At 66.8% G+C, this 115,343-nt stretch carries 94 protein-coding genes, 1 tRNA gene and 1 riboswitch (2 of these 96 running past the window's edge); of the genes, 35 read left to right on the forward strand and 60 right to left on the reverse strand.

From position 1 onward, the window contains the following. Positions 1 to 644 carry the 5' end (the start) of a type III glutamate--ammonia ligase gene (gene glnT / locus AC5RWT_RS02705; protein WP_494079029.1) on the reverse strand. 754 nt of this gene lie to the left of the window's left edge, so the window shows 644 of its 1,398 coding nt (coding positions 1-644); its start codon is at positions 642 to 644; its stop codon lies off the left edge, out of view. 635 nt (positions 645 to 1,279) lie between these two features. On the opposite strand from glnT, the gene AC5RWT_RS02710 reads away from it, so the two are divergent. From AC5RWT_RS02710 to AC5RWT_RS02720, 3 genes are read left to right on the forward strand one after another with little or no spacing between them, the layout of a single operon-like run. Further along, the gene (locus AC5RWT_RS02710; protein WP_494079030.1) at positions 1,280 to 2,446 is read left to right on the forward strand and encodes an FAD-dependent oxidoreductase; all 1,167 of its coding nucleotides are present in this window, start codon (positions 1,280 to 1,282) and stop codon (positions 2,444 to 2,446) included. Between the two features lie 29 nt (positions 2,447 to 2,475). Then, positions 2,476 to 2,727, forward strand: a complete 252-nt coding sequence (locus tag AC5RWT_RS02715) for a sarcosine oxidase subunit delta (protein ID WP_494079112.1) — start codon at positions 2,476 to 2,478, stop codon at positions 2,725 to 2,727. Continuing rightward, a complete protein-coding gene (locus tag AC5RWT_RS02720) occupies positions 2,724 to 6,254 on the forward strand; it encodes a 2Fe-2S iron-sulfur cluster-binding protein (protein WP_494079031.1) in 3,531 nt (1,176 codons plus the stop codon). The genes AC5RWT_RS02715 and AC5RWT_RS02720 overlap by 4 nt, the downstream gene beginning before the upstream one ends. A 76-nt stretch (positions 6,255 to 6,330) precedes the next feature. Here AC5RWT_RS02720 and AC5RWT_RS02725 read toward each other — a convergent pair. The 9 genes from AC5RWT_RS02725 to AC5RWT_RS02765 all read right to left on the reverse strand — a co-directional run bounded on the left by AC5RWT_RS02725 (position 6,331) and on the right by AC5RWT_RS02765 (position 16,583). After that, positions 6,331 to 6,403 (reverse strand) — tRNA-Asn (locus AC5RWT_RS02725). Positions 6,404 to 6,544: 141 nt separating this feature from the next. Then, on the reverse strand, positions 6,545 to 8,659 hold the full coding sequence (dnaG, locus tag AC5RWT_RS02730) for a DNA primase (protein WP_494079032.1): 2,115 nt from the start codon (positions 8,657 to 8,659) through the stop codon (positions 6,545 to 6,547). Positions 8,660 to 8,766: 107 nt separating this feature from the next. After that, on the reverse strand, positions 8,767 to 10,071 hold the full coding sequence (locus AC5RWT_RS02735) for a deoxyguanosinetriphosphate triphosphohydrolase (RefSeq protein ID WP_494079033.1): 1,305 nt from the start codon (positions 10,069 to 10,071) through the stop codon (positions 8,767 to 8,769). Next, entirely contained in the window at positions 10,055 to 11,236 is a 1,182-nt protein-coding gene (dusB, locus tag AC5RWT_RS02740; RefSeq protein WP_494079034.1) for a tRNA dihydrouridine synthase DusB, read from the reverse strand. The genes AC5RWT_RS02735 and dusB overlap by 17 nt, the downstream gene beginning before the upstream one ends. A gap of 116 nt (positions 11,237 to 11,352) precedes the next feature. Then, positions 11,353 to 12,021 carry an HAD family hydrolase gene (locus AC5RWT_RS02745; RefSeq protein WP_494079035.1) on the reverse strand — a complete coding sequence of 223 codons (669 nt, stop codon included), beginning with the start codon at positions 12,019 to 12,021 and terminating at the stop codon, positions 11,353 to 11,355. Positions 12,022 to 12,044: 23 nt separating this feature from the next. Further along, the gene (locus AC5RWT_RS02750) at positions 12,045 to 12,953 is read right to left on the reverse strand and encodes a GNAT family N-acetyltransferase (RefSeq protein ID WP_494044754.1); all 909 of its coding nucleotides are present in this window, start codon (positions 12,951 to 12,953) and stop codon (positions 12,045 to 12,047) included. A gap of 77 nt (positions 12,954 to 13,030) precedes the next feature. Then, a complete protein-coding gene (locus AC5RWT_RS02755) occupies positions 13,031 to 14,419 on the reverse strand; it encodes a glycine--tRNA ligase (protein WP_136784178.1) in 1,389 nt (462 codons plus the stop codon). A gap of 174 nt (positions 14,420 to 14,593) precedes the next feature. Beyond that, the gene (locus AC5RWT_RS02760) at positions 14,594 to 15,562 is read right to left on the reverse strand and encodes a DMT family transporter (RefSeq protein WP_494079036.1); all 969 of its coding nucleotides are present in this window, start codon (positions 15,560 to 15,562) and stop codon (positions 14,594 to 14,596) included. Between the two features lie 10 nt (positions 15,563 to 15,572). After that, positions 15,573 to 16,583 carry a DMT family transporter gene (locus AC5RWT_RS02765; protein WP_494079037.1) on the reverse strand — a complete coding sequence of 337 codons (1,011 nt, stop codon included), beginning with the start codon at positions 16,581 to 16,583 and terminating at the stop codon, positions 15,573 to 15,575. 42 nt (positions 16,584 to 16,625) lie between these two features. Here AC5RWT_RS02765 and AC5RWT_RS02770 point away from each other — a divergent pair, with 42 nt between their 5' ends. Continuing rightward, a complete protein-coding gene (locus AC5RWT_RS02770; RefSeq protein WP_494044750.1) occupies positions 16,626 to 16,853 on the forward strand; it encodes an RNA-binding S4 domain-containing protein in 228 nt (75 codons plus the stop codon). A gap of 142 nt (positions 16,854 to 16,995) precedes the next feature. On the opposite strand, the gene AC5RWT_RS02775 is transcribed toward AC5RWT_RS02770, so the two are convergent. Together AC5RWT_RS02775 and AC5RWT_RS02780 are read right to left on the reverse strand one after the other, a co-directional pair. Continuing rightward, positions 16,996 to 17,646, reverse strand: a complete 651-nt coding sequence (locus tag AC5RWT_RS02775) for an alpha/beta hydrolase (RefSeq protein WP_494079038.1) — start codon at positions 17,644 to 17,646, stop codon at positions 16,996 to 16,998. Between the two features lie 92 nt (positions 17,647 to 17,738). Continuing rightward, complete coding sequence (locus tag AC5RWT_RS02780) at positions 17,739 to 18,800, reverse strand: alpha/beta fold hydrolase (RefSeq protein ID WP_494079039.1); 1,062 nt, start codon at positions 18,798 to 18,800, stop codon at positions 17,739 to 17,741. A 153-nt stretch (positions 18,801 to 18,953) separates the two neighbouring features. On the opposite strand from AC5RWT_RS02780, the gene AC5RWT_RS02785 reads away from it, so the two are divergent. After that, complete coding sequence (locus AC5RWT_RS02785) at positions 18,954 to 19,796, forward strand: SGNH/GDSL hydrolase family protein (protein ID WP_494079040.1); 843 nt, start codon at positions 18,954 to 18,956, stop codon at positions 19,794 to 19,796. Between the two features lie 10 nt (positions 19,797 to 19,806). After that, a complete protein-coding gene (locus AC5RWT_RS02790) occupies positions 19,807 to 20,970 on the forward strand; it encodes a winged helix DNA-binding domain-containing protein (protein WP_494079041.1) in 1,164 nt (387 codons plus the stop codon). A gap of 10 nt (positions 20,971 to 20,980) precedes the next feature. Here AC5RWT_RS02790 and AC5RWT_RS02795 read toward each other — a convergent pair whose 3' ends face one another. From AC5RWT_RS02795 to AC5RWT_RS02820, 6 genes are all read right to left on the reverse strand, one after another. Further along, a complete protein-coding gene (locus AC5RWT_RS02795) occupies positions 20,981 to 24,103 on the reverse strand; it encodes an alpha-mannosidase (RefSeq protein WP_494079042.1) in 3,123 nt (1,040 codons plus the stop codon). A gap of 29 nt (positions 24,104 to 24,132) precedes the next feature. After that, positions 24,133 to 24,987 (reverse strand): carbohydrate ABC transporter permease, encoded by an 855-nt coding sequence (locus AC5RWT_RS02800; RefSeq protein WP_494079043.1) that lies wholly within the window; start codon positions 24,985 to 24,987, stop codon positions 24,133 to 24,135. Between the two features lie 4 nt (positions 24,988 to 24,991). Further along, the gene (locus AC5RWT_RS02805) at positions 24,992 to 25,843 is read right to left on the reverse strand and encodes a carbohydrate ABC transporter permease (protein ID WP_494079113.1); all 852 of its coding nucleotides are present in this window, start codon (positions 25,841 to 25,843) and stop codon (positions 24,992 to 24,994) included. A gap of 95 nt (positions 25,844 to 25,938) precedes the next feature. Next, positions 25,939 to 27,300 carry an extracellular solute-binding protein gene (locus AC5RWT_RS02810; RefSeq protein WP_494079044.1) on the reverse strand — a complete coding sequence of 454 codons (1,362 nt, stop codon included), beginning with the start codon at positions 27,298 to 27,300 and terminating at the stop codon, positions 25,939 to 25,941. A gap of 220 nt (positions 27,301 to 27,520) precedes the next feature. Then, complete coding sequence (gene metX / locus AC5RWT_RS02815) at positions 27,521 to 28,591, reverse strand: homoserine O-acetyltransferase MetX (protein ID WP_494079114.1); 1,071 nt, start codon at positions 28,589 to 28,591, stop codon at positions 27,521 to 27,523. A gap of 80 nt (positions 28,592 to 28,671) precedes the next feature. Then, the gene (locus AC5RWT_RS02820; RefSeq protein WP_494044742.1) at positions 28,672 to 29,997 is read right to left on the reverse strand and encodes a bifunctional o-acetylhomoserine/o-acetylserine sulfhydrylase; all 1,326 of its coding nucleotides are present in this window, start codon (positions 29,995 to 29,997) and stop codon (positions 28,672 to 28,674) included. A 67-nt stretch (positions 29,998 to 30,064) separates the two neighbouring features. Then, positions 30,065 to 30,179: riboswitch (SAM riboswitch) on the reverse strand. Positions 30,180 to 30,382: 203 nt separating this feature from the next. Between AC5RWT_RS02820 and AC5RWT_RS02825 the strand changes: the two genes are divergently transcribed. Beyond that, positions 30,383 to 31,024, forward strand: coding sequence for a VOC family protein (locus AC5RWT_RS02825; RefSeq protein WP_494044741.1), 642 nt, complete (start codon positions 30,383 to 30,385; stop codon positions 31,022 to 31,024). A 155-nt stretch (positions 31,025 to 31,179) separates the two neighbouring features. Here AC5RWT_RS02825 and AC5RWT_RS02830 read toward each other — a convergent pair whose 3' ends face one another. The 7 genes from AC5RWT_RS02830 to AC5RWT_RS02860 form a co-directional block, all read right to left on the reverse strand. Next, positions 31,180 to 31,959, reverse strand: coding sequence for a CPBP family intramembrane glutamic endopeptidase (locus tag AC5RWT_RS02830; RefSeq protein ID WP_494079045.1), 780 nt, complete (start codon positions 31,957 to 31,959; stop codon positions 31,180 to 31,182). Between the two features lie 110 nt (positions 31,960 to 32,069). After that, the gene (locus tag AC5RWT_RS02835) at positions 32,070 to 33,026 is read right to left on the reverse strand and encodes a PDR/VanB family oxidoreductase (RefSeq protein WP_494079046.1); all 957 of its coding nucleotides are present in this window, start codon (positions 33,024 to 33,026) and stop codon (positions 32,070 to 32,072) included. An 18-nt stretch (positions 33,027 to 33,044) separates the two neighbouring features. Next, positions 33,045 to 33,842, reverse strand: a complete 798-nt coding sequence (locus AC5RWT_RS02840; protein WP_494044738.1) for an amino acid ABC transporter ATP-binding protein — start codon at positions 33,840 to 33,842, stop codon at positions 33,045 to 33,047. Further along, positions 33,839 to 34,777, reverse strand: a complete 939-nt coding sequence (locus AC5RWT_RS02845; protein WP_494044737.1) for an amino acid ABC transporter permease — start codon at positions 34,775 to 34,777, stop codon at positions 33,839 to 33,841. The genes AC5RWT_RS02840 and AC5RWT_RS02845 overlap by 4 nt, the downstream gene beginning before the upstream one ends. A gap of 18 nt (positions 34,778 to 34,795) precedes the next feature. After that, positions 34,796 to 35,743: an ABC transporter substrate-binding protein gene (locus AC5RWT_RS02850; RefSeq protein WP_494079047.1), complete on the reverse strand. Its 948-nt coding sequence runs from the start codon at positions 35,741 to 35,743 to the stop codon at positions 34,796 to 34,798. Positions 35,744 to 35,927: 184 nt separating this feature from the next. Continuing rightward, entirely contained in the window at positions 35,928 to 36,377 is a 450-nt protein-coding gene (locus tag AC5RWT_RS02855; protein WP_494079048.1) for a hypothetical protein, read from the reverse strand. Between the two features lie 8 nt (positions 36,378 to 36,385). Beyond that, complete coding sequence (locus tag AC5RWT_RS02860; RefSeq protein ID WP_494079049.1) at positions 36,386 to 37,447, reverse strand: Rieske 2Fe-2S domain-containing protein; 1,062 nt, start codon at positions 37,445 to 37,447, stop codon at positions 36,386 to 36,388. A 170-nt stretch (positions 37,448 to 37,617) separates the two neighbouring features. Between AC5RWT_RS02860 and AC5RWT_RS02865 the strand changes: the two genes are divergently transcribed. Further along, positions 37,618 to 38,274 carry a GntR family transcriptional regulator gene (locus AC5RWT_RS02865; protein ID WP_494044733.1) on the forward strand — a complete coding sequence of 219 codons (657 nt, stop codon included), beginning with the start codon at positions 37,618 to 37,620 and terminating at the stop codon, positions 38,272 to 38,274. Between the two features lie 27 nt (positions 38,275 to 38,301). Here AC5RWT_RS02865 and hutI read toward each other — a convergent pair whose 3' ends face one another. The 5 genes from hutI to AC5RWT_RS02890 all read right to left on the reverse strand — a co-directional run bounded on the left by hutI (position 38,302) and on the right by AC5RWT_RS02890 (position 44,764). Beyond that, complete coding sequence (gene hutI / locus AC5RWT_RS02870; protein ID WP_494079050.1) at positions 38,302 to 39,531, reverse strand: imidazolonepropionase; 1,230 nt, start codon at positions 39,529 to 39,531, stop codon at positions 38,302 to 38,304. Further along, positions 39,528 to 40,943: an amidohydrolase family protein gene (locus tag AC5RWT_RS02875; RefSeq protein WP_494079051.1), complete on the reverse strand. Its 1,416-nt coding sequence runs from the start codon at positions 40,941 to 40,943 to the stop codon at positions 39,528 to 39,530. The genes hutI and AC5RWT_RS02875 overlap by 4 nt, the downstream gene beginning before the upstream one ends. After that, the gene (locus AC5RWT_RS02880; RefSeq protein WP_494079052.1) at positions 40,940 to 42,139 is read right to left on the reverse strand and encodes an allantoate amidohydrolase; all 1,200 of its coding nucleotides are present in this window, start codon (positions 42,137 to 42,139) and stop codon (positions 40,940 to 40,942) included. The genes AC5RWT_RS02875 and AC5RWT_RS02880 overlap by 4 nt, the downstream gene beginning before the upstream one ends. A 184-nt stretch (positions 42,140 to 42,323) precedes the next feature. Continuing rightward, positions 42,324 to 44,021, reverse strand: coding sequence for a urocanate hydratase (gene hutU / locus AC5RWT_RS02885; protein WP_494079053.1), 1,698 nt, complete (start codon positions 44,019 to 44,021; stop codon positions 42,324 to 42,326). Positions 44,022 to 44,095: 74 nt separating this feature from the next. Continuing rightward, positions 44,096 to 44,764, reverse strand: coding sequence for an IclR family transcriptional regulator (locus tag AC5RWT_RS02890; RefSeq protein WP_494079054.1), 669 nt, complete (start codon positions 44,762 to 44,764; stop codon positions 44,096 to 44,098). 180 nt (positions 44,765 to 44,944) lie between these two features. Between AC5RWT_RS02890 and AC5RWT_RS02895 the strand changes: the two genes are divergently transcribed. From AC5RWT_RS02895 to AC5RWT_RS02905, 3 genes are all read left to right on the forward strand, one after another. Then, entirely contained in the window at positions 44,945 to 45,973 is a 1,029-nt protein-coding gene (locus AC5RWT_RS02895) for an ABC transporter substrate-binding protein (RefSeq protein WP_494079055.1), read from the forward strand. A gap of 46 nt (positions 45,974 to 46,019) precedes the next feature. Then, a complete protein-coding gene (gene hutH, locus AC5RWT_RS02900) occupies positions 46,020 to 47,600 on the forward strand; it encodes a histidine ammonia-lyase (protein ID WP_494079056.1) in 1,581 nt (526 codons plus the stop codon). 107 nt (positions 47,601 to 47,707) lie between these two features. After that, a complete protein-coding gene (locus AC5RWT_RS02905; protein WP_494079057.1) occupies positions 47,708 to 48,745 on the forward strand; it encodes a sialate O-acetylesterase in 1,038 nt (345 codons plus the stop codon). 33 nt (positions 48,746 to 48,778) lie between these two features. Here AC5RWT_RS02905 and AC5RWT_RS02910 read toward each other — a convergent pair whose 3' ends face one another. From AC5RWT_RS02910 to tdh, 3 genes are read right to left on the reverse strand one after another with little or no spacing between them, the layout of a single operon-like run. Continuing rightward, positions 48,779 to 49,870 carry an NAD(P)/FAD-dependent oxidoreductase gene (locus AC5RWT_RS02910; RefSeq protein ID WP_494079058.1) on the reverse strand — a complete coding sequence of 364 codons (1,092 nt, stop codon included), beginning with the start codon at positions 49,868 to 49,870 and terminating at the stop codon, positions 48,779 to 48,781. Then, the gene (locus AC5RWT_RS02915) at positions 49,867 to 51,084 is read right to left on the reverse strand and encodes a glycine C-acetyltransferase (RefSeq protein WP_494079059.1); all 1,218 of its coding nucleotides are present in this window, start codon (positions 51,082 to 51,084) and stop codon (positions 49,867 to 49,869) included. The genes AC5RWT_RS02910 and AC5RWT_RS02915 overlap by 4 nt, the downstream gene beginning before the upstream one ends. An 11-nt stretch (positions 51,085 to 51,095) precedes the next feature. Continuing rightward, positions 51,096 to 52,142, reverse strand: a complete 1,047-nt coding sequence (gene tdh, locus AC5RWT_RS02920; RefSeq protein WP_494079060.1) for an L-threonine 3-dehydrogenase — start codon at positions 52,140 to 52,142, stop codon at positions 51,096 to 51,098. Between the two features lie 189 nt (positions 52,143 to 52,331). Here tdh and AC5RWT_RS02925 point away from each other — a divergent pair, with 189 nt between their 5' ends. From AC5RWT_RS02925 to AC5RWT_RS02940, 4 genes are all read left to right on the forward strand, one after another. Continuing rightward, a complete protein-coding gene (locus AC5RWT_RS02925) occupies positions 52,332 to 53,537 on the forward strand; it encodes a cytochrome P450 (protein WP_494079061.1) in 1,206 nt (401 codons plus the stop codon). Between the two features lie 90 nt (positions 53,538 to 53,627). Next, entirely contained in the window at positions 53,628 to 54,917 is a 1,290-nt protein-coding gene (locus AC5RWT_RS02930; RefSeq protein ID WP_494079062.1) for a GAF domain-containing protein, read from the forward strand. A gap of 121 nt (positions 54,918 to 55,038) precedes the next feature. Beyond that, entirely contained in the window at positions 55,039 to 56,562 is a 1,524-nt protein-coding gene (gene exaC / locus AC5RWT_RS02935) for an acetaldehyde dehydrogenase ExaC (protein ID WP_494079063.1), read from the forward strand. Between the two features lie 14 nt (positions 56,563 to 56,576). Next, entirely contained in the window at positions 56,577 to 57,020 is a 444-nt protein-coding gene (locus AC5RWT_RS02940) for a DUF779 domain-containing protein (protein WP_494079064.1), read from the forward strand. Here AC5RWT_RS02940 and AC5RWT_RS02945 read toward each other — a convergent pair. From AC5RWT_RS02945 to gatC, 5 genes are all read right to left on the reverse strand, one after another. After that, positions 57,017 to 57,457 (reverse strand): VOC family protein, encoded by a 441-nt coding sequence (locus tag AC5RWT_RS02945; protein WP_494044717.1) that lies wholly within the window; start codon positions 57,455 to 57,457, stop codon positions 57,017 to 57,019. The genes AC5RWT_RS02940 and AC5RWT_RS02945 overlap by 4 nt on opposite strands. Positions 57,458 to 57,524: 67 nt before the next feature. Continuing rightward, the gene (locus tag AC5RWT_RS02950; RefSeq protein WP_494079065.1) at positions 57,525 to 58,412 is read right to left on the reverse strand and encodes an aminoglycoside phosphotransferase family protein; all 888 of its coding nucleotides are present in this window, start codon (positions 58,410 to 58,412) and stop codon (positions 57,525 to 57,527) included. Between the two features lie 354 nt (positions 58,413 to 58,766). Continuing rightward, positions 58,767 to 60,278 (reverse strand): Asp-tRNA(Asn)/Glu-tRNA(Gln) amidotransferase subunit GatB, encoded by a 1,512-nt coding sequence (gene gatB / locus AC5RWT_RS02955; protein ID WP_494079066.1) that lies wholly within the window; start codon positions 60,276 to 60,278, stop codon positions 58,767 to 58,769. Then, the gene (gene gatA, locus AC5RWT_RS02960) at positions 60,279 to 61,781 is read right to left on the reverse strand and encodes an Asp-tRNA(Asn)/Glu-tRNA(Gln) amidotransferase subunit GatA (protein WP_494079067.1); all 1,503 of its coding nucleotides are present in this window, start codon (positions 61,779 to 61,781) and stop codon (positions 60,279 to 60,281) included. 9 nt (positions 61,782 to 61,790) lie between these two features. Further along, complete coding sequence (gene gatC / locus AC5RWT_RS02965; protein ID WP_127511844.1) at positions 61,791 to 62,087, reverse strand: Asp-tRNA(Asn)/Glu-tRNA(Gln) amidotransferase subunit GatC; 297 nt, start codon at positions 62,085 to 62,087, stop codon at positions 61,791 to 61,793. 164 nt (positions 62,088 to 62,251) lie between these two features. Here gatC and AC5RWT_RS02970 point away from each other — a divergent pair, with 164 nt between their 5' ends. Further along, a complete protein-coding gene (locus AC5RWT_RS02970) occupies positions 62,252 to 63,346 on the forward strand; it encodes a metallophosphoesterase (protein WP_494079068.1) in 1,095 nt (364 codons plus the stop codon). Between the two features lie 38 nt (positions 63,347 to 63,384). Here the strand turns inward: AC5RWT_RS02970 and AC5RWT_RS02975 are convergent, their stop codons facing one another. Continuing rightward, a complete protein-coding gene (locus AC5RWT_RS02975; protein WP_494079069.1) occupies positions 63,385 to 63,882 on the reverse strand; it encodes a GNAT family N-acetyltransferase in 498 nt (165 codons plus the stop codon). A gap of 135 nt (positions 63,883 to 64,017) precedes the next feature. Then, the gene (locus AC5RWT_RS02980) at positions 64,018 to 64,794 is read right to left on the reverse strand and encodes a hypothetical protein (protein ID WP_494079070.1); all 777 of its coding nucleotides are present in this window, start codon (positions 64,792 to 64,794) and stop codon (positions 64,018 to 64,020) included. A gap of 223 nt (positions 64,795 to 65,017) precedes the next feature. Here AC5RWT_RS02980 and AC5RWT_RS02985 point away from each other — a divergent pair, with 223 nt between their 5' ends. After that, positions 65,018 to 65,530 carry a hypothetical protein gene (locus AC5RWT_RS02985; protein WP_494079071.1) on the forward strand — a complete coding sequence of 171 codons (513 nt, stop codon included), beginning with the start codon at positions 65,018 to 65,020 and terminating at the stop codon, positions 65,528 to 65,530. Positions 65,531 to 65,575: 45 nt separating this feature from the next. On the opposite strand, the gene AC5RWT_RS02990 is transcribed toward AC5RWT_RS02985, so the two are convergent. The 11 genes from AC5RWT_RS02990 to AC5RWT_RS03040 form a co-directional block, all read right to left on the reverse strand. Continuing rightward, entirely contained in the window at positions 65,576 to 66,064 is a 489-nt protein-coding gene (locus tag AC5RWT_RS02990; protein WP_494079072.1) for a DUF2087 domain-containing protein, read from the reverse strand. Next, positions 66,061 to 68,235, reverse strand: coding sequence for an NAD-dependent DNA ligase LigA (gene ligA, locus AC5RWT_RS02995; protein ID WP_494079073.1), 2,175 nt, complete (start codon positions 68,233 to 68,235; stop codon positions 66,061 to 66,063). Before ligA ends, AC5RWT_RS02990 begins: the two co-directional genes overlap by 4 nt. A 71-nt stretch (positions 68,236 to 68,306) precedes the next feature. Beyond that, on the reverse strand, positions 68,307 to 69,008 hold the full coding sequence (locus tag AC5RWT_RS03000) for an FHA domain-containing protein (protein WP_494044707.1): 702 nt from the start codon (positions 69,006 to 69,008) through the stop codon (positions 68,307 to 68,309). Between the two features lie 94 nt (positions 69,009 to 69,102). Then, a complete protein-coding gene (locus tag AC5RWT_RS03005; protein ID WP_494079074.1) occupies positions 69,103 to 70,620 on the reverse strand; it encodes a serine/threonine-protein kinase in 1,518 nt (505 codons plus the stop codon). After that, positions 70,617 to 72,125 carry an FHA domain-containing protein gene (locus AC5RWT_RS03010; protein ID WP_494079075.1) on the reverse strand — a complete coding sequence of 503 codons (1,509 nt, stop codon included), beginning with the start codon at positions 72,123 to 72,125 and terminating at the stop codon, positions 70,617 to 70,619. The genes AC5RWT_RS03005 and AC5RWT_RS03010 overlap by 4 nt, the downstream gene beginning before the upstream one ends. Next, positions 72,122 to 72,961 carry a PP2C family protein-serine/threonine phosphatase gene (locus tag AC5RWT_RS03015; RefSeq protein WP_494079076.1) on the reverse strand — a complete coding sequence of 280 codons (840 nt, stop codon included), beginning with the start codon at positions 72,959 to 72,961 and terminating at the stop codon, positions 72,122 to 72,124. The genes AC5RWT_RS03010 and AC5RWT_RS03015 overlap by 4 nt, the downstream gene beginning before the upstream one ends. After that, positions 72,958 to 74,211 (reverse strand): RDD family protein, encoded by a 1,254-nt coding sequence (locus AC5RWT_RS03020; protein ID WP_494079077.1) that lies wholly within the window; start codon positions 74,209 to 74,211, stop codon positions 72,958 to 72,960. The genes AC5RWT_RS03015 and AC5RWT_RS03020 overlap by 4 nt, the downstream gene beginning before the upstream one ends. Further along, complete coding sequence (locus AC5RWT_RS03025; protein ID WP_494079078.1) at positions 74,196 to 76,616, reverse strand: transglutaminase TgpA family protein; 2,421 nt, start codon at positions 76,614 to 76,616, stop codon at positions 74,196 to 74,198. Before AC5RWT_RS03025 ends, AC5RWT_RS03020 begins: the two co-directional genes overlap by 16 nt. Continuing rightward, the gene (locus AC5RWT_RS03030) at positions 76,613 to 77,965 is read right to left on the reverse strand and encodes a DUF58 domain-containing protein (RefSeq protein ID WP_494079079.1); all 1,353 of its coding nucleotides are present in this window, start codon (positions 77,963 to 77,965) and stop codon (positions 76,613 to 76,615) included. Before AC5RWT_RS03030 ends, AC5RWT_RS03025 begins: the two co-directional genes overlap by 4 nt. Before the next feature lie 39 nt (positions 77,966 to 78,004). Further along, entirely contained in the window at positions 78,005 to 78,976 is a 972-nt protein-coding gene (locus AC5RWT_RS03035; RefSeq protein ID WP_494079080.1) for an AAA family ATPase, read from the reverse strand. 99 nt (positions 78,977 to 79,075) lie between these two features. After that, complete coding sequence (locus AC5RWT_RS03040; RefSeq protein WP_494079081.1) at positions 79,076 to 85,165, reverse strand: Ig-like domain-containing protein; 6,090 nt, start codon at positions 85,163 to 85,165, stop codon at positions 79,076 to 79,078. Positions 85,166 to 85,947: 782 nt separating this feature from the next. Here AC5RWT_RS03040 and AC5RWT_RS03045 point away from each other — a divergent pair. After that, positions 85,948 to 87,483, forward strand: a complete 1,536-nt coding sequence (locus AC5RWT_RS03045; protein WP_494079082.1) for an HNH endonuclease — start codon at positions 85,948 to 85,950, stop codon at positions 87,481 to 87,483. Here AC5RWT_RS03045 and AC5RWT_RS03050 read toward each other — a convergent pair. The 3 genes from AC5RWT_RS03050 to AC5RWT_RS03060 form a co-directional block, all read right to left on the reverse strand. Next, positions 87,480 to 88,547, reverse strand: a complete 1,068-nt coding sequence (locus AC5RWT_RS03050; RefSeq protein WP_494079115.1) for an adenylate/guanylate cyclase domain-containing protein — start codon at positions 88,545 to 88,547, stop codon at positions 87,480 to 87,482. The two genes, AC5RWT_RS03045 and AC5RWT_RS03050, sit on opposite strands and share 4 nt — an antisense overlap. Positions 88,548 to 88,817: 270 nt before the next feature. Continuing rightward, positions 88,818 to 89,372, reverse strand: coding sequence for a PH domain-containing protein (locus AC5RWT_RS03055; RefSeq protein WP_494079083.1), 555 nt, complete (start codon positions 89,370 to 89,372; stop codon positions 88,818 to 88,820). 42 nt (positions 89,373 to 89,414) lie between these two features. Further along, a complete protein-coding gene (locus AC5RWT_RS03060) occupies positions 89,415 to 90,302 on the reverse strand; it encodes a biotin--[acetyl-CoA-carboxylase] ligase (protein ID WP_494079084.1) in 888 nt (295 codons plus the stop codon). Positions 90,303 to 90,589: 287 nt separating this feature from the next. Between AC5RWT_RS03060 and AC5RWT_RS03065 the strand changes: the two genes are divergently transcribed. Both AC5RWT_RS03065 and AC5RWT_RS03070 read left to right on the forward strand, forming a co-directional pair. Next, positions 90,590 to 92,185: an acyl-CoA carboxylase subunit beta gene (locus AC5RWT_RS03065; protein WP_494079085.1), complete on the forward strand. Its 1,596-nt coding sequence runs from the start codon at positions 90,590 to 90,592 to the stop codon at positions 92,183 to 92,185. Then, positions 92,182 to 92,451: an acyl-CoA carboxylase epsilon subunit gene (locus tag AC5RWT_RS03070; protein ID WP_494079086.1), complete on the forward strand. Its 270-nt coding sequence runs from the start codon at positions 92,182 to 92,184 to the stop codon at positions 92,449 to 92,451. Before AC5RWT_RS03065 ends, AC5RWT_RS03070 begins: the two co-directional genes overlap by 4 nt. Position 92,452: 1 nt before the next feature. Here AC5RWT_RS03070 and AC5RWT_RS03075 read toward each other — a convergent pair whose 3' ends face one another. Further along, a complete protein-coding gene (locus AC5RWT_RS03075) occupies positions 92,453 to 92,836 on the reverse strand; it encodes a VOC family protein (protein WP_494079087.1) in 384 nt (127 codons plus the stop codon). Positions 92,837 to 92,859: 23 nt separating this feature from the next. After that, on the reverse strand, positions 92,860 to 94,116 hold the full coding sequence (locus AC5RWT_RS03080) for a serpin family protein (RefSeq protein WP_494079088.1): 1,257 nt from the start codon (positions 94,114 to 94,116) through the stop codon (positions 92,860 to 92,862). Between the two features lie 170 nt (positions 94,117 to 94,286). Here AC5RWT_RS03080 and AC5RWT_RS03085 point away from each other — a divergent pair, with 170 nt between their 5' ends. From AC5RWT_RS03085 to AC5RWT_RS03100, 4 genes are all read left to right on the forward strand, one after another. Continuing rightward, positions 94,287 to 96,014, forward strand: a complete 1,728-nt coding sequence (locus AC5RWT_RS03085) for a DUF885 domain-containing protein (protein ID WP_494079089.1) — start codon at positions 94,287 to 94,289, stop codon at positions 96,012 to 96,014. Positions 96,015 to 96,269: 255 nt separating this feature from the next. Next, positions 96,270 to 96,941, forward strand: a complete 672-nt coding sequence (locus AC5RWT_RS03090) for a Maf family protein (protein WP_494079090.1) — start codon at positions 96,270 to 96,272, stop codon at positions 96,939 to 96,941. A 121-nt stretch (positions 96,942 to 97,062) separates the two neighbouring features. After that, entirely contained in the window at positions 97,063 to 98,841 is a 1,779-nt protein-coding gene (locus AC5RWT_RS03095) for an acetyl/propionyl/methylcrotonyl-CoA carboxylase subunit alpha (protein WP_494079091.1), read from the forward strand. Positions 98,842 to 99,020: 179 nt separating this feature from the next. Further along, the gene (locus tag AC5RWT_RS03100) at positions 99,021 to 99,290 is read left to right on the forward strand and encodes a GlsB/YeaQ/YmgE family stress response membrane protein (RefSeq protein WP_493941228.1); all 270 of its coding nucleotides are present in this window, start codon (positions 99,021 to 99,023) and stop codon (positions 99,288 to 99,290) included. Positions 99,291 to 99,553: 263 nt separating this feature from the next. On the opposite strand, the gene AC5RWT_RS03105 is transcribed toward AC5RWT_RS03100, so the two are convergent. Then, complete coding sequence (locus AC5RWT_RS03105; RefSeq protein ID WP_494044689.1) at positions 99,554 to 100,957, reverse strand: MFS transporter; 1,404 nt, start codon at positions 100,955 to 100,957, stop codon at positions 99,554 to 99,556. 252 nt (positions 100,958 to 101,209) lie between these two features. Here AC5RWT_RS03105 and AC5RWT_RS03110 point away from each other — a divergent pair, with 252 nt between their 5' ends. After that, positions 101,210 to 101,530 (forward strand): alpha/beta fold hydrolase, encoded by a 321-nt coding sequence (locus tag AC5RWT_RS03110; protein ID WP_494079092.1) that lies wholly within the window; start codon positions 101,210 to 101,212, stop codon positions 101,528 to 101,530. Between the two features lie 564 nt (positions 101,531 to 102,094). Here AC5RWT_RS03110 and AC5RWT_RS03115 read toward each other — a convergent pair. Next, entirely contained in the window at positions 102,095 to 102,814 is a 720-nt protein-coding gene (locus tag AC5RWT_RS03115; RefSeq protein ID WP_494079093.1) for a hypothetical protein, read from the reverse strand. Between the two features lie 153 nt (positions 102,815 to 102,967). Here AC5RWT_RS03115 and AC5RWT_RS03120 point away from each other — a divergent pair, with 153 nt between their 5' ends. The 3 genes from AC5RWT_RS03120 (at position 102,968) to AC5RWT_RS03130 (ending at position 106,616) form a co-directional block, all read left to right on the forward strand. Further along, positions 102,968 to 103,291, forward strand: coding sequence for a hypothetical protein (locus AC5RWT_RS03120; RefSeq protein WP_494079094.1), 324 nt, complete (start codon positions 102,968 to 102,970; stop codon positions 103,289 to 103,291). Positions 103,292 to 103,303: 12 nt separating this feature from the next. Further along, the gene (locus AC5RWT_RS03125; protein WP_494079095.1) at positions 103,304 to 105,787 is read left to right on the forward strand and encodes a Tex family protein; all 2,484 of its coding nucleotides are present in this window, start codon (positions 103,304 to 103,306) and stop codon (positions 105,785 to 105,787) included. A gap of 457 nt (positions 105,788 to 106,244) precedes the next feature. After that, positions 106,245 to 106,616 (forward strand): hypothetical protein, encoded by a 372-nt coding sequence (locus AC5RWT_RS03130; RefSeq protein ID WP_494079096.1) that lies wholly within the window; start codon positions 106,245 to 106,247, stop codon positions 106,614 to 106,616. 4 nt (positions 106,617 to 106,620) lie between these two features. On the opposite strand, the gene AC5RWT_RS03135 is transcribed toward AC5RWT_RS03130, so the two are convergent. Next, positions 106,621 to 107,574, reverse strand: coding sequence for a response regulator transcription factor (locus tag AC5RWT_RS03135; protein WP_494079097.1), 954 nt, complete (start codon positions 107,572 to 107,574; stop codon positions 106,621 to 106,623). Between the two features lie 121 nt (positions 107,575 to 107,695). Continuing rightward, positions 107,696 to 109,099, reverse strand: a complete 1,404-nt coding sequence (locus AC5RWT_RS03140; protein WP_494079098.1) for an NAD(P)H-quinone dehydrogenase — start codon at positions 109,097 to 109,099, stop codon at positions 107,696 to 107,698. A 167-nt stretch (positions 109,100 to 109,266) separates the two neighbouring features. Between AC5RWT_RS03140 and AC5RWT_RS03145 the strand changes: the two genes are divergently transcribed. The 7 genes from AC5RWT_RS03145 to AC5RWT_RS03175 all read left to right on the forward strand — a co-directional run. After that, positions 109,267 to 110,067, forward strand: a complete 801-nt coding sequence (locus AC5RWT_RS03145; protein WP_494044682.1) for a purine-nucleoside phosphorylase — start codon at positions 109,267 to 109,269, stop codon at positions 110,065 to 110,067. Between the two features lie 11 nt (positions 110,068 to 110,078). After that, positions 110,079 to 111,839, forward strand: a complete 1,761-nt coding sequence (locus AC5RWT_RS03150) for a phospho-sugar mutase (RefSeq protein WP_494079099.1) — start codon at positions 110,079 to 110,081, stop codon at positions 111,837 to 111,839. Between the two features lie 39 nt (positions 111,840 to 111,878). Next, on the forward strand, positions 111,879 to 112,085 hold the full coding sequence (locus AC5RWT_RS03155; protein ID WP_494044681.1) for a hypothetical protein: 207 nt from the start codon (positions 111,879 to 111,881) through the stop codon (positions 112,083 to 112,085). Between the two features lie 114 nt (positions 112,086 to 112,199). Continuing rightward, entirely contained in the window at positions 112,200 to 112,922 is a 723-nt protein-coding gene (gene deoC / locus AC5RWT_RS03160; RefSeq protein WP_494079100.1) for a deoxyribose-phosphate aldolase, read from the forward strand. Positions 112,923 to 112,954: 32 nt separating this feature from the next. Continuing rightward, positions 112,955 to 113,185 (forward strand): hypothetical protein, encoded by a 231-nt coding sequence (locus tag AC5RWT_RS03165; RefSeq protein ID WP_494079101.1) that lies wholly within the window; start codon positions 112,955 to 112,957, stop codon positions 113,183 to 113,185. Between the two features lie 236 nt (positions 113,186 to 113,421). Then, positions 113,422 to 114,771 (forward strand): Na+/H+ antiporter NhaA, encoded by a 1,350-nt coding sequence (nhaA, locus tag AC5RWT_RS03170; protein ID WP_494044678.1) that lies wholly within the window; start codon positions 113,422 to 113,424, stop codon positions 114,769 to 114,771. Between the two features lie 168 nt (positions 114,772 to 114,939). Beyond that, positions 114,940 to 115,343, forward strand: the beginning of a protein-coding gene (locus AC5RWT_RS03175; RefSeq protein WP_494079102.1) for a sensor histidine kinase. Its footprint extends 1,312 nt past the window's final position; only the first 404 of its 1,716 coding nucleotides appear in the window; the start codon lies at positions 114,940 to 114,942; the stop codon falls past the right edge of the window.

The following is a 115,343-nucleotide window of genomic DNA, read 5'->3' on the forward strand; positions in this document are numbered from 1 at the left end:
AAGAAGATTGCTCGATCTGCGGTCTCCATGGCTTCAGCGAAGGTGACGTTGACCTCAAACTGCCCGTTCGCGTCCTCGTGGTCGACAGCGTAGTTCTCCCACCCCAACTCCGAGACGTATTTCGACATCCGAGTAACGAAATCAAACTGCCGGGTGAGGCCTTTGACGTCGTAGCAGGGCTTCGCCCAGGTATCCATCCGATCGGCGACAACGAGCTTTCCATTTTCGTCGAAGTCCACCAGGGTGAACTCTGCCTCGAATCCGATCTTGAACACATAGCCGAGATCCTCGGCCCTCTTGATCTGCTTCCGCAGGATAGTGCGCGGACAAAAAGGCCACTCTTCACCTTCCACGCGTGCGTCTCCGATGACATGTGCCAGACCGGGTTGCCATGGAACAACGCGTAGTGTCGCCGGATCTGGAATGACTTCAATATCAGGGCTATGCGGGCCCTGGCCGATCTCACCGGCTGCGAAGCCGGCAAACCCAGCCCCACTGGTAAAGAGTGATTCCACCTGTGAGGCGGGAACTAGTTTGGCACTTGACTTGCCTCGGACTTCAGTGAAGGAGGCGAAAATAAACTCAAGGTCTTGATCTTCAACTGTTTTCAGTACGTCTGCCGCTGATTCATGTCGTTTAACCACGGTTCGGCCTCATCTCTATCGGACGATTAAAGACAGAAAAACTGTCATAGAAGGTGGCACTGGTTAAGGCTTTCGGGTGCGGAAACCCCACCCTTGCATCGAAAATAGAATGTGTCAAGGATCACATTCGCCCCAACTTTTCCTCAGCGATCGGCTCGGATCCAGCACCCCCAGGAAGCCATCACCTTCCTGTTTTTTCCTGGTTTTGGCAGTCCGGATCCGCAGATATGCGACGTCCTCCGAGGGCAGTCACCAGATGCTTGACACGTTCGGGGGTTCGTGGTTCGCTGAACGAAATCTTCTGCCCCTCACTTCAATAACGCCGCTAAATTTGCGACGTTCTTCTCCGCACTTGGGACGCTTCTCGTCTTCCTCCTTGCGTTAAGTGCCATGGACGAGGACGGAATTTCTACTCAATTCACCGACGAATCAATGGCGACGCTCTAGATGGCTAACGGGAGAAAGACTGAGTAAGTGCTATGACGAACAGAGAACGTGGAGTCCTCGATTCAAAGCGTGAGCACCGCATGGGCCCGAGTTGGCAAAGATCACGCCAGGCCCGCTACTCCGCTTGGCAATTGTTCTCGAAAGGAGTTTCGCAGTCAGAGTGGCCGAAAGTATGGCGACACCATGAAGTGAAAAAAAGCTACGACGTAGTCATCATCGGCGGCGGACTCCACGGTCTGGCGACGGCCTACTATCTGGCCACCAACCATGGAATCCGAAACGTAGCTGTGCTCGACAAGGGTTATCTCGGCGGCGGTGGATCGGGCAGGAACACGGCCATCCTCCGTTCTAACTACCTCACTCCGGAGGGCGTCCGGTTTTATGATCGTTCCCTCAAGCTGTACGAAAATCTCGCTAGCGAATTGAACTTCAACGTGATGTTCTCCCAGAAAGGGCACCTCACGCTGGCCCATAATGACGGGAGCCTGCGTACCATGCGCTGGCGCGCGGAAGTCAACAAAGTCCAGGGGATCGATTCAGAACTGATCGACACCGGCGAGATCAAGAAGCTGGTCCCATACTTAGACACGTCTGATGACGCCCGCTATCCGATACTTGGGGCCCTGTATCATCCGCCCGGAGGAATTATCCGACACGATGCCGTCGTCTGGGGTTATGCGCGCGCCGCCGATCGCTGGGGCGTACATCTGCATCAAAACACTGAGGTGACCGGAATTAACGTCAGCGACGGACGGGTCACGGGCGTGCGGACCAGCGGCGGTGATATTTCGACCGGTACCGTGATCAATTGCACCGCCGGCTGGTCGACACTGATATCCGACATGGCCGGAGTGGCAATGCCGGTGACAACGTCTCCCCTACAGGCGGCTGTGACCGAACCTGTCAAGCCCTTCCTCGATACGGTCGTCGTGTCCGGAACATTGCATGTCTATGTCAGTCAGACTGATCGGGGCGAGCTGGTGTTTGGCGCCAGCGTGGATCCGTTCACGTCATACTCCATGCGGGGCTCACTGGAATTCGTTGAAGGACTGGCCTCAAATGTGCTGAAGCTGATGCCCCCGCTGTCCAAGATGAGACTGCTGCGCCAGTGGGCCGGTCTGTGTGACATGACCCCGGACTACTCTCCGATCATGGGTCCTACCCCGGTGGGCGGCTTCTACGTCGACGTCGGCTGGGGAACGTATGGCTTCAAAGCCGGTCCGGTAGCCGGGGAAGCCATGGCCGGGCTCATAGCCAACAACCGCACACCGGAAATCATCGCTGACTTTGGGCTCGACCGTTTCTCCACCGGCAGGTTGGTTGGCGAAAAAGGTGCCGCAGCGGTGGGTCACTGATCACCAATCCCCAGGAGGACGTTTCCATGATGCAGATCAGTTGCCCGTGGTGCGGGCCACGCAACTCCACAGAGTTCCATCACCACGGCCCCGTGAGAAGTCGGCCCAATGTTGAAACGGCCACGCGCAGCGAGTGGCACCAGTACCTGTATTTTCGCGACAACCCCTGCGGCATCGTGAAAGAAACGTGGTACCACTCCGCCGGGTGCCGTCAGTTCTTCACTATCCTGCGGGACACGTACACCAATAAGTCAGCGATGCACCAAGGAGACGTCCGATGACCTCTTCAAACTCCGGCCGCCAACAGTCACGGCGACTCGATACCCAACACGGGGAAGTGATAGATCGCTCACGGCCGCTGACCTTCACCTGGAACGGCAGGACATATACAGGGTTTTCGGGCGATTCTGTGGTGTCTGCCCTCGCCGCTTCCGGCGAGCGCATCTTCTCCCGCAGCTTTAAGTACCATCGCCCGCGCGGTCTGATGACGGCAACCATGCATGATCCTGGGTGCACCATGCAGATCAACGACGAACCGAACGTCCGCGGTGCCCATAGGCTCCTGCAGAATGGCATGAAGGCAACCTCGCAGAACACGTGGCCGTCGCTGAGGTTCGATGTCAGGGCCGTGAATCAGCTGGGTAGTCGCTTTCTGGCACCAGGGTTCTATTACAAAACGTTTATGAAACCGCAGTTCATGTGGCCGGTGTACGAACGCGTCCTACGCCAGTTCGTGCACGCCGGGAAAGTAAACCCTGAAATCACTGAGGAGATCTACGAAAAGCGCTACGCCCATGCCGACGTGCTGGTTGTCGGTGGCGGCCTGGCGGGCATGACGTCGGCATTGGCTGCAGCGGCCGCCGGCGCGCGCGTCATGCTGGTCGATGAGGAGCACCAGTTGGGCGGGCACCTGCGTTGGACCGACCCGGATCATGCAGCGAAGCTAGCGAAACAGATTCTGGCGACTGAGAATATCCACACTCTCACCAACTCCACCGTAGCGGCCTGCTATGACGATAACTGGTGTGCCGTAGTGCAGCGTCAGCCCTCCCCCGGCATGCCTGAAACGCTGATAAAGACTAGGGCGAGAAGTGTGGTCGTCGCGGCCGGGCTGATGGAACGGCCCTATGTTTTTGAAGGGAACGACTTGCCTGGCGTCATGCTTTCCACCGCCGCCCAGCGCCTGATCAATCTTCATGCAGTGAAACCAGGCGAACGGGCTGTGGTGCTGACCGCCAATCCTGAGGGCGACGCTGCCGCAGAGGACTTGCGGCGTATCGGTGTCGAAGTGGAAGTCGTTGATGCCCGTGCCGGTGAGACCGTTGTACGTGCCCACGGGCGCAATGGTGTCCAAGCCGTTGAACTGTCTAACGGGCGGAAAATCGCCGCGGACCTCCTGGTCACCGCCACCGGATGGACGGCGCCCACTTCACTGCTGAACATGTCCGGAGATGTTCCAAACTATGTACCGGAGGCAGCGCGCTTTCTCCCCGGCGGCCAGTCCGGCGAAGGAGTGTACAGCACCGGCGGGCTAGCCGGCGATGGCACAATCGAGCAGCTGCACGACCACGCCGACGCCGTTGGACAGCATGCTGCGCACCATGCATTAAGTGCCCGTACCAAACTCGCGGGCGCCGTCCCTACGGTACCCTCGACTGACACCGTCGACCCGAGACCTTTGGGGAATCTACCGGCCATTTTCGATATGCCGGTACCAGACCACCCTGCGCTCTTTCGCTCCACCACGCATGGCATTGTCGATTTCTCGGAGGACGTTTCTTCCCGCGATCTGTATTCGGCGGTCAAGGAAGGCTATGACTCCGCTGAGCTGGCCAAACGCTTCACGACGGTGACCATGGGGCCTACCCAAGGCAAGATCGAGTTGGTCAACGCCATCGCTGTCATAGCTGACGCCACCGGGCGGTCCATCGCCGAGACGGGAACGACGACCTGGCGGCCAATGTACGCCCCCGTGACGCTCGGCGCCTTGGCCGGGAGAAATTACGACCCAGTTCGGTATTCACCGATCCAACCGTGGCATAAGGCACGCAAGGCGATGCCACTGGTGGCTGGGCAATGGATCCGGCCGGACCACTACGGCGACCCGGAAGCTGAAGTCCGCGCGGTGCGCGAGAAAGTCGGCATCATTGATGTGACCCCAATAGGAAAATTCGACCTTCGCGGACCGGACGTATCGAAGCTGCTCAACCAGCTGTACGTAAACAAGTGGTCGAAACTGGAAATCGGGCGCGTACGCTATGGTGCGATGTGCGCGGATGATGGAGTGATCCTCGACGATGGTGTGACCGGTCGCCTGGGTGAAAACCACTACTTGATGACCACGACCACTTCCGGGGCAGCCGGCATATGGGAGTGGATTGAAGAATGGCTCCAGACAGCACATCCCGAGTGGCAGGTTCATGTCACTCCAGTCACCACCGCCTACGCCAGCATCAACGTGGCTGGACCCCTCGCTCGCAAACTCGTTTCTCGCCTGGTTGACGGAATCGATATGTCCTCCGAGGGATTCGGTTATATGCGGCTGAAAATGGGCCGGGTCGCAGGTGTTGATGATTGCGTTCTGTGGCGGATCGGATTCACGGGTGAGCTCTCCTATGAACTGCATGTTCCTGCTGGCTACGGCCTCCATGTTTGGGAATCGCTCATGGCCGCAGGTGAGGACCTAGGTGTCGTGCCTTTCGGTGTGGAGGCGCAGCGTATCCTTCGATTGGAGAAGGGACACTTGATTGTCGGGCAGGACACCGACGGTCTGACTCAGGGCTACAGCGCCGGTCTGGATTGGGCCATCAAATTGGACAAGGAAGATTTCTCCGGCAAACCGGAGTTGCTCTGGCAACAGCAGAGCGGCTCGGGAACACGCCTGGCAGCCCTTCAACCCTTGGATCCCGCCGTCGTACCAGCCGAAGCCAGCCAAATCCTTGGACCCGACGGCCAGATCGTCGGCCGGATTACCTCCAGCCGACACTCACCGACGCTGAAACGTTCGGTCTGCTTGGCTCAGCTGGAGCGCGCGCTGAGCGAGCCGGGTACCGTCGTCAATATTCGGCTTCCAGATGCCCAGATTATCAAGGCGACGGTAATGCAGCGGCTTGCGCACGTTGACCCGGAGGGTACCCGGCTCGATAACGACACAGCTCCAGATAGCCGGGTGGAGCATTCGGCACCGGTCGCCCGAGGTCCTGTTCCGCTCAGCGGACCGGCCGGGACCGTGGCTGACTGGGAAGTCTCGGTCCGCGAAATCAGCAATTCTCTCAAACTCCATGACTACTCAGCACTCGCGAAAATCGGAGTACGAGCATCTCCCACCGGCTCCGTCGCCAGCGCCCTGAAAGCCGGTTTCGGACGGACACATCAAAGCGAGCAGGGAACCCTCGTGGTTGGTGCCGGGCCAGGCGAGTGGATCGTTCTCGGCGAACCTGGGAATCGAGCTAAGACGCTCCAGGAGATGCAGCAGCTTACTGACCAGGCTGATGAACACGCCTCAACGGTGGACCTCACGCACGGCCGCGCGCTCTTCCTGCTCACAGGAGAACATGCCGCCAAAACGCTCTCCAAGGTCTGTGCCATCGACTTCTCCGACGACCTCGTCCCCGATGGCGCCGCGCTGCGCAGTACCGTGGCCGGAATCGTCACCGACCTGATTCGACACGATAATGACGACGGCCGCAGCTACCTTCTGCACTGCGAGCGCTCCTCGGGCCTGTACCTGCATACCGCAATGCTGGACGCCGGGCGTGAATATGAGATCGGCGATGGTGGTTACCCTGTTTCCAAGGCAGGTCTATGAGAGTTCGCAGCAAGTGACGACGATATGAAGAAGGGGCCTCAAACAGCAGTTGCGCTGGCTGAGGCCCCTTTATCCGCTCCCCCGACTGGACTCGAACCAGTAACCCTTCGATTAACAGTCGAATGCTCTGCCAATTGAGCTACGGGGGAAAGCAGTCATCCGCGATCGGCGGTTTGACCTCAAACAGCATACTCAATGCAGCCCGGAACTTGCCAATCGTGGGCCCGCCGAGAGGGCGATCTGTGGCACGCCTAACACGGCTGGCCTGGGTGCCGACCTTCGCCCGGTTCCTATTCCGAGCGGAGCGCCCGGCGCTGCATCTCCAGTTCCATGAGTTCACGGTTGATCCGCTGGAAGTCCTCGGGGTCTGCGGATGGATCCATCCGCTGCAGCTGACCCAGCTTCTCGGCCTTCAGGTGCGTGATCTGCAGGTCCTGCAACCGGTTCAAAATCCCGCGGCAATATAGCCGCAGGCCGTCGTCGTTCTGTGCCGGCAGCGGCGTGACAGCCAGCTCGGAGACGAAGCTGCGCAGTTCCTCTGGCACCTCTTGGCGGATGGTCTCCACCCACTGCGACGGAGTGGCACCGGACACGCCTGCCGCCCGCACGGCGCCGTGAACGGCCACGTGCATGGGCGCCAGGAAGCGGGCCTGCATGAATTGTTCCCACTGGCTGGCATCGAGGAGGCCCGGTTGCTGAATGGCCACTTCCAGCGCTTGATGCTCCAGTCGGACGACGGGGTCCCGTAGGTCAGGTCTCGGGTAGGCCGGCGCAGGCGCAGGAGCCTGGCCGGATTCCGGCCAGTAGGACGGAGCGCCGTCGTCATTGCCGCCCTCGCTGTAGGAGTGTTGTGCAACCTGTCCGTACGGCGCCCCGGCACGGCCGTTGGCTTGCTGCCGGGAAGGAGCTGCCGCGCCCCATCCACTCTCCCGGTTAGACGGACGGTTGCTGCCCTGCCAGTCCCGTCCCGGAGACTGCTGCACGCCGCGGTTCGATTCCTGCCCGCGGCCCTGTTGGTCCCGCTCACGGCCTGCCTTCCCGCCGGCCCCGGACTGTCCGCGTTTGACGGCACCGGCCACCGCCCGGGAGACATCCTCAACGTCCATGCCCAACCAGCCGGCCAGCTCACGCGAGTAGCCCGGCCGCATCGCCGGGTCCCTGATGTCGGCAACCACCGGCGCGGCGGCCCGCAGCGCCGAGACCCGCCCCTCGACGGTATCCAGATTGAACTTCTTCAGCGTGGCCTTGATGGCAAACTCGAACAACGGGCGGCGGGAACTGATCAGTTCGCGCACCGCGCCTTCGCCGTGGCTGAGGCGCAGGTCGCAGGGGTCCGCGCCGTTGGGCTCCACCGCGACATAGGTCTGGGCGACAAAACGCTGGTCTTCTTCGAAGGCCCGCAGTGCGGCCTTCTGGCCGGCTTCGTCACCGTCGAAGGTGAAGATCACTTCGCCGCCGGTTCCGTCATCGGACAGCAGGCGTCTGGCAATCTTGATGTGGTCCGTTCCGAAGGAGGTACCGCACGTCGCCACAGCCGTTTGGATTCCGGAGAGGTGGCACGCCATCACATCCGTGTAGCCCTCCACGACCACCAGTTGGCGGCTGCGGGCGATGTCCCGCTTGGCCAGGTCAATCCCGTAGAGAACCTGCGACTTCTTGTAGAGCACCGTCTCCGGGGTGTTCAAGTACTTGGGTCCCTGATCGTCCTCGTACAGCTTGCGGGCGCCAAAACCAATGGTCGCACCGGTCAGATCGCGGATGGGCCAAATGAGCCGGCCGCGGAAACGGTCGTAGATCCGGCTGTTCCTGCCGTCGGATCCGTCCGCCCCGCCAGAGAACATCCCGGTCATGCGCAGTTCGTCCTGGGTGAAGCCCCGGCCGGTCAGGTGCTTGAGCAGGCCGTCCCAGCCTTGCGGGGCGTAGCCCACGGCAAAATGCTCTGCGGCTGCCTGGTCGAAGCCTCGCCCGGACAGGAACTCCCGCGCCGCGGCAGCGCCGGGGGTCTGCAGTTGCTCCCGGAAGAACTCCGCGGCGACTTTATGCGCATCCATCAGCCGCTGCCGCTTGCCGACGTCTTCCCGGCGCGGGCCGGTGCCCCCGTCTTCGTACCGCAGCGTGTAGTTAATCCGGTGAGCGAGCTTCTCCACGGTCTCGGAGAACGTCGTGTGGTCCATCTTCTGCAGAAACGAAATGACGTCGCCGCCTTCGCCGCAGCCGAAGCAATGGTAGGTTCCCACCTGCGGACGGACATGGAACGACGGCGAGCGTTCGTCGTGGAAGGGGCACAGGCCCTTGAAGGAACCGATCCCCGCCGACTTCAGCGTGACGTAGCCGTCAACCACTTCCTTGATGTCGGTACGCTGGCGGACTTCATCGATGTCTTCACGTTTAATCAGTCCGGCCATAGTCCTATGTTATGCAGCAGCGCCAAATCGGCGGCTCCGCCCCCGCAGGCTGGTGACGACGGTGCGCAGGCGGGCGCCTGTGGAGGACAGCTCGGGAGTGCGCGGCATCAGAGCAGCGTCCGGTGGGCCCCCATCAGGCTTTCGTGCAGCGCCAGAGCGGACACATCCGTAAGCGAGGCGATCTGGTCGATCACCACGCGCAGGCGCGCACCGTCGTCCTCGGCGTCCCGCCAATCGGAGGCAAAAGGCTCTTCCAGATGCTTCTCCCCGGTGGCGTGGAGCTCGCTGACCAGGTCGTGCAGGATTTCCTGCTGGTGCTCGTAGACCGGCTGGCGCAGATCCGTGGTCATCACGAACGTGGTGGCCAGCCCCTTCATCACGGCGATCTCGGTGGCGGTCCCCTGCGGCACCACCAGCTCGGCCTCGTAGCGCGTCAGCTGCTGCGGGCCGTAGATGGAGCGGGTGGCTTCCATCGCGCTGGAGCAGAAACGGCCGATCAACTGGCTGGTCATGTCCTTCAGCGCGGCCATCGCCTTGCGGCTGCCGTCCGCCTCGCGCACCCAGACCCCGGATTGCTCCAGCCGGGTGAGGGCGTCGTCCACTTCCTGGGCGTCGCTCGTGGGCAGATACCACTGCTGCGTATAGCCGATGACCCGGCTGCGGGTGTCGGCGCTGTCCAACCATTTGAGCTGGATGCGCCCGGCCACGATGGCGTCCTCGACGTCGTGCACGGAGTAGGAGATGTCGTCGGCCAGATCCATCACCTGGGCCTCCAGGCAGGAGCGGCGTTCGGTGGCTCCTTCGCGCAGCCAGTTGAAGACGGGAAGGTCGTCCTCGTAGGCGCCGAACTTGCTGGTCCGTTTGCCGTGGATGACCGGCGCGTCGTCCGCGGTCCACGGGTACTTGCAGGCCGCGTCCAGGCTGGCCCGGGTCAGGTTGAGGCCGGCCGGAGAGCCGTCCGGGCGCAGGATCTTCGGCTCCAGCCGGGTGAGCAGCCGAAGCGTCTGGGCGTTGCCTTCGAAACCACCGATGGCATGCGCGGCCGCGTTGAGCGCGGTCTCCCCGTTGTGGCCAAAAGGAGGATGGCCAAGGTCGTGGGAGAGGCAGGCTGCGTCCACCACGTCCGGGTCGCAGCCCAGCGTCCGGCCGAGTTCGCGGCCTACCTGCGCCACCTCCAGGCTGTGGGTCAGCCGGGTCCGGACGAAGTCGTCAGTGTCCGGGGACACCACTTGCGTCTTGGCGCCCAGACGGCGCAGCGCCGACGAATGCAGTACCCGGGCGCGGTCCCGTTCGAACTGCGTGCGGTAGGTACTCTTCGGTTCCTCCGCGTACCAGCGTTCCTGATCGAAGTCCGAGTATCCCGGCGTGGGTGGCGCAGGGTGGCCGGTACGCGCCTCAGCCACCGGAGACATCCAGCTCTGCCGCGGCGATCATCGCCTTGTGGTCGGCGTTCAGCTCCCGGCTGGAGAGCCAGCCGTCCGGCAGCGCCGGGCGCTTGGGCGAACCGGCGCGGCCCCGCGGACCCTCGGCATCTGCACCCGGGTAGGGCGCATCGGCGTCCAGTTCGGCCAGCAGCTCGCGGAGCACCGCGAGCGTGGGCACCTGGGCCAGCGCGGCCCGCAGTTCGCCGCCCACGGAGTACCCCTTGAAGTACCAGGCCACATGCTTGCGGATATCCCGCAGCGCCTTTCCTTCGTCCTCGAAATAATCCACCAGCAGCTCGGCGTGCCGGTAGAAACTGTCCGCAACGTCCTTCAGTCCCGGGCGGAAACGCTTGTCCGTGCCCTCGAAGGCCGCCTGCAGATCGCCGAACAGCCAGGGACGGCCTTGGCAGCCACGGCCGACGACGACGCCGTCCACCCCGGTCTGCTGCACCATCCGTACCGCGTCCTCGGCGCTCCAGATGTCGCCGTTGCCCAGTACCGGGACGTCCGGCAGTGCCTCGCGCAGTTCGGCAATCGCGTTCCAGTCCGCTTGACCTGAATAGAACTGGCTGGCCGTGCGGCCGTGGAGAGCGACGGCGGCCACGCCGGCGTCGCGGGCGATCTTGCCGGCCTCGATAAAGGTGAGGTGGTCGTCGTCGATCCCCTTGCGCATCTTGATGGTCAACGGCACGTTGCCCTTCGCGGCCTCGCGGGTCGCGGCCTGGACGATCGCGGTGAACAGCTCGGTTTTCCACGGGAGTGCGGAACCGCCGCCGCGGCGGGTGACTTTGGGTACCGGGCAGCCAAAGTTCAAATCGATGTGGTCGGCGCGATCTTCCTGCACCAGCAGCCGGACAGCCGCACCCACCGTTTTGGGATCCACGCCGTACAGCTGGACGGAGCGCACGTCCTCATCCTCGTCGTGCGAGATGATCCGCATCGACTCGCGGTTGCGTTCTACGAGCGCTCGGGAAGTGACCATTTCCGCCACGTACAGGCCGCCACCGTACTCGCGGCAGAGCCGGCGGAACGCCTTGTTGGTAATGCCGGCCATCGGAGCCAGGACTACGGGGGTTTCGACGGTGATCGGCCCGAGTTTGAGCGGCGGCAGCTCAAGCTTGGTGGCCGATTCGGAGGCAGCGGTAAGTGTCACCCGTCCATTCTCTCAAAACCGGGCAAATCCCGCGTCATCGGCACCTGCGCTTGTCGATCGCCACATGGGCGAAAAGGCCGCCCGGCCGCCGTCGGAAAGACCGAGTCCCCCAACGTCTACGCGCGCAGGAGGCCGCCGAGGGCGCTTTCGGAAAAGTGTGCCAGCAGATCCTGCGGGTTCCGGTACACCTCGGCGGCGCCTGCCTGGGTCAGGACGTCCGCCGGGGTACCGCCGCATTCGAGTCCGATGCAGGGAATCCCGAGCTCGCCCGCCGCTTGGATATCCCAGACGGCGTCGCCAACAAAGACGGTGTCTTCAGCCCGCAGCCCGGCCGAGTCCAGGGCCGCCTGCAGGATGTCCGGCGCAGGCTTGCTGTTATCGGCGTCCGCCGAGCTGGTGGCGGCGGTGATCGACCCGTCGGCGTCGATGACCCGGCGCAACACCTTCAGTTCGGCTTCCTCGGCTGAGGATGCCAGCACGACGGCGAGGCCCTCCCCTGCCGCGCGCTCCACCAATTCCCGGGCTCCGTCAAAGCGGCGAAGCGCAGGCCAGTAGGTGGAGAAGACGGCCCCGTGGGCGGCCTTGAGTTGCTCGTCCCCGGACCGGTCGCGGCCGTCGTCGAGCAATTCCTCGACGAGCCGGCCCCCGCCCATCCCGACACAGCGGTGGATGGCAGCCATCGGAACGTCGATGTCTGCCTGCCGGAAGGCCTGCCACCAAGCCAGCACGTGCAGGTAGTTGGAGTCCACCAGCGTCCCGTCGACGTCGAACAGTACACCCTTCATGTCCGCTCCCCTCTCTCGGCGTGTCAGTCGCTAACGATGGAGGTTGCCGGGCCCAGCTGCCGGGCGAGGCCGGAGTCCAGCAGCGGCTGCAGCACAGCCACCACGGCGGTCATCGAATCGTCGACCTCCAGCTGCACCGGATACTGGGCCACCAGCATCGCCAGCAGAGCGCGCACCGCTGCCTCGGCTTCTTCGGCCGGCAGGGCAGTGTCGTAGCCCAGCAGCACGTCCGCCGGCGCGTCGGTACGCTCGTGTGTGTAGCTGATGGCGAAGGCCTGGATGGTGCCACCCTCGGCCTTCGGCGCGCTGCGCAGCACCACCGCGCCGCCGGCTCCCGCGGACTCGCTGAGCAGCATCTGCTGCGCCCGGCCCACGGTCATGTCCGCCCGGTCCCACACGTGGACGGAGTTGTAGAAGTCAGCCACCGCGCGGGTCAGCTCCACCGACCCGGTGGCCGCCTCCTCCAACTGCGGGCCGGTCTCGCCCAGGGCCGGCAGCGGCAGCGCCCCGGGCGAAACCTGCACCACGCGTGAGCTTTGGATCTGGGTCAGGCCGGCCGCCCGGGCAAATGCGGCACCGGACGTGTCCGGCTCCACCTTGGCCCGCAGCTTCCGCACTCCCGACGGCGCTTGCTCGGCTTCGGCGCGTAGCCTCGCCAGCAGGTCACTGGCCACTCCAGCGCCGCGATGCCCTCGGGCAACCTCGACGTAAACCCAGAGCCGGTCCGGGTGCAGGCTGGTCTCGTAGACCGCGCCCGCGGCAACCGCTATCCCCTGGTCCTCCGCCACGATGCACCGCGACCAAGGCTGGTCGGCGGACGGCCGGAGCATGGCCCGGAAATGGCCGGCCTGGCCGGTTTCCGGATCGCCCCAGATTTCCAGCAGGGCCAGGTCATCGTCCTCGCGCCAGTCGCGGTAGGTCAGCTGGGCCATGGTTCTCCTTCAACGGGTGCGCCGCCCTGGAACGGGCGGTTCCTGCGGCGGTTACGGATGTCTGAGCGTGCCTGGGATCAGGCGCCGATAAGACGGGCCGCCAGATAGCCTTCGACCTTGTCCAACGAGACGCGCTCCTGGGCCATCGAGTCGCGTTCCCGGATGGTCACCGCCTGGTCCTCGAGGGTGTCGAAGTCCACGGTGATGCAGAACGGGGTGCCGATCTCGTCCTGGCGGCGGTAACGGCGGCCGATGGCGCCGGCGTCGTCGAAGTCGATGTTCCAGTTCTTGCGCAGCGCCGCACCCAATTCCTTGGCCTTGGGCGAGAGGTCCTCGTTGCGGGACAGCGGCAGCACCGCGGCCTTGACCGGGGCCAGCCGCGGATCCAGCCGCAGCACGGTGCGCTTGTCCACCCCGCCCTTGGCGTTCGGCGCCTCGTCCTCGGTGTAGGCGTCCACCAAGAACGCCATGAAGGACCGGGTCAGGCCCGCGGCCGGCTCGATCACGTACGGGGTGTAACGCTCGTTGGTGGCCTGGTTGAAGTAGCTCAGGTCGGTGCCGGAGTGCTTGGTATGCGTGGACAGGTCGAAGTCCGTCCGGTTGGCGATGCCTTCCAGCTCGCCCCATTCCGAGCCTTGGAAGCCGAAGCGGTACTCGACGTCGGTGGTGCCCTTGGAGTAGTGGCTCAGCTTTTCCAGCGGGTGCTCGAAGAGGCGCAAATTGTCCCGGTTGATGCCCAGGTCCACGTACCACTGCAGCCGGGCGTCGATCCAGTACTGGTGCCATTCTTCGTCCGTGCCCGGCTCCACGAAGAACTCCATCTCCATCTGCTCGAATTCACGGGTGCGGAAGATGAAGTTGCCCGGCGTGATCTCGTTGCGGAAGCTCTTGCCGATCTGGCCGATGCCGAACGGCGGCTTCTTGCGCGAGGTGGTCAGCACGTTGTTGAAGTTCACGAAGATGCCCTGCGCGGTCTCGGGGCGCAGGTAGTGCATGCCTTCCTCGTGGGCCACCGGGCCGAGGAAGGTCTTGAGCAGGCCGGAGAATTCCTGCGGTTCGGTCCATTCGCCCTTGGTGCCGCAGTTGGCGCAGGCGATGTCCTTGAGGCCGTTTTCCGGCGCCCGGCCCTTCTTCTCCTCGTATTCTTCCTCGAGGTGGTCGGCACGGTAGCGCTTGTGGCAGTTGAGGCATTCCACCAGCGGGTCGGAAAAGACGTCCACATGGCCCGATGCTTCCCAGACCTGGCGCGGCAGGATCACCGAGGAGTCCAGCCCGACCACATCGTCGCGGCCGCGCACCATGGTCTGCCACCACTGGCGCTTGATGTTTTCCTTCAGCTCGACGCCGAGCGGCCCGTAGTCCCATGCGGAGCGGGATCCACCGTAAATCTCACCAGCCTGGAAAACGAAGCCGCGGCGCTTGGCCAACGAGATGATCGAATCGAGGACTGATTTGGCTGCTGCCATGAGGTGGTTCTCCGTATCTCTCCAGGGCCGCTGGGTGCGGTCCGAGGGTTGTCATGGCACAGATCCGTCCGGCGGTTCCGGATACGGATCGGCGCATAGCGAAGCTACAACGTTAGCCTACCGAAAACGCTGCCCCGAACCCGAATGAGGGCAGTCGCGGCCGCAGCGGTGCCGTCAGCGGTTGCTGAAGGAACGCCGTTGCCACGGCAGTGTGCCGAGCACAGCCGCCAGGAGGGTCAACAGCGTGCCCAGCACCGTCGCCGTCGTAATCACGGTGCCCGGCGCCGGCACCGTCAGGTCCAGCAGCAGCGAGCCCAGGATCTGGCCGGAAATCATGCCCAGGCCGGTCTGCAGCACGCCCAGCGCACGGACCAGCACCGCGGCCAGCGCGATGAACGCACAGCCGATGGGTCCCCCCAGGTAATACCACCACTCGGCCGGCAGCGGATTGCCCACGCCGGAAACCGCCACTTTGATGCCCCAGGCCGCCCACAGCAGCGCACCGCCCACCACGAAGTTGATCAACGTGGCGGGCCACGGCGATCCGTAGTGCATGGTCTGCACCCCGTTCAGGGCCTGCTGGAAGCTTTGCAGGAAGCCCGCAACCAGCGGCAGCAACACCGGCAGCAGCCAGGCGCCGGCCGGGCCGCCGAGGCTGAGCTTGGGCGACACCGCCCAGGCCACCGCCAGCACGGTGAGCACGGCGCTGATGACGCGGATTCCGGTGACCGGGCTGCGTCCGCCCGGGCCCCAGCCCAGCCGGTCCACCAGCAAACCCGAGATGGTTTGCCCGGTCACGGCCGCGACCGTGAACAGCGCGATGCCGATCAGTACGACGGTTTCGGCCTGGCTCAGGACCAGGAAGGCGCCGCTGCTGCCTGCCAGCAAGTACCAGCGCGGGAACTTCCGATCCCGCAGCGCCGGGACCACGCGGCGCAGCCCCCGCCGGGCCGCAGGCAGCAGCAGGCAGAGCGCCGCCAGCAGCACCAGGCCGGTGCTGAAACTGACGACGGCGGCCGCCAGTCCGTCGTCGAGCCGCGCACCGAGGGCACCGTTGATCCTGCCCTGAATGGGCATGCAGACGCCTGCCGCGACGGCCAAGGGCAGGCCGACGGCCAACGGCAGACGATGGTGGTTAGGCACACCAACCACTTTAGGGCCGGGGCGCCGCCCCTGCGCCGGAAGGCTCCGCCGCACGGTTCCGCAGCCCCGCCGTCCAGCGCGGCGCCGGCACGGCGGCCAACAGCAGCGCGGCCATGGCCAGCAGGGTGCCCAGGACAGTGGCGGGAGCCAGCAGGGTCCCGGGCACGGGGAACCACGCATCCAGGGCGAGCGATCCGAGCAGTTGCCCGGCGATCATCCCGATTCCGGCCAGCAGGACGCCGAGCGAGCGCACCAGGATGTTGGCAAAGATGACGAACATGCAGCCCATCGGACCGGCCAGGTAGTACCACCACTCGGACGGCAGCGGGTTGCCGGTGCCCGCCACCGCCGCCTTCGCCAGCCAGGCCATCCACAGCGCGAGGCTGCCCATAGCGAAATTGATCAGCGTCGCCGTCAGCGGGGTGCCGTAATGCACGCTGGCCGTTCCGTTCATCGCCTGTTGGAAGCTGCGGAGGAAGCCGGCCGCCAGGGGCAGCAGCACCAATAAGAGCCAGAGGCCGCCAGCGTCGACCGAGAACTTCGGCGACGCCGCCCAGACGACTGCCACCAAGGTCAGCGCCGCGCTGGCGATCCGCCGAGCGGTGATCGCCTTCCGTCCCGCCGGCCCCAGCCCCATCCGGTCCACCAGCAGGCCGCTGAGCGAGGTTCCGGCGACGGTGGCCACGATGAACAGGGCGATGCCGATCTGCGGGACGGTCAGGCCTTGGGACAACACCATGAAGGCGCCGAGGCACCCAGCCAGCAGGTACCCGCGCGGAAAGCGCCGTTCGCGCAGGGCGGGGGCAATACGGCGAATTCCGGCGCGGCCGCCGGGCAGCACCAGGGTCACCACCACCATCACCGCCAGCCCCACACTGAAACTGACCACCGCGGCGGCCAGTCCGTCGTCGAGCTTCGTACCGAGCGCGCCGGTGATCCGACCCTGCACGGGGATGGCCAGGCCGGTGCCGACGGCCAGCGGCAGGCTCAGGATCAGCGGAAGCGGCGAGGTACTGGACACACTGGACACCCTATGCCGAGCGAGGTCAGGCATGATGGAGGCATGGCTTCCGACGAAATGCATGACGTGCCGATCCGCGACGAAATGATCCGGCTGGGCCAGCTGCTCAAGCTGGCCAACCTTGCCGAGGACGGCATCCAGGCCAAGGAATTCGTCGAGAACGGGCTGGTCAAGGTGAACGGCGAGATCGAGACCCGCCGGGGACGCCAGCTGCACGCCGGCGACACGGTCAACTGCAACGGCGAAACGGTCCGCGTCAGCCGCGGCTGAGCTTCACCCTTAGGCCAAGCACGGCTTTAAAGTACGACGGCGGCGCGCGCCTTGGCAGGCAGCGCGCCGCCGGGGCGCTTGTCACCGCGGGAACGGTATGTCTCCGCGGGAACGGTATGTCGCCGCGGGGACGCCGTCGGACCTATTGGGCGTTCAGCACCTTGTAGGTCAGGAATTCCTTCACGTGCGACAGCTCCTGTGCGTTGATGCCGTGGCCGATGCCGGAATAGAGAACCTTGGTCAGGTCTACATGCTCGTTCGCCCACTCATGGGTGAATTCGATCTTGTCGGCGGTGATGACCGGGTCCTCCTGGTCGCGGCCCCAGAAAACCGGCGGCTTGATGGCCTTGACGGCGTCATCGCGGAAGAACTCGTTGCCATCGGCGGGCACGGCGAATCCGGAGAGCCCGACGACGGCGGCAATTTCCTCCGGCCGGTGACGCAGCACCGATGTTGCCACTGCCATGCCCATCGAGAAGCCCAGCACCGAAACGCTGCTGTGCTGGCCCTTGACGCTGTCCAGCCAGGTCACCACGTCGCCGACGGCCTTGGTCACCTTGTCCACGGAAAAGTCCGGCTCGTGCATCAGCGGGAACCAGGTGAAGCCTGGCCCCATCGCCACCGGCGCGCGGACGGCAGCCACGGTGAATTCCTCCGGGAGCCCGGGCACCAGGCCCATGAGGTCCTGCTCGTGGGATCCGTAGCCATGGAAGAGCACCAGCAGCGGGGTGCCCGCCCGTTCCTGCTCGGGCTTGGACCAGGCAACCACGGGCTGATAAGTAGTTTCAGTCATGCCGTCCATGATCCCACAAAACTCCCATTACTTGAAAGTTTGAGTTTCTCCGGACTGGCGAGACGGTCGTCGCTCCCGTAGAAGTCCGGCGCCTACGCCGCCGTGCCGCTCCGCTCAATGTGTGCCGTCAATTCGGCAATGAACCGGTCGGGATACTCCAGGTGCGGCGAGTGCCCGCAGTTTTCCAACAGGACCTCGGTGAAGCGGCCGCCGTTGGCCGCATACTTTTCCAGCACCGCCCGGGTCTGCGAGACCATCGGCTGCAGCGGGGCCGCCTCCTCCCCCGGCCAGCCCGGCAGCACGCCGGCCTTGCCCAGACAATTCAGGTCAAAGAACGAAGCATCGGAAACGATGGCGTCGCTATCGCCGTGGATCCACAGGATGTCCGGCTTGTCCGGCAGGTCCACCAGGGCGCTGGTATTGAAGACTCCCGGCGCCATCGTGTTGAGCACGCCCCGCCGCCCCGGAGCAAAGCCCGGCCAATTCTGCGACGGGACCGAATCCCCGGGATAGTTGTCGGGACCGGTCTTGGTACTGAGCATCGACTCAACCCAGATGCGCTCATGTGGGGACTGGAAACCGGCATGCACATAAGTGGAGCGGTAGACCGACAGCGGCGAGGCGGGTGCGTCGTCGCTCGTGTCGCCTGATTCCAGTCGCGCCACGAAATCCGGGTTGGCACCGCCGCCGCCGGTTCCGGCGTCGTCCTCGGTCAGCCGCCGGCCCTCCGGACCTGCCGTCCCGCCGAAGCCGTACGGCGAGACCGGCGCCTGCAGCGCGAGGCTGAGGACCGGGTGTTCCAGCGCGTACTGCATCGCCACGCCCCCGCCCATGCTCCAGCCGACCAAGTGCGCGGGGGTCACCTCCAGGGCTTCGAGCAGCCCGTGGAGGTCATCGGCAAAGTCACGCAGCCCACGGCTTGCGTCCACCGGGGCCGTGTCCGTCTGGCCGAAACCCCGCAGATCCGGTGCCAGAAGGCGGTACTCCGGCGGCAGGGCCTGCATGGTCTCCTGCCAGAACAGCGAGGAGGAGACATTTCCGTGCACCAGGACCACCGGAATGCCGTCCGGCCGGTCGCCGGCGCGCTCCAGGACATTCAAGGTCAACCGCGCGGTCGGCACCCGCCGCGCAGTGATTCCCGCCAGCAATTCCATCTCAGCTCCTCGAGATCGAGTCAGCCGGGGTGGCCGCTCCAGCTCACAGACTAGCCAAAGATCCCGGCGCGGACCATGTTTTCCTGAAAGATGATTCAGGTTTGACTCTGCGCTATCTGTGCATCCGCGGCGGCTTCTTGGGAGAATGTACCTGTGAGTAACTTGTCCCGTACCGAAGCACCGTCCGCTGCTGCCGGTGCCGGCCACCCCTGGAGCCGCTTCGTAGCCATTGGTGATTCCTTCACCGAAGGAATTGGCGACCCTGATCCGGCCAGTCCGGGCGGCTACCGCGGCTGGGCCGATCGTGTCGCCGAGGAACTGGCCCGCGGCCACCAGGACTTCGCCTACGCCAACCTCGCCATCCGCGGCCGCCTGCTGCAGCAGATCATCGATGAACAGATCGAACCGGCCCTGGCGCTGAATCCCGATCTCGTTTCGCTCTGCGCCGGCGGCAATGACGTGCTCCGGCCCCGCGCGGACCCGGATGCCCTGGCTGAGAAAATGGACCAGGCCGTCGCCAGATTGGCTGCTTCCGGGGCGACCATCGTGTTGTTCACCGCGCCCGACGTCGGCGACACGCCACTGTTCGGGAGTGTCCGCGCCAGGGCCGCCATCTACAACGAGAACCTGCGCACGGTGGCCGCCCGCCACGACGCCGTCATCGCAGACATGTGGGCCCTGCGGCAGCTGAAAGCGCCGCAGATGTGGGCGCCGGACCGGCTGCATTTCTCTCCGCTCGGGCACCACACCATTGCCGCCATGGTGCTGGACGCACTCAACGTCGAACATACGCTGCAGCCGGAGGCGCCCAAACCGATGCTGCCCAAGCGCTGGCGCGCCGCCCGCACCGAGGACCTGGTGTGGGCCCGCCAGCATTTCATGCCGTGGGTGCTGCGCAGGATCCGGCACCAGTCCTCCGGCGACGGGATCCTGCCCAAGCGTCCGGCCGCCGACCCGTTCTTCGGTCCGGGCATGCCTCCCGGCACCGCTGTCTGACGGACCTGCCGTGCAGCAACCGGATCCCCAGGACATCCGCCGCCACCGTTTGCGGGCCCAACGACTCTGGGACCATCCCGCGGACGACGCCGATGCCGCCTTGCGCTGGCTCCTCGCCTTCCAGTCGCAGGAGTATGCCTACGCCCGCTGGTCGCTGGCGCAACGGACCGGCGGACCGGCCCGGGACAACGCGGTGGACGTCGATGCGGCGATCGCCGCCGGCACCATCCTTCGCACGCACATCCTGCGGCCCACCTGGCACTTTGTGCACCGCGACGATCTGCGCTGGCTGATGCTGCTCTGCGAACCCCGGCTCAAAGCAGGCAACAAGGGCCGGGACCGGCAACTAGGACTGGACGCGGCGACCGTCGCACTCAGCAATGACGTGCTGGCCGCGGCGGTCGCTGACGACCGGCACCGCACCCGGGACGAACTCGCTGCCCGGTTGACCGAAGCGGGGCTGCTCGAGGACGACGTGGTGAAGCTGAACGGCGCGCCGCTGCGCGGCCAGCGGCTGGGCCACCTGGTGTTACATGCCGAGATGGACCGGATCCTCGTCAGCGGAACGCCGCGGTCCGCGGCATCCGGCGCCGTGTTGCAAACGTATGCGTCCTTCGACGAACGCGTCACGCCGCTGACAGCGGACTTTGACCGGGACGCAGCACTGGCGCAGCTCACCGCGCGGTACTTCGCCAGCCGCGGGCCCGCCTCGGTGAAGGACTGCTCCGACTGGTCCAAGCTGCCACAGGCGGACATCAGGCGCGGGCTGGAAGCCGGCGGGCAGAAAGGACTGGAGCGGACCGAAGCCGATGGCGTGGAGCTCTGGTTCTCCCCCGCGGCCGGGACCAGCGGCGGAACGCCCACGGCAGGGAACGAACCGCCCCGCGCCGACCTGATCCAGTGCTACGACGAATACGTCATGGGCTACACCAAAACACGCGGCTACCTGGGCGGCTCCGCCCCTGCGGCGCTGAGCAGCACGGTGCCGCAGCATGTGCTGCTGCTGGACGGGAAGATGGCCGGCAACTGGAAACACGTCCTCAAGCCCGGCGCCGCCGAGCTGCGGCTCAAGCCGCTGCGCGCGTTCAGCGCCGCGGAGCGGCAGGCCGTGGACCACGCCGTGGAACGCTACGCGGCGTTCCTGCGCCGGCCGCTCACGCTGGAACTGGCCTGAACCGCCGTCGTCACGTGCCGGTGACGCCGCGGAAACGGAGGGTCAACAACTGGAACGGCCGCAGTTCGAACCTGACCGAGCGCTCCACCGGCAGCTCCAGCCCGACACCGTCCACGTCGCGCTCCAACAAGTCCGTGGCCGATACGCCCGCGAAGCCGAAGCCGGCGCTGATCGAGGCCTTCGCCCGGCTGCCGAAGGCCTCGTAGCAGCGCAGGATCACGTCGCCGCTCTGGTCCTCCGCCAGCTTGACGGCTTCGACGACCACTGCCGGGTTGTCCACGCTGAACAGCGGTTCCACCGGGCCGGGGCCCACCCCGTGTACGCGGCGCGGAGGCAGGTTGAGCCGGTAGCCGGCCCGCACCGCCTCCGGAATGCCGGCACCGATCACCAGCGACGTCCGGAACATGTGCGCGCCCTGGTCGGCCTGCGGATCAGGGAACAACGGCGCCCGCAGCAGCGACTGCCGTACCACGGTGGCGGGCGTGGCGGTCGGATCGGTCCGTCGGATGTCGTGCCCATAGGTGCAGTCATTGGCGACGGCGACGCCGAAGCCGGGCTCGCCCACCTGCACCCAGCGGTGCGCGCAGGTTTCGAACCGCGCTGCGTCCCAGGACGTATTGCTGTGCGTGGGCCGGAAGACGTGGCCGAACTGGATCTCCGATGCCGCCCGGTCTGTATGGAGGTCAAGCGGGAAGGCCAGCTTCAGCAGTTTCTGGCGCTCATGCCAGTCGACCGTCGTCTCGAACTCCAGCGATCGGGAACCGGCGGCCAGCCAGACCGTCTGCGCAACCTGCGAGGCGCCGAACCGACGGCGGACGCGGAGCCCGGCGCAGGTAGCCCGGGCCGGCGTCGTGCCGAAAGGAGCCTCCTCGGAGCCCTCCGCATCCGGAAGGGCGCCGGGGTCCACGGTGTTGAAAAGCGCCTCGATCGCATCGACCTCCCGCAGCTCCTGGCCAACAAACTTGTAGTGCTCCTCCAGATCCCAGGCATCCCACCTGGTCGGCGTGTCGCGGAAGAGCTGCAGCAGGTTTCCTTGCGTGCCGGCGGGAATGACCTCCCGTCCGGTGTCCAAGTCCACGAGTGAGGAGATCAGGCCCTCTGAGTCGATCACCACCCGGAGCAGGTCGTTGGACAGCAGCCAGACGTCGCCACTGAGTTCGATGCCCACTTTTGACACCGCGCCCGGGGCGGATGGGTGCGCGGCGCTCACGCCGCTCATCGCGGGCACGCCGTCCGCCGGATATGGCCCGGCGTTGGCCACGGCGCTGCCGGCGCCCCGGCCGAGGAGGGCACGCAGCGAACCGTCGATCAGGCCCTCCAGCTCCGCCGCCAACCTTGCGTAGTTGGCCTCCGCCTCGCGGTGCACCCAGGCGATCGATGAGCCGGGCAGGATGTCATGGAACTGCTGCAGCAGCACGGTCTGCCACGCCCGCTCCAGCGCATCATAGGGATAGGGCGCAACGCCCCGCACCGCCGCCGTCGCCGCCCAGAGCTCGGCCTCGCGCAGCAGATGCTCGCTGCGGCGGTTGCCCCGTTTGGTGCGCGCCTGCGATGTGTAGGTGCCCCGGTGGTATTCCAGATACAGCTCCCCCGACCACACCGGCGGCCGGACATATTCTTCCTCGGCGGCGCGGAAGAACCGCTGCGGACTGGAGAGCTGCACGCGCGGCGAGCCTTCCAGATCGGCTGTGCGGTGCGCGGCGGCGAGCATCTCGCGCGTCGGTCCGCCGCCGCCGTCGCCGTAGCCGAAGGGCAGCAGCGAGGTGTTGGCGGCTCCCTTCTCCGCGAAGCGCCGTTCCGCCCGGGCAAGCTCGACCGCGGTCAGCTCGGCACTGTAGGTATCTGCGGGCGGGAAGTGGGTGAAAATCCGGGTGCCATCGATTCCCTCCCACCAAAACGTGTGGTGGGGAAAGGTGTTGGTTTCGTTCCAGGACAGTTTCTGGGTCAGGAACCAGCGGGCTCCGGCGGCGCGGGCAATCTGCGGCATCGCCGCGGAGTAGCCGAAGGAGTCCGGCAGCCAGACCTCCTGCGGATCGACGCCGAACTCGGCTCGGAAGAACTTCTTCCCGGCGATGAACTGGCGGGCCAGCGCCTCGCCGCCGGGCATGTTCGTGTCCGATTCGACCCACATTCCACCGGCCGGGACAAAACGGCCGGCCCTGACCTGGTTGGCCACCCGTGCGAACAGCTCCGGATATCCCTCCTTCAGCCAGGCATACTGCTGCGCGGAGGACGCGGCGAAGACGAACTCCGGGTCCGACTCCAGCAGCGCCAGTACGTTCGCGAAGGTGCGGGCAATCTTGCGCTTGGTCTCGCGGACGGGCCAGAGCCAGGCGCTGTCAATGTGCGCGTGGCCGACCGCGTGGATCCGGTGCGCGCTGCCGGCTGCCGGGGCGGCGAGCACCGGTTCCAGGACGGCCCGGCCGGCCGCCGCGGTGCCGGCGATGTCCACGGGGTCCAGCACATTAAGTGCGTCCTCCAGCGCGCGCAGGATCTGGGCGCGGCGTGGCTGACCCGGGTCGAGCCGGAGCATGAGCTGCTCCAGCACCGCGAAGTCCTGCAGCAGTTCCCAGGCCGCGACGTCGCGCAGCGCAATGTCGGCACGGCGGAAGGTGTAGCACGGGTTCCGCCCGGTGGTGGCGGGGTCCCCCAACGGCGTGGGCTGGAAGTTGAAGTTCTCGATCAGGTCCGGGTTGGCCGCCGCCTCCAGATAAAGCTCGACGGCGGCACCGGGCTGCGCGTCCAGCGGCACGTAGGCGTTGCGCGGCTCGATGGCCTTGATGATCCCGCCCTGCGGGGTGTAGACCAGCCCTTCGGCCTGGAAACCCGGGATCCCGGGCGTGAACCCCGGGTCCAGCAACAGCTCCGGCCGGTGCCCGGCGTCCACTGCCCATTCCGCCGGGATCTCCCCAGTGAGCCGAAACCAACTGGTGGACCAAGGCGGTCCCCAGGTACTGCCCGCCGCGAACTCGGTGAAGCCGGCCGCGACGGCCTCCCTGAACGGGACCGGTTCGCCCGGAACATGCCAGGCGTGGAGCCGAGCCGGAACCGCCAGCGGGTAGACCGCCGGGTGCAGCCGTTCGAGCATGAACCGGCGGATCCGCGCCTCGACGTGGGCCCCGTCGTCGTGCATGGCACCGTCCTTTCTGCCAAGCGGCTGGATCAGCCCTTGACCGCGCCGGCCATCGCGAAGGAACCGCCAATCCCGCGTGAGACCAGTATGTAGAGCAGCACCACGGGGACCGAGTACAGGACCGAGTATGCCGCCAACTGCCCGTAGGCTATGGCACCATGCTGGCCGAAGAAGCTGAAGATGCTCACCGCCGCGGGCTGCTTGGCAGAAGAAAGCAGCAGGATGAAGGGGACAAAGAAATTCCCCCACGCCTGGATGAAGACAAAGATGAAAACCACGGCGAGTCCCGGACGCATCAGCGGCACCACGATTCTGGCTAGGGCGTTCATCGCCGAGGCGCCGTCTACCCAGGCCGCCTCTTCCAAGCTGACCGGGACGGAATCCATGAAATTCTTCGTCATCCAGATCGCCATCGGCAGCGAAGACGCCGCCATGAAAAGCGTAGTGGCCGCCAGCGAGTCGAGGAAGTTCAGCTGCACGAACAGGCTGTAGACCGGGACCATGATCGCCGTGATGGGAAGGCACGTTCCGAACAACACGACGTATAGGAACGGCTTATTGAAACGCATCTGGTACCGCGAGAGCGGATAGGCCGCCAACACCGCTGCCAGCACGGTGACCACCGCGGTCCCTCCGGACAGCAGGAAGCTGTTGAGCAGCGGCACGAAGGTCAATTCCGGGGTGAGCACCGCCGCGTAGTTGGCCGCGGACACCTCGGACGGGAACTGTGTCTGATAGCTGGCCTGCGGATCCAGCGATGCCAGGATCAGCCAGCTCAACGGCAGCAAGAAGCATGCTGCGATGACCAGCAAGGAGACGTTCGCCAGCACCGCAACAGTACTGCGCCGGCCGGAAGCCACGGACAGCGGACCGGGACGGTTCATCGGCTCAGCCCTTTCTTTCGCGCAGCGCACGGATGTAGATGACCGAAAAGACCGCCCCGATCAACAGCATGACGACGGCGATGGCGGTGCCGTAGCCCACGTCGCTGTATCGGAAGGCCTCCTCGTAGGCCATGAGCGGCAGCGTGGTGCTGGCTCCTGCCGGGCCGCCGGCCGTCATCACGTAGATCAGGGTGAAGACCGAAAGCGTCTGCAGGGTGATCAGCATCAAGTTGGTGGCAATGCTGTGCCGGATCATCGGCAGGGTGATGTACCACAATCGCTTTGACCCGCCGGCGCCGTCGATCATCGCCGCTTCGGTGATCTCCTCCGGCACATCGTTGAGCGCCGCTTGGTACACCATCATGGAGAACGCCGTTCCCCGCCAGATATTGGCCAAGATCACCGCTAGCATCGGGACCGTAAACAGCCAGTCTGTCCCGTCGACGCCGAAAAGTGCCGTGAGTTGGTTCAGGGTTCCATCCCGGTTGAAAAAGGCATAGGCCACGAAGCCAGCCACGATTTCCGGCAATACCCAGGCCGCCACCACGCAGACGCCCACGACCGCGGAAACCGCCTTGCTTGCTTTCGTCATCAGCAGCGCGATCCCCAGGCCCAGCAGGTTCTGGCCGAGCACCGCGGAGACAAGGACGAAAATTACCGTCAGCCAGAGCGACTGCAGGAAGTCCGGATCGCCAAGCAGCTCGGTATAGTTTTCCAGCCCGACCCACTGCGGGTCCTTGGCGGCGACGCCGGTCAGCGAAGCATTGGTCAAGGATCCGTAGAAGGACCAGAGGATCGGGCCGGCCAGGAACAGACCCAGCAGCACCGCGGCCGGGCCGACCGGCAGGAGCCGCAGGACAGTCCTCCCCGGCGGGCGGCGCGGGCGGCGCTGCTCAGTGCCGCGACGCGTTTCGGCGTCGCGGGCCACCACCTCGGCGGCTGTCACTGCTGCTACTTCTGTACTGTGTTTTCTTCGCCGACAAGGTCGGTGACGGCGGCGTCGAACTCGGCCGCGGCCTCCTCGGGTGTCTTCTTCCCCATCATCACCGCTTCGGTGGCCTCCTGGACGGCGGTTGAAATCTGCGGGTAGTCGGCTGTAGCGGGCCGATAATTCGTCACCGAGACCAGCTCCGAGACCTCGCCGACGAACGGATTGGCCTCCAAGTAGGCGGGGTCCTTGGCGACATCGGTACGGACCGCGATCTGCGAATTGGCCACGGTGTACTGCAGCGAGTTCTCCTGGCTCATCACCTCGGTGAGGAATTCGAACGCGAGATCAGGATCCGCTGTATTGGCCCCTACCGCCAGTGTCCAGCCGCCGGACATGCTGACCGCACCTGGCTCCTGCCCGTTCTGCGTGGGGAACGGTGCCACGCCCATCACGTCGGTATATTCGGGCCAGTCCACCAGCCCTCCCTCTTGCCAGAACGACGGCGAGTAGGAACCTTCCACCGTTCCGCCCAATTTGTTCTCGGGAAACAGCTGACCGAAGACCTTCTGCCACACGTTCGGGTCCAGGGCCTCGGCCGGTGTGACTGCCAGCTCCTCCTGATAGAGCGTCTGCAGGAAGGCCAACGAGTCGATGAAGCCTTGCGAGCCGACGACCCACTTGCCTTCAGCGTCGTCATAGAGGGTGTCGCCGGTGCCATACAGCAGCTGGTAGAAACTCTGCATGACGGTGCCTTCGCCGGTGCCCGTGCCGGCGTAGAGGTTGAACGGGACCACATCCGGTTGCGAGGATTTGATGGCCCGGGCCGCCTCCAGGATGGCGCTCCAGTCCTTCGGTGCCCAGGGGACGTCGACGCCGGCCTCCTGCAGAACTTTCTTGTTGTACCAAATGGCCCGTGTATCCGTGCCCAGCGGGACTGCGTAGATACTGCCGTCGTCGGCACGGCCGGCTTCTTTGGCTCCCTCGTTGAATTTCGCCCAGTCATCCCACTCGGCCAGATACTGATCCAGATTCAGGAGGTAGCCTGCGTCCACGTCCGAACGGATCTTGAAGGTGTCCTCGTAGAACACGTCCGGGGCGGTGTCCGGCGATCGCTGGGATAAGGCGAGCTTGGTCGCGTAGTCTTCGTCGCTGCCGGTGATGGGCTCCAAATTGACTGTCACGCCGTCGTGCGCAGCCTCAAAGTCGGCCTTCGCCTTCTTCATCACCTCATTCATCGTGGCATTCGCCTCGGTGGTCTGGTACACGATCCGCAGTGCGGAACCTTGGGAGGTTTCCCCCTCCCCACCCCCGCCGCCACAGCCGGCCAGCGCCAGCGCTCCGACGGCCAGCAACGACACTTTAATGCGGTAATCACGCAACATGGTTCCCCCTCGTTTGGAGGCTTCCGGGCCAAACGCCGTCGGCGTGGTCAGGGGCCTACCGGCATGCTACCGAGGGGCTCCATCGAATAGATTTATTCGTCCTAACCGTGATCAAACTGCAATGCGAGCCGCCGGGGCTAAACCGCCACCGCCCTCACCGTCCGAAAGGCACGCAGCAGTAGTTGGGGTCAGCCGGGAGCTGCGTCAGCCGGGAGCTGGGTCAGGCCTGCGGGAAGAACGCCTGGGTGAGCGCGTCATGCAGCTGGTGGACGTCGGTCAGGAAACCGTCGTGGCCCAGCGGCGTTTCTATGGTGTGCACCTTGACCGATCCGGGCAATGCCTCGGCCAACTGCCGGGACTGTTCCGGGAAGTAGAGACGGTCGGAATCCACCGCCGCAATGAAGAATTCCGTCTCCTCAAGGCCGCCCAGGGAATGCTCCAGCGAGCCGCGGCCGCGGGAAACGTCGTGGCTGACCAGGGCCTCGGTGAGCAGGATGTAGCTGTTGGCGTCGAAGCGGGAAACCAGCTTCTCCGCCTGGTAGTCCAGGTAGCTTTCCACTGCATACCGGCCTCGGGCCGACGGCGTGATCCCGCCGAACGGCTGTTCCTCCGCCTGCGCCGAGCGGCCGAACCGGTACTCCAGTTCCGGCTCCGAACGGTAGTTGATGTGGGCGATCCGCCGGGCGATGCCCAATCCGGCTTCGGGGGCAGGACCGCCGTAGTAGTCACCGCCGGCAAAGCTGGGATCCAGCCGGATGGCCGCGACCTGCGCTTGGGCAAACGCGATCTGTTCGGCGGTGCTGGCTGCCCCGCACGCCAGCACAGCGCACCGTGCCGTGCGCTCCGGGAAGGTTGCTGCCCACTCGAGCGCGCGAGCCCCGCCCATCGAGCCGCCGAGGACAGCATGCCAGCGGCGGATGCCGAGCGCATCGGCGAGCCGTGCCTCGGCCCGGACGGAATCGCGGATGGTGACGAACGGAAACCGCGATCCCCACGGCGAGCCGTCCGGTGCCGGCGACGCCGGGCCGGTGGAGCCGTAGCAGCCGCCAACCATGTTGGCGGCCACCACGAAATAGCGCTCCGTGTCGATGGTGGCACCGGGACCGACCAGGTCGTCCCACCAGCCGTCCTCGTCGGAGGCGCCGCGGGCCACATGCGTACTGCCGGTCAGGGCGTGCTCGATCAGGACGGCGTTCGACGCATCCGCGTTCAGGGTGCCCCAGGTTTCATAGCCCAGGACAACCTCGGGCAGATAGCCGCCGGCTTCCAACTCCAGCGCACCAACAGGCATCCTGCGCAGGACGCCATCCGTCGCCCGATCCACCAGTTCCTGCCGTTGCAGTATCGTCACGCTGCGTTCTACCTGCTTGCCTAGTCGTCCGAGCCCTTGGCGGCACGGAAACCGGCCTCCAAATCGGCGATGATGTCATTGACGTTTTCGATGCCCACCGAGAGCCGGACCAGTCCGTCGGTCACGCCGGCGGACACCCGCTCCTCGGCCGAAAGCTGGGCGTGGGTGGTCGACGCCGGGTGGATCACCAGCGAGCGTACGTCGCCGAGGTTGGCGACATGGGAATGCAGTTCAAGGCCGTCCACAAAACGCTTGCCGGCTTCGATCCCGCCCTTGATCTCAAACGACACGATGGCGCCGGTGCCCTTGGGACCGTACTTGCGGCCGCGGTCGTACCACGGGCTCGACGGCAGGCCGAGGTACGCAACGGAAGCAACGTCGTCGTGCGCTTCGAGGAACTCCGCCACCTTCTGCGCGTTGGCCACGTGGCGCTCGACGCGCAGGCTCAGCGTCTCCAGCCCTTGGGCGATCAGGAAGGCGTTGAACGGGGAGATGGCGGACCCCAGGTCGCGCAGCAACTGCACGCGGGCCTTGAGGATGTAGGCCAGATTGGCGCCGAGTGCACTTCCGACGCCCAGGTCGCGGGCGAAGACCAGCCCGTTGTAGGTCTCGTCCGGGGTGTTGAAGCCCGGGAACTTCTCCGGATCGGCAGCGAAGTCGAAGGTGCCGGCGTCCACGATCACGCCGCCGATAGCCGTTCCGTGGCCGCCGAGGTACTTGGTGGCCGAATGGAGCACGATGTCTGCGCCCCACTCGATCGGCCGGATCAAGTACGGGGTGGCCAGCGTGTTGTCGACGATCAGCGGCACGCCGTTCTCATGGGCGATGCTGCTGACGGCTTCCAGGTCCAGGACGTCCTGGCGCGGGTTGGAGACCACCTCGCCGAAGAACGCCTTGGTGTTCGGCTGCACCGCGTCGCGCCACTGCTGCAGGTTGTCCGGATCCTCGACGAAGGTCACTTCGATGCCGAACTTGGGCAGCGTGGTGCGCAGCAGGTTGTACGTGCCGCCGTACAGGCTGGGGCTGGCCACGATGTGGTCGCCGGCCTCGGCCAGGTTCAGGATGGAGAACGTGGACGCGGCCTGGCCAGAGGCCAGCAGCAGCGCGCCGACGCCGCCTTCAAGACTTGCCAACCGGGCTTCGACCGCCTCGCTGGTCGGATTGCCGATCCGGGTGTAAATGGGCGCCAGTTCGGACAGGGCGAAGCGGTCCGCGGCGCTCTGCGCGCTGGGGAACACGAACGAGGTGGTTTGGTAGATCGGCAGTGCACGGGCGCCGGTGGCGGCATCCGGCTCCTGGCCGACGTGGATCTGACGGGTTTCAAAGGACCAGTCTGCATTGGACATGGTGCAACTCCTTCAAGGGAAGGGGTCATCCGGGATCCGGCCGTGCCGGCATGTCTATCCCGGGTGTGACCCGCGCTTGCGCACCGCCTGGTGGCGGCTGCCTGGTCTTCACCCGGGGCACCCCACCGCGGTTGGAGGGTTGCCGGCCAGCAAACCGGGGTTTCACGCTGGCACTCATGACCTGCGTACAGTCTCGGCGGAGAGCCCGCCCGGCCGCAACAATATGACACCTTATGACCGGCCGGGGCCGCACCCCCCGCCTTCCTTGTCGGCGCCCTGGGCAGCGTCAAGTTGTCAAGGGCTACTGCGAGAAACCATGGCGAAAGCACAGTGACTTAGGTCACCCTAAGTCGAGAGAGTCTTCACAAAGTGCCAAGATATGCCTATGCGCTTCGACCACGTTTCTTATGCTGCTGAGCCCGACGGTCTGGCTGCCACTTCAGAGCGGATTTCCAAAGCTCTGGGCATCGACGCAGTCAAGGGCGGGGTGCACCCCCGCTTCGGCACCCGCAATATGATCTTCCCCCTGACCGACCACCACTACCTGGAAGTGGTGGAGGTCCTGGACCACCCCGCGTCCGACAAGGCCCCCTTCGGCCAGGCCGTGCGTGCCCGGTCCGAAGCTGGCGGCGGCTGGATGGGCTGGTGCGTGGAAGTGGACGATCTGACCCCGTTCGAAGAGCGGCTGGGCCGTCATGCGGTTCCCGGAAACCGCAAGTTCCCGGATGGGCAGGAATTGAGCTGGCAGCAGATCGGCATCAAGGGCCTGATCGCAGACCCGCAGGTTCCCTACATGCTGCGCTGGGATGACGGCACCGAGGCGCTTCACCCGTCCAACGCCCGCCCGGCAACCGTCAAGCTGATCGGCCTGACCATTGCCGGTTCCTCGGAACGCGTGGCTGACTGGCTGGGCACGCCGGTGGATGATCTTCTCGACGACGTCAAGGTTGCTTGGACCGCCCCGAACGGTACACCGGGAATCATGTCGGTCCGCTTCGAAACCGCAAACGGCATCATCGAACTCTAAGGTCCCGGTCTCGTGTGGCACGGCACCAAGGCTCGCTTTTAAGCAGGCTCCCGTCCGGCTTCTTGCTCCCACCCGCGGTGGCGCAAGTGGCCGGAAGGGAGCCTTTTGCGTGTCCAGGGAGAGCTTCCTTCTGGCAGCCCGTTCGAAGTGCTGGCCTAGGTACCGATGCCAATAGCCGGGCCCACCAGCGAGTAGCCGACGAAGCCGGCAATATCCAACAGTGCGTGCGCGACCACCAGCGGCATCACCCGCTTGACCTTCGTATAGACGTAGCCGAACACCAAGCCCATCAGAAAGTTTCCGATGCCCGGCCCGATCCCTTGGTACAGGTGATAGGTCCCGCGCAGGGCGGCGCTGACAAAAATCGTGGTCCAGATCCCCCAACCGAACTTGGCAAACCGATTGAAGAGGTAGCCCACCATGACCACCTCTTCGAGGATGGCGTGGCGCAGCGCTGACAGCACCAGCACCGGCACCGTCCACCAGTATTCGTCCAAGGCCGCGGGGACTATCGCGGTGGTGATCCCCAGCGCCCTGCCGGCGGCATACACGCCCAGCGTGCCAGCACCGATCACCAGCGCCAGCAGGAAGCCCAGGCCGAAGTCCACCCGCGGCCGGGAGAAGGTGAAGCCGATCGAGCGGAAGGCCGATTGGCCCGCGGAGGTCAGCAGAAACAGCACCAGGGCCACCGGCACCAGCGCAAAGATGATGCTGAGCATCTGGTACACAAAATCGAAGACTTCCCGCTCGTTCAGCACCGGGTTAAGTGTGGTCGTTTGGGAGGCCAGCGGAGCGCGGGTCATCTTCTCCAGCAGGTTCACTACCGCGTAGACCGCCGATTGCCCCAGCGAGAGCCCGAGCACGATGAGCACCTCGGCCCGGTAATACCCCAGGGTGCGCGGTGGGCTCGCGGTCACGACCTTCTGCTTGTCCATAGCCACCATCTTGCCAAGTGCAGCGGGGTCAGCGACATCCGGAGTGGATCAGGGTTCCGTTCTCCCACGGCCTCGCATCGGCTTCCGTTGCGCCTGGCGACTTTCCCCCGCTACAAGTCCAGAAGCAGACGCTTGCCCTTGCACCGCGAAACGCAAATCATCATGGTGTCTCCGGCGTCGCGTTCGTCATCCGAAAGAAGCGAGTCACGGTGATCGATCTCGCCACCCAACACCGCCGTCTCGCAGGTGCCGCAGATTCCCTCCCGGCAGGAGTTCAACGGGTTGATCCCGACCGCTTCGAGGGCCTGCAGGATAGTTTCATCAGGGCCAACTGGAATCTCTGTCCCGTCCGTCAGTTCCACTGTGAAGGCCGAATCTTCACCTTCGGTCTTCACCGGGCCTTCACCGTTGGCAGCGAAGCGTTCACAGTGGAAACGTCCGGGATCCGCCCAACCGTCGGCGAAGGACTGAATGACGTTGAGCAGCGGCCCAGGGCCACAGGCGTAGACGTGGGATCCGACGGACGGGTCCGCCAGCAGGTCGGCCAGCGGGTAGAAGCCGCTTTCGTCGTCGGCATGAATGTGGATGTCCCCGCCAAGCGCCTGGATTTCCTTGAGAAACGCCATCGACGAGCGGCTGCGTCCAAGGTAGATAAGGCGCCACGGGACACCGATCTCGGCAGCCTCGCGGATCATCGGCAGGATCGGGGTGATACCGATGCCGCCGGCGATGAAGACGTAGCTGTCCGCAGGTGCCAGAACGAAGTTATTGCGCGGGCCACGGACCTGGATCTTGGTCCCCGGCCTCAGCAAGTCGTGCACGTAGGCCGAGCCGCCGCGCCCCTCAGGCTCACGCAGGATGCCCAACCGCCAGGCGGAGCGGTCCGCGCGCTCGGAACAGAGCGAGTACTGGCGCAGAAGTCCATTGGGCAGGAGCACGTCGATATGCGAGCCGGCGTCCCACTCGGGCAGCGCCTCTCCCAGCGGGTGTTCCAGCTCCAACGAGACGACGCTGCTGGACTCGCGCCGGATGGAGCGGACCTCGACATCGAAAAACTCTTCAGTCATGATTCACCACTTGCTAAGTCAGGCCGCGGCCGGTTCGGAGAGCACGGAGGCAAGGAAGGCCTTGGTGCGTTCGTTCTGAGGGTTGGTGATGACCTCACGGGCCGGTCCCTGCTCCACCACATAGCCGTCCGCCATAAAGACCACCCGGTCGGCGACGTCGCGGGCGAAGTGCATCTCGTGCGTCACCACGACCATGGTCATGCCGGAGTTGGCCAGGTCCTTCATGACCTTCAGGACTTCACCCACCAACTCCGGGTCCAGGGCGGATGTCGGCTCGTCAAAGAGCATCAGCTGCGGCTCCATGCACAGGGCGCGGGCGATGGCCACCCGCTGTTGCTGGCCGCCGGAGAGCTGGCGCGGATAGGCCTCGGCTTTTTCCGCCAGTCCTACTTTCTCCAACAGGGACATGGCCCGGGCCATGGCAGTGGCTTTTTTCTCCTTGCGGACAAGCCGCGGTGCTTCGATCAGGTTTTCCATCACCGTCATGTGCGGGAACAAGTTGAACTGCTGGAAGACCATACCGACTTCGGTGCGGCTGCGGCAGATGTCGTTGTGGCTCTGTTCGTAAAGCTTGCTGCCTTTGACGTCGTAGCCCACGATCTTGCCGTTGACCCACATGCGTCCGCCGTCGACCGTTTCCAAATGGTTGATGCAGCGAAGGAAGGTGCTCTTGCCGGATCCTGAAGGGCCGATCAAGCAGACCACCTCCCCCGGCTGCACGTGCAGGTCAATGCCCTTCAGCACCTGATTGGAGCCGAAATTTTTGCAGATGGCGTCGGCCTTAACCATCGGTTCAACGCCGTGCGTAACCGTCATTTCTTGCTGCCTTTCAGGGAGAGCGCGTCATGGGTGGCGAAAAACCGCTTCAGCTGCTGCAGTGGCGTCGGCGGCAGGTTCCGCTGGTTGCCGCGGGCAAAGCGCCGCTCCAGGTAGTACTGGCCGATGGTCAGGATGGAAGTGATCAGCAGGTACCAGAGGCTGGCGACGATCAGCAGCGGCACGGTCTCGAACGTCCGCGCGTAGATGATCTGCGCCGAGTACAGCAGCTCCGGCACCGAAATCACGCTGACCAACGCGGTGGTCTTGAGCATGCCGATGGTTTCGTTGCCTGTGGGCGGGATGATCACGCGCATCGCCTGCGGCAGCACGACCCGGCGCATGGTCTGCATCCGGGTAATGCCTAAGGCCTCCGCTGCCTCGGTTTGCCCGTGGTCCACGGACAGTATTCCCGCCCGGACGATCTCAGACATGTACGCGCCCTGGTTAAGACCAAGGCCGAGAATCGCTGCTGTCATGGGGGTGATCAGTTGGTTTGCGTCCAGTGCGACTCCGGGAATACCCAGCGTGATGACCGGATACAGTGCCGCTAGGTTGAACCAGAACAGCAGCTGTACGAGCACCGGTGTGCCGCGGAAGAAGTTCACATAGGCGAAGGCGGCACCTCGTACTACTGGATTGACGGAGAGCCGCATGACTGCGAACACGACGCCGAGCACGATGCCGATGGCCATACTGATCGCGGTCAGGCCAAGTGTGACAAGGATGCCTCGGCCAATGGACACGTCGCGCAGGTAGAGCCCGACGACGTCCCAGCCGAAGTTGGGGTTTGTCATCACGGACCGCGCTAGCAGTCCGGCGATCACAACGATCACCGCTGCGGCCAGCCACCGGCCGGGATGCTTGGCCTTGACGACGGTGTAGCCATCGCCGGTAGGGGCTGTTTGCTCGCTTCGGGTAGTCACGGCAGTCATGCGGCTGCTTCCTCTCCGCTACTTCGCCTCGAGGGCTTCAGAGCTGATCAGCACGGACTCCGGGAAGTCCCACTTGTCGCCGAGCTCCTCATAGTGGCCACCGGCGATGACACTCTTCACTGCTGCCGCGACGGCTTCCTTCATCCCGGTGTCCTTGGCCAGGGCAATCCCGAACGGTACGGCATCGTAGTCCTCGCCCTCGGCCAGTTCGAACTGGCCGTTGGCTTCCTTGCCTTGGTAGGCCAGCGGAACGCTGTCCGCGATCACTCCGTCGACACGGCCGGAAGCCAGCGCCAGGTTGGCGTCGGTCTGCCCGGGAAAGTTCTGGATCTTGATTTCTTCTTTGCCTGCCGCAGTACATTCCTTGGAGAACTCCGGCAGGTACTCCATCGACTGGATCGATCCCTTCTGGCCGGCAATCTTCTTTCCGCACATGCTCATGGGGTCCATGGAGATGCCCAGCGGATTTCCGGGAGCGACGGCGATGCCCGTGCCGGTGTGGAGGTACTCGACGAAGTCGACGATCTTCTCGCGTTCGGGCGTGACGGAGAAGGCCGACATCGCCATGTCGTACTTGCCGGAGGCCAGGCCGGCCAGGATCGTGTCGAACGTTGCCGGTACGTGCTCCACCTTCAGTCCCAAGGCCGCGCCGACTGCGTCGGAGAAGTCCACGTCGAAGCCGATCATGGTCTTGTTGTCGGTGTCGTAATACTCGAACGGGGCATAAGTCGGGTCAGAAGCGACTTTCAGCGTACCGGCGGCCAGGACGTCCTCCGGCAGCAGGTCCCGGGCGGCTTCGTTGATCTGCACGGCTTCCACCCCGGCGCCCGACGCGACCGGAGCAGCAGTGTCCGCGGGGCCCGTAGCCGCGCCGGAGGCGTTGGTGCAGGCGGTTAGGGAAACAGCCAGCAGGACGGATCCGGCCAGGAGATGGGAACGGGTGGCACGTTGACGAGAATGACGCATGGACTTTCCTTTCATGGTCCGGACGGCATTGTCCGGTTGTGGATATCCGCACTGATCAGGAGACGACCAGTGCCTCGGTGCTAGAAAATTTCAGTTTCGATGTGCAGCAGGGAGGTGCGTCCGGCGACTGGTTACGAATGCGCCCGACCGGCAATGCACAGCTGCCGGTTGGGCCCTGCCGCGGTCAGGGGACCCACCTCAGGACCTTGGCTTTCCGCGGGGCGAGGGTGATGACCTGGACAGCGGATTCTCCGGCGGCGAGCGAAAGCCGGATGGTCTCGGCGTCCTCGCCCTCGACGATGAAGACATCCCCGGCCCGCAACCAGCGTTCCCACGGTCCGTCCTCCGCCGCGACCAACGCTTCGCCGCCGAGTCCGGTCACAATCAGCTGCTCGCCGGGCCCGCGCTGCAGCGTGCCCGTATAGCTGCCGGTGTAGCGGAGGCTTTCGGAGGCGATGTAACTTGCATCGGCCTCCAGCTCCACGGTGGGCTCGGGGCCGGTTTCATCCAGCTGCACCGTCCACCGCCACGGATCGCCGCGCTCGGCCGAGTCCGGGCACGCCGCCAAGATCTTGGCGCCCGTTTCGGCGGAAATTTCGCCGCCGAGCGGGTTGGCTCTGATCAGCATCCACATGGCGGAACCTATGCCGTCCTGGGAGCAACCGGCTCCCGGCGGGCAGCCGGCTGGGCCGCAGCCTTCGCCTGCTGTTCCTGCTTCAGCAGCGCGCTCAGGATGCGCCGGGCCCTGGCCACGCCGCCGTCCTGGGCGATCAGCACGTCGAATTCGCCATCGGGACGAGTCTGCATGCCAATCTCCTGTGCCTCCAGCGCGGAGGCGTCCTCGTCCAGAACGGTGGCCAGGCCGACGCGAAGGTCTTCGGTCGCCTGCTCGTTGTCCACGGCGAAGTTGCGGCTGAAGGCGTAGTAGTACCAGGAGTTGTGCGCGTCGATCGGCGTGATGCCGTTCAGCACCTTGATCAGGAAGCCCTCTTCGCGGGGCTTGCCCTCGCCGGTGATGCCCGAGTGGAGCACATGCAGGTTCGGCACGAAGAACTCGGTGCAGTGGAAGCGGTCGAACAGCCCGCGGGCGTCCATCGTTTCGGCGTACAGCGGCGGTGCTTCAACCGAAGGCATGAGGCGGTCCACGCTGACCACGTTGCCGTCAACCTCGACGGTAATCCCGTGTTCGTAGATGTAGTCATCGCCCACGGTGGTCTGGTGCAGGAAGGACTCGTGGGTCAGGTCCAACAGGTTGTCATGGATCAGGTCGGCCCGGCACTTGAAGTGGTACGAATGGGTGACCGTGGCCCACTCCGGGTCCACCATCCAGTGGGTATCCGGAACGTCGGCCGGATCGGCCAGCTCCGGATCGCCGGTCCAGACCCAGATCCAGCCGTCCTGCTCCACCACCGGGTATTTGCGCACCTTTGCGCGTTCCGGGATCGACGTCTGGGCCGGCACCTTGGTGCACATACCGTCGGGGCCGTAAGTGAAACCGTGGTAACCGCACTCCACCGAATCACCGACGGTCCTGCCCTCGGAGAGCGGGAAGGCGCGGTGCGCACAGCGGTCCGCCAAGGCAATGGCTTCGTTGTCCTGGGTCCGGAACAGGACGATCGGCTGCTCGCAGATGACCCGGCGCACCGGCTTGCGGGTGACCTCCGTTGACCACGCCGCCACATACCAAGTGTTCAGCACATACATTTTCGGTTCTCCTCCATCACGTGTGTATACACTGTATTCAGAGCATCAATGTGACGTCAAGCACTTTTCGCAAAAGGTTCAGTACGTTACCGTTTCACCCAATTTCCACCTGGAAGCGCGTCCTGCTGCCGGCGGAACGCTAGAGTGCACAGAACAGAAGGAGGCCGACCATGGCTGCGATTCCGAACGATGTGAGACCGCTGTCTGTCCGCGTCCACGAGCAGCTGAGCGCCGACATCATCAGCGGGGCCATCAAGCCAGGCTCGGCTTTGGCGCAGGAGGGGGTCGCTTCGCAGTACGGCGTGTCCCGCACACCCGTCCGCGATGCGCTCACCCAGCTGACGCTGGAAGGACTGACCACCCTTGTTCCGGGCAAGGGCTACATCGTCAACCAGCTCGACGAGCGTGAGATCGAGAACGTCTTCGAGGTGCGCTACGCCCTGGAATCCCTAGCGGTCCGGAACGCCATCGGCTCCTACACACCGCAGCAACTGGTGCGGCTCAATGGCCTCATCGACGAGACGGAGATCGTTGACCCGCAGGACAGCGACGAACTCTTCCGGCTGGGCCGCGCGTTCCATCTGGCCCTTGTGGAGCCCGCTGCCAACGACTACCTGCGCGGCGTCATTGCCTCCATCTGGAACCACCCCATCCAGCACAGGATTACCTTGACCTACCGGCAGGGACCGGAACACCAGGCCAAGGTCATCCACGATCACCGCAGCATTCTGCAGGCACTTAAGGACCAGGACCCTGACCGAGCCGTCGAAGTGCTGGCGCATTGCCACGACGTCAAGGACCCCAACCGCTACGAACACATCGGCTGAAAACCGCTCCCGCTCCAGGGCAGCGGCTCAGCCCCTCCCAGCCGAGCTCACGCCCGCCCGCCAGACGGCGGCCGTCAGCGGCATGCCGGGGCGGTAGGCCAGGTGGGTGGCCGAGGGCGCGTTGAGCAAGTGCAGGTCGGCGCGGTGCCCGACGGCGATAGAACCCACCGCCCGCTCCCCGTCCGCGTCCCGGCCCACGTGCCGGCCCAAGGCCAGGGCACCGCCGTAGGTCGCCGCGCGGACCGCTTCCTGGACGCTCAATCCCATCTGCAGCACCGCCGTCGTCACGCAAAAGTTCATGGAACTGGTGAAGGAAGTGCCGGGGTTGCAGTTGGATGCCAGGGCAATTTCCGCGCCGGCATCCAGCAGCTGCCGTCCCGGCGCCAGCGGCTGTCGAGTGGACAGATCGCAGGCCGGCAGGCAGGTGGCCACGGTGCCGCGCCCCCCCGTGCCGCTGGCCCGGTCCCAGCCCGCCCAGGTTCCGGCGAGCGCTGCGACGTCGTCGTCGGAGAGGTAGTTCACGTGGTCCACGCTGGCCGCGCCAAATTCCACCGCCAGCCGCACGCCGGGGCCCTCGCCCAGCTGGTTGCCGTGCACGCGCAGTCCGAGGCCGGCGTCGCGGCAGGCAGCGAGGACCCGGCGTGACTGCTCCTCGTTGAAGGCGCCGCGTTCGCAAAACACGTCCGCCCACTGCACGTAGGGCCTGACCGCAGACAGCATGTCGCCGCACACCAGATCGGTGTACTCGTCGGCGTCCATGCCGCCCGGGACCAGGTGCGCGCCGAGGTACGTCACCTCGTCGACCACGGTGGAGGCGATCCGGGCGCTGCGGGCCTCCTGCTCCACGTCCAGGCCGTAGCCGGTCTTCGTCTCAAGGTAGGTGGTGCCGCCGGCCGATGCCTCCGCGACGCGGGCCAGCAGCAGCCGGGTCAGGTCGTAGTCGCTGGCTTCGCGGGTGGCGCCGGTGGTGACCGCGATCCCGCCGGCCTGATAGGACTGCCCGGCCATCCGGGCTTCGAACTCGGCGGTACGGTCGCCGGCGAAGACCAAGTGGGTGTGTGAGTCCACCCATCCCGGCAACACGGCTCGTCCGCCGGCATCGAAGTGTTCGTCGGCGTCGGGTGCCTGCGTCGAGGAACCGAGCCAGGCAATGCGCTCCCCCTCGATGACCACCGCGGCATCGTGGAGCACTGCATCAGCGCCTTGGGCCGGGTCCTGCGTGTGCAGTTCGCCGATATTGGTGATGACGGTGCTCATGCGATCTCCTTCAGTGCCGCGGACAGCAGGTCGGCGGGCTGGCCCAGCCGCGAATGGATGCCGTTGACCGCCAGCAGTTCCCCGCCGACGACGACGGCCGTGACATCCGCTGACGTGGCCGTCAGCGGCAACTGGCCGGGGGCCGAGCCCACCGTGCGCATGGAGGCTGGGTTGACCGCGGCCAGATCGGCTGCCATGCCGACGGCGATGCCCGCGGTGGGGGTCGCCATCGCGGCCACGGCTCCAGCCGTCGCGGCGTGCAGGAGTTCGTCCGGTGAGAACCGGCCGCGCTGCCCGCTGGCCAGGCGTTCGCCGTGCTCCAGCGCCCGCATCTCCAGCCACGGGTCCACCACGGCGTGCTGGTCCGTGCCGAGTGCGATGAGGGCGCCGGCATCGGCCAGAGCCCGGGCCGGGCCGATGCCATCGGCGAGGTCGGCCTCGGTGGTCGGGCACATCACCACGGTGGCGCCGGCGCCGCCCAGCAGTTCGATGTCCTCGACGGTCAGGTGGGTGGCGTGGACGGCGCTCAGGCGTGGCGACAGCAGGCCGTGCCGCGCGAGCAGTCCGGCCGGCGTGACGCCGTACTCCGCCACGCAGGCCTCGTTCTCGGCCGGCTGCTCGGACAAGTGGATGTGCAGCGGCAGCTCAGGCGACAGCCGGTCGGCAATGACCGGCAGCGCGGATTCGGGCACGCCGCGCACCGAGTGCAGCGCCGCCCCCACGGTGATCTGGGCCGGGTCGAACCTGGCTGCAACGGTCTTCCGGAGCGAGTCCAGCCTGTCCAGCCAGGCGTGCACGTCGCCGTCGCCAAACCGCTGTTGTTCAGGCGCCAGCGGCTTGCCGATGCCGCCGGCCAGATAGCAGGTGTCCAGCAGGGTCAGGCGGATACCGGCGGCGGCGGCGGCCCGGCACAGCGCCAGTTCCATCGCATGCTCGCCGGCGTGGTCATCGGCGTCGCCCTGGCGGCCGTTCCCGGCGCCGTCTGGACCGTGCCCGTCAGCGCCCAGGCCACCGCCGTACGCTGCGCCGTCCGGGCGGTGGTGGACGTAGTGGAATTCGGCCACGCTGCTGAAACCGGCGGCCACCATCTCGGCGAACACGGCGGTGGCCAGGCGCTCGTACTTGCCGGGTGTCAGCGCGCCGGCCGCCTGGTACATCTGCTCGCGCCAGGTCCAGAAGTCGCCCCTGCCCGCGTGCGTGCGGCCGCGCAGGGCACGGTGGAAGGCATGCGAATGCGCGTTGGCCGCGGCCGGGAAGACCACGCCGTCCAGCACCAACACGCCGTCGGCAGGATCCGGCCGCGGTGCCGTGCCCACGTGGGTGATGGCACCGCCGTCGTCGGTTTCCAGCAGGATGTTCTCCGCCACGCCCTCCGGCCCCAGCCAGGCGCGTTCGCACCAGATGCGGCTCACAGCAGGGCCTCCAGCACATCGGCGAGGGCGGCAGCGCCGGCGTCGGCGTCCCACGGTTCCACGTATTCCTCCGGCGAGTGCGAGATGCCGGAGGGGTTCTTCACGAACAGCATGCCCGAGGGCACCCGCGCGGCCAACACGCCGGCGTCGTGCCCCGCACCGGTAGCCATCACCGGGGCACCGGGCAGGGCATTCTCCAGCTGGCGCTGCAAGGCCGAGTCGAAGTGCACCGTGCCGCTGTAGGACTCTTCCGTCAGGGACACCGAGCAGCCTTCGAAGGCCGCAATCTTCTGCGCCTTGCCGTGGATGGTCTCGACCAGCTGCGCGGTGACGGCGTCGTCCGGGTGCCGGGCGTCCAGCCACAAATCCACCCGCGAGGCGATCACATTCGTGCCGCCGGGAACCGGCTGAATCCGTCCAACCGTGGCCCGGGCGTCGGACTGTTTGGTTGCGATCTGTTGCACGGCCAGGATGATCTGCGCGGCGGCGACCATCGGGTCCGCACGGTCGGCCATCAGCGTGGTGCCGGCGTGGTTACCCTGGCCGGCGACGCTGATCCGCCACCGCCCGTGGCCCAAGATGGAACTGCCGACGGCGATGGCCGGGCCGTCCTCGCCCAGGCCGCGGCCCTGCTCCACATGCAGCTCGACGAAGTCGCCGATCCGTGCCAGCGCCTCGTCATCGCGCCCGAGGTGCGCCGGATCCAGACCGTTGGCGCGGGCGGCATCGGCGAAGGTCGTACCGTGCTCATCGCGCAGGTTCCGGGCTTTGTCCGGGTCGATGGCCCCGGCCAGCAGCCGGGAGCCGAGGCACGCCACCCCGAACCGCGAACCTTCCTCTTCCGGAAAGACCGTGACGGCCAGCGGCCTGTTCGGCTGCACGCCGCGCTCCTTGAGCACGTCGACGGCGGCGAGCGCCGATGCGACACCCAGCGGACCGTCGAAGGCACCGCCCCCGGGTACCGAGTCCAGATGGCTGCCGGTGACCAGCGCGCCGCGCTGTGGCTCGCCCCACCACGCCCAGATGATGCCGTTGCGGTCCGTCTCCACATCCAGGCCGCGGCGCCCGGCCTGTTCGATGAACCAGCCGCGCAAACCCAGCTCAGCGGTGGAGAACACCGGGCGCGAATACCCCCCGCGCTGCCCATCCCGCCCGACATCGGCAATAGAGTCCAGGAGCGAGGTGACCGTTTCCATGATCCAACTTTCCTTCGTTAGCTGTAGTGGCCCAAGGCCGGCATTCGTATAGAGCACGCGGGTCGCCCCACCGGAGCCCTCGTGGATATCGGCCGAAGACCGGCTTTCGTGTAGGCGCGCCTCGCCGAGCGAGGAACGAGCGAGGTGTCGAAGCGCCGGCGAAAGCCGGTCAACGGCCAGCAGTCTAGTCCGCCATCGGGATCCGGACGCCGCGCTCGGCCGCCACTTCGACCGCCCGGTCGTAGCCCGCATCCACATGCCGGATCACACCCATGCCCGGGTCGTTGGTCAGCAACCGCTCCAGCTTCTGCGCCGCCAGTTCCGTGCCGTCCGCCACCGAGACCTGGCCGGCGTGGATGGAACGCCCGATGCCGACGCCGCCGCCGTGGTGGATGGAAACCCAGGTGGCCCCGGAGCTCGCGGCCGTCAGCGCGTTCAGCAGCGGCCAGTCGGCGATGGCGTCGGAGCCGTCGGCCATCGCCTCGGTCTCGCGGTAGGGCGAGGCGACGGAACCAGAGTCAAGGTGGTCGCGGCCGATCACGATCGGCGCCGAGACCTTGCCTTCTGCCACCAGCCGGTTGAACAGCAGGCCGGCCTGGTGCCGCTCGCCGTAGCCCAGCCAACAGATGCGCGCCGGCAGCCCTTCGAACTCCACCCGTTCGGCGGCGGCGTCCAGCCAGCGGTGCAGGTGTTCGTTCTCCGGGAAGAGTTCCTTCAGCGCGGCGTCGGTGACTTCGATGTCCTTCGGGTCGCCGGACAGCGCCACCCAGCGGAACGGCCCGAGGCCCTCGCAGAACAGCGGCCGGATGTAAGCCGGCACGAAACCGGGGAACTCGAAGGCCCGGTCGTAGCCGCCCTTGCGTGCCTCGTCGCGGATCGAGTTGCCGTAGTCGAAGACTTCGGCGCCGGCATCCTGGAACTCCACCATCGCCTGCACGTGCCGGGCCATCGAGGCCTGCGCCTTCTTGGTGAACCCCTCGGGATCCGCCTGTGCCTCGCGCTGCCAGTCCGCCACCGAGATTCCCTCGGGCAGGTAGGACAGCGGATCGTGGGCGGAGGTCTGGTCGGTGACCACATCCACGGTGAGCTCGCCGGCCTTATGCCTGCGCAGGATCTCCGGGAACACCTCGGCGGCATTGCCCACGTAGCCCACCGACCAGCCGCGGCCTTCTTCCTTGGCCTTCATGACCTTGGCGATGGCGGTGTCCAGATCCGTCTCCACCTCGTCCAAGTAGCGCTTGCCCACGCGGCGGCGCAGCCTCGCCTCGTCCACGTCGACGATCAGGCAGGCGCCATCGTTGAGCGTGACCGCCAGCGGCTGGGCCCCGCCCATGCCGCCGCAGCCGCCGGTCAGCGTCAGCGTTCCAGCCAGCGTGGGGGATCCGGTCTTGCCGGCCTCGTGCAGCTTGGCCCCGACGGCGGCGAAGGTCTCGAAGGTGCCCTGCAGGATGCCCTGGGTGCCGATGTAGATCCAGGAACCGGCGGTCATCTGTCCGTACATCATCAGGCCCTCGGCTTCCAGCCGGCGGAACTCCGGCCAGTTGGCCCAGTCCCCCACCAGGTTCGAATTGGCCAGCAGCACCCGCGGCGCCCACGGGTTGGTCCGGAGCACGCCGACCGGTTTACCCGACTGGACCAGCAGCGTCTCATCGTCTTCCAGATCCGCCAGCGTCTTCACGATCGCGTCATAGGCCTCCCAGGACCGCGCGGCGCGGCCTGTTCCGCCGTAGACCACCAGGTCCTCGGGGCGCTCGGCCACTTCGGGGTCAAGGTTGTTCATGAGCATCCGAAGCGGCGCCTCGGTCTGCCAGCTCTTGGCGGTCAGCGTGGTGCCGCGGGAAGCTCGGATGGTGCGGGAGGGATCGTGCTGGGTGAACGTCATTGTTGTGCCCTTTCTGGCTGGGACGAATCTGGCTCGAGGTTTCTGGCAGGGGGTTTCTGGCTGGGAGTTTCTGGCTAGGACGTAGTTTCCGGCTCGGCGAAAAGTGCGCCGGCCTGTTCGGCCAACAGCAGTCCAAATTTTTCTGCTGCTTCAGTTGTGGTGCGGTAACTCGGAGCGACAATGCTCAGCGCCGCGACGACCTTCTCTCCGGCGAAGACGGGCGCCGCGACGGCGGTCACGTCGGCCTCCACGCTGTCCGCCATGACGGTGAACGTGCCGCGGCCCACCTGTCCGCTCAGTGCCGCCCCGGCCGCGCTGCCAGCGATCGGGAAGGTCCGGCCCACCCAGTTCACGTGCCGCACCGTGTGGGTGCCTTCTTCGATGGCCACGTACAGCCCGTGCTCGTTGCCGGCGGTCACGCTCAGGTACGCGGATTCGCCGGTCCGGTCCACCAGGGTTCGCAGGACATCCCGGCCGGCGTCGACCAGCGACTCATGGCTGAGCGCCTGCACGCCCAGCTGCACCATCCGAAAGCCCGGACGGTACAAGGCGTTTCCGCGTTTCGCGGCGAATCCGTTGGCTTCCAGCGTGCGCAGCAGGCGCAGCGCCGTTGAGGCGGACAACCCGACGGCCTTGGCCGCGTCGGCGAGCTTGACGCCGTCGTTCTCGCAGACGATGCGCAACAGCGCCAGCGCACGGTCGGCCGCCCTGGTGGTGGGATCCGCACCCGTTTTTGGCACCATGCTGCTCCTCCGTCGAGATCGGCTTATTGCAGCCAGTAAAACATCAATTTCATCCAGCGGCAAGAATTTTCCCTAAAGTATTGACCCACGACACATCGGCTAGGTAGTTTCGGGTAACAGCCGATTCGTTTTACTCTTCGAAACGAACATGCCATGGATCGGCAGATAAAGGAGACCCCCATGCGCCAACTGTTGTCCGCGGCCCCCACCGCCCGCCGCCCCCTTCTGGCCACCGCGTCGGCGGCGGTGCTGGCCGGTGCCCTGCTGCTGACGGGCTGCGGCTCCGGCAGCCCCTCCTCGACCGGCGGCGGGACGCAACCCGCGGCCCCGTCGGCGGACGGTTCGCTGGACCAGGTGAATCTGGGGCTGATCCCGATCACGGACGTGGCCCCGGTGTATCTGGGCATTCAGGAGGGCTACTTCGAGGACGAAGGCATCCAGCTCTCTGTCCAGCTGGCCCAGGGCGGTGCCGCGATCGTCCCGGCGGTCATGACCGGCGAATACGAGTTCGGCTACTCCAACGTCGTTTCGCTGCTGATCGCGCGGGACAAAGGGCTGCCGATCACCGTGGTCTCCAATGGCTCCAGTTCCACCAACGTCCCGGGCAAAGACGTGACCGAGGTCGCCGCCCTGCCGGAAGCCGGAATCGAGAATGCGGCCGATCTGGTGGGCAAGACAGTTGCCGTCAATGCGCTGAACAACTTTGCGGATGTCACCATCCGCAATGCCGTTGAGCAGGCCGGCGGCAACCCGGACGACGTCGACTTCGTGGAGATGCCCTACCCGAACATGCCGGCGGCGCTGGAGCGCGGTGACGTCGATGCGGCCTGGACCACCGAGCCGTTCCGCACCCAGATCCTTGAAGCCGGCGGCGAGATTGTGGCCAGCCCGATGACCGACCTCACCGAGGACTTCGATTCGGCCTTCTACTTCACCTCCGAGCAGACCATGCAGGAGAACCCCGAACTCGTGGAGCGGTTCCGCCGGGCGCTGGAGAAGTCCTTCCAGTTCGCTGCGGAGAACGACGACGAGGTGCGCTCGGTCATCCAGGACTATGCCAAGATCACGCCCGAACTCGCCGAGACGGTAGTGATGTCCCGCTGGTACCCGGAGATCAACCGGGAGGGCCTGCAGAAGCTGGGGTCGGCCGCCGTCAAGTACGGCGTCCTGAAGAACGACCCCGATTACGATGCACTGATCGCCGACTAGCCCCCGCGCCCGCACCCATCCAGACCATTACCGCTTGAAAGGCACCATGTCCCAGTCCCAGCTCCAGACCGTTTCCGTCTCCGTCTCCGTCGGACCGCTCTCCCCCGCCGACGTCGTCGCCGTCGCCCGTCACGGCGCCGCCGTGGAACTCAGCGAGGAGTCGCTCGCCGCGATGGCCGCGTCGCGAAAGGTGATCGAGGCGCTGGTGGACGACGACGTGCCGCACTACGGCGTCAGCACCGGCTTCGGGGCCCTGGCCACCAAACAGATCCCGGTGGAGCTGCGCACGCAGCTGCAGCGCAGCCTGATCCGCAGCCACGCGGCGTCCTCCGGTGCGGAAGTGGACCGGGAAGTGATCCGCGGGCTGATGCTCAACCGGCTGTCCACCATGGCCACCGGCCGCACCGGCGTCCGGCCCATGGTTGCCCAGGCGTATGCCGGGATCCTCAATGCCGGGATCACTCCCGTCGTCGGTGAATACGGCTCCCTGGGCTGCTCCGGCGATCTGGCACCGCTGGCACATTGCGCGCTCGCCCTGATGGGAGAAGGCCAGGTCCGCAACAACGAGGGCGAGCTGGTGCCCGCGGCCCAGGCGCTGGCCGCCGCGGGGCTGGAACCGGTGGAACTGCGGGAGAAGGAAGGCCTGGCGCTGATCAACGGCACCGACGGCATGCTGGGCATGCTGATCATGGCCTCGGCGGACCTGCACCGGCTGCTCAAGACGGCCGACCTCGCCGCCGCCATGAGCATTGAAGGCTTGCTGGGCACGGATTCGGTGCTGGCCGAGGACCTGCACGCGCTGCGGCCGCATCCCGGCCAGATTGCCGCCGCCGCCAACATGCGCACCGTCCTCGCCGGCTCCGCCCTGATCGAGGAGCAGAAGCACGGCCAGCACCGGTTCACCCGGGTCCAGGATGCGTACTCGCTGCGCTGCGCCCCGCAGGTGCACGGCGCGGCCCGCGCCACCCTGGCCCACGTGGAATCGGTGGCCGGTTACGAGTTGTCCTCCGCCGTCGATAATCCGGTGGTCACCGTGGACGGCAGGGTGGAGTCCAACGGCAACTTCCATGGCGCTCCCGTTGGCTATGCGTTGGATTTCCTGGCTATTGCGGTGGCTGACCTTGCCTCGATGAGCGAACGGCGCACCGACCGGTTCCTTGACTCGGCCCGCAGCCACGGGCTTAATGCCTTCCTGGCCGACGACCCGGGCGTGGACTCCGGGCACATGATCGCCCAGTACACCCAGGCCGGCATTGTCAGCGAGCTCAAGCGGCTGGCGAATCCGGCGTCGGTGGACTCGATCCCGTCCTCGGCCATGCAGGAAGACCACGTCTCGATGGGCTGGTCCGCCGGACTGAAGCTGCGCCGCGCCCTGGACGGCCTGACCCGGGTGCTGGCCATCGAATTGCTCACCAGCGCCCGCGCCCTGGACATGCGCGACGGGGGCGTGGACAGCTCCCGAAGCGCCCCCGCCGTCACCGCCGTGCGCCGGGAAATCCGCACGGTGGTGGAAGGGCCGGGCACCGACCGCTATCTCTCCCCGGAGATCGAGGCCGTCCGCGTGCTTGTGGACAGCGGCGTACTGCTGGACGCGGTCGAGCAGGCGGCGGGCAGCGCACTGAACTGACCCGAACGGCACTACACTGGTGCCCGGAAACACCGTTGGTTCCGGATCGCCGGGCCGGAACCAACGCCGGAAACATCGGGGGCCGGCGCCGGAGAAGGACCTGCCGCATGGGCGCCGACACACCCGAGGCCCGGCCGAGCCGCCGAAAGCTGCTGCAGCGGACCGTCCCCGTCCTCGCGGCCGGGATCGGCGCCGGGGTCCTCGGCACGGCAGGTGCCGCAGCGGCGGTGCGACCAGATGCCGCGCCCGGCGACGAGCAGCTCGCGCGGCTGGTCGCCGATCCGACGTCGGCCACCCACCGAGCACTGGTCCAGCTCCTGGCCCCGACGGCCTCCGCCGCGGCGCGAACCGCTCCCAACGGGCGCGTGGACCCCCGGCAGGCCGGCTACGACGTCGTCCTGTTGCTGGGCCAGTCCAACATGCAGGGCTGCGGCCTGCCCTTTGATCCCGCCATCGATGTGGAGCTGGACGGCATCGACCAGCTGGCCGCATCCGGCCCCCTCACCGGCCAGGTGATCACCGCCAGCGAGCCGCTCTGCCACGTCGCCAGCGTGCGGGTGGAGGGCCGGCCCGCCGTCGGCCCGGGGTTTGAATTCGCCCGTCAGCTCTGGCTGGCCCAACCGGCCGGCCGCAAGGTGCTGCTGGTGCCCGCAGCCATGGGCGGCACCTCGATCACCGGCAACGCCGACTACTCCTGGGATCCGGACAACACGCGTGCGCGGACCAATCTGTTCCATCGCGCGCTGGATGCCGGCCGCAGCGCGCTGGCGCTGAATCCGCACAACCGCCTCGCCGCGGTCCTCTGGCACCAGGGCGAGGCGGAAGCCGTGTTGGGCTCCTCCCAGGCGTGGTACCAGGCCAAGCTGCTGCAGATCATCGACCTGGTCCGCAATGCCCTGGGGCCGGCGCCGTTCCTGATCGGCGGCATGGTGCCGGAGTGGCTACCCGGCGATCCGGGACGCCGCGGCATCGATGCCGCACACCGCGCCATCCCGTCGCTCCGGCCGCGGACGGCGTTCGTCGAAGGCCCCTCCGGCGCCAGCCAGGACATGGGACACATCCACTACAACGCCGCCGGCGCCCGGGAACTGGGGCTGCGCTTCTACAACGCCTTCGAAGCCGAGGCCGCCGGACAGCCCGTCTAGCGCCGCCCCGGCACGTCCCGCAGCGGTCCCGCTCTACAGCGGGAAAGTACGACGGCGGGGGCTGAGGGCAGCGGGAACGTCGCCGGCGCCGTCGTGCTCTCCCAGAATCAGTCCCGCCGCGAGTTCGGCGATCCCGGCCGAGGTCTGGAATCCATAACCGCCCTGCCCGGCCAGCCAGAAGAAGCCTTCGGCCTCGGGATCGAAGCCCACCACCGGATGCCCGTCGGCAGGTTCCGTCCGCAGCCCGGTCCAGGCCCTGGCCACGCCAGTGATGGCCAGGGTGGTGCTCCTGCCGATGTGGGCGATGGCCCGCTGCACGTCCGCCTCCCGCGGACGGGCGTCCTCGGGTTCGCTCGGCTCGGTTTCGGACGGGGAAATCAGCACCTGGCCGTTCTCCGGCCGGTAGTAGAAGCTGTCGTCCGCCGCGGCCACCATGGGCTGCCGCGGGGAGAGCGGCCGGGCCACGTCCACCACCGCCGCGGTCCGCCGGTACGGCACCAACCCCTGCGGCTTGGCCCCGAACAGGGCCGCAACCTGGTCCGCCCACGCGCCGGCTGCATCCACCACTATTCCGGCCTCGATGATCTCCCGGCCCGCGACCAGTTGCCAGCCGCTGCCATGCCGCCGGGCCGAGTGGACACGCGATTCCATCAGGAACCGTGCCCCTGCAGCGCGCGACGTGCCCCGGTGGTGCTCGAGCAGGACATCGGTGCGGCAGCCGAACGATGTCCGGTCCAGCCCGGCGGCTTCAAACGCATCGGGCCTCAGTTCCGGGCTCAGCCCATGTGCACTGGCCGGGTCGATGAACTCCATCTGGCCGCTGGCGTGCTCCTTCACGGCAGCTTCGGATCCGATCAGCAGGAACGACCGGTGGCTGAGGATCTGCAGGCCGGCCTCGCTTTCCCGGCGGTGCAGCAGGTCCAGGGTCCGGGCAGTGAGCTGCTGGATGGCCGGCGGGCCGTAGCTGGGCACCAACTGGCGTGCCGACCGGCTGGAGGTGTGGTAGCCCAGGGTGGGCTCGGCCTCCGCCAGCACCACGCGCACCCGGCCGGCGAGTTCGGCGGCCAGCGAGAGCCCGGCGATGCCGCCGCCGATGATCAGGACGTCGCAGCTGATCGCTGTCATGCCGGCTGGACCGCCTGCCGGGAGGCGACAAACGCGGCGACGCAGGCTTCGATGTCCTCCGCCGTGTGGGCCGCCGACAGCTGCACGCGGATCCGCGCCGCATCCTTGGGCACCACCGGGTAGCTGAAGGCGGTGACGTACACGCCGTGCTCCAGCATGGCCTCGGCCGTCCGGCCGGCGAGGACGGCGTCGTGGAACATCACCGGGACAATCGGGTGAACGCCTTCCAGCAGGTCGAAGCCTTCCTCGGCCATCCGGCGCCGGAACAGCGCGGTGTTGTCCTGCAGCCGGGACCGCAGTTCGGCCGAACCGCCCACCAGCTCCAGCGCCTTCAGCGTGGCGGCGACGATGGCCGGGGCCACCGAGTTGGAGAACAGGTACGGCCGGGCCTTTTGCCGCAGCATCGCCACGATTTCGCGGCGGCCGGAGACGTAGCCGCCGGAGGCGCCGCCCAAGGCCTTCCCGAAGGTGCCGGTATAGATGTCCACCTTGTCCGAGACGCCTGCATGCTCCGGCGTGCCCGCACCGCTGGCTCCCATGAAGCCGACGGCGTGCGAGTCGTCCACCATCACCAGTGCTCCGTATGTCCCGGCCAGTTCGCAGATTTGCTCCAGCGGGGCCAGGTAGCCGTCCATGGAGAAGACGCCGTCGGTGACGACGACCGTCCGCCGGGCGCCGGCGCCGTCGTTCAATTGCGCGGCTTCCTGCAGCCTGGACTCGAGCTCGGCCATGTCCCGGTTCGCATAGCGGAAGCGGACCGCCTTGGACAGCCGGATGCCGTCGATGATCGAGGCGTGGTTCAGCGAGTCAGAGATGATGGCATCATCGGGGCCAAACAGGGACTCGAAGACCCCGCCGTTGGCGTCGAAACAGGACGAAAACAGAATGGTGTCCTCGGTTCCGAGGAAGCGGGAGACCTGCTGTTCCAGCTGCAGGTGCAGATCCTGCGTGCCGCAGATGAACCGAACGCTGGCCATGCCGAACCCGCGTTCGTCCATCGCGGCTTTCGCGGCGGCGATGATCTCCGGGTGGTCCGCCAGCCCCAGGTAGTTGTTCGCGCAGAAGTTCAGCACCTCGCGTGCGGACCCGTCCGGCGCGCTGGCCGCAATGTGGCTGGACTGCGGCGTGGTGATGCGGCGCTCCGCCTTGAACAGTCCGGCGTTGCGAATCTCCGCCAGCTCGGCGGTCAGCTGGTCCTTGAGCGTTCCGTACATGCTTGCCTCCCCTAGATCCGGGTCCAGTCGAGGACCACTTTGCCGCCTTCGCCGTGCCGGGCGATCTCGAACCCGTGCTCCCACTCGGCGGCCGGGAGCACGTCCGTGATCACCGAGGATATCGCCGCGTGCAGCGCGGGGCTGGACGAGAGCATGGCGCTCATCGCGTACCAGGTTTCGAACATCTCGCGGCCATAGATGCCCTTGAGCGTGAGCATATGCGTGACCACCTTGGCCCAGTCGATGCTGATGTCTTCGGCCGGCAGCCCCAGCAGCGCAATCCGCCCGCCGTGCGTCATATTGTCGATCATCGCCTGCAGCGCAGAGGCACGGCCGGACATTTCCAGGCCGATGTCGAAGCCTTCGGCCAGCTCCAGCTGCCGCTGCGCCTCGGCCACCTTGGTCTGGCTGACGTCCACGCACATGTCCGCGCCCATCTGTTTGGCCAGCTCCAGCCTTGAGGCGGACACATCGGTGACGGCGATCTTGCGCGCGCCGGCGTGGCGGACCACGGCAATCGCCATCAGTCCGATGGGCCCGGCACCGGTGATCAGGACGTCTTCGCCGACCAGCGGGAAGCTCAGGGCGGTGTGGACGGCGTTGCCGAACGGATCGAAGATGGCGCCCATTTCCGGCGTGACGGCCGGATCGGTATGCACCCAGACGTTGGTTTCCGGTATCACCACGTATTCGGCGAAGGCGCCGTCGCGCTGCACGCCCACACTGATAGTGCGGATGCACATCTGCCGCCGGCCGGCCCTGCAGTTGCGGCAGGTGCCGCAGACTATGTGTCCCTCACCCGAGACCCGGTCCCCGATCTGCACATCCCGCACCCCGGTGCCGGTGGCCACGACTTCACCATAGAACTCGTGGCCGGGGATCAGCGGACTGTTCACCGCGCCCGCGGCCCAGTCGTCCCAGGCCTGGATGTGCAGGTCGGTGCCGCAGATGCCGGTGGTCAAGACTTTGATCTTGACCTCGCCGAAGCCGGGTTCCGGTTCCGGCCGGTCCGCCAGCTCGAAGCCGGCCTGTGGGCCGGGCTTGAAGAGCGCCTTCACGCGTTGTCCTTATCTCTCGGTCCGGCCGGGAGCACGCGGCCGCCCGGACGGTGGTCCGGGTCACTAGGGCAACTCTACGTAAGAGCCCCGTCGAAGTGGAGCGCGTCACAGTACGCGTCCGGCGCGCGGGGCTGTAGTTTTGCTGGCAAGCACTTCTTCCTTCCCTTTCGACGTGAGCGAGGCCTGCCCGTGACAACCAGGACACACCAGATGATTCCGGCGATCACCGACGACCCGTACGCGGATGACGTACTGGTCGACCCGTACAGCCTGTTCTGCCGGATGCGGGCGGCCGGCCCGGCGGTCTGGCTGGAGAAGTACCAGGTGCCGGCCTTCGCACGCTACGCCGAGTGCCGCGATATTCTCGCCGACCACGTCACCTTCATCTCCGCCGCCGGCGTGGGACCCAAGGACCTGCTGAAGGAACCTTATTGGCGGCCGCAGGGCATCCTCGAGTCCGACCCGCCGCGGCACACGCTGATGCGGGACGCCATGGCCGGGGTGATCTCGCCCAGGGGGACGCGTGCGCTGCGGGCCGGATTCGAAGCCTACGCCGACCAGTTGCTGCCGGAACTGCTGGCGCGTGGTTCGATCGACGGGGTCAAGGACCTGGCCGAGGTCTTCCCGCTCCGGGCGTTCGGCGATGCCGTGGGCATTCCGCGGGAGGGCCGCGAGGAGAACCTGCTGACCCATGGCGCGATGAACTTCAGCCACTTCGGCCCGGAAAACGAACGCCACCGCTACTACTTCGAACAAGGTGCCGGAACTCCGGAGTGGGTGATGGACCGGACCCGTCGGGAAAACCTCAGCCCCGGCGGGATGGGCGAACAACTGTGGCAGTATGTGGACCGCGGCGAGCTGCCGGCGGACATGGCCCCACTGGTGGTCAGGGCCCTGCTGTCCGCGGGCCTGGACACCACCGTGATCGGCATCGGCAACGCCCTCAAGCTCTTTGCCGAGCATCCGGAACAGTGGCGCATCCTGCGGCAGAACCCGCGGATGGTGTCGCTGGCCATCAACGAGGTGCTGCGCTTCGAATCCCCGTTCCAGTCCTTCTACCGGACCACGTCCGCCGACACCGAGATCGCCGGGGTCAGCCTGGCGGCCGGAAGCAAGCTGGCCCTGTTCCTGGGCTCCGCCAACCGGGACGAGGTCCAGTTCGGTCCGGACGCGGACGTCTTCCGGGTCGAACGCGAGGCCGCCAGCATGATCGCCTTCGGCAACGGCATCCACCGCTGCGTCGGCCAGCCCATCACCCGGTTGGAGATGCACGTTGTCCTGACCTGGCTGGCCCATCACGTGGAGCGGATCGAGTTCACCGGCGAACCTGTCCCGTACCTGCATAACACGTTGAAGGGCTACGCCTCGCTGCCCCTGCGGCTAGTGCCGGCCTGAGCCTTGGCTGGATCGTCCCGTCCGCCGCGGGCTAGACTGTGACTTCTGCCACAGATCCGTGGTGGTGATCCGGTACAAGGGGGATCTCCAGTGCCGCACTCTGCCCAGCCAGCGTCCCGGCCCGTGCAGGACCGGGCCTACGAGGCCCACGAAGGTCTTGATCCGGACGAACTGATCGGCCGTTCCGGGAGCCTGCGCCTCCCGGGCCTGCGCCCGGTGGTCCGCGACTCGTGGCAACGCTCCCTGCGGCACGCCGCAGATCCGGACCGCGCGTTGGCCCGGCTGGTCCTGGCCGACGACGAACTGGACGCCTTCCGCCGGGACCATCCCCTGGCTGCCATCATGCCCGTCTTCAGCCGTTTGCTGGTGGAACCCAGCCATGAAGCGGGAATGCTGGTGGCCGTCGGGGACCAGCACGGGCGCCTGCTCTGGGTGGATGGCGCTACCCGGCTGCGGGAACGTGCGGAGGGCATGATGTTCATGCCGGGCACCGACTGGTCCGAGGCATCCGTGGGCACCAGCGCCCCCGGCACCGCCCTCGCCCTGGGCCACGGGGTGCAGATTGCCGGCGCCGAGCACTTCAGCAGGGCGGTCCATTCGTGGAGCTGCACCGCCGTCCCCATTCACGATCCCGATTCCGGCGCCGTCCTCGGCGTGGTGGATCTGACCGGCGGGGAGGAAGCCGCCGCTCCGCATACGCTGTCGCTGGTCCGGGCCGCGGTGGCCGCGGCCGAGGCCGAGCTGCGGATCATTCGCCTGCAGGCGGCGCCCAGCAGCCGGGCCAGGCAACAGCCCGCCGGCCTCAGCATCACGGGCCGGGACCATGGCCTTTTGGAGCTGGCCGGCCGGCGCATCGAATTGTCCCAGCGGCACACCGAGATCCTCACCCTGATGGCCCTGCACCCGGCCGGCCTGACGGCCGAGCAACTGGCCGACCAGCTCAACCCGCACGCCCGTGGCGCCACGTTGCGGGCCGAGATGGTCCGGCTGCGCAAACTTCTGGCCGGCATCAGCCCCGCCGCGGTCCCCGAATCGCGGCCGTACCGGCTGCGGCAGCCGCTGGCCGTCGACGCGCAGCGGGCCCTGCAGCGCCTGGCCCGGGGCTCCTACCGCCAGGCCCTCGATCTTTACCAGGGCCAGATCATTCCGGGGTCCGAGGCGCCGGGCATCGTCGATTTCCGCCACCAGGTCAGCGCCACGCTGCGCGAGTCGGTGCTCAGCAGTGCCTCGCCGGAAACGGTGATGCGCTACCTTGAGCTTCCCGAAGCGAAGAACGACGGCGATGCCTGGCACGCGGCGCTCCGCCTCCTGCCGCCGCGCTCACCCAGGCGGGCCGGGGTCGTCGCCCGCTTGGAGCAGTTGGAGGCCGGGGACGGCTGACCGCCCCATACCCAACGCCGGGTGCAACCTCGATGCAACCTTGCCTTCCGTAGGCTCGTCACCACAGACAGCGCAGTCTGCCGGGCCAGCGCGGTCCGGAACCGAAGCCGAAGGAGTCAACATGACTGTTTACGCCCAGCCCGGAACCGAGGGATCACCGGTCAGCTTCAAGCAACGGTATGAGAACTGGATCGGCGGCGAGTGGGTCGCCCCGGTCAAGAACCAGTACTTTGAGAACATCTCCCCCGTGACCGGCAAGCCGTTCTGCGAGGTGGCGCGCGGCACCGCCGAAGACATCGACTTGGCCCTGGATGCCGCACACAAGGCGGCGCCGTCCTGGGGCAAGACCTCGGTGGCGGACCGGGCAGCCGTGCTGAACCGGATCGCCGACCGGATCGAGGAGAACCTCGAACTGCTGGCCGTGGCGGAAACCTGGGACAACGGCAAGGCCGTCCGCGAGACGCTGGCCGCAGACATCCCGCTGGCGGCCGACCACTTCCGCTATTTCGCCTCCGCCATCCGCGCGCAGGAGGGCCGGCTCTCCCAGCTCGACGACGACACCACCGCCTACCACTACCACGAGCCGCTGGGTGTGGTCGGCCAGATCATTCCCTGGAATTTCCCCATCCTGATGGCCACCTGGAAGCTGGCGCCCGCGCTCGCGGCGGGCAACGCCGTCGTGCTTAAGCCTGCGGAGCAGACCCCCGCGTCCATCCTGGTGCTGATGGAACTGATCGCGGACATCCTGCCGGCCGGCGTGGTCAATGTGGTCAACGGTTTCGGTGTGGAAGCCGGCAAGCCGCTCGCCTCCAGCCCGCGGATCCGCAAGATCGCCTTCACCGGCGAGACCACCACCGGCCGCCTGATCAGCCAGTACGCATCCCAGAACCTGATCCCGGTCACCCTGGAGCTGGGCGGGAAGAGCCCGAACATATTCTTCTCCGACGTGGCGTCCGAGAACGATGCGTTCTACGACAAGGCGCTGGAGGGCTTCACGCTGTTCGCCTTCAACCAGGGCGAAGTCTGCACCTGCCCGTCCCGAGCGCTGGTGCAGGATTCCATCTACGACTCGTTCATGGCCGACGCACTGGCGCGGACCGAGGCGATCATCCAGGGCAACCCGCTGGACACGGACACCCAGATCGGTGCGCAGGCCTCCAACGACCAGCTGGAGAAGATCCTGTCCTACATGGACATCGGCAAGCAGGAGGGGGCGAAGGTCCTGACCGGCGGCGGGCGCAACATTCTGGATGGGGACCTGGCCGACGGCTACTACGTGAAGCCGACCATCTTCGAGGGTGACAACAGCATGCGCATCTTCCAGGAGGAGATCTTCGGGCCCGTCGTCTCGGTCACCCGTTTTGCCGGCTACGAGGAGGCCCTGGAGATCGCGAACGACACCCTCTACGGGCTGGGCGCCGGAGTGTGGAGCCGCAATGGAAACGTGGCCTACCGGGCCGGACGCGAAATCCAGGCCGGCCGCGTGTGGGTGAACAACTACCACGCCTACCCGGCGGGAGCGGCGTTCGGCGGTTACAAGTCCTCCGGCATCGGGCGGGAAAACCACTCGATGATGCTGGACCACTACCAGCAGACCAAGAACCTGCTGGTCAGCTACAACGAGAACAAGCTCGGCTTCTTCTAGAGACAGGTCCGCTCATGGCGACTGCTTCACCGCAGCCGGAGGGTGCTCCCAGCCCGCCGGCTGCGCAACACGAGGCGGCGCTCGAGGCCACGGTAGCGCTGCCCGGGGAGGATTTTTCCCGGGTAGCGCTCACCGGTCCGGCCGTCGGGCTGCTGCAGAAACTGTGGGAGACCCACGGGCCGCTGATGTTCCACCAATCCGGCGGCTGCTGCGACGGGTCGTCGCCGATGTGCTATCCGGCGGGCGAATTCCTCACGGCAGATGCGGACGTGTTGCTGGGAACGTTCGACCTTCCGGACCGCGGAAGCCTTGACTTCTGGATGTCGCGGGAACAGTTCGCGTACTGGAAGCACACGCATCTGACCGTGGACGTGGTGCAGGGGCGCGGCAGCGGGTTCTCCGTGGAGGCACCCGAGGGCAAGCGCTTCCTGATCCGCTCCCGGCTGTTCGACGGCTAAGTCAGCCGGGCGTCCTCGGCGCTCGGTCGCCCACGCTCAGCGTGGGTGGCCGAGCGTTGCTCGTTTTCGAAGAGGCAGAACGGATGACCGGCCGGGTCGAAGTAAACGCGGACGTCGTCCTGCGGTTGAAATGCCGCCGGCTCGGCGCCGACTGCTTCCGCATGGCCGCAGGCACTGGTCAGGTCCTCGACCAGAATGTCCAGGTGCATCAGCATCTGTTGCTCGCCGGGTTCTTCGGGCCAAACCGGCCGGCGGTAGTCGTTTTCCAGCTGGAAGGACAGGCCGGGACCGCCACTCGGATTGGCCAACGTGACCCAGTCCGGCTCCTTGGTGCGAACGTCCCAGCCCAGAAGCCGGCCGTAGAAGTCCGCCAGGGCCAGCGGGTCAGGGGCGCCCAAAACGGTGGCGTGCAGCCGCAGACCTCCGGTTCCGGGCATCGCGCCTCCTCTGTTCCGCCAAGCTGTTGCGCAGTCCGGTCATGCTACTGCGGCTTCAGCCCGGCGCCTAGCTTCCGGAGAGCACCTCGGCCAGCGCGCGCTCCCCCACGCCTCGCAACAGCCGGTTGTCGTCGGAGGAGGTCAGCAGCGCCGTCGCCATCGCCAACGCCCAGCCGCGGGCGCGCTGCCAGGTCTCCGGCGACACATCGGTGCGCGATTCGACCGCAGCGATGAACTCCCGGCGTCCCGCCGCATCGAACACCAGCCAGGCAGCGGCCAGATCTGTGGCCGGATCGCCCGCGGTGATGTCGCCGAAGTCGATCACGCCTGCCAGCCGGGTGCCCTCCACCACCAGGTTGCCGGGGTGAAGGTCGCCGTGCAGCCACAGCGCCGGCCCGTCCCACGCGGGCAGGGCCGACAGCTGGCGCCATAGCGCCGCGACGCGTTCCGGCTGCGGAACATCGCCCGAATCCAGCCGCTGCAGGACGGCCGCATTGCGCGAGGCCAGCGGCACGCCGCGGACCGGATTCATCGGCGCGCCGGATGGCGCGGGTAGGTGCAGCGTGGCCACGAATGCGGCCAACCCGGTGGCCAGCGAACGTCGTTCCTCCGCGCGGAGGCGCCAGGCGGCGCGGCCTTCGAGCCACGGCACTACCGACCAGGACCAGGGATAGTACGACGACGGCTTGCCGCAGCGCACCGGGGCGGGCACGGCAACCGGAAGTTCCGGGGCCAGCGACGGCAGCCACTGCTGCTCGTTCACCAGCAGGTCCGCGGCTGCCTCGCGGCGCGGCAGCCGGACGGCCAACTCGCCGCCGAGTTTGAACGTGACGTTGTCCCAGCCGTTCGCCACCCGCACCAGGGGCAGCTGGGCCAGATCCGGAAACTGGTCGGCTATCAACCGCTGCACCAGGTCGTTGGTGACGTCGATCTCCGCAGCGGGCATCAAGGCCATCTGTTTCCGTACTTCCTTCAATCGTGAGGCAAGGTCCCGCCAGCGGCGCGGACAATTGCCTGCTGCTGATCCGATGCGGGTCCTTCCATCAGACCATCCGGGAGCGTCCGGGACCAACCGGACACGCCTGCGCACCCACCTGCTCACTCGGCGATTAAACGGACGGCGCCCCTGCCGGGTCATGGCAGGGGCGTCGTCTGCATCAGGCCTTGGCCGCGGAGCCGCTAGGCAGCGGCGTCGGTCCAATATCGGTGCCGGCCGGCGTGCCCCGATGTGTCAGGATGACGCGCCGGGGAACCGGGCCGATATCGGCGCGGGCCGGGCGAGCCATACCGTGCACTGTTCTCCCCCCGACTAAGCCTGAACGCCGAGTCGTTCGAAAATGAGTTCACGGACGCGGCCGGCGTCGGCTTGCCCGCGGGTCGACTTCATGACTCCGCCGACAATGGCTCCGGCAGCCTGGACCTTGCCGCCGCGGATCTTCTCCGCCACCTCGGGCTGGGCGGCCAGCGCGGCGTCAATCGCTTCCAGCAGCGCGGAATCGTCGGAAACCACGGCCAGGCCGCGCTTCTGAACAACCTCTTCCGGATTGCCTTCACCGGCGATCACGCCGTCCAGCACCTGGCGGGCCAGCTTGTCGTTGATCTTTCCGGCCTGCACCAGGCGGTCCAGTTCGACTACCGTCTGCGGGCTCACGCCCAACTCCGACGGTTCGACCTCGGCTTCCTTGGCCCGGCGGGAAATCTCGCCCATCCACCACTTGCGCGCCACTGACGCGGAGGCGCCGGCGGCGATGGTCTCCTCGATCGAATCCATCACGCCGGCGTTAACGACGTCGCGGAATTCGGCATCCGAGTAGCCCCAGTCGGCCTTCAGCCGCTTGCGCCGCTCGGCCGGGGGCTCCGGCAGCCGGGCACGCAGTTCCTCGATCCACGCTTCGGTGGTGACGACGGGCACCAGGTCCGGCTCCGGGAAATAACGGTAGTCGTCGGCGTCCGACTTCGGCCGGCCGGAGGTCGTGGACCGAGTGTCCTCGTGCCAGTGGCGGGTCTCCTGGACAACCTTCTGCCCGGATTCCAGCACCGCGGCGTGGCGCTGGATCTCGAAGTAGACCGCACGTTCCACCGCACGCAGTGAGTTCACATTCTTGGTCTCGGACCGGGTGCCAAACTGGGTGGCGCCCTTCGGCATCAGAGAGACGTTGGCGTCGCAGCGGACGTTGCCGCGTTCCATCCGGGCATCCGAGACGCCCAGGTTCTTGACGATCTCGCGGACGGCGGCCACGTAGGCGCGGGCCAGTTCGGGAGCACGGGAGCCGGCTCCCACGATCGGCTTGGTGACGATCTCCACCAGCGGCACGCCGGCGCGGTTGTAGTCCACCAGCGAGTACTCGGCGCCCTGGATGCGTCCGGTGGCGCCGCCCATGTGGGTGAGCTTGCCGGCGTCCTCTTCCATGTGGGCGCGTTCGATCTCCACGCGGAACACTTCGCCGTCTTCCAGCTCGATGTCCAGGTAACCGTCGTAGCAGATCGGGTCCTCGTACTGGGACGTCTGGAAGTTCTTCGGGGTATCCGGGTAGAAGTAGTTCTTCCGGGCGAAGAAGCACGACTCGGCGATCTTGCAGTTCAGGGCAAGCCCGATCATGATCGAGTACTCCACGGCCGACTTGTTGACCACCGGCAGCACGCCGGGCAGGCCAAGGTCCACCGGAGACACGTTCGTGTTCGGCACATCGCCGAACGCGTTCGGTGCCGCCGAGAACATTTTCGTCTTCGTGTTCAGCTCAACGTGGACCTCGAAGCCGAGGACCGGATCGTACTTCGCCATCGCCTCGTCGAAGGCGACCAGTTCTAGAGTTTCAGCCATTTACTTCACACCTCCGAGAGCGGGAGCCTGGGCCAGCAGCGGGCCGCCCCACGTGGCTTCCAACAGGTTTTCGAGGCCGGCGCCGGCACGGTACAGGCGGGCATCTTCACGGGCCGGGGCCAGGAATTGGATGCCCACCGGCAGCCCGTCGGCCAGGCCGCCGGGCACCGAGATGCCCGGGACACCGGCCAGGTTCGCCGGAATGGTGGCCACGTCGTTGAGGTACATGGCCATCGGATCGTCCAGCTTTTCGCCCAGCTTGAAGGCGGTGGTCGGAGCGGTCGGCGAGATCAGCACGTCCGCGGCCTCGAAGGCGGCGGCGAAGTCGCGCTGCACCAGGGTGCGGACCTTCTGCGCCGAACCGTAGTACGCGTCGTAGTAGCCCGCGGACAGGGCGTAGGTGCCCAGAATGATGCGGCGCTTGACCTCGTCGCCGAAGCCGGCCGCTCGGGTGGCACCCATGACGCGTTCGATGGTCAGCGAGCCGTCTTCCGGCAGCACCCGGTGCCCGTAGCGGACGCCGTCGTACTTGGCCAGGTTGGAGGAGGCCTCCGAGGGCATGACCAGATAGTAGGCGCCCAGCGCGTACTTGAAGTTCGGGCAGGACACCTCCACCACGTCGGCGCCGGCGCCGCGCAGCAACTCGAGTGCCTCGTCGAAGCGGGCCTGCACACCGGCGGAGTAGCCTTCGCCCTGCAGTTCCTTGATCACGCCGATCCGCATGCCGCGCACGTCGCCGCTCCGGGCGGCCTCGACCAGGGCACCCACCGGATCGTTCAGCGAGGTGGAGTCGGCCGGGTCGTGCCCGCCGATGACCTCGTGCAGCAGTGCGGCGTCCAGCACGGTCCGGGTGACCGGCCCGATCTGGTCTAGTGACGACGCCATCGCGATGGCGCCGTAGCGGGAGACTCCGCCGTAGGTCGGCTTCACGCCCACCGAACCGGTCACCGCGGCCGGCTGCCGGATCGAACCGCCGGTGTCCGTGCCCAGCGCCAGCGGGGCCTCGAAGGCCGATACCGCCGCCGCGGAACCGCCGCCGGAGCCGCCGGGGATGCGCTCCAGGTCCCAGGGGTTGCGGGTGGGGCCGAAGGCCGAGTGCTCGGTGGAGGAGCCCATGGCGAATTCGTCCAGGTTGGTTTTGCCCAGCATCGGCATCCGCGCCGCCCGGATCTTCTTGATCACGGTGGCGTCGTACGGGCTCATCCAGCCCTCGAGCATCTTCGAGCCTGCGGTGGTGGGCTGGCCCACGGTAACGATCAGGTCCTTGATCGCAATCGGGACACCGGCCAGGGCGTGCAGTTCTTCGCCGGCGGCGCGGGCCTTGTCCACGTCCGCTGCGACGGCGAGCGCCTCATCGGTGTTCACGTGCAGGAAGGCGTTGACGTCGCCGTCGACCGCGGCAATACGGTCAAGGTGTGCCTGGGTGACCTCGGTCGAAGACACCTCGGATGCGGCCAGCAGTTCCGCCAGCTTCGCGGCGCTGTGGGTAATCAGTTCACTCATGGGTGCGTCCTACTCCTCGTCCAGGATCGCCGGAACCTTGAACCGGCCGTCGGCCGCGTCCGGTGCGTTCGCCAGTGCCAGTTCCTGGCTCAGGGTCTCGCCCACAACGTCCTCGCGGAACACATTGGTCAGCGGGATCGGATGTGAGGTCGCCGGCACCTCGGGCCGGGCAACTTCCTGGACGGACTTGATCGAATCGACAATTACGTCGAGTTCTCCGGCCATCTTGTCCAGTTCTTCGGCGGTCATCTCAATGTGGGCCAGGCGCGCCAGATGCGCCACCGCCGCACGATTGATCTCAGACATGAGTCTCCTACGCGGATGGATTGCTTTTCCTGTTCAGTCTACCGGCGCAGAAAGGTCGGGAGTCGCCATAAGGACGGGGACGGTCCGACGCGAGAACATGTGATGCCGTTGACTGCCGCCTGCGCAGTGCTTAGACTGACGCCCCACCGCGTCGAGGAGGCCCCATGCGTCCGGCTCGACTGGCAGCGGCAGCCCTCGCCGCCCTTCTGCTCTCGTCCTGCAGCACCCTTCCGCCAAGCTCTCCCGCTCCGGCATCTCCGGCACCTCCCTCCGTCAGCGGTGCGGCGGGCCAGCCGACCACTGCCCCGGATCGGGCCAACCATGCAGGCCCCTCCACCAGGACGGTGGAATTTGCGGCGGCGGGGGACTTCGGCGACGGGGAGGCCGCCGCGGATGTCCTGGAAGCGATGGCGGGTAGCAAGGCACAGTTCGGCCTTGCGCTCGGAGACCTGTCGTATGGAAGCCCCGGTCAAGAATCGGCGTGGTGCAGCTTCGTCACCGACCACTTGGGGCGGGATACTCCCTTGCAGTTGATCTCCGGAAACCACGAAAGCGACGGCCGGAACGGATCCATCGATGCCTTCGCGGGCTGCCTGCCTCCGCGTTTGCCCGGCATCAACGGCGTCTACGGCCGCCAATGGTTCGTCGATATCCCGCAGCGGGATCCGGTGCTGCGGCTGATCATGATTTCCCCGGGTTTGGATTTTGCCAATTCCGGCCGATGGGATTACGTGCCCGGAAACGAGCATTACGACTGGACCGCCGCCGCCATCGACTCCGCCCATGACGCGGACATTCCGTGGGTCGTGGTGGCCTCGCACCTGCCCTGCCACACGATGGGCCGTTACGCATGCGACCCGGGCCCAGCCGTGACGAATCTGCTGGTGGACCGGAAGGTGGACCTGGTGCTTCACGGCCACGAACACCTCTACCAGCGCACGCACCAACTGGCCCTTGGCCCTGGTTGTCCGTCACTGCTGCCCGCCCACAGCGACCGAGCCTGCATTTCCGACAGCGACGGCGACTTCGAGTCCGGCGCCGGCACGGTCTTCGCGACCGTCGGCACCGGCGGGCGGCCGCTGCGCGATGTCAACGCCTCGGATGCCGAGGCGCCGTACTTCGCTGCCTCCTCCGGGAAGAACTTGCAGCCCACACATGGGTTTCTGCAGATCCGTGTGACCGATGACTCGCTGAGCGCCAAGTTCGTCCGTGCCGACGGCGGGAATTTCGTCGACTCCTTCACGCTGCACCGGCCCTGAGCCCGCATCGCTCCCCGCTGCGGCTGCGTTGCGGCGGGCTACAGGCTCTTGACGAAGACCAGCAGCCGGATATCCGTGCCGGGCACCGGCCAATCCCGCTCCGGCACGCGGTCGAATCCCAGCGATTCGTACAGCCGGTGCGCCGCGGTCCAGTCGCTGCCGGTGGTCAGGCTCACCGCATCTATCCCGTCCAAGGTGCGGGCGTGGGCGACGATCGCCTCCACCAGCGCCCTCCCCACGCCGGAGCGCTGCAGCCCCGGGTCGACGGCCAGCATCCGGAATTCCAGTTCGCCCTCCCGGGCGATGTCCGCGTACTCCCCGCCGGCCTGGGCCAGCGTCACCGCGCCGGCGACTTGTCCGGCGCGCTCGGCCACCCAGATCTCGGCGCGTGCGGCCCGGTGCGCCACGTCGGAGACGTGCACCAGGTACGGATGATCGGCTTCCGGAAAATGGCCGGCAGCCAGGTAGGCCTCGCGCGTCAGGCGCGCCACGTCGTCGTAATCAGCTGCGGTGGCAGGGCGGATGGTGATGTGCATGTGCTGGGGCGGGTCCTCGCGGGAAAGTGGGAAAGCACGACGGCGGTGCGTGCCTTAACAGTTTCGCGTACCGCGGGCGGTGCGCGCCAATGCGGTCATCAGTCCGGGCGTTCAGCCGGGCTGGCCGGTTCCGGTTCAGCCGGGCTGGGGGTCGGAGATCTGGCCGGGCCGTCGCTCGGGCTGGTCGCCGCGCTCCGGCCCGGCCGGCGGGTCAGCCAGCGGCAGCAATTCCGGATTGACCTGCCGCTGCAGGGCTGCGAGCGCCTCGGCCGGCAGGGCCAAGAGCCCGTCCAGCTCCTTGCGCGCCCGGCTGTAGGCCAGTTGCCGCTCGGCCGGCGTGGCAGCCCGGTCCACGGCGATGGTCAGCAGCCGGCGGGCGGTGTTCAGCCGCAGCCGTTCCGGCCCGCTGAAGTGTTGGTCGCGGATCCGGTGGGCTTCGCGCTCGGCAATGTCGAAGGCGACCTCAAAGGCGCGCACGGCCTCGCGGTATTCGCGCAGCCGCTCGTCGGTGGCGATTTCCGCCGCAGTGACCGGCAGCAGCCCGTCTGCCGTCCGTTTGGCGCGCAGGAACGCCACGGTGAGCGGTTCACGCACGTCGGACATCATCGGGTAGTCGATCAGTTTCGCTACGTCCAGCTCATAGTCCAGCCAGCGGACGTTGACCGCGTGATGGTCCGCCATCAGTTTCTCGGTGTCGCGAAGCCGCTGCTGGTGGGCGGCAGCGGCAGCGTAACGCCGGTCCGCCTCGCGCCGGGCCGCCTCCGACCATGCGGATTCGCGGCGCTGGCCACCGGCCCGGTTCCCGGCCTGCTGGCGCCTGGTGCGCTTGGCGTGTTGTCCCATGCCGGAGACCACGGCGAAGCCAACCCAGATGAACCACCAGGGAAAACCATCGGCGAAGAACTCGTTCATGGCCGCTCCACACGTCCATGCTCCCATGGCCCGTGACGCGAGTCACGTCTACGTTTCGGTTTGGCTTATAGCAGCGAGTCCCTGGAGGTTGGCCGTCCGCGGGGGCGGCCAGAATCGAACCTGTCTGCCCGCCCTGCCCTTGATCGGCCGGGGATCGCGGAGCATGATACGAGCACCGGGCCTCATCCCTACAGGCCGCTGGGTGAAACGAACGGAGACTTTCATGAGCACGGACCCCACCGTGACCACAACCGTGAGCGTGGTCCGCGCCCTGGCCGCCGGGGCGGTGGCCGGCGCCGCAGGCACCACCGCCCTCAACACGCTCAGCTATCTGGACATGGTCTGGCGGGCCCGCGCCGCCAGCAGCACGCCCGAGGACACCGTGGAAAAGCTGGCCGCCGTCACCGGCGTAACGATTCCCGGAACCGAAGAAGAGCGTACGAACCGCATCGCCGGGCTAGGCCCGTTGACGGGGCTCGTGGTGGGAATCGGTGCCGGCGCCGCCCTGGGACTGGCCCGCGCTGCCGGATTCCGGCCCGGGGTAGTGATCACCTCATTGACGGCCGCCGCGGCTGCGCTGGCCGGAAGCAACGGCCCAATGACCGCGCTCGGAATCACCGATCCACGCACCTGGTCCCGCACCGACTGGATCAGCGACATCGTCCCGCATCTGGCCTACGGGGCCGTAACGGGCGGCGCCTTGCAGGCACTCGACCCGGACTCACGTCGGCGCTGACCAAGCCGGCGCTGACCAGGCTCCCCCTGTCGGACCTTTACCCGGTCAACCGGTGGCAACTGCCCTGCGGTAGGCGCTGCCATCCGGCTCGCGGATCAGGAAACCGTAGTCCACCATGGCGCGCCGGAGCATCGGGACATCCGTGGTGAACGCGGCCAGCTTGGCGTTCACGTCCTTTTCCGTCATCGTCTCCCCCTCGGCGATGACCCGGTCGCGGAGGTAGCCCAGCAGCTCCAGCCGGTCGGCCGCACGATGCGGCAGCACCACCAACCCGCCGGTCAGGAAGCGTTCCGGTCCCGTCGGCTCCGGCGTTCGCGCCGCCGCCAGGGCCGCCTTGAAGACGTCCGGGGCAACGGTGAGGGCACCGCCGTCGTCCATGACCAAGCCGGAGGCGAGCAGCTTCTGCCGTTCCTTGGCGGTCATCTCGGGCTGCTGGCCCAGCACCAGGGCCGCATAGAGTCCGCGCAGCCGGTGACTGGCCAGCGTGGAGAGGATCTGCTGCCAGCTGGTCTCGGCAGGCCGCTCCCCCGTCATGGTGTGCCGGTTTCCAGCAATCGGCGGAATCCGTCCTCGTCCAGGACCGTCAGGCCGAGGGATTCGGCCTTGTCCAGTTTGGTGCCGGCGTTCTCGCCGGCCACCACATAGCTGGTGTTCTTCGAGACGGATCCGGACGCCTTGCCGCCGCGGATAATGATTGCTTCCTTGGCCTCGTCGCGGCTGAAGTTCGGCAATGTGCCGGTCACCACCACGGTCATCCCCTCCAGCGTGCGCGGCGTGCTCTCGTCCACCTCGTCGGCCATCCGCACTCCGGCAGCGGCCCAGGCATCCACGATCTCGCCGTGCCAGTCCACCGCGAACCACTCCTTCAGGGCGGCCGCGATGGTGGGGCCCACGCCGTCCACGTGCGCCAACTGTTCCTCGCTGGCGGCCCGGATGGCGTCCATCGACCCGAAGGCGGTGGCCAGGGCGCGGGAAGCGGTGGGCCCGACATGCCGGATGGACAATGCGACCAGCACGCGCCAGAGCGGCTGGGTCTTGGCCTTCTGGAGTTCCTCGAAGAGTTTCTTGGTGTTGGCTGTGGGGACCGAGGGCTTCTTGGCAGTGCCCTTGGTGTAGAAGTAGGGCACCAGTTCCGTCTCGCCGGTCGGCACGCCCTTGGTCTTCTTCTCGCGGCGGATCCGCACGTCCGCCAGGTCCTCGGGCTTCAGGCTAAAGATCCCGGCCTCGTTGGTGAGCGGAGCCTGCTCGGGTTCGGCCGGGCGGGTCAGTGCCAGCGCCGCCTCGTACCCCAGTGCCTCGATGTCGAAGGCACCGCGGCCGGCCAGATGGGCCACCCGTTCCGTCAGCTGCGCGGGGCAGGACTGGGCGTTCGGGCAGCGCAGATCGACGTCGCCCTCCTTGCCGGGCGCCAGCGGCGTGCCGCAGGAGGGGCAGTCCGTGGGCATCACGAAGTCGCGGACCGGCGGATCCTGCGCCTCGCGCAGCGCCATCACCGGGCCGACGATCTCCGGGATCACATCGCCGGCCTTGCGCAGCACCACGATGTCGCCGATCTTCACGCCCTTGGCCTTGACCACGTCCTGGTTGTGCAGGGTGGCCATCTCCACGGTGGAGCCGGCCACCTTCACCGGTTCCATCACGCCGTAGGGCGTAACCCGGCCGGTGCGGCCCACATTCACGCGGATGTCCAGCAGCTTGGTGTGGACTTCTTCCGGCGGATACTTGTAGGCCACGGACCAGCGCGGCACGCGCGAGGTGTGGCCGAGCGCGCGCTGCAGGGCGAAATCGTCCACCTTGACCACAATGCCGTCGATCTCGTGCAGCAGGTCGTGGCGGTGCTCGCCATAATGCTCGATGAAGGCGAGCACGTCGTCTAAGCTATCCACCACTTTGAAGTAGGGACTGGTGGGCAGACCCCAGCCGCTCAGCAGGGCGTAGGTGTCCGATTGGCTTTCCGCCTCGAGTCCTTCGCGGGCACCGATCCCGTGGACAAACATGTGCAGCGGCCGCTCCGCCGTCACTTTCGGGTCTTTCTGGCGCAGCGAGCCCGCCGCGGAGTTGCGCGGGTTGGCGAACGGCGCCTTGCCGGCCTCCACCATCCGTTCGTTCAGGGCCAGGAAGTCCTTGGTGGGGATGAAGATTTCGCCGCGGATCTCCACCTCGGCCGGAAAGTTGCTGCCGGTGAGCTTGCGCGGAATGTCTCCGATGGTCAGCACATTGTGGGTGATGTCTTCGCCGGTGGTCCCGTCGCCGCGGGTGGCGGCACGGACCAGTTCGCCGTTGCGGTAGAGCAGATTGACGGCCAGTCCGTCGATCTTCACCTCGCTGAGCCAGCGCAGTTTCCTGCCGTTGCCCAGGTTCGCCACGGAGGCGGTGGCACGGTCCACCCAGGCCTTCAGCTCGTCCAGTGAGAAGACGTCTTCCAGCGAATACATCCGCTGCAGGTGCTCCACCGGGGCAAAGGCGGCCGAGACCTCACCGCCGACCTCCTGGGTGGGCGAGTCGTTGGCCACCAGCTCCGGATGCAGCGCCTCGATTTCTTCCAGCCGCCGGTACAGCGCGTCGAATTCGGCGTCCGAGACCAGCGGGGCGTCCTCGTTGTAGTACGCGTAGCGGTACTTGCGGACGGTTTCGGTCAGCTGCTCGTACTCGTCCCGGATCTCGTCGCTCGGGATTTCGTTGGCGGGTGTTTCGACTGTGCTCACCTGACTATCTTGCCCCAGCAGCCCGGTTCAGGCGACGACGGCGGTGCCCCGCCGGGCGGCGGCAGGGTGCGTTAGTCTTCGGCATCCAACTGTTTGTCGAGCAGCGGCAGGTCCGCCGCGGTGACCAGATGGGAAGTCACAGCGTGTTCGACCAGCCGTGCCCGCCGGTTGGTGGCGAGCTTGCCTCCGCCGCCGCGGAGCCCGGCGACGCCCACGCGGTCCAGCTTGTCGCAGACGTTGTCCAGCTTGCGGTTGAACTTGGTCAGCGGCCAGCCCAGCCGGGCGGCCGCCTGCGACGAGGACGGAATCGAGCTCAGCCCGGTGCCGTCGCGCTTGAGCATGGGTTCGGCCAGGGCCAGGATCAGCGCCTTTTGGGAGTCGGTGAAGATCACCGGGCCGATGGTGGTCTCCCCCACCGCGTCCGTGTCCCGGTGTTCCTGGCGGAAGGACGGCGTCTTGACGTGGACGGACAACTCGTAGGTGGTCGGGCCGGCGGTGAAGACGATGTTCGTCAGGCTGAAGACCAGCGGAATCCGCGCGCCCGGCGCCAGCCAGGCCTGCATGCCACCGGTGGAATCGGCGACGGTGGCCGAGATCAGGGATCCCACGTTGGCCAGCCACCAGATGTCGTCGTAGTGGGCAATCTGCAGGAACTTGCGGTGCAGGTACGGATTGTCGTCGATCTCCAGATCGCCTTCGCGCCCGATGGTGAACACGCCGTCGTCCTTGGGTTCATACCACTCCCCGCAGAACTCAATGCTCACATCCGCCACCGGTAGCCCCCTATATGTTGTGTTGACCGAACGGGTCGACGCGAGTTGATCGTTTCACGACCCGCCTTCCTACTCTATTCCAGCGGGCACGTGGCTATTCGTCGGCGCAGCCGCGAACCGGATCCGAGGCCCGGCCGTTCGCCCGCACCACCACTACTTCGATGCAGGTCCGGTCGTTTTCCGCCAGCGGCAGCGCCGCCTTAGGTTCGCCGGTGCGTTCGGGCTCGCCCTGGCCCAGCGCGGTGACGGGCGTCCAGATGAACAGGTCGTCTTCGCGCGGGTCCGGGTTGGTCCAGCTGAAGACGGCCTTGCTTCCTTGCACCCGGCCGTCCAGGTCCTCGGGCGGCACCACGTTGCCGGACAGACCTTCCAAGGCATTGGCCGGCGCCCGGCTGACCGGTGAATCGGGCACTGCTGCCTCCGGTGCCGGCCCGTTGAGCACAAAGATGACGCCGGCAGCCACGGCCGCGGCGGCAAGCGCCCCGGCCGCCCATGCCCAGGGACGGCGGCGAGCGCCGGCGCCGGAGGCCGTCCATTGGTCTTGCTCCGAGTCCCTCAGGACGGTGGAGCCCTCCGGCTCCAGTTCCAGGCGCCGTCCGTCCGGTCCTGCTGGCAGCCGCTCGGTGCGCTCCGGGAAGACGGACCCGGCCGCGGGCGGTGCAGCGGTTGGGTCGATCGAGACGATCCCGCGGACCCGGGTCGCTTCGCCGTCGTCGGCATCCCCGTCGCCAGCGGTGGGCGCGTCCTCCAGCACTTCGAACGGTGTGACCGACAGGTTCAGTTCGGCTTGGACCCGCTGCAGGGACAGCGCGAAGGCGTGGGCCGATTTGAACCGCGAGCCCGGCGACTTGGCCATCGCGGTGGCCAGGGCCAGTTCCAGCGATGCCGGCACATCGGCACGGCGCAGCGGCGGCAGCGGTGAATGGGCAATGCGGTCCATCAGTTCACGCTGCGAGTTGTTCCCGCCGGGCTGCAGGAACGGGGAGCGTCCGGCCAGCAGCGTGTAGACCGTGGCGCCCAGGGCCCAGATATCGCTGCGGGTGCCGTTGCCGGCGTCGCCCTTGAAGGCTTCCGGCGGCGACCACGGAATGGACATGCCGGCGTCGGTCTCCGCGGCGTCGGTGCTGGAGGAGATGCCGAAGTCGGTCAGCGCCGGCCGGTTGTAGTCGGTGACCAGGATGTTGGCCGGTTTGATGTCGCGGTGCGCAATTCCCGCCCGGTGCGCGGTTTCCACGGCGGAGGCCACCTGGATGCCGAGGGTCAGGACCTCGCCCACGCCCAGCGGCCCCTGGCGGTAGCGCGCCTCCAGGCTGGGCCGGGAGCAGTACTCCATCGCCAGGTAGGAATGTCCGTCGGCGGTGAGGTTGGCCTCGTAGATCGTGACGATGAACGGATGGGTGGACAGCTGCGCCATCAGGTTCGCCTCGGATTCGAAGCGGCGGCGCGCGTCCTCGGTCCTCAGCCCGGACAGCAGCACCTTGACGGCCACCCGGCGCTTGGGCCGGTCCTGTTCGTAAAGGTACACGTCGGAGAAACCGCCCGAGCCAAGCAGCCGGACATAGCGGTAGCCGTCAATGTTCGGCGGCGGCGCGGGCGGACGCTTCACGCTCACGGAAGGTCCTCGAAGCGCAGCGAGATGCCGTCCCCCAAATCGGCGATGTCGCCGTCCAGCAGCATGACCGCTTCCCCATGGCCCAGCCGCCGCGGAGCTTGCCGGCCGCGCAGCAGCACCGTGCCGTTGGTGGACTTCAGGTCCGCCAGGATCACGTGCCAGCCTTCCAGCCTAACTTCCACGTGCGAGCGGGAGATATCCCCGCTGGCGCTGTGCACCGGAACCAGCCGCGGCATCACGCTGCCCTGCACCCGGTTGGCCGAAGGCTGCCGTCCGACGATCACCGGTCGGTCCAGCTCCACCACGTCACCGGTGGAAAGCCGCATCCGCCCGAGTACCGGCCGTTGCACCTCCTGTGCGTCCTCGTCCAGCGGAGCTCCGCAGAGGGAGCAGGCGGAACTGGTCGGCGGGTTGGCGTGGCCGTCCCGGCACATCCGGGCCAGCACCATTGGCGCGGTGCTCGGCGCCGACGCCGACGGGGCAGCGGCCGCGGCGGCGGCGGGCGCGGCGGGAACATCGGGCAGTTCGCTGCGCATCAGCGTCTGCCCGTCGTGGTCGCCCTCGAGCCCGGCCGGCTGGGCGGCCGGGCTCGGGCCGCGGTTTGCCGAAGCCGCTGGCTGCGGCTCCGGGGCCGCCGATGCCGCAGCGCCCGCGGAAGCGGACCGTGTCAGCCAGGGAACGGCGTCGATCAGGTCCGTCGGCTGGGCCGGCTTCCCGCCTGTCCGGCCTGCCGGAACGTTTAGTGCGACAGCGGTGCTCCCCCGGGCTGATTCCGACGACTGTTGATGTGGTGCTGTTGGCCGATTGGCCCGTTGCGCGGCGGCATGGATGATCGTCTGGTCCAGGTCGTCTTCGGCCGCCTCGGTGTCAGGTGTCGTCTGGCCGCCGGCCGGCTGCTCCCCCGCGGGGGCTGGGTCTGCCGCGGCGGCAGCGCCGTCGAGCTCATCATCCGGCACGTAGATGCCCGTCATGTCCCAATTCTCGAACAACCCGGGCCCGGCGAAGGCTGGCTCCGGGGCAGCGGAAGCAGCCGGTACATCAGCACCCGGTGCCGCGGCGGGTACCGCACCCAGCCGAAGGCTTCCCAGCTGCACGGCGCCGGCGCGCAGCGGCAGCCACGGTCCAGACCGGACTGCCGAATCGGTCCCGCCGGATCCGGCCGCAATGCTCACGCTCTCGGACGCCAGCCGTCCTTCGGTCCAGCTGGAGACTCCGCGCCCGCTCAGTTCCTGCCCGTCCGCATCCGCGGTCACCACCACGTCTCCGCGGAGCACCGCATGGATGCCGTCGGTGGTGGAGACGATGCCGAACTGAGGCATAGCGGCCAGGTTGGCGCCGCAGCGGGATACGACGGTGCCCAGCAAAGACTCGAGGGTGGCACCGGACTCCAGCGCCTGCCAGAGCTGCTGCACCAAGTCATCGGCGGCACCCGGTTCCAGGAGCACTGCGGTGCCGCCGCTGAGCAGGCCGATCCAACTCCCCGGGCTATAGATCTGGCCCGTCACCGGCCATCCTCCTCCGAGGCCGGCTCTCCCGGAGCCGCCAGCCGGGGCAGCGTCGTCGTATCCTCCTGCCGTGGCGCGGTCGAGGCATCCTCAAGATCGTCCTGGAGGCCGTCGGCGTCAATCACCACCACGGTGATATTGTCCCGTCCGCCCGAACGCAAAGCCGCCTGGATCAGCGAATCGACCGCGTCCTGCGGCCGGGACAGCGAGGTGAGAATGGTGTAGATGTGGTCATTGCTGACCTCCGAGGTCAGCCCGTCGGAACAGATCATGATCCTGTCCCCCGGTTCCACCGGCACCATCCAAAAATCGGGCTGGTTGTCTTCGCCGGTGCCCAGCGCCCGGGTGACAACATGCCGGCGCGGATGAACCAGCGCCTCCTGCGCCGTGATCCGTCCCGCCTCCAGCAGTTCCTGCACCTCGGAGTGGTCCACGCTGATCTGTTCAAGCCGGCCCTGGTGCAACCGGTAGGTGCGGGAATCGCCCACATTGAAAACCAGCCAGTAGGGCACACCGCGTTCGGTAACCAGCGCCGCGCCGGACACCGTGGTCCCCGCACGGGATGCGGCAGCGGCCCTAATCCGCGCATCCGCCCGGGCAATCAGCTGTTCGAGCTCGTGGGCGCCCAGCTCGTGACTGGCCACGTAGTCGCGCATCGTCTCCACGCAAATGCGGCTGGCCACTTCCCCGGCCTCATGTCCGCCCATCCCGTCGGCCACCACGAACATGGTGCCGTCGGCCAGATACGCGTCCTCGTTCAGCATCCGCCGTAATCCACGGTCGGTGCCGGCCCCGACATTGAGCCGGATGGGCCCGGCGCCCGATGCCGTGCTCATGCCGCTCCGATGGTGAAGCTGCGGTCGCCGAACTCGACGGTGGCACCGGGAGCCGCTGCCACGGGTTCCCCCGGGGTTAGCTGCCGGCGGATGCCGTCAGCACCGGTCACGGCGGTGCCGTTGGTGGAGTTCCGGTCGGTGACCCACACCGTGGCCCCGTCCACGCGCAACAGCACGTGGGTCTTGGAGACCGAGCGTCCCATATCCGCGAAGTCGATCAGTTGGTCGATGTTCTCGCCGGCGGCTGCGGCTGGGTTGCGCCCGATCAGGGCCGTCGTTTCAAGTACCACGTCGCGCCCGTCGTCGAAGGTCAGAGTGAATGGGCCCGCCTGCGTGCCGGACGCGCGGACCAGGGTAGCGGCGAACTCTTCATCGGGATGCTCGTCCGCGCTGGCAACTTCCGCAGCCGGTCCCGCAGGCGCGCCTGCCGCTGCCGGTCCCGCCATGGCCAAGGCGTACGACGGCGCGGCCTCCCGGGTGCCCACCTCACCAAGCACCGATGATGGCGGGGGCACGGCGATGGCCGGGGCAGCGGGGGCAACTGTCGTAGCAACCGGGGCCGGTGCCGCATCGGCGTCGACGTCAGCACTGAATCCCGGGATCGCGGAAATAACGCCCGGAGGCTGCCGGGCCGCCTCCACCGGGGAGGCCCCGTGCGGATGCAGCCCTTGCGAAGCCGCGCTGGCAAAGCCGGCGTCCGCGTCGGTGCCCTCAGGAGCGAAAGCCGCGAGCCCGTACAGCCCGCCGGTGGTCAGCGGGTCGCGGCCCTGCGCCACATCCAGCACCAAGGTCTTGGCTACCTTGTCATGCCAGCCCTGGCGCTTGTGGTTCCGGTCCCACACGTTGGAGACCACCACCACGACGGCGCCCACTGCCAGCACCAGTCCGCCGACGGCGATGATCAGGCCGCGCAGGAAGATGGCGCCCCAGCCGGCAGCATGGCCGTCCTCGTTGGCGGTGCGCAGGCCCAGCACAAGGTTGCCGGGGGTCTTGCCGGTGGTGGCTTCCCAGCCCCACAGCCACACGGTGTAGGCCAGCGACACCAGCGATGCCAGTCCAAGCCAGAGGAACAGCCCGCCCACCGCCGAACCTGCCGCGGAGGCGCTGCCGGAGGCCGCGGCCTGCAGCACCACGGGAACGCTGGCGGCATAGGCGGCCAGCATCAGGACGGCCGGCGGAACCTTGTCGATCAGCCACGCCCCGAGCCGTTTTCCGGCCGAGGCGCTGACCAGATTCAGTCTTGCTGCCACGTGCTGCTCCCGCCTTGTTCCGACCGTCCGGCCTGTGAGTCTACTGTACGGATCTTAGCCACGGCCGGGGCACGCCCACGCTGCGCGAGCCGCCGCTTGGCGTCGGCCAACAGCGAGCGCGGCGTGTATTTGGCCCGCTGCCGCTGCCAGAAGCCCAGCGAGCCCTTCATCTCCGCCAGCGACTGATCCACGTGATCCCAATACTGCTGCACCTGGACCTCCGTGGGCTCGGCGGCCCCAAAGATCGCGGCGTCGGCCCGCCGCGCCAGCAGCGTGGTGCCCGCCGCCGTCGTCGGGAATTGCTCCGCCAAGGCGGACGCGTGCTCGCGCCGGGTGGCATTGGGCGCCGCCCGCGCTCCCATGTCGGTGGCCAGCGAGATCACTTCCCGCCAGCCGCCGCCCACCCGCTGGCTGGGCAGGCCTTCGCAGGCCCGCCGCTTGCGCCGGCGCAGCTTCAGCCAGGCGATCAGCAACAGCGGAGCCAGCAACACCGCCAGCGGAATGGCGGCCAGCCCCACCGCGGCGAAGAGCCAGCCCCACTGGTCCCAGAACGACTTGTCCTGCTGCTCGGCGTCCTGCGGTTCCGGAGCAGTGTCAGGCGGCAGTTCGGCCGGTTCCTGCGGCGGTGGCGGCGGCTGCAGGACCTGCGGCTTCGGCGTCGACTTGGGCTCCTGCTGCGGCGGAGTCGGCTCGTTATCCTCGTCCGGGGTGGGATCGAACGCGACCCAGCCGGCATGTTCGAAGGCCACCTCTACCCAAGCGTGCACGTCCTCGCCCTTGATCTCCACCGCTCCGGAGGCGGCGCGGCTCTCCTTTTCATCCGGGTAGAAACCCATCACAACCCGCGCCGGAATGCCCAGGTGCCGGGACATCAGCGCCATGGCGACGGCGTACTGCTCGTCGTCGCCAATCATCTGTTCGGCGTCCAGCAGTTGGATCATGCGCCCGGCGTGATGCCCGGACAGGCTGCGGGCCTCGTCTTCCTTGCCGTTGCTGAAGAAGCCGTTCTCGTGCAGGTTCCGCTCCAGCTGGCGGACCTGTTCGATCGGCACCGTCGCTTCGCCCACGAACTCGTTGGCCTTGGCGGCAATGATGTCCGGCACCCGGGCCGGTTTCGGCAGTCGGACGGACGCGAAGTCGTACTGGGCCAGCTGGGCGTCTTCCCACCGGCCCGGAAAAGTGGTCTCGACCGAGTAGCCGTCGCCAGCTTGCAGGTATCGCGTGGTCAGCGCCGTCTTCGAGTCGTCGTTGTAGAACAACGAACCGCCCAGCTCGCCGGCACGCTCGCCGTCGAACGCCAAACCGTTGATCCGGCCGCCGGCCGGCAGCCAGACGCCGCTGTAATCCTCGATCCGGATGTCCAGCCGCGTGTTGTCGCCGGACACTTCGCCCAGCGAACCGGCGTCCCCCACCGGCGTGAAGTTTCCGCCGCTTGCCGGATTCACGTTGTACACCGTGCCGTCGAAGGTATCCAGCGCCGCCAACCGCACCCGCTGGCCCTCCGGCAGCCCCGCCACGGTGAACAGTGTCTCGTCGGGCCGGTCCTTCACGTAGCCGCGGAAATCCATCAGCGGGCTCGGGTAGTCATAGAGATTGACCGGCGGCACGACGACGTCGCGCAGCACCTCGCGCTCGCCCCGCGCCGTGAGCGCGGGGCCGGCCAGCGCCGTCAACACCACCGCCCCGGCGAGCATGCCGGCGCCCAGGCCCAGCCTCCGCCGCAGCCCCGCCCGGTGCGCGGCCGGGTCGGCCAGCGCAGGGCTGGCCGCCACGCCGGCGGACGCATCGCCGCGGCCCAGGTGGCGGTGCCACGCGAGCCAAGCCGCCGATACCGCGACCAGCAGCACGCCGCGCAGCACCGGCAGCGCCGGAACGTCGGTGCCAAAGGCGATGCCGAGCAGGAAAAACGCCAGCACCGGCAGCAGCGGCCAGTACGGTTTGCGGACGCGCCACGCCAGGGTGCCCGCCAGCAGAGCCGAGGCCAACGCGCCGAGGAACGGCACCACCAGCATGCCGCCGGAGACTCCCACCGGCGGGGCAACGGTGAGGATGTCCTTCCACGCGAAGACGAAGCCGGTCAGCACGGTGCGCAAGGACTCCAGCGACGGCAGCACACCACCAATGGCTTCGGTGGGCGCGGCGAAGGCGCTGCCGAACAGCAGGTAGGCACCCAGCCCGGCGGTGGCCGTGGACAACAGCCCCGACCGGTAGCGCGCGCAGGCCAGGGACAGCAGCAGCCCGACGGCGATGCCGCCGAAACCCGCGATCAGGTAACGGCCGTTGCCACCGAAAACGTGGTGGAAGCCGGCCAGCCCCAGTCCGAGCAGCAGCACCAACACTGCCGCGTCGATGGCCAGCTGGCGTCCCGGCCGCGGCAGCCACGCCGCCTTTGAGCTGCCGTTCATGCGGCGGCCTTCCGGAGCACGATGGCCAGGTCGTCCAAGCTAGGCAGCGACAACACGGACAGGTCGCCGATGGTCGCCCGCGCTGCCTCCAGCCCCCCACCGCAGCGGATGGCGAAGGCCCGGATGCCGGCCGGCACCGCGGACGACGCCTGGCGCAGCTGGGTGGCCGAGACCCGGTCTCCGACGACCAGGAACATGACGGACGCGTTGGGAACGGCCTCGGCGGTACCGCGGGCCAACTCCACCGCGGTGGAACGCTGCGGCTTGCCTTCGATCCGCGTCATCTCATCCAGCAAGATGCGGCCGGTTTCGCTGCGCAGCGGGCCCCGCTGGGTCAGCATGCTCAGGTTGCGCTGCTCGCGGATGGCCTGCAGCCCGATCGAGGCCGCCACGGAGACGGCCAGCTCGAAGTCCTCCTCGGAGCTGTATTCCTCCGTGTTGGTGGAGACGGCGACGGCCAGGTGCGCGCGGCGGGTCTCCTCGAACTGGCGCACCATCAGCGAGTTGGTGCGCGCCGTCGTCTTCCAGTGGATGTAGCGGCGGTCGTCACCGGGGACGTAATCGCGCAGCGCGTGGAAGGAAACGTCGGCGCTGGCCAGTTCCTTGGTGGGCAGTCCCTCCAGGTCGCGGATGAAGCCGGAGGCCGAGCTGCCCAATGCCGTGGTGCGCGGATGAACGAACAGATCGGTCGGTTCCGTCCACATCATCTGGCGGCGCAGAAGACCCAGCGGATCCTGTCGCACGGAGCGGACCGGGCCAACCACGATGACGGCGCGGCGCTGGGTCGGGATGGTGAACAGGTCTTCGTGCACCTGCCCGGCCTTCATCCGCGGCAACTGGAACACCGCCGTGGCCGCTCCCACCGGCAGCTCCAGCGCGGCCGGCAGCAACGGCTTGTCCGCGGTGTTCGTCACGGCCACGCTGCCCACGGCCCGGTCGCCGACGGCAACCCGGGTGCGTGCCAGATCCAATTCGACCCCGTACGAAGAACGGCCGAGGACAAAGCCGATGGCCAGCAACAGCAGGAACAAGCCCATCAGCGCCGCGATCTTGGCTTCCTGCCAGCCGAAGGCCGCCCCGAGCACCAGCAACAGCAGCGTGCTGCCGGCCAGCACCCAGCCCAACGGACTGACCGTTTCCAGTACCGGCCTGAGGTAGCGCCCGGCGGACTTCTGGAGCCGCCGCCAGCCCGGCTGCAGGTATTGCTCGGCGAGCGAGGCTGCTTGGGAAGCCAGCGAGGCCGGATGCAGCAAGCTGGACTTGTCCGGGGCTACCCGGCGGATCGTTTCGCCGAGGCCGCCGAGCCTGCTGGTCTGCTCCGTGTCCCGCTTGGTCGCCGTCTCCGTCATGCGGACCGCTCCGGCGGGAATCGATTCTCCTGCACGGCCTTAGACCGTCACCCGCTGTTGCGGGGCCGGCACGTCGGCCAGCACCCGGGACATCACGGCCTCCGGCGTGGCGCCGGCGAACTCCGCCTCAGGGTCCATCACGAACCGGTGGTTCCAGACCACCGGCGCCAGTTCCTTGACGTCGTCCGGCAGCACGAAGTTCCTGCCCTGGGACGCGGCCCAGACCTTGGCCGCACGGACCATGGCCAGGGCACCGCGGACGCTCACACCCAGGCGCGACTCGGAAGCATTGCGGGTTTCCTCGCAGAGGTGCGAGACGTACTCCAGCACCGAGGTGTCCACATGGTTGGTGGCCGCCAGATCCGCCATGTCCCGCACTGCTTGCGGCGTGATGATCGGCGTCAGGGCCGCGGACCGGTCACGGGTACTCGCGCCGCCCAGCAGTTCCACCATCGATGCCCGGTCTGGATAACCGATTGACGTTTTGATCAGGAAGCGGTCCAGCTGGGCTTCCGGCAGCCGGTACGTGCCGGCCTGCTCGATCGGGTTCTGCGTCGCGATGACCATGAAGGGCCTTCCGGCGTCGTAGGTCACGCCGTCCACCGTCACCCGGCCCTCTTCCATCACTTCCAGCAGCGCCGACTGGGTCTTCGGCGAGGCACGGTTGATCTCGTCCGCCAGCACCACCGTGGCGAAGATCGGGCCCTTATGGAACTCGAACTTCTGCGTCTTCTGGTCATAGATCGTGATGCCCGTGACGTCCGACGGCAGCAGGTCCGGCGTGAACTGAATGCGCGAGTTCGAACCCTGCACCGTGGCGGACAGCGACCGGGCCAGCATCGTCTTGCCCGTGCCCGGAGCATCCTCCAGCAGCACATGCCCCTCGGCCAGCATGGCGGTGAGCACCAACCGCACCACCTGGTTCTTGCCCAGCACCGCCTGGCCCACATTGGCGGCCAGCTTCTCAAACGTCTCGGCGAACCACTCGGCCTGCTCGGAAGTCATCGTCATGCTGTTCTCGGTCTCTCTTCGGTCGTGCATCGGTGTCAAAAGCCTTCAGTTACTTTACGGAGGGGCGGACATGGGCTACAGCCAAGGCCGTCGGAGCGGCTAGCACCTATCCATCCCCGCCGGAGCTGAATTGGCCAGATGCCCGTTGGTCCCCGCCTCACGAACATGCAGACCCTTGACGACCATGTTGTGGTTCTGCGGTTGGCCACCGCCGATCTGCTTGTACCACTTTCCGCTGCTCCACTGGACGTAGCACTTGACGACGATGTCGCTGCCCCAGATCGCCCAGTGGTCGCCGGCGCATTTGCCGTTGTTGAAGTTGTCGCTGCTGCCGTTGGCATTCTCCATGCAGGTCCGGTTGCCGTTGCCTAGGTCTGTGCCGCCACCGCCAACGGTGACTGTCCACTCAGTCTTCGGCGGCGGCGGAGGCGGCGGAGCATCGCCGGACCTAGCACTGGTGGAGGCAACAGCCCCCGCTTTGCCCTGCGAGTTCAGCGACCGTGCATCGAACGTGACTTGCTTGTTGTATGCACCCGTGTTGACCGTCTTGCTGCCCGAATTCGCCACCTTCTCCCAGGAACCTCCGTTGACACGGATCTGAATCTGGGCCACGTCATGGCTGCCCACCGCTGGCTGGCTCCAGCTGAATGCGACGCTTTGCTGTTCGGCGGCTCCATTCTGCCCGGAGACGCTCGGCGTGCCTGGAGCGCCGTGCGGCGTCGCATTGCCGGATGCCGCGCTCGGCGCACTCGAGTAGCTCGCGCCGTCGCTGTTGGCCACGGAGGTGATGCGGACGTTGACGGCCTTGCCGTTGGTGAAGCCGCCCACCTGCTGGCCATTCGAGATGGCCATGGTCTGCCCGTCGCTGAAGATAGCCCGGTAGCTGACTTCGCCGGCTTGGGCGCCGTTGCGCTGCGCGGCGGTCAGCTCGTTGAAGGACACCGTCACCGATCGGCCAGCGCCGCCGGTCTGTGCTTCCTTCAGGGCAACACCCGTCGGCGCATCCGGCGCGCCGACCGCCCGCCGAGCATTGGACTGGGTGCTGGCCTCGCCTGAGCCGGCCTTGTTCCGCGCCGTGACGGAGTAGGTGTAGGCGGTCTCCGAGTTAGGCGCCGTCACCGTCTGCGAGGTCGCGTTCACCGCAGGGAAGGTCCGGGTCAGCTTCCCGCCTTGGTATTCGCGCACAGTGTAGTCAAGGATCTCGCCGCCGTTGTTGGACGGTGCCGCCCAGCTCACCTTCAACTGGCTCTGGTCGCCCACAGACTTGACGCGCTCGGTAGCCGGCGCGGTGGGGGCGGCCGGTGGCCCGGCGGGCACTTCCGACGCCGAGTAGGCGCTGAACTCGCTGGGCTCCGGAGCCCGGTTGTGCGCCTGCACGCGGACCTCGTAGGCCTGGCCGTTTTCCAGCCCCTCCCACGTGTAGCTAGTCCCGGCCAGGCCGGTCTTCTGCAGCTGGCCGTTCGGCGGCGCCGGCGAGATCTCCAACGTGTAGCTCTCGATCGCAGAGCCCTCGTTGTCCGGCGCGGTCCAGGAGACGTTCAGGGACTTGTCGCCGAACTTCAGCTGCGGTGCCGCCGGCGTTGCGGGCCGCACGTCCGGCCGCGCCACCGCGGACTCCGCGGACGGATCGGACGTGCCCACGCTGTTCTCCGCCGTCACCGTGAAGGTGTATTCGACGTCGTTCTTCAAGCCGGTCAGCGTGCACGTGGTGGTCGCGCACTGCTGGCTGAATCCCCCACCGACGGCATTCACGGTGTATCCGGTGATCTGGTCACCATTGTCGCTCGGCGCTGTCCAGGACAGCACCACGCTTTGGTTGCGGACCGAATCCACCAGCGGCGTGCTGGGCGTTTCCGGCCGACCCTTGACTACCAGCGAGATGTTCGCCGTTGCCTGTCGGCTGCCCTCGCGGGTCTTGTCCTCCACCGCGTATTCAACATTCATGGTTCCGGAGAAATCTGCACCGGGCGTCACAATGATCCGCTCGCCGTCGATTTCGGCTGTGCCCCCGTTGCTGGGTACCGCGCGGACAATTGCAAGCGGCGTTTCCGGGAACGGATTGACGTCGTTGGCCAGCACGTCCACCGGCAACGCTTCGCCCTGCACCGCGTCCGGCACCTCGTCGTCGTTGGCCACCGGCAGCGGCCGTGTGGACGCGGTCGCTTGAACCGTCACGCGGCTGCTCACCTTGTCCGAGCGGCCGTCGGTGACGGAGAAATTGACGACGCCGGTGGCGCCCGTTTCGATCTCGGCTTCCGCCGCCACGCGCAGCACGCTGCCCTCAAGGCTGACGTCGAATCCTTCCGGCGTCCCGCCTTCGACGGCAAACTCCAGCTTCTCCGTGTCCTCCGGGTTCGGGTCGCTGGCCAGCGGGCGCAGGTCGTAGCTCACGGCGTCTTCGGCCTTGGCGACCTCCAGCGTGCCGGTGGTCAGTTCCGGCGGGAAATTCCGGTCCGCGTCCGGAATCACCTTGGTCATGATGGTGAGCGTGGACTTCAGCCCCTCCGGGTCATCGGGTCCCGAACCATCGGTCACCTCGAACGTGATGGAGCCGCGGCCGGCATAGTCGATGTCCGCCTTGTAGCTGAGCGTGCTCTCGTCGGCCATCCACTCGTCGTCGCTGGTGCCGATCGCGCGGATGTTCGCCGCCTCGGTGATCCGCGCCGTGCGACCCGGCCGGACCTCCACCAGTTCGGTCAGGTCCAGCTGCAGTTCCTCACCCGCGGTCACGTCCTTCGGGGTGCTGTCCCGCAGCACCGGGTATTGCTCGCCCAGCGGCGGCACCCAGATGACGGCGGTGGCCTGCAGCCCGTCCACGTCCCGAACCGTATATGGGATCAGCTGCACGTCCTCGGTCAGTTCCACGTTGACCTGGCCGTCGGCAACCGTGCGCGCCGTCGGGTAGTCGCCGTCAACGATGACTTCGAGCTCCTTGGCCACTCCGTCGGGATCCTCGTCGTTCTCCAGCACGGGGACGTCGACGCCGGTGCGCCCCTTGATGTCGGCCGATTCCACCCGATCATCGCGGGCCAGCGGCGCCTGCAGCGGGGCGTCCTCGTCCACTTGGACGGTCACCGTTCCCACGGCCGAGCCGCCGCGGTCGTCGCCCACGGTGTACCGCGCGTTGACCGTGCCTTCCTCGGCCGGAGTTGTCAGATAGACGCGGCCGTCTTCGGCCTTGGCCGAAATCGACTCGGGCGTGCCGACTATTTTGTCGGCGTCCAGCTGGAGCGCGTCGCCGTCCGGATCCGAATCGTTCTTGAGCACGTCGACCGCCACCGTCCGGCCCGGCCGGATCTCGATCCCGTCGTCGAGCGCCACCGGATTCTGGTTGCTGTCCTGGGCCGGGGCAATGCCCACCCGGACGGTGGCGGTATTGACCGCACCCAGCCGGTCCTTGACCCGGTAAGTGAATCCGTCAGTCCCGGCGCCCTGTGCCGACGCCGTGTATTCGATGTAGTTCGGTCCGGCCACGGCCGCGCCCTGTTCGGGCGCATTGTCGACACCCATCAGGTACACGGAGTCGCCGTCGGGATCAATGCCGTTGAGCGGGATCTGGATCCTCACGGTGGACCCGGCGATGGCCCGGGCTTCCAGGCTCTTGGGAGCAGGCTGGGAATTCGATGCATCGTCGCGCGGGATGATGTTAATTCGCAGCTGGGCGGAGTCCTTCTGGCCGGCACCGTCGGTCACCTCGTAGACCGCGAACACGGTTTTCGCCTGTTGCCCTGCAATGAAGCGCACGGTGTTCTCGGCCGTAAAGATGCGGCCGTCGGCAGGATCCGGGGTCTCCGGAAGTTCGTCCGCCAATTTCAGCGTTTTGCCGTTGGGATGGGTGTCGTTCGCCAGCACGTCCACGGTCACCACATCGCCTGCACGCACGGTGGCGGTATCGGCTTCGGCCTGCGGCGGTAGCAGCTTGTCTTGTTCGTCCACGGCGATCACGCTGACCTCGCCCGTGGCCGAGGCGGTGCCGTTGGAGACGGTGTAGCCGATGGTGGTCTGCTGATGCAGGCCCTTCACATCCGAAATGCGCAGGATGTTGTGGTCCAGCACTTCGACGGCGACCGGCGCGCCGTTCGCTTGCACCGAGGTAACTACCAAGACGCCGCCGGCCGGGTCGGCGTCGTTGGCCAGCACATCCACCAGCACCTGGCCGTTCTGCGGCAGCAGGGCCACATCCCGCACAGCCACCGGAGCGCCGTTGCCGTTGTCCTCGGTCGCATCGATCCGGATCAGGCCGGTGGTGCTGGACGGGCCGTTGGTGACCAGATAGGTGAAGTAGTGCGCGCCCGCCTGATCCGCCGTGAACTTGACCGTGCCGGCGTCATAGTCCGGCACAATCGCCGCGTTGGCGGCGGAGCCGGTCTTGGCCAGCCTCAGTTCGCCGCCGTTCGGGTCCTGGTCGTTCTTCAGTGGGGCAATCTGGATTTCCTGGCCCACGGTCGCGGAAAAATGATCGGCGTTGGCCAGCGGCGGCAGCGCGCCGGGCGGCCGGACGTCGAAAACCACCACCTCTTCGGTGGTTTCGGAACCATCCGACACCCGGACCGTCACGTCCTTCTTGCCGAAGGTCTTGCCCACGTCCTGGAAGGTCAGCAGCCCGTCGGGCCGGGTGCGGACCAGGTCGCCGTCTGTGGTGTTGTCCGCTTCCTCCAGAAACAAGTCGTCGCCATCCGGGTCGATCCAGTCGCTGAGGATGTTCTGGCTGATTTCGCGGCCCTGTTCCACCAGGATGGTGGTCTTCCGCTTCGGTTCCGGCGGCAGGTTGCTGCCCTCGGCGCGAACATCGATGGCCACCAGGGCGGTATCGGTGCCGCCGCGGCCGTCGTCGACTTCATAGCTAAAGGTGTGCCGGCCGGGAGACGCGTCCCCGTTGACCAGGATCTGCAGGCCGGTGCTGTCGTAGATTCCCTGTACCTCGCCGATGCCGGGACCGTCGCCGCTGAGGCGGGCGGTGAGCACATCGCCGTCGGGATCGGAATCATTGTCCAGAATGGTCAGCGTGGTGGTGCGGCCCGCCCGGACGCCGAACGTGTCATCCTGCGCCACCGGCGGCTGGTTCTCTTCGGTCCGGTCGGGCAGCGTGTTGACCGGGTTTTCGTCCGCCGAGTCCTCTTCGTCCTCTTCGTTCTCCTGCTCCGGCGGGATCAGATCGCTCCAGTTGTCCACCAACTGCATGTTTTCGAGCACCAGCCAGACGTTGCCGGCGTTCACGTCATTGAGCACCACCACGTCCCGGTTCACCCGGAACACGAGCGACGCGTTGGCGCCGATCCCCTGGATCGGCTGGGCGAGATCATCGGCGTCGTTGCCACAGTCGCGCAGATAGTGGTTGATCCCCGCCCACGCCGCGTGCAGGCAACCCGCCAGCTGGACCGGGGCCGCCGGCGTTCCGGTGCCTTCCATCGGCAGGATTTCGGCGTCCGAACCGTTCAACGGCTGCTTGATCAGCGCGGATTCGGTTGCCACCGCCACAAACGGGCTCTCGTCGCCGCTTTGTTGCAACGCCCCGCCGCGGGTGTCCGGCAACGTGACCTCGCGGCCGCCCGGCAGCACCAGCAGGCCGGCCTCGGCGTCGAACACCACAGATTTTTCGCCCACGGCGGCTATCTGCAGGTCCCCGGCATCGGCCAGCGAGTCCACCCGATCGGCGCCTGTGCGTTCGGCTATGCCGTCTTCGTTGACCTGGAAGCGGACTACCTCGCCGGCGTCCGGATCGGCAACGAAGACGGTGTCCTGCTTCGATACCGTGGCCACGCTGCCCTTTGCATCGGTCAGCAGTGGCTCCGCCGTCTCCTCATTGAATGAGCCAAGCTCGTTGGCCGGGCTGATCCAGACCTGGCCCTTGACCGTATCGGTGATGGACAGCAGCTGATCGCCGAATGCCACCTGCGCGGTGCCCGGCAGCTGCTGCTCCGAGCCGCGTTCCATCTGCGCCACGTCCACCGGGCTCAGCATGGCCTGGTCCTGATTTTCCATGAACACCGTACCGGCGCTCTGCATGACATCGAAGCCGTCGCTGTTGGCCCGGAAGCCGCCGTCGAGCACCTGTGACTGGTAGTTCAGGTGACCCACCATGCCCTGGCCATTGTTGGTGACCCACACACCGCCGTCGTTCAAATCCACATCAGCTGTGGGGAAACCTTGGTAGTAGATGGCGCCGCCGACCACCAGGGCCGTGGCCACGGAGAAAGTTGTCGTCGATGCAAGCGTCTTCCGCCGCCGCGTCCGCCCCAACATTTTCCCCCGCAATGTCATTCTTCCTTTATTAGCCCACGCCGTTCGCTGTGCCCGGCCGCAGGCAACGACCCCACGCCGCGGGCACCGAAAGACGGCCCTTGGCATGCCAAGGGCCCTTACCGACTATTGCACGTATAACCAGCGGGCGTAAACCCGCTGCATGGGGAGGACTCCCCTGCCAGAACCTAGATCCATGCACGCCGGCGGTGCCCGCCGTTTGAGCGCCGCCTGATCTTCCCTTGTTGTTCCCCTGATGTTCCCCTGATCTTCCGCAGCGACTGTGGGTGGTGGCCACCGAGACTTCCCCGGACATCGCTTCACCTGTTCCCGCCCGTGTCGGCCTCCCGGACACCCGAGCCTCCCGGCCCCCGTCCACCCGAGCCTCCCCGGCCTCCCGCCGCCCGGGTCTTCCCGTGCCTGCCCGGCCCACTGTCCACCCGGGCCACCCCGGCATCCTGTCCTCCACAGGCTGCGCAGAGCGATAGTTGGCCACAACCGTAAAAGACTTTCCGAAACTGTCCGACCCGGCTTATACGCTGTTTTCAGTAGCAGTTCAGCACCAATCATTGGCCATCAGGTTGGGTCTCCTGATGGCGTCTGCGGGCTTTGTTCCGCGACCGTTCGTAGTCGATGCCGTGCCTATTTGGCGCGCTGAAGATTGAGACGCACTCATGTTTGATCCGGCACCAGCTGAACCTCCCAACGGGGCTCCGCCTGTTGGAGGTGGGATGCCCGCGGCCAACGGCCCGGCGGTGTCGTTGCCGCCGGTCGATCTTGCGGCGCCGGCGGCCGAGTTGGTGGACCAGATCACCGCACGGGAGGACGCCAAGGACGCGATCGCCGCGGAGCAGGCCAAACTCATGGTCGCCCTGGATCAGCGGATGCGGGCCGAGCGGGCCGCCAAGGGCGTCCCGGCCGCCCGGCAGGGCGAGGGTATCGCCAAGCAGGTCGGGTTGGCGCGCCGGGAGTCCCCGAACCAGGGCGCTTTGCTGCTGGGCCGGGCCAAGGTCCTGGTCAATCAGATGCCGCACACGCTCAAGGCACTCGAGGCGGGGTACCTGAACGAGCGGCGGGCGGCGATCCTGGTCAGTGAAACCGACTGCCTCGCCCCGGAGCACCGGGCGGCAGTGGATGAGGAACTGGCCGGGAACCCGGACCGGCTGCACGGGCTCGGGAACCGGCGGCTGGAGGCCGAAGCCAAACGCGCCGCCTACCGGCTGGACCCGCACGCGGTGGTGAAACGGGCCGCGAAGGCCGAAGCGGACCGGCATGTCTCCTCGAGGCCCGAACCAGACACCATGGTGTCCGTGAGGACGTTGCTGCCGGTGGTGCGGGGGGTCGCGATGATGGCCGCGCTGCGGCAGGAGGCGGACCGGCTGGCCAACGCCGGGGACCCCAGGACCCGGGGCCAGGTGATGGCCGATACCGTGTTTGAACGCGTCACCGGTCGCAGCACCACCGACCCTGCCAGCCTGGAAATCCAGATGGTGATGACCGACCGGACGATGCTGCAGGGCGAGAACGAACCGGCCTGGCTCACCGGTTACGGCATCGTCCCGGCCCAGTACGCCCGGGACCTGTTCCGCCTGCCCAAGGTCCCACCGGCAACACCCCAGCCCGGCGGTGGCGGCATCCCGCCGGGAACGAACCAGCCTGGCACGAGCCCGCCGGGAACCGGGCAGAAGGCGCCGCCGGCCGGAACCGAGCCGGGCTGGAAGACCGCCCGCGAGCAAGCCCAACAGGACAGGCTGCGGAACCTGAAAATCGGCGGCGTCGAGGACGTCTGGATCCGACGGCTGTATACCGCTCCCGGGGACGGGCAACTGCTGGGCATGGACTCGAAGGCCCGGAAGTTCCCCGACGGGATCCGGCGGATGGTCATGGCCCGGGACGCGATCTGCGCCGCTCCCTGGTGCGACGCCCCGATCCGGCACATCGACCACATCGTCGCCTGGTCCGAGGGCGGGCCCACCAACCTGGCCAACGGGCAGGGCCTGTGCGAGCGCTGCAACCACGCCAAGGAAGCCGACGGCTGGTTGACGAAACCCATCGACGGGCCACGCCACACCGCGGAAACGACCACCCCCACCGGCCACACCTACACCTCCACCGCACCACCCCTACCCGGCACGCCGTTCCACGAGCCCGCAGACCGAACCGAGCCAGCGGTCGCTAAAGCCAAGAAGGTGTTGGTCCGCCGGCGCAGGGCACAACTGGACCGCCAGCGCGTCCGGCGGCGCAAGCAATCGGCGGGCCGGCGCTAGTCGACGACCAGGCCCTTGCCGGTGCCGTGTGCCACGGTGACGGGGTTGACCTCGCCGAATCCGCGGACGGTGCGGACTTTCTGCGGGATGAGCACAAACCGCTCGTCGCCGGCGAGTGTCGACGCAGTGGTGGCGTCGACCAGCACGGTTCCGGGTTCGGCGAGTGTGGTCAATCGCGCGGCCAGGTTGACCGTGGGGCCATAGATATCACCGAGCCGGGAAAGGACCCTGCCCCACACCATGGCCACCCGCGCGGAGGGCAGCAGATCATCGTCGCCAATCGCCTTCGCCAACGCCAGCGAGATTTCAGCGCCGGCCTGCGGGGAGGAAGCGATGTAGAGGACTTCATCGCCGATGGTCTTCACCAGCCGGCCGCCGCCTACCGAAATGATCTCGGCACAACGGTTTTCAAAGCGCTGGACCAGTTGGGCGAGCGTCTTCTCGTTCATCTGGCGGGACAGGCTGGTGTAGGACACTAGGTCCGCGAAGCCCACGGCTCGCAACAAGGGCAGCGAGTCTTCGTCGTCCGCGCCGGTGCCGGCGCCCAGGCCGGCCTCGGCGCGCACTGTCAGGCGGGCCACCCCGGCATTAAGCTGGCGGCGGTAGGAGTAGACCAAGACCTTCTCCAAGGAGTCGATCAGGTTCGGCAGCTCGTGAACCAGCCGCTGGCGCGCCTGGGCGTCAGTGAGGCCCCGCTGGTGCACCATCTCTTCCACCAGGGCCTCGACCTGCCAGACCACCATGCGGTCGGTCATCTGTCCGACGGACCGGGTAATGGAAATGGCCGCCTCTTCGGTCAGGCGCTCCTCGCGGACCAAATCGATGATGGTGGTCAGGGCTTCCAAGTCGGCCTGGGTGAACGCGAGATCCTCATCCCCGAGGTTGGCGAAGCCGAGGGCGCGCCAGATCTTTCGGGCCGACAGCAGCGACACTCCGGCGCCGGCCGCCACTTCGCGGCGTTTCATGGTCCGTTCCGAGCCGAGCAGCCGGACTTCAAGGTCCTTGATCGCCTGCCGGTCCACCTTGCCGTTGGAGCCGCCGGCGGGAGCGGTCTGGGCGGGCATCGGCACGCGCGGCATGGACAACGTCAGCGGCTCGGGTTCGCCAGCCGGGTGTCCCCCGGTGGTACGTACGTCTTCCGGGACCGGATCGGCTTCCAAGATGGGTTCCGGGTCCTCCGGCCGGGTCTCTTCCAGCTCTTCGACCGGCTCGTCCGCGGCCGGCAGCGGTACTTCGCGGCGCAGCAGTTGGGGCAGCTCGGGATCACGCGGCACCGGTGGCCGGCGCGGTTCATCCTGCGCGCTGCTGATGTCCATCCTGTGCATCCTCCTCTATCAGCTGTCCCAGCTGTTCCACTCGGTTTCTGTTTCCATGTCTACACCATCGAACATGGCGGTGCGGGGCAGCCGCTCAATGGCCTCCACCACCAGGGTCCTGAACCGGAAGACCTCGGGTACGTCAACAATCCGGCTGGTCCGCCCGTGCCCCAAGTCGACCGTGAGGTTGCCGCTCCGCAGCGTCCGCTGAATGATCGACTGCTCGGTGTGCAGCTCGGCAATGTTCACCAGCAGCAGCTGACTCTCATGCCGCCGGCCCATTCCCCGACGCACGATGAGCCTCTTGCTGGTGAGCAGATACCGGGTACTGATCCAGCGCAGCAGCGGCAAGAGGAACAAGCGTGACAGCAGCGCCGCTACCACCACGGCCAGTCCGGCGAGCAGCAGCGGGTGCCACTCGACGATCCAGTCCGGCGGGTTGGAGCGACTCAGGTTTCCCAGCAGGTACGAGCCTGCACCCAGCACCAGCAGCGCGGCGACCACCGGCCAGGTCAGCTTCCGGGCCTGCGGCCGCGTCATGACAATCACGCGTTCCCCCGGATCCAGTTTCAACCGCAACGCGGCTCCCGGATCCGGTAGGGGGTCCAGGTCAACTTACGGGCCTTCGTGCGGCCGGAGGTGTACGACGTCGCCGGCCGCCACGACATGTTCGGTGCCTTCAGCATCACGGATCTTGACGGCACCGTAGGCGTCCAGGCCGAAAGCCTCGCCGATGATCTGTTTTCCGTTCGGAAGCTCGGCCCGCACCTGCTGTCCCAAGGTGACCATCACATCGCGCATCCGCGAGAGGAGGCTGGATCCGTCGTTCCATTCAGCCGCCGGATCGCCGTTGACATTGCAGAATTGCCGGTAGCGCTTCGCGAAGACCCGCACATAGGACATCAGCAGAATGTTCCGGTCCGTAGTCCGGCCCTTTTCGATCGCCACGCTGGTGGCCGTGGGAACGGGAAGCTCATGCCGGGAGAGCGTCACGTTCAGGCCAGTGCCGAGAACGACGGCGGGGGGTGACCCGTCGGGGTAATTGACGACTTGGGCCAGGATTCCGGCGATCTTTCGCCCGGAGACCAGTACGTCGTTAGGCCATTTGACCTCTGCCTTGAGCTGGGCATACTCTCCCAGCGCCTCCGCCAGTGAGGCGGCCGCCAGCAGCGAGAACCAGGCGTAGCTCTGGGTGGGCACGGGGCTGCCGGCGCGGTTGAAGGGCCGCAGCAGGATGCTCACGATCACCGACGAGCGGGCCGGGGCGGTCCATTGGCGTTCCAGCCTGCCGCGGCCTGCCGTTTGCTCCTCGGCTGCCAGGATGCTCAGGTCCGACCAGCCCACCTTGTCCGCCACCGCCCAAGCGGCCAGATCGGTATTGGTGGAGCCGGTGGATTCCACCAGTTCCAGCTTCCGGTACGGACCCAAGGGGGCACAGAGAGCGTCGCTGAGACCGTCCAAGTCCAGGGCCGGGCGGTCAACGTCGGAAAAACTCTGGCTCATGTGTTCCATCCTACTGATCGCAGGCTGCTGAGGGGCGGTGGGACGGGCCGCGATCCCTGTGGACTCCCACTGGCGACCTTTGAACGCGGCCGGTGGCCACCGTTATACGCGGGGTGGTGGCCAAAAGCAGCGGCGGCGAAATTGTAGGGTTCCTACAGCAGGCGTCCCGCTACTGCTCACTAGACTTGGTTCAGCGACGCGCCTGCGCCCTGCTGTTTTGTACGAAACCTACTTAACAGCCTGCAGGCCGCCAGCGTCCGACACCCTCGGCAGAATCCGGAGATTTCATGAGCCTCGACCAAGACCTTGACCTGCAGACCACTGCAGGCAAGATTGCGGACTTCCGCCGCCGCCAGGCAGAGTCCCTGCAGCCCTCCGGCGCCGAGGCGATCGAGAAGCAACATGCCCGCGGCAAGAACACCGCCCGGGAACGGATCGAGATGCTGGTGGACGAAGGATCCTTCGTCGAGTTCGACGCCTTGGCAACGCACCGGTCCACGGCCTTCGGAATGGAGAAAAAGAAGCCGCTCGGTGACGGCGTCGTCTCCGGTTACGGCACCGTGGACGGACGAATGGTGGGGTTGTACAGCCAAGATTTCTCCGTCTATGGCGGTTCGCTCTCCCAGGTCAACGGCGAGAAGATCGTAAAGGTGCAGGAATTCGCCCTGCGCAACGGTTGCCCCGTGATCGGCATCAACGACGGCGGCGGCGCCCGCATCCAGGAAGGCGTGGCATCCCTGGCGATGTTCGCGGATATCTTCCGCAACAACGTGGCCGCGTCCGGCGTTGTGCCCCAGATCTCGCTGATCATGGGTCCGTGCGCGGGCGGCGCCGCCTACTCTCCCGCCCTGACGGACTTTGTGGTCATGGTGGACAAGACCAGCCACATGTTCATCACCGGACCTGACGTGATTAAGACCGTTACCGGCGAAGAAGTGGACATGGAGACGCTGGGCGGAGCGCGCCAGCACAATGCCACCACCGGCACCTCCGCCTATCTGGCCGCCGATGAGTCGGATGCCATCGAATTTGTCCGTGAGCTCCTTGAATTCCTTCCCTCGAACAATCTGGCCGAGGCTCCTCCGCTTGATTTCGATGAAGAACTCGAGATCACCGATGACGACCTGACCCTGGATGAGCTGATCCCGGATTCGGCCAACCAGCCCTACGATATGCGGACCGTGATCGAGCACGTCGTCGACGACGGCAACTTCCTGGAGATGCAGTCCCTCTACGCGCCGAACGTGATCATCGGCTACGGCCGCGTCGAAGGACACACCGTCGGCATCGTGGCCAACCAGCCCATGCAGTTTGCCGGCACGTTGGACATCAACGCCTCGGAAAAGGCCGCCCGGTTCGTCCGTCACTGCGACGCATTCAATGTGCCGATCCTGACCTTGGTGGATGTGCCCGGCTTCCTACCCGGCAAGGACCAGGAGTTCAACGGCATCATCCGCCGTGGGGCCAAGCTGCTCTACGCCTACGCCGAGGCCACCGTGCCGAAGCTGACGGTCATCACCCGCAAGGCCTACGGCGGGGCGTACATCGTGATGGGCTCCAAGAAGCTCGGTGCCGACCTGAACCTGGCCTGGCCCACGGCGCAGATCGGCGTGATGGGTGCCCAAGGCGCCGTCAATATCCTCTACCGCCGTGACCTTGCGGCCGTGGCCGCGGATGGCGGCGACGTCGAGGCCCGCCGGCAGGAGATCATTGCGCAGTACGAGGAAGAGTTGCTCAACCCCTACCAAGCTGCCGAACTCGGTTATCTCGACGCGGTGATTGCGCCGTCGGAAACCCGTCTCCAAGTGGTCCGCGGATTGCGGGCGCTGCGCGACAAACGGGCGACCATGCCGCACAAGAAGCACGGGAACATTCCGCTATGAGCAACTGGTCAGAGGCCGCGGACGCGGCGGAAACATCCGATGGGTTCCAGCATGGCGACGCTGCCGTGCGGCAGCCGCCCCTGCTGACGGTGGCCAAGGGCAACCCGACGCCCGAGGAACTCGCCGCCCTGACCGCCGTCGTTGCCGCCCTCCAGTCCTCCGGGCAGGCCGGCACACCGTCGCGGCGGTCCAGGCGCCCCCGCCGGCCGCTGCTGCGGCCGTTCGTCTCGCATGGGCCCGGAGCGTGGCGGCACACCTTCCGCTAGGTCACTCCGACGGCGGGATGGCCTCGCCCTGCCAGAAGTTCCATTGGTAGCCCCAAGGGTCCGTGACCGTAAAGGTCCGCGGGCCGTAGGGCTGGTCCGCCGGCGGTTCCACATCCACGTCCACCGCGTCCCGCACGCGCCGATACTGAGCATCGACGTCGTCCACGTGCACGATGAGCAGCAGTCCGCCGCCGTTGCCCGGGTCGGCGGCACGCCCGCAGACGGCGATCCGGCTGCTTCCTGCCACAAGCTCCGCTTCCTCCGTGACCCCGTCGGCGTTGCGCCAGCGCGTGGCCGGGCCGAAACCGAGCACCTGCTCCATCCAGTCCAGCGCAGCGTCGGCACCCTCGTAGTACAGGTACGGAATCACTTCCGTCACGGCCATGGTGTCCCCCTTCGTTTCGCTGATCAGCGCGGATCCATCACCGTGCCGAGGAAGAGCGGAAAGCCCGTGGACAGGTGGATGATTTGGTAGAGGAAGGGCCGATCGAACGAAAGCTCGACGTCGGGCTGCGGCGGCAGCGAACCGGCCATCACATCCAGCTGGGTCACGGCCGCGGCGATCGTTCCCTTTTCACCGACGGTGATATTGGCCTGCTGGGCCGCACTGGTCACCGAGGCGTCCTGCTGGATGGCCGCCAAGTCGGGCGCAGGGCCAAAGGTCTCGTCGAGTCCGAGTCGGATCAGGATCGGCAGCAGATCCTGCTGGTGCGTGTGGTTCCAGCGGGGCAGCTCAAGAACGACCATGGCGTCGTCGGCGCTGTCCATGACGGTTGCCACCTCCACCAGTCCGGTCTGGTCCATCACGGGGTTGCCGCCGTCGGGCAGGATGAGCCGCATGACGAACCCGTCCACATAGGGCAGGTCCATGCCTTGCCAGCCCTTCCCGCGTGCGTAGGCCGCCTGGACCAGGTTTCCCATCATGGGTACGGAAACCCTCTCCCCCGATGCGATAGTGAAATCTGCGTCCTCCGTGGCCGACGGATCAAACGGTTGCTCCCAGGCAGCCGCGAAGTACACCGCGTTCAGCAGGGTCAGCGTGTTGTCGGGGTGATAACCACCGGGCGCCTCGGTGATCCGGCCGCCGGTGTGGTGGTCCACCCAGGCATCCATGGCCTGTTTGGTCGATGGATCGGAATAGTCCAACGGGTAGACGCCGGAGCCATACTGCTCTGCCAGAGTGTGCAGGTAGCCCTCGCCGGTCGGCGTCTGTGCGTCCACGAAGACGCCGTTGGCTAGATGCATCAGCGGCCGGACGGGCGGCTCGTCCTCATCGACCGAGCCAGGGTCGCCGTCGAATTCTTCCCACTGGGCCAGCAAGGAGTTCAAGGCAGCGTCCAGGTTTTGCTCCGGCAGGCCCAGGACCTTGTCCATCTCGTCCGCGGTAGTGCTGCCGGTGCCGGCACGGAGCATCGCCACGGCGTAGAGCAGGCTCACCGGGCCGGTGACTTGGTTCTTCTCCGGTGCCGCCGCGAGCATGGCCGCCCCCAGCGTGAAGGCAGATCGCCGCAAGGCGTCGATTTCGGCCGGAAACTCTCCTGCTGCCGCGTCAGCCCTGGCCACGCCGTCGGCTCTGAGCAGTTCGGGCGGCGCCGCGCAGCCGCCGAGCATCACGACCGGAGCCAACCCCAGTGCGGCAAGCGCCGCCGTCGTCCTTCTTCGCACCCTGTCCTCCTGACTGTTGACCCCAACCTAGGCGGTGGCGAGGTTGGGGGCCAGATGCAGCCGGCTACGATCCGATGACAACTGAGGGCAGACCGTGGTTCGAGGCGCCACAAGACCACGGCCGCAGGGTTACGTGGCCCCAGGCAACTGGTTGACGATAGGCTCTCGGTGTGACTGAGCAGACATCTGAACTGACCAAGACCCCCGCGCCCGGGCGTATTCCGTCCGCCATCGACGCCGTGGCGGACGCCTACACGGCAGCCCTGCTGGAGCTGGATCCATCGCTGGCAACCTCCCTCGGCATCCCCGGACACGAGACCGAGTATCCCGACTTCTCGCCGGCCGGCGCGGAGGCCTTCGCCGAGGTTACCCGGGAAGCCCTGCGGCGGCTAGAGGACCTGGAACCCACCGACGACGTGGACCGAGTCACGCTGGACGCTATGCATGAGCGGCTGGGCCTCGAACTGGAGATCCACGAGACCGGCTGGAACCTGGCAGACCTGAACAACATCGCCTCGCCGCCCCAGGACATCCGCGCCATCTTCGACCTGATGCCCACCAGCACCGTTGAGGACTGGAACAACATTGCCGGCCGGATGGCCAACGTCCCCGATGCAATCGCCGGCTACGTGTCCTCCCTCCGCGAGGCCAAGGACCGCGGGCTGGTCGCTGCCAAGCGGCAGGTGCGCATTGTGATGGAGCAGACCGGAACGTATGCCGCCGAGGATGGTTTCTTCCGGACGCTGGCCGGGCAGGCCGCGGTCGAAGAGGGCGAGCTGTCCCAGGACCTGCGCGACAGGCTGGCTGCGGCCGCCGAGGCCGCGGCAACTGCCTACGGCCAACTTGCCGCCGTGCTGGAAACCGAGTTGCTGCCGGCCGCACCGGAGAAGGACGCCGTCGGCCGCGAACGCTACGCGCTGATGTCGCGCCGGTTCCTGGGTTCCGCGGTGGATCTGGAGGCCACCTACGCCTGGGGCGTCGCGGAGCTGGACAGGATCATCGCGGAGCAGGAAGCGGTCGCCGAGCAGATTCGGCCCGGTGCCAGCATCGAAGAAGCGACGGCCTTGCTGGATGCTGACCCGAAGCGGCAGCTGCACGGCACGGATGAACTGCAGGCGTGGATGCAGGACCTGTCCGACAAGGCCGTGGACGAGCTGTCCGGGCACTTCGAGATTTACGAGCCGATGCGCCGGCTGGAGTGCATGATCGCGCCGACCCAAGAAGGCGGCATCTACTACACCGGCCCGAGCGACGACTTCGCCCGGCCCGGCCGCATGTGGTGGTCCGTGCCGGAGGGCGAGGACAGCTTCACCACGTGGAAAGAAACCACCACGGTCTACCATGAGGGCGTTCCCGGCCATCACCTCCAGATTGCGACGGCGACCTACCGCCGCGAGCTGTTGAACAACTGGCGGCGGAACATCTGCTGGGTCTCTGGCCACGGCGAGGGCTGGGCCCTGTACGCCGAACGCCTCATGGACGAACTGGGCTACTTGGCCGACCCGGGCGACCGGATGGGCATGCTCGACGCGCAGCGGATGCGGGCGGCCCGCGTGGTGTTCGACATCGGAGTCCACCTGGAGCTTGAAGTCCCCGAACGCTGGGGATCCGGAACCTGGACTCCGGAGAAGGGCTACGAGTTCCTGCACCGGAACATTGCGATCAGCAAGGGCCAGTTGGACTTTGAGTTCACCCGCTACCTCGGCTGGCCGGGCCAGGCCCCGTCCTACAAGCTGGGCCAGAAGCTCTGGGAGGAGATCCGCGATGAGCGGCGGCGCCGTGAGGGCGCCGCGTTCGACATCAAGGCTTTCCACAGCCAGGCGCTGAACATCGGCTCCGTCGGGCTGGACACCCTGCGGCGCGCGCTGCTGGGCGAGGATCCGGTTCCGGCCGCCTGATTTTGCCCCAGCCCGGCAGGCCCGGACAAACAGGAGGGCCGATGCATCCCCCAACGGTGCACCGGCCCTTACCTGTGCCGGGTCCCGTCCGCCCCGGGCGGGGGCGTACTCTCCGGCGGGAGAAAGCTCCCGCGAGAAATCGTACGGTCAGGCAACCGGTACAGCGGAGAACGGCGGCGGTTCTTTACGCTCAGGTCACAGGGCGGAAACAGGCTAAGCAAGGTTGGCTTTCCGGCAGCGGATAGGCTTGGTCGAGTGACCGACCTTCGCCTGATTCTCGCCTCCGCATCCCCCGCCCGCACCAAGCTCCTGACCGAAGCCGGTATTGCGCACCAGGTCCTGGTCTCGGAGGTGGACGAAGACGCCGTCACGGCCAGCTACGGGGTCACGGACCCGCACGACACCGCACTGCTGCTGGCGCGGGCCAAGGCCGAAGCGGTGGCCGCGCTTCCCGACGCCGACGGCGCCCTGGTGCTCGGTTGCGACTCGGTGTTTGAGCTCGACGGCGAACCGTACGGCAAACCGCACGAGCCGGAGGTCGCCCGCGCACGCTTGCGCAAGATGAGCGGCCGGCACGGTGTGCTGCACACCGGCCACTGGCTGGTGGACTGCCGCGCGACTGCCTTTGACGCGACTGCCTTTGATGCCGGAGACCCAGAAAACCACGACGCCGGATCGGGTGCCACCGTGGGCGCGGTCGCCTCCGCTGCGGTGCATTTCGCCCAGCTTTCCGACGCCGAGATCGACGCTTACGTGGCCACCGGCGAACCCCTCCACGTGGCCGGTTCCTTCACCATCGACTCGCTGGGCGGCGCCTTCATCGAGCGGGTCGACGGCGACCCGCATGCCGTCGTCGGGCTGTCCGTCTCCACCTTGCGCCGACTGCTGGCCAACGCCAACGTGCAGATCACCGACCTCTGGAACTGACCCACCAACGGTTTTGTAGGAGTCCTACAAAGAACAGTCCTTGCACACGCACAAACGGCATGATTCATGAGCGATTCCCGCAAAAGCAGGCTAGGCTCCTCAAGGATAGAAGGAGCTTTGAATGACCCAGCGCATCACCAAGGTACTGATCGCCAACCGTGGTGAAATTGCCGTCCGCATAGTTCGCGCGGCCCGCGACGAAGGCATTGCCTCGGTCGCCGTCTATGCCGATCCGGACCGGGATGCCCTGCATGTCCGGCTGGCGGACGAAGCCTTCGCACTCGGCGGCAACACCGCCGCCGAATCCTATCTGGTGATGGACAAGCTCCTGCAGGTGGCCCAGGCTGCCGGCGCCGACGCGGTCCACCCCGGCTACGGCTTCCTGTCGGAAAACGCCGAGTTCGCCCAGCGGGTCCTCGACGCCGGCCTGACCTGGATCGGACCCTCCCCCGACGCCATCTCCCAGCTGGGCGACAAAGTCCAGGCACGGCACATCGCCGAACGGGTCGGCGCTCCCCTGGTGCCCGGCACTCCAGATCCGGTGGCGAGCGTGCAGGAAGTGCTCGATTTCGCCGATACCCATGGCCTGCCGCTGGCCATCAAGGCCGCGTACGGCGGCGGCGGCCGCGGCATCAAGGTGGTCCGCGACCGCCAGTCGATCGCCGAGTCGTACGAATCGGCGGTACGCGAAGCCACGGCAGCGTTTGGCCGCGGCGAATGTTTCGTGGAACGCTTCCTGGACGCTCCGCGCCACGTGGAAACCCAGTGCCTCGCGGATGCGCAGGGCAATGTGGTGGTTGTGTCCACCCGCGACTGCTCGCTGCAGCGGCGCAACCAGAAACTCGTGGAGGAAGCCCCTGCTCCCTTCCTGTCCCCTGAGCAAAACGAACGCCTCTACACAGCGTCCAAAGCGATCTTGCGCGAGGCCAAGTACCAAGGCGCCGGCACGTGCGAATTCCTGGTCGGCCAGGACGGCACGATTTCCTTTCTGGAGGTCAACACCCGCCTGCAGGTTGAGCACCCGGTCTCGGAAGAAGTCACCGGCATTGATCTGGTCCGCGAACAATTCCGTCTGGCCTGCGGCGAAGAGCTTGGCTACGACGACCCCGAAGTGCGCGGCCACTCGTTTGAATTCCGCATCAACGGCGAAGACGCCGGCCGCAACTTCATGCCGGCCCCGGGCGTGGTCGAGACACTGCACCTCCCCACCGGCCCCGGCGTCCGGGTGGATTCAGGGATTGAGGCAGGCGAGGTCGTCGGCGGAAACTTTGACTCCATGCTGGCCAAGCTGATCATCACCGGCAGCACCCGCACCCAGGCCCTGGAGCGGGCCCGGCGGGCACTGGACGAGATGGAAATCGGCGGCATGCCTACCGTGCTGCCGTTCCACCGCGCCGTGGTGGCGGACCCGGCGTTTGCCCCCGAGGAAGGGCCCTTCAGTATCCACACCCGCTGGATCGAGACCGAGTTCCTCAACGACATTCCTGCCTTCCAGTCCGCTCCGGCCGCCTCGGCCGACGAGGACGGTGAGCGCCAGCGCGTGACCGTCGAGGTCGGGGGCAAGCGGCTGGAAGTCGTGCTTCCGGCCGGCCTCGGCTCGGGCACGGGATCTGCGGCCAAGTCCAATGGCAAGCCCAAGCGCGCCCGCGGGCGTTCCGGCGCGGCGGCCGGTGCCGCGGCAAGCGGTGACGGTCTGGCCTCGCCCATGCAGGGCACGATTGTGAAAGTTGCCGTAGCCGAAGGCGACACGGTCGCTGAAGGCGATCTCGTCGTCGTACTCGAGGCGATGAAGATGGAACAGCCGCTCACGGCGCACAAGGCCGGGACGATCTCGGGGCTTTCCGCCAAGCCCGGGGACACCGTCTCCGCCGGCGCGGTGCTGGCCACAATCGCAGACTAGAGGCACTTTGTGCCGGCCTGACTGTATCAGCCGTTGTAGTTCTGTCACGTTTTAGTGCCAAGTGGGCGCGGGAACTTATAAGCAGGCTGTCGATGCTGTAGCGTGATGCTTACCAAGGAGCAGTGGCCCGGCCTGGCCGGGAGAAATGAAGTATCACCTACGTAAAGGAGATGCACATCATGGGTTTTCTAGCATTCCTCTTGCTTGGATTGATTGCCGGCGCCATCGCCAAGCTGATCCTTCCCGGACGGCAGGGCGGCGGCTGGATCGCCACCCTGATACTGGGCGTCATCGGCGCTCTTCTGGGCGGATGGATCGGCGGCATGGTGGCGAGTGTCGATATGAACGATTTCTTCAGCCTCGCATCGTGGATCTGGGCCATCATTGGAGCCCTGATCGTGCTGGTGATCTGGGGCTTCATCACGAACAGGAGGAGCAGCACCGTCTGATTCTGGCCGCTTGATCTGCTCCTTCGGCGGCATCTGGCCCGCCGTCCCCCATGGGACGGCGGGCTTTTGCTGTGCCGTGACAACCTCTGCACCGGTGGCGCTGCCGGCCCAGGCGCCCTTCCGGCGGCACCGGCCCTAGCCTTGGGGTCCGGCACCCCAGAGCCGGGTCCTTGCGGCGGGGCCATGGGAGGTCACATCCCACCACGCAAGGAGGGCCCGCGGCAACCAGCCGCGGGCCCTCCCGTGTGTCCAGCGGACTAGAGTCAGCTGGACTGGTTTTCGTAGTCCATGTCCTTGGTCTCCTTGCTCAGCAGCAGGGCGATCAGGGTCAGCACCGCAGCTGCACTGAGATACAGGCCCACCAGGAAGGTGCTCCCGTCCGCGGCCTGCCACAGCGCCACGGCGATGAACGGAGCCACGGAGGCGCCGAGAATCGACGAGAAGTTATAGGCCACGGCGGAACCGGTGTAGCGCACGTTGGTCGGGAACAGCTCCGGCAGAATCGCTCCCATCGGCCCGAAGGTCAGGCCCATCAGGGTGAACCCGATGATCAGGTGCGCCATGGTGCCGGCGAAGCCGCCGCCGAACAGCGGAACCCACAGGAAGCCGAACACCACAATGCCCAGTGACACCGCGATCAGCGTCTTCCGCCGGCCGAACTTCTCTGCCAGCGGACCAGCCACCAGTGTGAAGATTCCGAAGAACACCACACCGATGATCAGCATCAGCAGGAAGTCGTTGCGGGCATAGCCCAGACCGGCGGCAAAGGTGTCCGGATCGAACGGCTTTCCGGCGGCCTCGGCCGCGGCTGCCGCGTCCTCGGCATTGGTCGCAGCGGTGCCATAGGAGAGCGTGAAGGTGGTCATCAGATAGAACAGCACGTAGGTGGCCAGCATGATGAACGTCCCCAGGATCAGCTGGCGCCAGCTGGTCTTGAACACGCGGCCGATCGGCAGCTTAGTTACCTCGCCCTTGTCCACCACCTTCTGGAAGGCCGGAGTTTCCACCAGTTTCAGCCGGACCCACAGGCCGATGATCACCATCACGGCGCTGGCCAGGAACGGAATCCGCCAACCCCAGGCCATGAACTGCTCGTTGGTCAGGTTGATGCTCAACAACAGGAACAGCGAGTTGGCAATGATGAAGCCGATCGGCGCTCCCAGCTGCGGGAAGGTTCCGTAGATGGCCCGCTTATTGGCCGGCGCGTTCTCGGTAGCCAGCAGCGCGGCGCCGCTCCATTCGCCGCCGAGGGCGAGGCCCTGGGCGAAGCGCATGACCACCAGCAGAGCCGGGGCCCAGAAGGACCAGCCGTCCACCTGGGCGGTGGGCAGGCAGCCGATCAGGAAGGTGGCGATGCCCATGGTGAGCAGCGAGGCTACCAAGGTGCCCTTGCGGCCATACTTGTCGCCGAAGTGTCCGAAAACAATCGATCCCAGCGGGCGGGCAATGAATGCCACACCGAAGACCGCAAACGAGCTCAAGAGTGCGACGGCGCCGCTGGCGTTCGGGAAGAACAGTGCGGGGAAGACGAGCACGGCTGCGGTGGCATAGACATAGAAGTCATAGAACTCGATGGAGGTGCCGACGAGGCTGGCGACTATAACGCGGCCGCGGGAGTTCACCGGCGCGGCCGGTGCCCCCTTGGTGACGGGTGCTGGTGTGGACATTGAATGACGGCTTTCGCTCGGATGAATATCGGATAGATTCTAAGCCGGAGCGTCCGAACTCCGGACATTCGTTTCAATATGTGGACGGCTATGGTAAAGAGCCGTGCGTCACAAACCGGGCCCCGCTACACGCTGGCAGAACATCAGGAATCGCTGAACGGCGAGTTCTGTTGTGCTGACCACAGCACGAACCGGAGGTGCCCGCCGTCATCTGGCCAAACCGCACCACGCTGCCGAGGGAGAACCAGGATCATGGCTGAAGAATGGCCCCGGACGGTAGTGCGGCCGGGCGCGACCTTGTCCGTTTATCACTGGGGTCCGCCGTCGGGTGCCGGGGTGCCAACCGTCCTGCTCGTCCACGGCTATCCCGATGACCACTCCGTCTTCGCTCCCCTGGCCGCCGAGCTAAGCGCCGATTGCCACGTCATCGCCTATGACACGCGAAATGCAGGCGCCTCACGGACTGACCTTCGCCACCGCAGTTCCTTCCGGCTCCCCGTCCTAGTGGATGATCTTTTCGCGGTGATTGGTTCCTCCGGCGCCGGGGCGGTACAAATGGTGGGCCATGATTGAGGGTCGATCCAAGGTTGGGCGGCAGTCCAGGACGCCCGTGCCGACGGCCGAATCCTGAGTTTCACCAGCATCTCGGGGCCGGATTTGGGCCACCTTCGTCGCTGGTTCCGCCACCGAGTGCGCCGGCCCGCGCTGTGGCCACAGGCACTCAATCAGGCCATTCGAAGCTCCTACGTTGCCGGGTTCCAGTTGCCGGTCCTTCCGGAACTGGCTTGGTGAAAGCTCCTGACCCGCCGCTACGAGCGCCTCAGCGGCCGGAGCATCGGCGACAACGGCATCCGCGGCCTCAGCCTGTACCGCGCGAACTGGCACCGCCGGCAGGCGCTGTCGGCCGACTGCTGGACGCCCGTGCAGGTGATAGTCCCCCTCCGGGATCCGTTCCTTTCGCCGCGCTTAGTGGATGGGCTTGAGCAGTGGGTGACCGTGCTGAAGGTCGTCGAAGTAGATGCCGGCCACTGGTGGCACGAGGAGGACGCCAACTCTGCCGCCCGGCTGCTTAGGAGCTGGATTGCAGACGCAATGGGAAGGCCAGCTGCGCCGAGCTGATGGGTCCAAAGAGGCCGGCTATCGATGCGGCGGCGGCCGTCGGGACACTGAGGGCGGCGGCCTGCGGGACACCGAGTAGGACGGCTCACGCAGCTTCTCGATCCACCCGTACATGGCGACGCCGGGCAGCCGATGCAGGACCGGGTCGAACCGGATGGTGGTGTCCCGCCCGTTGTGGTCGGGCCGCAATGTCAAGGTAGCGATCTGTTGCCACTGCCCCCACGCCCGGGCGTGATACAGGCCGAGGGTCCAGTCCTCGCTGCCCAGCGCCCGCATGAATCCAGCCGGATCCGCCGGAAGTTGCACTCGAGGCTGGAGCGGGCGCGCCGCGAGTTGGACCGGGCCGTGCGCTCCCCGGTACGGCATCAACGTTGTCATGGCCCCCGTGGCTACGTTCCGCCGGGGCAAGAGGAGGAACCGGCCGGCCCGGGAGGTGCCGGTGGACGCCAGCAGAATATCGGCAGGTTCGCCATCGATGGCGACCCGCAAGGCCAGCCCGATAATGTCGGGACAACGCGGCGGCAGTCCGACTGACCTCGACAGCCGCGCGACGACGTCGTTGGCGCCTGGTTCGTCCAGCCAGGGTATGCCGCTCGCGACGTCCGATCCCCGCCGCTCCAGTTGCCCATCGAGTTGGAGACCGATGGAATGGATAGGCCGCACGGGCCGCAGCCTTTTGAGCAGCCAAAAGACAGCGGCCAGGGTGCGCCCTGCCGCCGCGCCGATGTGATGCAGCATGCCCGTTCCTTCCCCCGCCGACACTTCCGTCCAGTGCTCTCCTCCAGTCGTTGCCCCCGCGCGCCTGCCCGGAGCACACGGACAGCATACTGAGCTTGGGGCTGATGGCGCGTGCGTCCTCAGACTGTCCTTGCCAGCTGAGATCCTGCCGCCATGAACAAAGTCGACGTGGCGACCGCCAGCAGCTATGCCAGGACCGACGGCGCTCGTGGCCCTGGTGCTATCCCCCACCGCCCTCAGGCCGTGCGCGCACCCTACTGCCGTGAGCCGTATGTGCAGGTGGAACTGGCCGGCACGACCCTGGACGCCAAGGCGGTCTCATGGGACCGGTCCAGCGTGCAGCTGAAGTGGATCGATGCGCAGGGTTCTGCCCGGACAGTCTGGGTTCCGGCCGGCAAGGTTCGGCGCATCCACCGGGACGAATCGCGCTGGCGCGACCCCTACGATGACTACACCTTCTACTATCCCGACAGGTAAGGGAGGCTGCCCATGCGGCACAATGGACCGGTGACCGAAACATCCGCGCTTGAACAGCCCGCCCTCCTCACGACCCTGCCTCCCCTTGATCCGGCCGCCCTCAGCGCGCGGATCTATGCCCAGCTCGCCCAGGAGCTGGGAGTCAATACTTGGCAGGTCAAGGCAGCCGTGGAAATGCTCGACGGCGGTGCCACCGTCCCGTTCATCGCCCGCTACCGCAAGGAAGCCACCGGGACGTTGGACGACGCCCAGCTGCGTGATCTCGAAGAGCGGCTGCGCTACCTGCGGGAGCTGGAAGACCGCCGTCGCGCCGTGCTGGAGGCCATTGCCGCCCAAGGCAAACTGACGGCTGAGCTGGAAGCCGCCGTCAACGCGGCGGATACCAAAGCCCGGCTCGAGGATATTTACCTGCCCTACAAGTCCAAGCGGCGAACGAAGGCCCAGATCGCCCGCGAAGCCGGGCTGGAGCCGCTTGCCGTAGGCCTGCTGGCGGATCCCTCGCAGGATCCGCTGGCAGCCGCGGCATCATTCCTCAATCCCGAGCACGCCATCAACGAGCCGGTGGACGCGCTGGCCGGCGCCCGTGCCATCCTGGTGGAGCAGATCAGCCAAGATGCCGATCTGGTGTCGGAACTGCGGGAACGGCTGTGGAAGCAGGGCCTGGTGCGGGCCGAGGTCCGCGAGGGCCAGGAGGAAACCGGGCAAAAGTTTGCCGACTACTTCGACTTCGCCCAGGATCCCGCCGGCCTCCCCTCGCACCGCGTGCTGGCGCTGCTGCGCGGCGAGAAGGAAGGCGTGCTGAACCTGGACATCAGCGAGGGCAACCCCGCAGAGGCCGAAGAGTACGCGCAGGCGCGCGGGCGCTTTGAGAACGCGGTGGCGTCGCGCGTGGGCGTGGCCGATCGCGGTCGGCCGGCAGACCGCTGGCTGATGCAGACCGCCCAGCTGGGGTGGCGCCGGATCCTGGTCAAGCTGGCCATCGACCTTCGCGTGCGGCTGTTTACCGCAGCCGAAGACGAGGCTGTCCGGGTCTTCGCCGCCAACCTCCGGGACGTGCTGCTGGCGGCACCGGCCGGAAACCGGGCCACCCTGGGGTTGGATCCCGGGCTGCGCACCGGAGTGAAGGTCGCCGTCGTCGACGGAACCGGCAAAGTGGTGGCCACCGATACCATCTACCCGCATGCTCCGGCCAAGAAGTGGGATGAGTCTTTGGCCTCGCTGGCCCGGCTGGCCGACAAGCATGCCGTCGAGCTCGTCGCCATTGGCAACGGCACCGCCTCACGGGAGACGGACAAGCTGGCCACCGAACTGATCAAGCTGATGGGGTCCACACGTAAGCTGCAGAAGCTTGTGGTCTCGGAGGCGGGTGCATCCGTGTATTCCGCCTCGGCTTTGGCCTCGGCGGAACTGCCCGAACTGGATGTCTCGCTGCGCGGTGCGGTGTCGATCGCCCGCCGTCTGCAGGACCCGCTGGCCGAGCTGGTCAAAATTGACCCCAAGTCCATCGGCGTCGGGCAGTACCAGCACGATGTCACCGCCACCAAGCTGGAGCGGTCCCTCAAGGCAGTGGTCGAGGACTGTGTTAATGCAGTGGGCGTGGACCTGAACACCGCGTCGCCGTCCCTCCTGTCCCAGGTGGCGGGTCTCGGCTCGCAGTTGAGCGAAAACATCGTCGCCTACCGCAACGCCAATGGTCCGTTTGCCAAGCGTGCCGAACTCAAAAAGGTCCCGCGGCTGGGTGGGAAAGCCTTCGAGCAGTGCGCCGGCTTCCTGCGCATCACCGGTGGAACCGAGCCGTTGGATGCTTCCAGCGTGCACCCGGAAGCGTACGGCATTGCCCGGAAGATCCTTGCCGCGGCCGGCACCACCGCCACGGAGGCGGCGCGAGGCGGCCAGTCCCTGGCCGTGCTGGATCCCCAGCAGTTCGTCGACGAGACCTTCGGCCTTCCGACCGTGCGGGACATCATCTCCGAGTTGGAAAAGCCCGGACGCGATCCACGCCCGCACTTCACCACCGCAACATTCACCGACGGTGTCGAGAAGATTTCAGACCTGACGCCGGGCATGGTGCTGGAAGGCACCGTGACCAACGTGGCGGCTTTCGGCGCCTTCGTGGATGTAGGCGTCCATCAGGACGGGCTGGTCCATATTTCCGCCATGTCGGACAAGTTCGTCTCGAATCCGCACGACATGGTCAAGTCCGGGCAAGTGGTGAAGGTCAAGGTCTTGGAGGCCGACCCGGAGCGGAAGCGCATCTCGCTGACGCTCCGGCTCGACGACGAAGTTCCCGCCGGTGAGCCGCGTCGACAGGGTTCGGCTCAGGCAGGCCGTGCCGGAGATGCCCGCAAGGAAGGCTCGCGTCCTGGCTCGGGTGGGGGCAGGCCCGGCCGCCGCCATGGCAAGAAGCCCAGCGCAAATGACCGTCAGCCGGGTAACGGAGCTTCCGCGAACACTGCAATGGCCGAGGCCTTGCGGCGGGCCGGGCTGGGAAGGTAGAGAACCAGCAGCCCAGCACTTCGCGCTGCCGGAGCACTCCCTCCGAACGATGCACAAGGTGCTGGGCTGCCGTTCCCAGCGGATGGTGGACTTGCGGAGACGGGGTCCAAGCCTGGTTCACTTGTGACCTCTGACAAAGACTTTGGCGGACGTCGCTTAAGGTCCGCATGAGGTTTCCGAAAGACTCGCTCAGTTTTCTCGCCTCCGGGGACGTGTAGCCGCTGCCGGCGCGCGCGGCAGCTGCAACGCCGTGCAGCTCAGGCGTCGCTCGATGCACCGCAAGCCGACGGCAGGCACAATTGGTGCTCAAGAGTTACCAAGGTTGGGATCGCTCGCGCAGGCTGGCCAGTGCCATCGCTTACGATAAGAAGTAGTTCGATACCGCAACCAGTTGGAAGGAGTACCGCCTCGTGTTCATTTCCGGGCGCCCCTCCGCTTCCCGCTCCGAGGCGACGGCATGACCGCCAATGCAGCCGAGGTTCCGCTGGTGCTGGACTCCGTGCTGGAGAAACTAGCTGCGGATCTCGGCGACCACGACGGCAGCATGCGCCGGCGCTTCATCAACAACTATCTGGAGCTGTGGGATCACCGTTATGGCAGAGTGTCTGGTGCGGTGCTGGCACGGGACGCCGAAGACGCGATGGATGCCATCCTCAGCCTGAAGATCTCCAGCAGCATGGTGGGGGCGGGACGCCTCGGCCGGATGGCAGAGCATCTCGAAGGACTGGTCCACGGGCAGCTGTTCGATGCGGCTGCCACCCTGCTGGACGAACTGCGCGCCTGCGGGATGTCGACGACGGCACAGCTGCGCAGCTACCACCTGGCGTAGTCGGTTACCGCCTCGGCGCCAGGCTGTATCCCACTCCGCGGACTGTCTTGATCCAGCGCGGGGCCTTCGTATCGTCGCCAAGCTTGCGGCGGAGGTTGGCCATGTGCACTTCGATGGTGCGCTCGTCGGAGTCTGAAATGTAGCCGCCGGTGTTGTACGGTTCGTTGCGCAGGCGGCGAACCAAATCAGCCTTGGTCCGCACCACCCGTCCGCTTTCCATCAAGGCGTAGAGCAGGTCGAATTCGCTGCGGGTTAAGTCAAGCTCGCGTCCGGAACGGATGACCGTACGGGAACGGCTGTCCACCACAATCCCGTTGTGCTCCAGCACGCCGTCAGCGGACGGGACGGGCGCGGCCATGATCGGCTCGACGCTGGCCTCGGCAGCGACCGCAGGCGCCGCGCCGCCTCCGGCCATAGCCGGAACCGGGGCCACGCCGGAGGGCGACAGCTGCAGGCCGGCTTGTCCGCCGCCACCCACGCCGGCGCCTTGCAGGACGGGTTCCGGCACCGGGGCAGCGGTGGTTACGGCCAGATCACCCGACGGGGTCGAGCCGCTCACGGCGGCACCGCCGTCGTTGTCCTTGGTAGCGCGCGGGCGCCGGAGCATCGCGGTGATCCGGGCACGGAGTTCCCGGGGGCGGAACGGCTTGGTCAGGTAGTCATCGGCACCGGTTTCCAAGCCCAACAACGTGTCCAGCTCTTCGGCGCGTGCCGTCAACATGATGATGTACGTGTCGCTGAACCGCCGCACCTGGCGGGCGACTTCGAATCCGTCGATGTCCGGCAGGCCGAGATCAAGGGTCACGACGTCCGGATTGTGGCGCTTGATCGCGGCAACGCCTTCCATGCCGGAGGACGCGGTATGAACCGTAAATCCGGAGCTGGACAGCACCGTCGAGATCAGCTCCCTGATGTCCAGGTCGTCCTCCACGATGACGGCAGTTCGCTGCTCGCTCATTCCTTGTCCCCCAACTGATCTACTCTGGTTCATCGTTTCAATCACTACTTATTGGTGATTGTAGTCGCACAGCCAGATAATTTGGCGCACTTTATGCCGGAATGACGGCGCAGTCTACTGCCTACAGATGTACGTGCAGGCGTCGAGCGGCCTCGGAAATCGAACCGGTCAGCGACGGGTACACCGTGAAGGTGTTTGCGACGTCGTCCACATGCAGCTTCTGCGTAACGGCCAGGGCGATCGGGAAGATCAACTCGGAGGCCCGCGGGGCCACCACCACTCCCCCGATCACAGTGCCGGAACCGCGGCGGGCGATGATCTTGACGAAGCCGTCGGAAACATTCATCATCTTGGCCCGCGCGTTGGTGTTCAGCGAGAGCTTGATGATGTCGCCCTGGTACCGGCCGGAGGCGACATCTTCCTCGGTAACACCGACGGTGGCGATTTCCGGACTGGTGAAGATATTGGATGCCACCTGGGTGAGCTTCAGCGGCTTGACGTAGTCGCCCAGCAGGTGCGCCACGGCGATCCGGCCCTGCATGGCGGCCACGGAGGCCAAGGCCAGTACGCCGGTGCAGTCGCCGGCCGCATAGATGTTCGAGGCAGTGGTGCGGGAGACGCCGTCCACCTTGATGTGGCCGCTCTCGGTCAAGGCCACGCCGGCCTCTTCCAGCCCGATCCCGGCGGTATTCGGCACGCCGCCGACGGCCAGCAGGCAATGCGAGCCCTCGACCACGCGCCCGTCGGCCAGGGTGACCAGCACGCCGTCGTCCGTTCGATCCACCCCCGCGGCGCGGGACTTGGACAGCACCGTCATCCCGCTGCGGGCGAAGACGTCTTCGAGCACCGCGGCGGCGTCCGCGTCCTCGCCGGGCAGCACCCGGTCACGCGAGGAGACCAGGGTGACTCTGGTGCCGAGCATCCGATAGGCGGAGGCGAACTCCGCTCCGGTCACGCCCGACCCGACCACGATCAGGTGTTCGGGAATCTCGGTCAGGTTATAGACCTGGGCCCAGTTGAAGATGCGTTCGCCGTCGGGCTTGGCGCTGGGCAGTTCCCGCGGCGTCGCGCCGGTGGCCAGCAGGATGGCGTCGGCTTCCACCGTCTCGGTCCCGGATTCGGTGCTGACAACGATGGCGTTCGGCCCGGACAGCTTGCCCTCGCCCAAAATGACGCGCACGCCGGCACGTTCCAGACCGTGGTGGATGTCCGCCGACTGGCTCTCGGCCAGCTTGAGCAGCCGGTCGTTCACAGTACGCAGATCGGCGTAGGCAGCCTTCGAGTGCTCATCAAAACGAACACCCAGGTCATGGGCGCTGGCCACCCGCCGCATGGCATCCGCCGTGGCGATCAGGGTCTTGGACGGCACCACGTCGGTCAAGACCGCCGAGCCGCCGAGGCCTTGCCGCTCGATGATGGTCACCTTGGCGCCGAGTGAATTGGCCACCATGGCCGCCTCATACCCGCCGGGGCCCCCGCCCAGGATCGCTAGACGCGGGGCACTGAAATCTATTTGGCTAGTCACGAACTTCATTGTGTCGCATGCCCACTACGGCCTCAACCTGAAGGCCGGTCGGCGGCAGCGCGGCAGCTGCATCGGGGCCGGTTAAGGACTTCCCCAATGCCCACGACGACGGCGGGGCTAACCCTTCTGCTTTCAGCAGCAGTTGGGCACCGGGTAGGTTAGGTGCTGTGACTACAGATCCCTTTGAACTGGCCGCCGAGGCAGCCGCTTTCCTGGCCCAGCAGACCGGTGTTCCCGCCCATGATGTGGCGCTGGTGCTCGGCTCCGGCTGGGGCGAGGCCGCCGACCTCATCGGCGACACCACGCATACGATTCCGGCCGCGGACATTCCCGGGTTCTCCGCCCCCGCCGTCGAGGGCCACGTGGGCACCATCCGGTCCGTCCTGACCCCGGACGGCAAACGTGTCCTGGTGCTCGGAGCCCGCACCCACTACTACGAGGGCAAGGGCGTGCGCGCCGTCGTACACGGCGTCCGCACCGCCGCGGCGGCCGGCTGCAAGACCTTGGTCGTGACCAACGGCTGCGGCGGACTCAACCCGGCCTGGTCACCGGGTACGCCGGTGCTGATCAGCGACCACATCAATCTCACCGCCGCATCACCGCTGGAAGGGGCTACGTTCGTTGACCTGACGGACCTCTATTCGGAGCGGCTCCGTGCGCTGGCCCGGGAGGTCGACCCCAGCCTGGACGAAGGTGTGTACGCACAGTTCACCGGCCCCCACTACGAGACGCCGGCGGAGGTGCAGTACGCCAAGCGGATCGGTGCCGATCTGGTCGGCATGTCCACGGCGCTGGAGTCCATCGCCGCCCGGCACGCGGGCATGGAAGTGTTCGGTATCTCACTGGTAACCAATCTGGCTGCCGGCATCAGCGACACCCCGCTCAGCCACGCCGAGGTCATCGAGGCGGGACACGCCGCAGGCCCGCGGATCTCTCGGCTGCTGGCCGGCATCGTCGCCAAGCTGTGAACGGGAGAGAGATGACCGCAACAACCGACCAGCTCATGACCGCTGCCGCGGCCTGGCTGGAGACCGACCCGGACCCGCAGACCCGGCAGGAATTGCAGGACTTGGTAGCAACTGCCGACGGCGAGGGCCCGGAGGCCGCAGCGGCCCGGGCCGAACTGGCGGACCGGTTTTCCGGCACGCTCGCCTTCGGCACGGCCGGGCTGCGGGCTGCCTTGGGCGCGGGTCCCTTCCGGATGAACCGGGTGGTGGTGCGCCGGACCGCGGCGGGCCTGGCCCGGTTCCTGCTGGACGCCGCCGACGGCGGATACACCCCGCGCGCCGTGGTCGGCTTCGACGCGCGCCGGAACTCTGACGTTTTTGCCGCCGAATCCGCCGCCATCTTCACCGCCGCCGGCATCGAAACCTTCCTGATGCCCTCGGCCCTGCCCACGCCGGTGCTGGCGTATGCGGTCCGGGCGCTGGGCTGCGAAGCGGGCGTGATGGTCACCGCCAGCCACAATCCCGCCAACGACAACGGCTACAAGGTCTACCTGGGCGGACGTGCCGTGGACGAAGGCGGACGCGGCGCTCAGATTGTGGCACCCTACGACACCGAAATCGCCGCGCGGATCGACTACGGCCCGGAGCTGGAATCGATCAGCCTTGCCGAGGAAGGCTGGACGGTCCTGCCGGACGCTATCGCCGGCGACTACGCGGCAGCCGTGACCGCCCTGGCCGATCCCCAGATGTTCCCACAGCGGAAACTGAAGATCGTGCTCACTCCCATGCACGGGGTGGGCGGGGCCACCATGCGGGCCGTCTTTGGGCAAGCTGGATTCACTGACGTCACGATGGTGGCCGCGCAGGCGGATCCGGATCCTGATTTCCCGACCGTAGCCTTCCCCAATCCCGAAGAAGCCGGAGCCATCGATCTGGCCTTGGAGACAGCGGCGGAAGTCGGAGCGGATCTGGTCATTGCCAATGACCCCGACGCCGACCGCGCGGCCCTGGCGGCAAAAGATCCGTCGACTGGCACGTGGCGGATGCTTCGTGGCGACGAGGTCGGTGCCTTGCTCGGCGCGCACATGGCCGCACGCTTGGCCGGCCAGGACCAGTTGACGCCGGAAAACGGCCCGCCCGGGCGCAGCCGGGTCTTCGCCAATTCCATTGTCTCTTCCCGGCTGTTGGGCAAGATCGCGGCCGATGCGGGCACCCAGCACGTGGAGACCCTCACCGGCTTCAAGTGGATTTCCCGCGTCCCTGGCTTGGTCTATGGCTATGAAGAGGCTTTGGGCTACTGCGTGGCACCGCATCTGGTCCGCGACAAGGACGGTATGTCCGCCGCCCTGCTGCTCGCGGAGCTTGCCGCCGACCTGCAAGCCTCTGGGCACACCGTCTTCGACACCCTCGACGAGTTGGCCCTGCGGTATGGGCTGCACGCCACCGACCAGCTCAGCGTCCGGGTGGAGAACCTGGCCCTGATTCCAGCAATGATGGACCGGCTCCGTGAGCAGCCGCCGTCGTCGTTCGCAGGATCCCCGGTGGCCGCCCGCACGGACTTGTCCCTGGGCAGCGAAGCACTGCCGCCCACCGAGGGGATGTTGTTCCTCAGCCGGGACGAGACCCGGGTGATCATCCGGCCCAGCGGTACCGAGCCCAAGCTCAAGTGCTATCTGGAGGTCATCCGGCCGGTCTCATCGGCGGAGCAACTGCCGGCCGTGCGGGCCGAGGCTGCGCAGGCATTGCATGCGATCAATGCTGACATCCGCACAGCCCTCGGACTGGTGGAATAGCACCTTTTGCGCTAAGCACAACTGTGGGACGATGCTGCCATGGCCATCGACGAGGACTATCCGCCAGCCTCGCGGGGCAGGCACCCGAGCCCCGACGACACGCCGGAACACAGGGCGTCGGAAGAACACGGCCCGGCGGACGACGAGCGCGCCATCGCTCGCCGGCGGAAGGACGCCGAGGACAAGCTCGAGGAACACCGACGCGAGGCCGAAAAACACGGCCATCCGACAGGCGGCACGCACTGACAGGTATCGGCCCCGCGTCGCCTGCCCGGCGGGGCTGTGCGCACGGCTCCCCGGCAGCTGTCTGCGATATGCAAGGATGGATGTTCCTGGACCCAGCAGACGAAAGGGATGGCCATGTCTGAAGACAGCACACCCGGCTCGGCGCCGAGCGAGACCTATCACGACCCGACGTCGATCGCTTCGGTCATCGACCACACCCTGCTGAAGCCCGAAGCCTCCCGCGAGGACATCCTCACAGTCTGCGAGGAGGCGATGAAATACCGCTTTGCCGCCGTCTGCGTGAACCCCCTGTGGACCGCCTTGGTGCACAGCACACTCAAGGGTTCCGGAGTCAAGACCTGTTCGGTCATCGGCTTCCCGTTCGGTGCCACGCCTACCGATGTGAAGGTTTACGAGGCCCGCGGCGCTAATTTAGACGGTGCGGACGAGATCGACATGGTGATCAACATCGCCGCCGCCCGCGCGGATGACCGTGACACCGTCTTCGCGGACATAGCAGCCGTGGCCGAAGCCGTCCATGCCGGCGGTGCCATCCTCAAGGTCATTCTGGAAACCCATCTGCTCTCCGACGAGCAAAAGCGGATGGTCTGCGAAGCCGCGGCCGAGGCCGGCGCAGACTTCGTCAAGACCTCCACCGGCTTCAGCGGCGGCGGCGCCACCGCTGAGGACATTGCGCTGATGCGGGATGCCGTCGGGCCGCAGCTCGGTGTTAAGGCCTCCGGCGGCGTGCGCTCCATCGATGACGCGCGCGCCATGCTCCGGGCCGGCGCAACACGAATTGGCGCCAGTTCATCAGTGGCTATTGTTAATGGTGAGCAAGCCGCCGGCAGCTACTGATGCCGCATCGCACTATTGAGGAGAAACACCCCATGGCAGCCCATCCCAAGCAGCGCACCCATTCGGGCGAGGGACACTTGGTCAGCAATCTCGTCACCTTCGTGGTCATCATGCTGATCTTTTTCGGTTCCCTGTACGCCTTCAGCCTGGAATCGGTCATCGGCCCCATCCCGGCGTTCGCCATCGGACTGGGCCTGTTCACGCTGGCCTTCTTCATTCCCAAGCAAATCATCGGGCGTTCCGACACCCACCACAACGCCTGAGGGAACACGCAGGCTTTCCCGGGCGCGCAGCCAAGGGCACGGCAGGTTCTGCCCCTTGGCTGCGCGCCCGGGCGTGTTTAATCACGACGGCGGCGGCCTCCTCGCGGTCCCGTGAGAGCGGGTGCCCACCGCCTCACGGGCCTACGGGCGTGTAAACTGGCACACGGTGTGACGGGAAGTCTGGTCGTCGAGTCATTGAACGAGCCCTCAGGGCGACCGACCGTCAGGAGCCATACATGGCCACTCCCCCACCTCCCGGCCAGAAGACCATCCTGGGCCGAGGCAGCTATCCCGAATTCCTCCGGATCAACGAGCTGCTGCGCAAGGAAACGGTCGGCGGGATCCTGTTGCTGGTCGCCACCGTCGCCGCACTCATCTGGGCCAACTCGCCCGCAGCCGAGAGCTATTTCGCCATCCGCGACTTCGAGGTGGGCATTGAGGCCCTGCACCTGAACCTCAGCATCGGACACTGGGCTTCAGACGGTTTGCTGGCGATCTTCTTCTTCCTGACCGGCCTGGAACTCAAGCGCGAGTTCGTCGCGGGCGACCTCCGCTCCCCCGCCCGCGCCATCGTCCCCATCGCCGCGGCCTTCGGCGGCGTCGCGGTGCCCGCCCTGATCTTCGTCATTGTGAACCTGGGCGCTGGTCCGGAGGCCTTGCGCGGCTGGGCCATCCCGACGGCAACCGACATCGCCTTCGCCGTCGCCGTCCTCGCCGTGATCAGCTCGCATCTGCCCAGCGCACTGCGAATTTTTATCCTGACCCTGGCCGTGATGGACGATCTGATCGCCATCGCCATCATCGCGTTCTTCTACTCCGCAGACGTGCAGGTACCGTACCTGCTGTGGATGTTGCTCCCGCTGGGCGCCTTCGCGTTCCTGTCCCATCAGTTTCCCAAGTTCTTCGCCCAACACCACCTGGCCGCCTGGGTCATTCTCCTTCCGCTCGGCATCGTCACCTGGGCACTGATGCACTCCTCCGGCGTGCACGCGACAGTCGCCGGGGTGCTGCTCGGTTTCATGGTCCCGGTGCTGCGCAGCAAGAAGAACGGCGGCCCGGACGCCGGCCCCGGGCTGGCCGAGCAACTGGAACACCGCTTCCGGCCGCTCTCCACCGGGTTCGCGGTGCCGGTTTTCGCGTTCTTCGCGGCCGGTGTGGCCCTCGGCGGTTGGGAAGGCATCAGCCGCACCTTCACCGACTCCGTGGCCATCGGCATTGCCGCGGCGCTGGTGATCGGCAAGCCGCTGGGCATCATGCTCACCACCTGGGTGCTGACAAAGTCCACCAAGGCCAGCCTGGATCCGTCACTGAAGTGGATCGATGTGCTTGGCGTTGCGGTGCTGGCCGGCGTCGGCTTCACCGTGTCGCTGCTGGTCAATGACCTGAGCTTCACGCTCGGCTCCGAGCACCACGACCACGCGAAGGTGGCCGTCCTGGCCGGTTCCCTGGTCTCCGCCCTGCTGGCTGCCGTCCTGCTGCGCGCCCGCAACCGGCACTACCGCCAGGTCGAGGAACTGGAAACCGCGGACACCGACCACGACGGCGTGCCGGATGTGTATCAGCAGGACCCGCGCGCGACCAGTTGATCCGGGGTTGGCGCCGGCGCCGCCTCGCGCCGCCTCTGCGACCCGCGTCACACACCGTACGGTTCCGCTGTGCGCAGCCGCGCCCGTGCCATACTGAACCAGTTATGGCCAGCCCGGGCCCCGCAACGTAGCCGGCAGGTGGGCTGCCGGAGTAGGGGATCTTCGAGCATGTCTGCCGCATCAAGCCCGCTGTTGTCATTGCTGACCGGCCGCCAGCAGTTCCATGAGCTGTCCCTGCGCGCACGCGTGGTCCTGAGCCATCTGCCGCTCTGCCTGTCCGTGGCGCTGACCGCGGTGCTGGCTGCGGTCTTTTTCCCGGACCTGCTGTCCAACCCGCACTTCATCGGCGGTCTCGTCGGCATCGGCGTCTTGTGGGTCCTGAGTGCCGTCGTCCCGTGGGACCGGCTGCCCTATCCCTCCTACTGGGTTATCCCGCTGCTGGATTTCGTCGCCATCGGGTTCCTCCGTCAGGGCAGCGGGACGGAGCTCTCCGGTATTAGCCTGCTGGCCGTCTTCCCGGTTTTCTGGATGGCATGGTCGGAGATAGCTCCCGCCGCCGCGCGTCTGATCAG

The organism is Arthrobacter sp. Dra40 (assembly GCF_059091905.1).

Excerpts from the sequence above, each read along its gene's own strand:
- AC5RWT_RS02715 (WP_494079112.1), top strand. The coding sequence starts at position 2,476 with ATGCAGATCAGTTGCCCGTGGTGCGGGCCACGCAACTCCACAGAGTTC.
- AC5RWT_RS02720 (WP_494079031.1), top strand. The coding sequence starts at position 2,724 with ATGACCTCTTCAAACTCCGGCCGCCAACAGTCACGGCGACTCGATACC.
- dnaG (WP_494079032.1), bottom strand. The coding sequence starts at position 8,659 with ATGGCCGGACTGATTAAACGTGAAGACATCGATGAAGTCCGCCAGCGT.
- AC5RWT_RS02735 (WP_494079033.1), bottom strand. The coding sequence starts at position 10,071 with ATGTCTCCGGTGGCTGAGGCGCGTACCGGCCACCCTGCGCCACCCACG.
- AC5RWT_RS02745 (WP_494079035.1), bottom strand. The coding sequence starts at position 12,021 with ATGAAGGGTGTACTGTTCGACGTCGACGGGACGCTGGTGGACTCCAAC.
- AC5RWT_RS02750 (WP_494044754.1), bottom strand. The coding sequence starts at position 12,953 with ATGGCCCAGCTGACCTACCGCGACTGGCGCGAGGACGATGACCTGGCC.
- AC5RWT_RS02755 (WP_136784178.1), bottom strand. The coding sequence starts at position 14,419 with ATGGCAGCAGCCAAATCAGTCCTCGATTCGATCATCTCGTTGGCCAAG.
- AC5RWT_RS02770 (WP_494044750.1), top strand. The coding sequence starts at position 16,626 with ATGGCTTCCGACGAAATGCATGACGTGCCGATCCGCGACGAAATGATC.
- AC5RWT_RS02775 (WP_494079038.1), bottom strand. The coding sequence starts at position 17,646 with ATGACTGAAACTACTTATCAGCCCGTGGTTGCCTGGTCCAAGCCCGAG.
- AC5RWT_RS02780 (WP_494079039.1), bottom strand. The coding sequence starts at position 18,800 with ATGGAATTGCTGGCGGGAATCACTGCGCGGCGGGTGCCGACCGCGCGG.
- AC5RWT_RS02795 (WP_494079042.1), bottom strand. The coding sequence starts at position 24,103 with ATGCACGACGACGGGGCCCACGTCGAGGCGCGGATCCGCCGGTTCATG.
- AC5RWT_RS02800 (WP_494079043.1), bottom strand. The coding sequence starts at position 24,987 with ATGAACCGTCCCGGTCCGCTGTCCGTGGCTTCCGGCCGGCGCAGTACT.
- AC5RWT_RS02810 (WP_494079044.1), bottom strand. The coding sequence starts at position 27,300 with ATGTTGCGTGATTACCGCATTAAAGTGTCGTTGCTGGCCGTCGGAGCG.
- metX (WP_494079114.1), bottom strand. The coding sequence starts at position 28,591 with ATGCCTGTTGGTGCGCTGGAGTTGGAAGCCGGCGGCTATCTGCCCGAG.
- AC5RWT_RS02820 (WP_494044742.1), bottom strand. The coding sequence starts at position 29,997 with ATGTCCAATGCAGACTGGTCCTTTGAAACCCGTCAGATCCACGTCGGC.
- AC5RWT_RS02825 (WP_494044741.1), top strand. The coding sequence starts at position 30,383 with ATGCGCTTCGACCACGTTTCTTATGCTGCTGAGCCCGACGGTCTGGCT.
- AC5RWT_RS02830 (WP_494079045.1), bottom strand. The coding sequence starts at position 31,959 with ATGGACAAGCAGAAGGTCGTGACCGCGAGCCCACCGCGCACCCTGGGG.
- AC5RWT_RS02835 (WP_494079046.1), bottom strand. The coding sequence starts at position 33,026 with ATGACTGAAGAGTTTTTCGATGTCGAGGTCCGCTCCATCCGGCGCGAG.
- AC5RWT_RS02840 (WP_494044738.1), bottom strand. The coding sequence starts at position 33,842 with ATGACGGTTACGCACGGCGTTGAACCGATGGTTAAGGCCGACGCCATC.
- AC5RWT_RS02845 (WP_494044737.1), bottom strand. The coding sequence starts at position 34,777 with ATGACTGCCGTGACTACCCGAAGCGAGCAAACAGCCCCTACCGGCGAT.
- AC5RWT_RS02850 (WP_494079047.1), bottom strand. The coding sequence starts at position 35,743 with ATGCGTCATTCTCGTCAACGTGCCACCCGTTCCCATCTCCTGGCCGGA.
- AC5RWT_RS02855 (WP_494079048.1), bottom strand. The coding sequence starts at position 36,377 with ATGTGGATGCTGATCAGAGCCAACCCGCTCGGCGGCGAAATTTCCGCC.
- AC5RWT_RS02860 (WP_494079049.1), bottom strand. The coding sequence starts at position 37,447 with ATGTATGTGCTGAACACTTGGTATGTGGCGGCGTGGTCAACGGAGGTC.
- AC5RWT_RS02865 (WP_494044733.1), top strand. The coding sequence starts at position 37,618 with ATGGCTGCGATTCCGAACGATGTGAGACCGCTGTCTGTCCGCGTCCAC.
- hutI (WP_494079050.1), bottom strand. The coding sequence starts at position 39,531 with ATGAGCACCGTCATCACCAATATCGGCGAACTGCACACGCAGGACCCG.
- AC5RWT_RS02880 (WP_494079052.1), bottom strand. The coding sequence starts at position 42,139 with ATGGAAACGGTCACCTCGCTCCTGGACTCTATTGCCGATGTCGGGCGG.
- hutU (WP_494079053.1), bottom strand. The coding sequence starts at position 44,021 with ATGACGTTCACCCAGCACGATCCCTCCCGCACCATCCGAGCTTCCCGC.
- AC5RWT_RS02890 (WP_494079054.1), bottom strand. The coding sequence starts at position 44,764 with ATGGTGCCAAAAACGGGTGCGGATCCCACCACCAGGGCGGCCGACCGT.
- AC5RWT_RS02895 (WP_494079055.1), top strand. The coding sequence starts at position 44,945 with ATGCGCCAACTGTTGTCCGCGGCCCCCACCGCCCGCCGCCCCCTTCTG.
- hutH (WP_494079056.1), top strand. The coding sequence starts at position 46,020 with ATGTCCCAGTCCCAGCTCCAGACCGTTTCCGTCTCCGTCTCCGTCGGA.
- AC5RWT_RS02905 (WP_494079057.1), top strand. The coding sequence starts at position 47,708 with ATGGGCGCCGACACACCCGAGGCCCGGCCGAGCCGCCGAAAGCTGCTG.
- AC5RWT_RS02910 (WP_494079058.1), bottom strand. The coding sequence starts at position 49,870 with ATGACAGCGATCAGCTGCGACGTCCTGATCATCGGCGGCGGCATCGCC.
- AC5RWT_RS02915 (WP_494079059.1), bottom strand. The coding sequence starts at position 51,084 with ATGTACGGAACGCTCAAGGACCAGCTGACCGCCGAGCTGGCGGAGATT.
- exaC (WP_494079063.1), top strand. The coding sequence starts at position 55,039 with ATGACTGTTTACGCCCAGCCCGGAACCGAGGGATCACCGGTCAGCTTC.
- AC5RWT_RS02940 (WP_494079064.1), top strand. The coding sequence starts at position 56,577 with ATGGCGACTGCTTCACCGCAGCCGGAGGGTGCTCCCAGCCCGCCGGCT.
- AC5RWT_RS02945 (WP_494044717.1), bottom strand. The coding sequence starts at position 57,457 with ATGCCCGGAACCGGAGGTCTGCGGCTGCACGCCACCGTTTTGGGCGCC.
- AC5RWT_RS02950 (WP_494079065.1), bottom strand. The coding sequence starts at position 58,412 with ATGGCCTTGATGCCCGCTGCGGAGATCGACGTCACCAACGACCTGGTG.
- gatB (WP_494079066.1), bottom strand. The coding sequence starts at position 60,278 with ATGGCTGAAACTCTAGAACTGGTCGCCTTCGACGAGGCGATGGCGAAG.
- gatA (WP_494079067.1), bottom strand. The coding sequence starts at position 61,781 with ATGAGTGAACTGATTACCCACAGCGCCGCGAAGCTGGCGGAACTGCTG.
- gatC (WP_127511844.1), bottom strand. The coding sequence starts at position 62,087 with ATGTCTGAGATCAATCGTGCGGCGGTGGCGCATCTGGCGCGCCTGGCC.
- AC5RWT_RS02970 (WP_494079068.1), top strand. The coding sequence starts at position 62,252 with ATGCGTCCGGCTCGACTGGCAGCGGCAGCCCTCGCCGCCCTTCTGCTC.
- AC5RWT_RS02975 (WP_494079069.1), bottom strand. The coding sequence starts at position 63,882 with ATGCACATCACCATCCGCCCTGCCACCGCAGCTGATTACGACGACGTG.
- AC5RWT_RS02980 (WP_494079070.1), bottom strand. The coding sequence starts at position 64,794 with ATGAACGAGTTCTTCGCCGATGGTTTTCCCTGGTGGTTCATCTGGGTT.
- AC5RWT_RS02985 (WP_494079071.1), top strand. The coding sequence starts at position 65,018 with ATGAGCACGGACCCCACCGTGACCACAACCGTGAGCGTGGTCCGCGCC.
- AC5RWT_RS02990 (WP_494079072.1), bottom strand. The coding sequence starts at position 66,064 with ATGACGGGGGAGCGGCCTGCCGAGACCAGCTGGCAGCAGATCCTCTCC.
- AC5RWT_RS03015 (WP_494079076.1), bottom strand. The coding sequence starts at position 72,961 with ATGAGCACGGCATCGGGCGCCGGGCCCATCCGGCTCAATGTCGGGGCC.
- AC5RWT_RS03025 (WP_494079078.1), bottom strand. The coding sequence starts at position 76,616 with ATGAACGGCAGCTCAAAGGCGGCGTGGCTGCCGCGGCCGGGACGCCAG.
- AC5RWT_RS03030 (WP_494079079.1), bottom strand. The coding sequence starts at position 77,965 with ATGACGGAGACGGCGACCAAGCGGGACACGGAGCAGACCAGCAGGCTC.
- AC5RWT_RS03035 (WP_494079080.1), bottom strand. The coding sequence starts at position 78,976 with ATGACGATGACTTCCGAGCAGGCCGAGTGGTTCGCCGAGACGTTTGAG.
- AC5RWT_RS03045 (WP_494079082.1), top strand. The coding sequence starts at position 85,948 with ATGCCCGCGGCCAACGGCCCGGCGGTGTCGTTGCCGCCGGTCGATCTT.
- AC5RWT_RS03050 (WP_494079115.1), bottom strand. The coding sequence starts at position 88,547 with ATGCCCGCCCAGACCGCTCCCGCCGGCGGCTCCAACGGCAAGGTGGAC.
- AC5RWT_RS03060 (WP_494079084.1), bottom strand. The coding sequence starts at position 90,302 with ATGAGCCAGAGTTTTTCCGACGTTGACCGCCCGGCCCTGGACTTGGAC.
- AC5RWT_RS03065 (WP_494079085.1), top strand. The coding sequence starts at position 90,590 with ATGAGCCTCGACCAAGACCTTGACCTGCAGACCACTGCAGGCAAGATT.
- AC5RWT_RS03070 (WP_494079086.1), top strand. The coding sequence starts at position 92,182 with ATGAGCAACTGGTCAGAGGCCGCGGACGCGGCGGAAACATCCGATGGG.
- AC5RWT_RS03075 (WP_494079087.1), bottom strand. The coding sequence starts at position 92,836 with ATGGCCGTGACGGAAGTGATTCCGTACCTGTACTACGAGGGTGCCGAC.
- AC5RWT_RS03095 (WP_494079091.1), top strand. The coding sequence starts at position 97,063 with ATGACCCAGCGCATCACCAAGGTACTGATCGCCAACCGTGGTGAAATT.
- AC5RWT_RS03100 (WP_493941228.1), top strand. The coding sequence starts at position 99,021 with ATGGGTTTTCTAGCATTCCTCTTGCTTGGATTGATTGCCGGCGCCATC.
- AC5RWT_RS03105 (WP_494044689.1), bottom strand. The coding sequence starts at position 100,957 with ATGTCCACACCAGCACCCGTCACCAAGGGGGCACCGGCCGCGCCGGTG.
- AC5RWT_RS03110 (WP_494079092.1), top strand. The coding sequence starts at position 101,210 with ATGGCTGAAGAATGGCCCCGGACGGTAGTGCGGCCGGGCGCGACCTTG.
- AC5RWT_RS03115 (WP_494079093.1), bottom strand. The coding sequence starts at position 102,814 with ATGCTGCATCACATCGGCGCGGCGGCAGGGCGCACCCTGGCCGCTGTC.
- AC5RWT_RS03120 (WP_494079094.1), top strand. The coding sequence starts at position 102,968 with ATGAACAAAGTCGACGTGGCGACCGCCAGCAGCTATGCCAGGACCGAC.
- AC5RWT_RS03125 (WP_494079095.1), top strand. The coding sequence starts at position 103,304 with ATGCGGCACAATGGACCGGTGACCGAAACATCCGCGCTTGAACAGCCC.
- AC5RWT_RS03130 (WP_494079096.1), top strand. The coding sequence starts at position 106,245 with ATGACCGCCAATGCAGCCGAGGTTCCGCTGGTGCTGGACTCCGTGCTG.
- AC5RWT_RS03135 (WP_494079097.1), bottom strand. The coding sequence starts at position 107,574 with ATGAGCGAGCAGCGAACTGCCGTCATCGTGGAGGACGACCTGGACATC.
- AC5RWT_RS03150 (WP_494079099.1), top strand. The coding sequence starts at position 110,079 with ATGACCGCAACAACCGACCAGCTCATGACCGCTGCCGCGGCCTGGCTG.
- AC5RWT_RS03155 (WP_494044681.1), top strand. The coding sequence starts at position 111,879 with ATGGCCATCGACGAGGACTATCCGCCAGCCTCGCGGGGCAGGCACCCG.
- deoC (WP_494079100.1), top strand. The coding sequence starts at position 112,200 with ATGTCTGAAGACAGCACACCCGGCTCGGCGCCGAGCGAGACCTATCAC.
- AC5RWT_RS03165 (WP_494079101.1), top strand. The coding sequence starts at position 112,955 with ATGGCAGCCCATCCCAAGCAGCGCACCCATTCGGGCGAGGGACACTTG.
- nhaA (WP_494044678.1), top strand. The coding sequence starts at position 113,422 with ATGGCCACTCCCCCACCTCCCGGCCAGAAGACCATCCTGGGCCGAGGC.